The organism is Rhodoplanes tepidamans, assembly GCF_030813915.1.
Lineage (GTDB): Bacteria > Pseudomonadota > Alphaproteobacteria > Rhizobiales > Xanthobacteraceae > Rhodoplanes > Rhodoplanes tepidamans.
In genome coordinates this window covers 285,663-398,660 of sequence record NZ_JAUSUJ010000002.1, presented here as the reverse complement: position 1 = coordinate 398,660, position 112,998 = coordinate 285,663, and the positions used below count along the sequence as shown (strand labels likewise).

Here is a 112,998-nt window from a genome sequence, read left to right as displayed (position 1 = left end):
CCGGTGTCCGCCTGCTCGACCGCCGGCTGACGATCGGCGGCCGCGTGACTCACGTCGGCGTCGCCGAGGACAATCTCGGCTACATCGACAGCCTCGTCAGCGTCTATCAGACCGAGAGCTACACGGTCTACGACCTCTACGGCTCGCTCGCCATCACCGACGAGGCGAAGCTCCGCTTCGCCGTCAACAACCTGACCGACCTCGCCTACGTGCCGGCCCTCGGGACCGCCTCTCTACCGGCGCCCGGCCGCACCGCGACGGTGTCGCTCAATTTCAAGTTCTGACCGACACCCGCGGACGCCGCGGGACCGGGGTCCGGCACGAGCCGGACGATTGCGCCAACCACCGAGAGGCCATGACATGGTTGCGAAGATCTACCAGACCACGGCGAGCGCCGATCTCCTCGGCTACCTGACGAGCTGGGGGTCCGAGGATCCGCTGTCCGATCACGGCAGCTTCAGCCCGGCGACGTCCCCCTACGACCAGTGGGCCGGCGGCGGCGAGGAGGTGTCGGGCGAGTCGAACTACTCCGTGCTGCTGGAGGGCGACTTCACCTACGGGACCTACGGCGGCTTCACGGGCACGGTCGACACGCTGACCTTCGGGGTCGGCCTGTCGGGCGACAGCGCGAGTGGCTTCTCGATCGACACCACGCAGCTCACCGTCGACCTCGGCGGCAGCGCGACCACCACGGCGTTCAACTATGCCGTCTACGGACTGATGGGCACCGGCGGCACCGTCAACATGGACTATCTGTACAGCTATCTCGCCGCCACCGGCACCGAGCAGTACGGCACCACCGGAAACGACAAGCAGTACAGCTTCGCCGGCAACGACACGTTCACCGGCAATGCCGGCGACGACACCTTCGTGTTCGACGACGGCTGGGCGACCGACGTGATCACCGACTTCGGCACCAGCACCGGCGATCTCGACGTGCTCGACTTCTCCGCCGTGTCGTTCATCGGGGATGTCGACGACCTGATCGACAACTACAGCAACTGGTACGACTCGACCGGCGTGCTCACGATCAGCGACGGCACCAACACGCTGACGCTGACCGGCTATGTCGGCTCCGACATCTACACCCTGCTGGCCAACGACCAACTGGTGGCGTGATCGGACCCGCTGTGTCGACCGCTCGACCATCGACTCCGCCGCAGCCTCCGGCTGCGGCGGTTTTTCCCGTTCTCGCCCCGGCGATCGCCGGGACCGCGCTGATCAGCGGCGTCGTCAACCTGCTGGCGCTCACCGCGCCGCTGTTCATGCTGCAGGTCTACGACCGGGTGCTGTCGAGCCGCAGCGTGCCGACCCTGGTCGGCCTCGCCGTGCTGGCGGCCGGGCTCTACGCCGTGCAGGGCGTCCTCGACGTGATCAGGGCCCGGGTTCTGCTGCGCCTCGGCGACGCGCTCGACGCGCGGCTGTCCGGCCGCGTCCATGCCGCGATCGTCGGGCTGCCGCTGGTCGCCCGGGTGCCGGGCGACGGCCTGCAGCCGCTGCGCGACCTCGACACGGTACGGGGCTTCGTGTCGGGCAGCGGCCCGGCGGCGTTCTTCGACCTGCCGTGGATGCCGCTCTATCTCGGCCTGTGCTTCCTGTTCCATGTCTGGCTCGGCGTCACCGCGCTGGCGAGCGCGGTCCTGCTGGTCGCGGTCGCGGTGACGGCCGACGCGTTCTCCCGCGCCCCGGTCGCCGCGGCGCTGCGGCGGACCACCGAACGCAACGTCATGATGGAGGCGGACCGCCGCGGCGCCGAGGCGATGTGCGCCATGGGCCTCGGACTGCTGCGGGCGGCGCGCTGGCAGGCCGCCGCGGCCGACTGCCTCGCCGCGCATCGCCGCGCCGGCGACGTCGCCGCGCTCGCCGGCGGCATCGCCAAGGCGCTGCGCACGATGCTGCAGTCGGCGATGCTGGCGGTCGGCGCCTGGCTGGTGATCGAGCAGCAGACCACGGCCGGCGTGATGATCGCCAGCTCGATCGTGATGGGCCGCGCCCTGGCGCCGGTCGACGCCGCGGTGGCGAGCTGGAAGCCGTTCCTCACCGCGCGGCAGAGCTGGGCCCGGCTCGCCGGGCTGCTCGCCCTGATGCCGCCGGCCGGCGAGACGCTGGCGCTGCCGCCGCCGGCGTGCGAGCTGCGCGCCGAGGCCCTCGCCGTGGTGCCGCCGGGCCGCAGGCGGCCGACCGTCGCCGGCGTCGGCTTCGCCGTGCCGGCGGGCTCTGCCCTCGCCGTGATCGGGCCGAGCGGCTCCGGCAAGTCGACGCTGGTGCGGGCGCTGGTCGGCGTGTGGCGGCCGGCCGCCGGGGCGGTGCGGCTCGACGGCGCGAGCCTCGACCAGTGGGACCGCGCGGCGCTCGGCCGCCATGTCGGCTACCTGCCGCAGGACGTCGCGCTGTTCGACGGCACGGTCGCCGAGAACATCGCGCGCTTCGCCGCCGATCCGGACCCGGCCGCCGTGGTCGCCGCCGCGCAGGCGGCCGGCGTGCACGCGCTGATCCTGCGCTTCGAGAGCGGCTACGCGACCCGCATCGGCGAGGCCGGCGCGGCGTTGTCGGCCGGCCAGCGCCAGGGCATCGGCCTCGCCCGGGCGCTCTACGGCGATCCGTTCCTGGTGGTGCTCGACGAGCCCGACGCCAGCCTCGACGCCGACGGCGAGGCGGCGGTGGCGCGGGCGATCGCGGCGGTGCGGGCGCGCCGCGGCATCGCGGTCGTGGCGGCGCACCGGCCGGCTGCGCTCGCCGCCGTCGACCTCGTGCTGGCGATGGAGGCCGGCCGCGTGACGGCGTTCGGGCCGCGCGACGAGGTGCTGGCCCGGATGTCCACAGCGCGTCCCGCGACGGCCGAGGCGGCCGGACGCGGCGTCGCGCCGCGCGGCCGCATGCCGGCGCCGCTCCGCATCCTGGCGGAGCCGGCCGGCCGGCCCGGCGAGTCCCGGGAGGCGTCCGATGGGCCCGCGTGAGGACGCCGTGCTGGCGTCGATCCGGCGCCATCTCGCCGCCGGCGGGCTGGTCTGCGGCCTTACCGTCACCGGCCTCGGCGGCTGGGCGGCGGCGACGACGCTCGCCGGCGCCGTGGTGGCGTCGGGCCAGCTGGTGGTCGAGAGTCACATCAAGAAGGTGCAGCATCCGACCGGCGGCGTGGTCGGCGAGATCCGGGTGCGGGAGGGCGCCCGGGTCGGCGCCGGCGACGTGCTGATCCGGCTCGACGCGACCCAGGCCCGCGCCACGCTGGCGATCGCCCGCAAGCGGCTCGACGAGCTCGCCGCCCGCCAGGCGCGGCTGGAGGCGGAGCGCGACGACGCCGACGCGATCGCGTTCCCGGCCGCGCTGGCGGTGCGCGCCCACGATCCCGAGGTCGCCGCGCTGACGGCCGGCGAGCGCTCGCTGTTCGGGCTGCGGCGGGCCGCCCGCCACGGCCAGAAGGCGCAGCTCGCCGAGCGCATCGCCCAGGCCGAGACGGAGATCCGCGGCCTCGCCGCCCAGGAGGAGGCGAAGGCGCGCGGCATGGCACTGATCGAGCGCGAGCTCGCCGGCCTGCGCGGCCTGTTCGACCGGGGCCTCGTGTCGATCCAGCGGATGATGGCGCTGGAGCGCGAGGCGGCGGCGCTCGACGGCGAGCGCGGGCGCCTCGCCGCCGCCCGGGCCCAGGTGGCCGGCCGCATCGCCGAGACGCGGCTGCAGATCCTGCAGATCGATCAGGATCTGCGCAGCGAGGTGGCGACCAGCCTGCGCGAGGTCGAGGCGCAGACCGCCGAATATGTCGAGCGCCGCGTCGCCGCGCAGGACCAGGTCGACCGCGTCGACATCGTGGCGCCGCAGGCCGGCCGCGTGCACGAGCTCGCCGTCCACACGGTGGGCGGCGTGATCGCGGCGGCCGAGACCATCATGCTGGTGGTGCCGGAGGACGATGCGCTGGCGCTCGAGGTGCAGGTGGCGCCGCAGGACATCGACCAGATCCGCCTCGGCCAGCCGGCCGTGCTGCGGCTGTCGGCGTTCAACCAGCGCACCACGCCGGAGCTCGCCGGCGAGGTGTCGCGCATCGCCGCCGAGCTCTCCCGCGAGGAGCGCACCGGACGCAGCTGGTACCTGGTCCGGATCGCCGTGCCGGCCGCCGAGATCGCCCGGCTCGGCGGGCTGCGGCTGGTCGCCGGCATGCCGGCCGAGGCGTTCGTCCGCACCGGCGAGCGCAGCGCGCTGTCCTATCTGGTGAAGCCGCTGCGCGACCAGCTCGCCCGCGCGTTCCGCGAGGAGTGAGCGGCCGCCGCGCATCGGTCCCGGCCGGCGTTGTCGCGGCGGCCGGCGGCGTGGCATGGTGCGGCGGAAGCCCGGGCCTGGGAGTTGCTCGATGAGTTCCGCGTCGCCGTCCGATACCTCGCCGTCCGATACGTCCGCACCCGCCCCCGCCTCGCGCTGGCGCCGGCTGCAGGCGGCGACCGACGCCGTGCACCGGGCGCTCGACGCCCGCATCATGATGGGCGACCCGTTCCGCGACCGCGACCGCTACGCCCGCTTCCTCGCGATGCAGCTGCAGATCTTCCGCGACGTCGACGTGCTCTACGCCGACCCGGCCCTGATCGCGGTGTTTCCGGATCTTCGCGAACGCCGCCGCCTGCACCTCGCCGAGCAGGACGCGCACGACCTCGGCCTCGACGCGGCACCGCTCGCCGCGCCGGCGCTCGCCGCGCCGGTCGACGCCCCGACCGGCATGGGCTGGCTCTACGTGATCGAGGGCGCCGATCTCGGCTCGCCCTTCCTGCTGCAGGAGACGATCAAGATCGGCATCGACGAGGCGTTCGGCGCCCGTCACATGCGCGGCCATCCGCAGGGGCGCGGCCTGCACTGGCGCCACTTCACCGAGGCGCTCGACGCCGTGACCTTGAGCGAGGCCGAGGAGGCCCGCGTCGTCGCCGGCGCCGAGGCCGCCTTCGCCCGGGTGAACCGGCTGTTCGAGGCGGCCGGCCTCGCCGATCCGCCGCCGCGCGGCTGACCGTCCCGGGGCGCGTCCGGCCTGGCGGAGACCCGGTATCGCGGTCCTGCGGGGGCCGCCCCGCGGGTGGTTCCATGATCCTCCCGCGGCCGGCCATGCGCCCCGCGCAGGCCAAGGAACCCGCGCTTCCGCCGCACGTTACGGCATATCAGCAAAGCTCTCGTCGGCGACCGAACAGCACCGCCGAGACAGAGGTCCCTGCCACCCCCGCGAGGTCGTCCGTGCTTCTCCCGCGCTCCCGCCCTGTCGACCGGCCGCCGCACGGCCGGTCCCGAGGTCGAGTCCGCGGCGGCGGCGGGCGGTCGGCCGCCGCGCGCCCCCCGGGGGCGTGACCATGGGCGGGACGAACCACACCGACCGGGAACCGGCCCGCGAGGCGGCCGCCCCGCCGGCGATCGCGGCCGCCGGTCCGGCGGCGCGCGCCTGCGAGGCCGAGCCGATCCACGTGCCCGGCAGCATCCAGCCGCACGGCGCCCTGCTGGTGGTCGATCCGCGCGACGGCCGCGTCGTGCAGGCCGCCGTCGGCGCGGGCGGCGCCGGGGCGGTCGCCGGAGACCCGCTCGGCCGGCCGCTCGCCGAGGCGCTGCCGCCCGGCGCCGCGCCGCTGCTGCGCGACCTCGACTCCCGCCTGCCGGACGCCGGCGTCGTCCATCTCGGCCTGATGCGGGGCGGCGAGGCGCTCCACCACCTGCTCGCCCACCGCTCGGAGGGGGCGATCGTGGTCGAGCTCGAGCGGGCGCTCGCCTCCGAGCCCGGCTCGTTCGACGACGTCTACCCGCATGTGCGCGCCTTCCTCGACCGGGTCCAGCGGGTCCGCGACGTGGCGGAGCTGACCGCGCTGGCCGCCCGCGAGGTGCGCCGCGTCACCGGGCTCGACCGCGTGCTGATCTACCGCTTCGACGCCGACTGGAACGGCGAGGTGATCGCCGAGGACCGCAACGACCGCCTGCCCTCCTATCTCGGGCTCCACTTCCCGGCCGCCGACATCCCGGCGCAGGCGCGCGACCTCTACCGGATCAGCCGGCTGCGGCTGATCGCCGACGCCGGCTACGTGCCGGCGCCGATCGAGCCGCCCGTGAACCCGCTCACCGGCCGGCCGATCGACCTCGCCTTCGCGGTGCTGCGCAGCGTCTCGCCCGTGCATCTCGACTACATGCGCAACATGGGCACCGGCGCCTCGATGTCGATCTCGCTGATGCGCGACGACCGGCTGTGGGGCCTGATCTCCTGCCACAACCGCGATCCGGCGACCGTGCCGTATCACGTGCGCACCGCCTGCGACCTCGTCGGCCAGGTGCTGTCGCTGCAGCTCGCCGCCGACGAGGCCTCGGCGGTCGCCGACCGGCGCGACGCGCTGCGGATGATCCAGAACCGGCTGCTCGCCCGCATGGCGGCGGCCGACCACTATGTCGACGGGCTGATCGCCAGCGGCGACGACCTGCTGGCGCTGGCCGGCGCCGGCGGCGCCGCCGTCGCCACCGGCGGCACCGTGGTGCGGATCGGCGCGACGCCGCCGGAGCGCGACATCCGCGCCATCGTCGCCTGGCTGTCGGCCCGCGAGCGGCTCGACGTGGTGGCCACCGACAGCCTCGTCGCGGCGATGCCGGAGGCCGGGCGGATGAAGGACCTGGCGAGCGGCGTGCTCGCCATCTCGACCTCGCAGATCCACGACAGCTACGTGCTGTGGTTCCGGCCCGAGGTGATCCGCACCGTCACCTGGGGCGGCGACCCGCGCCGGCACGCCGAGCCCTCGGCCGACGGAGCGCGGCCGTCGCCGCGGACCTCCTTCGCGGCGTGGCAGGAGACGGTGCGGCTGCGGGCGCGGCCGTGGGCGCCGCCGGAGATCGACGCGGCCGGCGAGCTGCGCACCGCGATCGTCGACATCGTGCTGCGCAAGGCCGAGGAGACGGCGGCGCTGTCGGAGCGCCTGACCAGCATCAACAAGGAGCTGGAGGCGTTCTCCTATTCGGTGAGCCACGATCTGCGGGCGCCGTTCCGCCACATCGTCGGCTATGCGCAGCTGCTGAAGAAGTACGAGGGCGAGCGGCTCTCCGAGCGCGGCAACCGCTACATCGACACGATCGTCGAATCGGCGATCTCGGCCGGCACCCTGGTCGACGACCTGCTCGGCTTCTCGCAGATGGGGCGGGCGACGCTGACCCCGGTCGCCGTCGACATGGACGCGCTGGTCGCGGATCTTCGCCGCCGGATGGAGGCCGACACCCACGACCGCAACGTCGAATGGCGGATCGAGCCGCTGGCCCCGACCCGCGCCGACCCGATCATGCTGCGGCTGGCGATGCAGAACCTGATCGACAACGCGCTCAAGTTTTCGCGGCATCGTGACCCGGCCGTGATCGAGATCGGCTCGACCGAGACGGCCGACGAGACCATCTATCGGGTGCGCGACAACGGCGCCGGGTTCGACATGGCCTATGTCGGCAAGCTGTTCGGCGTGTTCCAGCGGCTGCACCGGGTCGAGGAGTTCGAGGGCACCGGCATCGGCCTCGCCAACGTCAAGCGGATCGCCGAGCGCCACGGCGGCCGTGCGTGGGCGGAAGGCCGCGTGAACGGCGGCGCCACCTTCTTCTTCGCATTGCCCAGACGATGAGGCTCGACCGATGGCCGATCTCAAGCCGATTCTCCTGGTGGAGGACAGTCCCAAGGACGTCGAGCTGACGCTCGCCGCGCTCGAGCAGTGCCAGCTCGCCAACGCCGTGGTGATCGCCCGCGACGGCGCCGAGGCGCTCGACTACATGTTCTCGCGCGGCGCCTATGCGAGCCGCGACACGGCCGACCCGATCGTCGTGCTGCTCGACCTCAAGCTGCCGAAGGTGGACGGGCTCGAGGTGCTGGATCAGATCAAGCGCGACCCGGAGCTGCGCCACACGCCGGTCGTGATGCTCACCTCGTCGCGCGAGGAGCGCGACCTGGTGCAGAGCTACAGCCTCGGCGTCAACGCCTTCGTGGTGAAGCCGGTCGGCTTCGAGCAGTTCTTCCAGGCGATCCGCGACCTCGGGATGTTCTGGGCGGTGCTCAACGAGCCGCCCCCGATCGGCGTGGCGACCGCGGAGGACTCGTGAGCCGCGAGACCGACCACACCGCGCTCGTCCGCGAGGTGAGCATCCTGCATCTCGAGGACGACCCCCACGACGCCGCGCTGGTGCGCGAGTTCCTCGCCGCGAGCGGCCTCCCCTTCCGGATCGAGCGGGTGTGGACGCGCGAGCACTTCGCCGCGGCGCTGGCCCGGGGCGGCTTCGACATCGTGCTGGCCGACCATCAGCTGCCCGGCTTCGACGGCGTCGCGGCGCTGGCGATCGCCCGCGCGACCGCGCCCGCCCTGCCCTTCATCTTCGTGTCGGGCGCGTTCGGCGAGGAGCTCGCCGTCGAGGCGATGCGCCACGGCGCCACCGACTACGTCGTCAAGCACCGGCTCGAGCGGCTGCCCCTGGTGGTGCGCCGCGCCCTCGCCGAGACGGCGGAGCGGACCGAGCGGCGGCGCGCCGAGACGGCGCTGCGCCACAGCGAGGAGCAGTTCCGCACGCTCGCCGACAACATGGACCAGTTCGCCTGGATGGCCGACGCCTCCGGGGCGATCTACTGGTACAACAAGCGCTGGTTCGACTACACCGGCACCACGATCGAGGCGATGCGGGGCTGGGGCTGGCGCGCCGTGCATCATCCCGACCATCTCGACCGCGTCGAGCAGGAGTACCGGCGCTGCCTGTCGAGCGGCGACACGTGGGAGGACACGTTTCCGCTGCGCGGCCGCGACGGCGCGTATCGCTGGTTCCTGTCGCGGGCGCGGCCGATCCGCGACGCGCACGGCCGCATCGTGCGCTGGTTCGGCACCAACACCGACGTGACGGCGCAGCGCGAGGCGGAGGCCGCCCTGTGGCGCCTCAACGAGACGCTGGAGCAGCGCGTCGTCGCGGCGATCGCCGAGCGCGAGTCGATGCTGGCCAAGCTGCACGAGGCGCAGCGGCTCGAGACCATCGGCCATCTCACCGGCGGCTTCGCCCACGACTTCAACAATCTGCTCACGCCGATCATCGGCAATCTCGACCTGCTGCGCCGCCGCCTGCCCGAGGCCGACCGCTCGCAGCGGCTGATCGCGAGCGCCCTGCAGGGCGCCGAGCGCGCCAAGACGCTGGTGCAGCGCCTGCTCGCCTTCGCCCGCCGCCAGGTGCTGGAGCCGCGGCCCGTCGACGTCGCCGTCCTGGTCGAGGGCATGGCCGACTTCGTCGCGCGCTCGCTCGGGCCGCAGATCGCGCTCACCGTCGAGGCGACGCCGAACCTTCCGGCCGCCCGCGTCGACCCGACCCAGCTCGAGCTGGCGATCCTCAACCTCGCCGTCAACGCCCGCGACGCCATGCCGGACGGCGGCACCCTGACCGTGGCGGTCGACGGCCAGACGGTCGGGGCGGGTCACCGCTCGGGGCTGCGCCACGGCGACTTCGTCCGCGTCACCGTCACCGACACGGGCACCGGCATGGACGCGACGACGCTCGCCCGCGCCATCGAGCCGTTCTACTCGACCAAGGGGATCGGCAAGGGCACCGGCCTCGGCCTGTCGATGGTGCACGGGCTCGCGGCCCAGTCGGGCGGCGCCCTGCTGCTGGCCAGCACGCCGGGCGCCGGCACGCGGGCCGAGATCTGGCTGCCGGTGGCGAGCGAGCGCGCCGAGGTCGCCGACCCGGTTCCGCACGCGCCGGTGCGCGGCCGGTCCGTCACGGTGCTGCTGGTCGACGACGAGCCGCTGGTGCGCGCCACCACGGCCAGCATGCTGAGCGATCTCGGCCACCGGGTGATCGAGGCGGGCTCGGGCGCTCAGGCGCTCGACTGTCTGGGCACGCTGACGGACGGCGGCGGACCGGACCTGGTGATCACCGACTATCTGATGCCGGCCATGAACGGCGCCGAGCTGGCGCAGCGGATCCGCGCCCGCCACCCGGAGCTGCCGATCCTGCTCGCCACCGGCTATGCGAGCCTCACCGGCAACGCCATGGCCGACCTGCCGCTGCTGCCCAAGCCGTTCCAGCAGGCCGAGCTCGCCGCGACGATCGAGCGGCTGATGCGCAAAGGGGCCCACGTGGCGGGCCCCTGACATCGACGTACCATCGAAGCGACCGCGGTCTTCACCTATCGTTTGGGCTCGCCTGGGCACACGATCGCGGGGGAGCGCGGCGGCTGCGGCATCCTCGTTTCACCTCTCCCCGGCGGGCAGAGGTCGGATCTCGCGCGAATGCGCGAGATCCGGGTGAGGGGGGCCTCCGCACGGCCCGAGCTTGCGGCACGCCCCTCACCCGTCTCGCCGCTTCGCGGCGATCCACCCTCTTGTCGCGCAATTGCGCGACCGCGAGGGGAGACGGAAAGGGCGGCTCGTCGCGACGCGAGGCCGAGCTGATCAGGCGGATGCCGGGATCAGTCGATCTTCAGGCCGATGCGGGTGACGACGTCGCCCCACTTGGCGATCTCGGCCTTGACGAAGCGCTCCGCCTCCGCCTGCGAGCCGCCGAGCGCCGAGAAGCCGATGCGGGCGAACTGCTGCTTCACCTCGGGGTCCTTCAGCACCGTGTTCAGGTCGGCGTTGAGCTTGTCGATCACGGCCTGCGGCGTCTTGGCGGGGACGAACAGCGCCACCCAGGTGGCGTCGTCGACCTCCTCGAGCCCGGCCTCGGCGACGGTCGGCACGTCGGGCAGCGACTCGACCCGCTTGGCGCTGGTCACCGCCAGCGGCACCACCTTGCCGGACTTGACCAGCTCGGTCGCCGCCGGCATCGCCACGCTGGCGAGCGCGACGTGACCGCCCATCACGGCGTTGAGGGCCGGGCCGGCGCCCGTGAACGGCGCGTGCGGGATGTCGACCTTGGCGAGGAAGCGGAAGATGCGCTCGCCCGAGAGATGCGGCGTCGTGCCGGTGCCGGCGGAGCCGAAGGCGAGGCTCTTGGTCTTCGACAGCGCGATCGCGTCCTTGAGCGTCTTGACGCCGAGATCGGGCGCCGCGACCAGCAGGTTCGGCGTGGTGGCGGCGAGCCCGGCGACCTTGAAGTCGGTCTCGCTGGCATAGCCCGGATTCTTGTAGAGGCTCGGATTGACCGCGAAGGCGCTCGTCGTCACCAGCACCGTGTAGCCGTCGGCCTGGCCACGTGCGACCTGCACGGCCGCGATGTTGCCGCCGGCGCCGCCGCGGTTCTCGATGACGACCGACTGGCCCCACAGCTGCTGCAGCTTCAGCCCGACGATGCGGCCGATGATGTCGGCCGGGCCGGCCGGCGCGAAGGCGATCAGGAAGCGGACCGGCTGGGTCGGGTAGGCCGGCGTCTGCGCGGCGGCGGCGATCGTCATGGCCAGCGCGGCGGCGAGCGTCGTCGCCGCGGTCGCGAGCGGGCGCATCGGGTTGAGCATGTCTTCTCCTCGTTGCGGGGGCGTTGGGGTGTCGGTCGGCAGGGGTGGCGGGAGCGGCGGGTCGCGGCAGGGGCCGGGGCGGGAACGGGCGGGGGCGGAAAAGGTGCGGCGGATCAGGCGTCCTGGTCGGGCCGGATGACGCCGGAGACGCCGTCGAAGGCGCCGGGCTCGAGCTCGGCGACCAGCAGGCGGGCGGGATCGACCGGGCCCGGCATCACGGCGCGGCCGCGCGGCACGCGCTCGAAGCCGGCCCGCGCGTAGTAGGGCTCGTCGCCGACCAGCACGACCAGCCGGTGGCCGCGGGCGCGGGCCTCGGCGAGCGAGCGCTCGATCAGCCTGAGGCCGATCCCGCGGTCGCGGAACGGCGGCTCGACGGTGAGCGGGCCGAGCAGCAGCGCCGGGGTGTCGCCGATGCGGATCGCGGTCAGCCGCACCGAGCCGACCAGCAGCGTGCCGATGCGCGCCAGGAAGGACAGGCCGCTGTCCAGCTCCGCCTTCTCGCGGATCCGGTACGCCGTACGCGCATAGCGGCCCGGCCCGAAGGTGCGCTCGTGCAGACGCTCGATCGCGGCGGCGTCGGCCGGCGTCTCGGGGAGGATGGTGAGCGACAGATCCGTCATGACGCTGTAAACGTGCTCGGACGAACGGCCCCGAAGAGCCCGGGATGACGACGGTGGCGCCGTGTCGTCGGACGGCGATGCCGCACGCCGCTGCGCCGCACGAGCCGACATCGCGGGCACGTCGCAGCGTGCAGGTGCGCCGCCAGCGTGGAGGTGCGCCGCCGGTCGAGGTCGTTCGCCGGAGGGGATGTCCGGCAGCGGCCGCCGCGCCTAGATAGCAGTGATCGACCGGCCGGAGAAGCGGCGACGGCCGGAGAGGCGGAAGCGGAGAAACGCATGGGTCTGCTCGTCGACGGCGTCTGGCACGATCAGTGGTACGACACCGGCGCGACCGGCGGACGGTTCGTGCGCAGCGAGTCGCAGTACCGCAACTGGGTCACGGCGGACGGGACGGCCGGACCGACCGGCGCCGGCGGCTTCCCGGCCGCGCCGGGCCGCTACCGGCTGTACGTGTCGCTCGCCTGCCCGTGGGCGCACCGCACCCTGATCCTGCGGGCCCTGAAGGGGCTCGAGGCGGTCGTGCCGGTGTCGGTCGTGTCGCCCCTGATGGGCCGCTTCGGCTGGACCTTCGACACCGCGCAGGGCTCGACCGGCGATCCGGCCAACGGCGCCGCCACGCTCGCCGAGATCTACGTGGCGGCCGATCCGCACTATTCCGGCCGCGTCACCGTGCCGGTGCTGTGGGACACGGTGCGCAAGACCATCGTCAGCAACGAGTCGGCCGACATCCTGCGCATGCTCAACGGCGCCTTCGACGCCTTCACGGACGTCGCGACCGACTACAGCCCCGCGGATCTGCGCGAGCCGATCGACCGGGTGAACGCCTTCGTCTACGCCAACATCAACAACGGCGTGTACCGGGCCGGCTTCGCCACCACGCAGGCCGCCTACGAGGAGGCGTTCCGAGCGCTGTTCGCGGCGCTCGACGAGCTGGAGGCGCGGCTGGCGTCGCGGCGTTATCTCGTGGGCGCGCGGCTCACCGAGGCGGACTGGCGGCTGTTCACCACGCTGGTCCGGTTCGACGCGGTCTATTACGGCCACTTCAAGTGCAACCTGCGCCGCATCGTCGACTATCCGAACCTGTCGAACTACGTGCGCGACCTGTTCCAGGTGCCGGGCGTCGCCGCGACCGTCGATCTCGACCACATCAAGCGCCACTACTACGGCAGCCACGGCACCATCAATCCGAGCGGCATCGTGCCGATCGGCCCGGAGCTGGACTTCGGCGCCCCGCACGACCGCAGCCGCTTCGGCGGCGGCTGACCCCGGCCTGCGGGCCATCGGTCCGGAGACGCGCCGGCGGCACGGTCGGAGCCGCCGCGCGCCTCACCAGCGCTCCGACACCGCGGCGCCGTGCAGCACCTCGGCGATGCGGGCGCGGGTGCCGCGGGTGGTGCCGTCGGGCAGCGCGTCGACCGGGAAGAAGCCGGTGGCGACGATCTCGTGATTGGGCGCCGGCGGCGCCGGCTGCTCGAACGCCCGCACCACGTAGAGCGCGACATGGTCGCGCCGCGAGACATGGGCGTTGAGATAGACGCCGAACAGGGCGACGGCGCCGGTGAGCCGGACATTGCCCTCCTCGGAGAGCTCGCGCACCAGCGCCTCCTGCAGGGTCTCGCCGACCTCGACGCCGCCGCCCGGCAGGTACCAGCCGGAGACGTAGGAGTGCCTGACCAGGAGGACGCGGTCCTCGCGGTCGATCACCAGGGCCCGCACCCCGAGGGTGAGGCCGCGGCTCATCCGCCACCACACGTGCATGACGCGGCGCAGGCCGCGCTCGCCCGCCCGGCGCAGCCGGGCCGGCGTGTCCCCGGACCGCGACGGCGGACGGGATCGAGGCGCGTCGTGGTCCGTCATCGCGGGGCTCGTCGCTGGGTGATTCGAACCACGCTACCAACTGGGCGGGACGACCGCTAATGCGGCGTGCACGGTTCCGACGGGGCGCCGGCCCGGTCCGGAGCGCCGCCGCTGTCCGGAGCGCCGGCCCGGTCCGGGGCGAGCGCCGCAATCACCGCCGCCGCCGCCGCGGTGCCGCTGCGCAGCGCCCCGTGCGCGGTCGAGAAGTCGTGCCGCGAGCAGGCCTCGCCGGCGAACACGAGGCGCGGATCGGCCGGGGCCGCGAGCGCCGCCCGCGCCTCGGCCCCGCCGACCGCGGCAGCCGAGTAGGAGCCGAGCGCCCACGGGTCGCCGCCCCAGCCGGTGGCGGCGACCAGATGCACGCGGTCGCGGATCGCCGACCCGAACGCCGCCGCGAGCTCGTCGCGCGCGAAGGCCAGGAAGGCCGGCGGACCGTCCGTCTCCAGGGCGCGGGCGAGCGGGCCGCCGAAATAGCCCTCGATCAGCGGCCGGCCGAACGGCCGCAGATGGTAGTTGCCGGTGTCGCGCCGGTGCGGCGTGCCGATCAGCCGCGTCTCGGCCGGCAGGTCCTCGGGCCGGTCGACATGCAGGAACAGCTTGTCGGCGAGGCCGAGCGGCAGGCTGGCGGCCGCCGCGAGCGTGTCGGCCAGCTGCGGCCGGATGCGCAGCGTGCCGGCGACCAGCACGGGCGGCGGCACCGTGACCACCGCGGCCCGCGCCGTCACGGCGCCGCGCGCCGTCTCGATGCGCAGCCCGACGCCCGAGCGGTCGATCGCGTGCACCGGGCAGCCGGTGACGATGTCGAGCCCGTTCGCCTGGGCCGCCACCAGGGCGCCGTAGCCCGTCGGCACCCGCCAGTCGTCGCCGGTGTCGCGGAAGCGGCCGTAGTCCCGGACCGAGAGCGCGGCGAGCGGCACGCCGTTCGCCCAGGTGCTGACCGCGTCGATCAGCGGGGCCCAGGGCCCGTCCGGCTCCAGCAGATCGGCGGCCGGCCGGTCCGGCCCGCCGGCCGCGCCGGCCGCCTCGACCCGCCCCCAGAAGGCGTCCATGACGGCCGCGAAGGCCGCCTGGTCGGCGGCCGGGAAGGTCGCCTCGTGGGCCGGCCGCTGCCACGGCGCGGCGCCCCGGTCGAGGGCGAGGCCGCGGGCGACGGCCAGCGCCGTCCACTCGTTCTCGGGCGCCGAATGCAGCCAGCCGCAGCCGAGATCGAGCGGCAGGGCGCCGGCGGGCGTCGCGGCGACACGGGTGTGGGCGCGGCCGCCGACCCGGTCGCGGGCTTCCAGGATCCGCACCGTCAGGCCGGCCGCGGCGAGATCGGTGGCCGCCGTGAGCCCCGCGGCGCCGGCCCCGATCACCACCACATCGATGTCCGTCATGCGTTCGTCCCCGGTGTTGCCGTCTCGCGTTCCTTCGGCGCGGCGTTCTCTCGGTCCGGCGCTCTTGCCAGCGGTCCCGGCCGGGCGTCCCCCGTGCGGCGCGTTCGCCCCGCACGGCAGGCGGGCGGGCGGGCGAGCCCGGCATCGCCCGCAGCCCGGCCCCGCGCCGCCGCGCGGACGCGGCCGGACATGACCTCTGCGTGTAGCGGCGACGCGGCACGCGGGGTCGCTGTAACGGCGCCGCACGTTCAAGGACCGCCTATCACTTTCACGTGATCATCGCTGTGTCGCTGACCCGAAACATCACTCTGCGACGACACAGACAAGGATTGCGAGAGAACGGCGGCGATTTATTTATTAATTCGAGAAGACGATGGATAGCATCAGCTGTGGTTGCGGGCAGAGCGGGATTGATTCGAGTCTCGGTTTGCGATTGTGTATTCCCAAAAGAACTAGACACAGGCAGATCGCATTCGATTCTCTCGCGTTCAAAATGTTATGGGAAATAAGTAGAGGATTTGTGGCATCGGATACGTCACGATGATCGGGCTAATACACATTACGTTCAGACATAGTCTTATGATTAATCCACTTCGCCTGCTACTCGATTCGCGAACACGTCGCGTAGGTGGACGTCTACAACCCGAACGCCGCCGCGGTTCGGCGGCCCGTCATCCGGTCGTACAGCGGCCGCCGCGAGTCCGGCCGCAGTAGGGGATTGCGAGTGACCACGTCCGACGCCTTGTTCCGCGATCTCCGAGTCTACACGGCTCTGCTCGACCGCTTCGGCTTCATCCTGTCGGTCAACAGCCAGTGGAAGGCGTTCGTCGACGCCGGCGGGCTGGTGCTTCCGTTCGAGGACCGGCCGCCGAACAACTACGGCGTCGGCGAGAACTATCTGCGATTCTGCGCCTTCGCGGACCCGCTGTCACCGCGCCTGATCACCGGCATCTCGCAGCTCCTGGCCGGCCAGACCGAGGCGGTCTCGATCGTCTACCAGCGGCGCTCGCCGGTGCAGAACACCTCGTTCATGCTGCTGGGCTTTCCGTGCGCCACCGACGGCAGCCGGGCGGCCCTGCTGCACGTCGACATCACCGCCATCGCGACGGCGCTCGCCGAGGCGCGCAAGGCCGGCGGCGCGCCGGCGGCCGGCGCCGCGGAGCTGTCCGGCGCGGCGGCGAGCCTCGAGTCCGCCATCGGCGCGGCGGTCGCCGGCCCGCGGGTGCCGCTGCGCGCGGCCCTGCTGCGGCCCTCCGCCGCCGATTCCGGCGACGAGCGCCAGCCGCCGCTCAGCAAGCGCCAGTGGCAGGTGCTGTCGCTGATGACCAACGGCCTGACCAATGTGGAGATCGCCCGCCAGCTCGGGCTGTCGCCCAACACGGTCAAGATCCACGTGTCGGGAATCCTGGCGCGGCTCGGCCTGCCGTCGCGCACCCAGGCCGTGCACTGGGCCCTGACGCAGGGGCGGCAGGATCAGATGCGCCAGGACAAGCAGGCGGCGGCACCGGACGGCGGCTGACCCGGCCGCCCTCCCCGTGCACCGCCGCGGCGTCGCGGCACGAGGCCGGCCTTCCGTGATGCCGGCTTCGACGCGCGGCCGGCGACGGCCGGTCCTCAGTCCTCGTCGTCCTCGTCGGCCTTGCCGCCGATCTGCTTGAGCTTGGCGAACACCGCCTCGACGTCGAGCTCCTCGCCAGACGTGCGGGTCTCCTCGTCGGCGTCCTCGGCGCCCGGCCCGGTGGTGACCTCGGCCGGCAGCAGGGTGACGCCCTGCTCGGCGTCGGCCGGACGCTCCTTGGCGGCGCGGGCGACCTCCATGTCGAGATCGATCTGCGAGCACAGGCCGAGCGTCACCGGGTCGAGCGGGGTCAGGCTGGCCGAGTTCCAGTGGGTCCGCTCGCGGATCGCCTTGATGGTCGCCTTGGTGGTGCCGACCAGCCGCATCACGGCGCTGTCCTTGAGCTCCGGGTGGTTGCGCACCAGCCAGAGGATGGCGTTCGGGCGATCCTGGCGGCGCGACACCGGGGTGTAGCGGGGGCCGCGCTTGCGCTTGGCCTCGGGCACCCGCACCCGCGATTCGGCGAGGCGCAGCCGGATGCTGGTATCCTTCTCGGCGCGCGCGATCTCCTCGCGGCTGAGCTGGCCGGTGACGATCGGATCGAGCCCCTTGATGCCCTGGGCGGCGTCGCCGTCGGCGATCGCCTTCACCTCCAGCGGGTGCAGCTTGCAGAAATCGGCGATCTGATCGAACGAGAGGGCCGTATTCTCGACCAACCAGACGGCGGTGGCCTTCGGCATGAGCGGCTGGGTCGACATGGGTAAAGCTCCTCTGCGGCCTCGCCCGCCCCCCGGAGGCGAAGCCTGTGTCATTTCAGGAAATGACGGAATTCGATCCTTATATAGTCGAGACGACAGGGCCGACGCAACCCGCCCGGGGCCTGCTTGACAGGGCTCCGGGGGGAGGCCAAACCGACGGACGAGGAGACTTCATGACGAGCCAGGGACCAGCCATGACGCCCGCCCCCGACGTCGCCGGCAAGCCGCCTCTCGCGATCCTGCTGTGCTCGCCGCGCGGCTTCTGCGCCGGGGTGGTGCGGGCCGTCGACACGGTCGAGCGGGCGCTGGCGCTGTACGGCCCCCCGGTCTATGTGCGCCACGAGATCGTCCACAACCGCTACGTGGTCGAGAGTCTGAAGAAGAAGGGCGCGATCTTCGTCGAGGAGCTCGACGAGATCCCGGACACCGACGCGCCGGTGGTGTTCTCGGCCCACGGCGTGCCGAAGTCGGTGCCGGAGAGCGCCGCCAAGCGCAACTTCTTCGCCCTCGACGCGACCTGCCCGCTGGTCTCCAAGGTGCATCGCGAGGCCGAGGTCCACTTCAAGCGCGGCCGCGAGATCGTGCTGATCGGCCATGCCGGTCACCCCGAAGTGGAAGGCACCATGGGGCAGCTGCCGCCCGGCGCCATGACGCTGATCGAGACGGTCGCCGACGTCGAGCGGTTCACGCCGCGCGACCCGGCCAACCTCGCCTATGTGACGCAGACGACGCTGTCGATCGACGACTGCACCGGGATCATCGCGGCGCTGCAGCGGCGCTTCCCGCAGATCACGGCGCCCCACAAGGAGGACATCTGCTACGCCACCACCAACCGGCAGGAGGCCGTGAAGGCGGTGGCGCCGCGGGTCGACGCCCTGATCGTGGTGGGCTCGCCGAACTCGTCGAACTCCAAGCGCCTGCAGGAGGTGGCCGAGCGCAACGGCTGCCCGCACGCGCAGCTGGTCGACCGCGCCGACGGGATCGACTGGTCGAAGCTCGACGGCATCCGCACCCTCGGCCTCACCGCCGGCGCCTCGGCGCCCGAGGTGGTGGTCGAGGAGATCATCGACGCGTTCGCGACCCGCTTCGCCGTCACGGTGGAGACGGTGTCGGGGGCCACCGAAAGCATGTTCTTCCCGCTGCCGCGGCAGCTCCGGGAACTCGACAAGGCCTCCGACACGGCCGCCGAGTAGCGGCCGGCCCGGAGGCCGTCCTTTTGTGAGGGGCGCATCGTCCGCGGCGAACCGGATCCACGTCGCCGGACGATGCTCTTTGGGGGTGGGATGGCCGTCTACACCGACGTCACGGCCGACGAGCTGCAGGCGTATCTCCTCGACTACGAACTCGGCGAGCTCCTCTCCTGCAAGGGGATCGCCGAGGGCGTCGAGAACTCGAACTTCCTGCTGCACACCTCGCGCGGCCATTTCATCCTGACGCTGTACGAGAAGCGGGTGGCGGAAGCCGACCTGCCGTTCTTCCTCGGCCTGATGGAGCACCTCGCGGCGCGCGGCCTGACCTGCCCGCAGCCGGTGAAGACCCGCGCCGGCACGGCGCTCGGCCGCCTCGCCGGCCGCCCCGCCGCGATCGTCACCTTCCTGGACGGCATGTGGGTGCGGCGGCCGACCGTCGCGCACTGCCACGCGCTCGGCGGCGCGCTGGCCGCCCTGCACCTGGCCGGCCGCGACTTTTCCATGCAGCGCCGCAACGCCCTGTCGGTCGACGGCTGGCGGCCGCTGTTCGAGGCCGCCCGGGCGCGCGCCGACGAGGTGACGCCGGGGCTCGCCGAGGCGATCGAGACGGCGCTCGCCGCGCTCGAATCCGGCTGGCCGGACGGGCTGCCGCGCGGCGTCATCCACGCCGACCTGTTTCCCGACAACGTGTTCTTCCTGGGCGACCGGGTGTCGGGCCTGATCGACTTCTACTTCGCCTGCACGGACACGCTCGCCTACGACGTGGCGATCTGCCTGAACGCCTGGTGCTTCGAGCCGGACGGCGCCTACAACGTCACCAAGGGGCGGGCCCTGCTCGACGGCTACGTGCGGGTGCGGCCGCTGGCGGCGGACGAGCACGCCGCCCTGCCGGCGCTGTGCCGCGGCGCGGCGATGCGGTTCCTGCTGACCCGGCTCTACGACTGGTTCGCGGTGCCGCCGGGCGCGCTGGTGCGGCGCAAGGACCCGCTCGAATACTACCGCAAGCTCCGCTTCCACCAGACCGTCGGCGCCGCCCGCGACTACGGCATCGACGCGGCGTGACCGGCCGGCAGGGATCGACCAGCGTGAGCGACACCGGCGCGGCGGGAAAGCGCGTGACCATCCACACCGACGGCGCCTGCTCGGGCAATCCCGGGCCGGGCGGCTTCGGCGCCATCCTGGAATGGGACGGCCGCCGGCGCGAGCTCAAGGGCGCCGAGCCGCTGACCACCAACAACCGCATGGAGCTGATGGCGGCGATCGTCGCGCTGGAGACGCTCACGCGCGCCTGCGCGGTCGACCTGCACACCGACAGCCAGTATCTGCGCCAGGGCATCACCGGCTGGATCCACGGCTGGAAGCGCAACGGCTGGAAGACGGCCGACCGGAAGCCGGTGAAGAACGTCGACCTGTGGCAGCGCCTCGACGAGGCGATCCGCCGCCACGACGTCGCCTGGCACTGGGTGAAGGGCCACGCCGGCCACGACCTCAACGAGCGCGCCGACGAGCTCGCCCGCGAGGCGATCGCCGAGATGCGCGCCGCCCAGCGGGCGGAGCGGGGGTGAGACTTCGCTCACGGCCACCGCCATCGGAGCGTCAGCTTGGCGGCTCGCCCCCTCCCTGTCCCTCCCCCACAAGAGGGGGAGGGACCGCTGGAACCGCGAGGCGATAGGGCGCGGATGCGCCCCGACAGTGCCGCCCTACATCGCCGCCAAGAGCGCGTCGGCGCTCGACAGCTCGGCCTTGCCGGCCTCCTGCTCGACCGACAGGCGCTTCACCACGCCGTCCTCGACCAGCATGGCGTAGCGCTTGGAGCGCAGGCCGAGGCCGCCGGCGCTGATGTCCATGGTCATGTCGATCGCCTTGGCGAAGTCGCCGTTGCCGTCGGCCAGGAACTCGATCTTGCCGTCGGCGCCGGTCGCCTTCTTCCACTCGTTCATCACGAAGGCGTCGTTCACCGCGGTCACCGCGATGGTGTCGACGCCCTTCGCCTTGATCGCGTCGGCGTGCTTGAGGAAGCCCGGCAGGTGGTTGTTGTGGCAGGTGGGCGTGAAGGCGCCCGGCACCGCGAACAGCACCACGGTCTTGCCCTTGAAGATCTCGTCGGTGGTGACCCAGGCCGGTCCGCCCGCCGTGATGACGCGGAACTGGGCCTCGGGGATGCGATCGCCGACCTGGATGGGCATGGTGTCTCTCACGCTGTGTTGACGGTCCGGCCCCCGGCCGCGGCCGGTCCGGACGACGTGGGGGGGTGATGGAACGCCGGGCCGCACGGCCGCCGGCGCCCCATCCTTGCGCCGCGCATTGAAACAATCGTGCGACCACGCGCAAGCCCCGGCCCGGAGTACCGTCAATCGAGTGTTGCCCGCACCTCGACGGCGGCCTCGCCGGCGACCGCCGTCAGCGTCACGGTGGCGCCGCGGGGATCGACGCCGGGCGGAACCCCGTCGACCGTGAAGCCGAACAGGCGGGTGCCGTCGGGGCCCTCGCCGATCGGCTCGGGCAGCGGCAGCGCCCAGTCCTCGCCGGGGCCCTCGGCGAACAGGTCCGGGGTGGTGCCGGACGGCGCCGCCACGGCGACGACGACGCGCGGCTTCGGCCAGGCGCCGTCGACCCGGACCGAGCGCACCGCCAGCGCCCCGGCGGCGCCGACCGCCGCCGGCACCGGCACCCGCGCCGTCGCGGCCTCCACGGCGGCCGCCTCGGCCGCCTCGGCCGGCAGCGTCAATGTGGCGCGGCCGCTGACCGGCACGCACAGCCGCTCGCAGATGGCGTAGTCGAGCGCGACCGCGAGGGTCGCCGGACGCGACGGGTCGGCCCGCTCCACCGTCACCGGGAACACCACCCGGTCCGAATAGCCGATCGCCATGCCGCCGCCGTCCTCGAATCGCTTGGGCGCCGGCCAGCGCACCGTGGCGGCCCGCACATTGGTGGAGCCGGAGAAGTCGAAGCGCGGCGGCACGCCCGAGTCACCGGGGTACCGCCAGTAGGTCTTCCAGCCCGGCGCCAGCCGAATCTCGATGCCGGCCGACAGGAACGGCGTGCCCGGCCCCGGCGTTCCGCCGACGAGGCGGACGGCGGAGCGCGCGTCGCCGGTCCACGCCGAGGCCGATCCGGAGGCCGATCCGGAGGCCGATGCGGAGCCCGATGCGGACGGCCCGGCCGCCGCCGGGGCCGCCGCGACGGCGAGCGCCGCGAGCAGCAGCAGGGAGGCGAAACGCCGCAATGTCGGTTCGTTCATCACTCGGTCTCCCGGTCGACGTATGCTGTGTCCGGCGTGTCGCACGGCGCTTCGGGGCGGCCGAACGGGCCCGGCTCCGGCCGGAGCCGCACGTCCGGCGAGAAGCGGCCGCACCCTTCCCGGTCGCGACACGCGTTGCCCAACCCGGACCGCTCGGAGTAGTCTTGCCGAGATGAAAGCCGCACGGAAGATCGCCCAGGAGCGCGAGCCCAAACGGGGCTATCTCGACGGACAGATGCTGATCGCCATGCCGAGCATGCGCGACGAGCGTTTCGCCCGAAGCCTCATCTACGTGTGCGCCCATTCGTCGGAAGGGGCCATGGGCATCATCGTCAACCAGCCGGCCCCGAACATCAACTTCGCGGATCTGCTGGTGCAGCTCGAGGTCATTCCGGCCTCCGATCTGATCATCCTGCCGCCGCGTGCCGGCTCGGTGAAGGTGCTGCGCGGCGGGCCGGTCGAGACCGGCCGCGGCTTCGTCCTCCACTCGGCCGACTTCTTCATCGAGAACTCGACCCTGCCGATCGACGACGGCATCTGCCTGACCGCGACCCTGGACATTTTGAAGGCGATCGCGCGCGGCGACGGTCCGCTCTCGGCCGTGCTGGCGCTCGGCTATGCGGGCTGGGCGCCCGGGCAGCTGGAGACCGAGATCCAGGCCAACGGGTGGCTGCACTGCACGGCCGACCCCGACCTCGTCTTCGGCGCCGACACCGACCGCAAGTACGATCGCGCGCTGGAGAAGATCGGCATCCCGCCCGGCATGCTGTCGAGCGAATCCGGACACGCCTGAGACGGGCGCGACGGAGCCGCGTGTGTTCCGGCGCGATGGAAACAGCGCCGGGCCGCCCCAAGGGCGCTGACTCGAGATCCGAAGCGTCTCGCGCGTCAGCCTCTCGGGCGTCGTGCTCGGCGAAGGCGCCGGGGCATGCCCGGATCTCGAAAACGCCGGCGAATTCAGTGCGTCGTGTCCGGTCGACGTCATCGTCGGCTCGGCCCGGCGATCCGTCCGCATCGAAAAAGCAAGACTGCCTGCGAAGCGTGACGGATGCGCGGGTCGAGCCCGCGCATGACGGTCCGGATGCGCGGCGCACGCCGTGTGCATGCCATGGCGCGAAGGCAGCACCCGGTACGCCGCCGCCGATGGGGGAACGCCCCCCGGCCCGCATGGCGCGGCGGCCCGAGTTTCTTATACAATCATACCGGCGCGCCCGATTTTCCGGCGCGCCGCCGGCTCCGACGGATCATCCCGCGCGGGCCCCGCCGGACGACCGGCCTTTTTCGCAGGGCGTTCCCGTCCCTCGCGACAGGAGATTGTGACCATGGATTCGAAGACGATCCTCGATACGATCCTGGGCGGAGCCCCGCAGGGTGCCGCCGACCGGCTCGGCGGCGTGCTCGGGCAGGCCGCGAGCGACCTGAAGGCCGGGATGCGCGAGGCCGCCGGCGGTGCGCCGGTCGGGACCGGCAGCTTCGCCAGCGTGGTCGGGCAGATCCTCGGCGCCGCCGCGACGGGCGTCCGCGCGGCCGCCCGCGATGTCGAGGCCGGGACCGGCATCGCCGCCAAGGCGGATCAGGCCCTCACGGAGGCGACCGGGACGAGCGCCGGCGACCTGTGGGCCAGGGCACGGGAGATCGCCGGCCGCAACCCGCTGGGCACCGGCGCGGCGATCGGCGGCCTCGCGGCGCTGCTGCTCGGCACCGGGGCGGGCCGCGGCGTCGCCGCCGCGGCGGCCAGGCTCGGCGGCCTCGCGATGATCGGCGGCCTCGCCTACCGGGCGCTGGAGAGCTACAAGGCCGGCCGGCCGCTCGTCGATCTCGGCGGCGGCGTCGAGCCGGCCCCCGACCGCACCCCGTTCGGCGAGACCGCCGACCCGGCGGCCGACCAGGCGACTGCGCTGCTGATGGTCCATGCCATGATCGCCGCGGCGGCGGCCGACGGCGTGCTCGACGAGGCCGAGCGGACCCAGATCGTCGGCGGGCTCGCCAGGGCCGGGCTCGACGCGGACGCGACGGCCTTCCTGGTGGACGCGTTCGCCAAGCCGCTGCCCGTGGAGGCGCTCGCCGCGCAGGCGACGTCGCCGGCGGTCGGCGCGCAGGTCTACGCGGCGGCCCGTCTCGCCATCAATCCGGACAACGCCGCCGAGACCGCGTTCCTGGCCCGGCTCGCCGCCGCCCTCCGGCTGGCGCCGAACCTGGTGACGAATCTCGACGCCGCCGTCGCGGCGACGGCGCAGACGTAACGGTCGGGCGGAACGGCTGTCGCACGTCGCTCGACCCTCTCCCCTCGCGGGTCGCGCGCTTGCGCGACAAGAGTGCTCGACAAGAGGGTGGCTCGCCGCGCAGCGGCGAGACGCGTGAGGGGGGCCTCCGCAGATTCGGGAATCGTGGCACGCCCCCTCACCCGCCCTCGCGTTCCGCGAGGGCACCCTCTCCCGCGAGGGGAGAGGGACAAGAGGGGGCCTGCCGAACCGCCATAGACGCGGCGTGACCCGCGTCAGCCGCGCGCCAGGGCGAGGCGGTCGCCGATCAGGAGCTCGCGGGCGGCCTCGGCCGGCATCGGCTCGCCGAACACGTAGCCCTGCACGTATTCGCAGCCGAGCTGATAGAGCTCGACGGCGTCCGAATCGGTCTCGGCGCCTTCCGCCACCACCTCCATGCCGAGGTCGTGGGCGAGCCCGATGATCGAGCGCAGGAGCACGGGCCGGGTGCCCTTCGCGGTGGTGCGCACGAACGACTTGTCGATCTTGATGGTGTCGAACGGGAAGCGCTGCAGATAGGCGAGCGAGGAGTGGCCGGTGCCGAAGTCGTCGAGCGCGAGGCCGGCGCCGAGCTCCTTGATCCGGTGCAGGATCTGCGCGGCGAGCTCGGGATTCTCCATCACCAGGCTCTCGGTCATCTCCAGCTTGAGGCTGCCGCGCATCAGGCCGGAGCGCGCCATCACGGTGCGCAGGTCGTGGATCAGGTCGTGGCGAAGCAGCTGGCGCGACGACACGTTGACGCTGGCGAACAGCGGCACGCGGGTCGGCACGGCGCGCTGCCAGATGGCGAGCTGGCGGGCGGTGCGCTCCAGCGCGAACAGGCCGAGATCGACGATCAGGCCGATCTCCTCGGCGATCGAGATGAACTCGGACGGCGACAGCCGCCCCATCTTGGGATGGTCCCAGCGCGCCAGCGCCTCGAAGCCGGCCACCGAGCGGTCCTCCAGCCGGACGATCGGCTGGTACAGAAGCGTGATCTCCTCGCGCTCCAGGGCGCGGCGCAGCTCCGATTCGAGGGTGAGCCGGTCGGTCTTGCGGGCCCGCATCGCCGGCTTGTAGATGTCGATGCGGTCGCCGCCGATCCGCTTGCCGTGATACATCGCGAGCTCGGCGTCCTTGAGCACCTCGTCGGGGCGCGGCGCCTGCGCGTCGTAGAGCGCGAGGCCGATCGACGCGGTCAGGATGATCTCGCGGTCGTTGAAGGTGATCGGCGCGTTGATGGTCTTGCGCATCGTCTCGGCGAAGCCGATGACGCGGCCCGACTCCCGCTCCGACAGGAGGATCAGGCCGAACTGGTCGCCGGCGAGGCGGGCCAGCGTGTCCTGCGGCTTCAGGAGCCGGCCGAGCCGGCGCGCCAGCGTGAGCAGGATCGAGTCGCCGACCGCCATGCCGACCGAGTCGTTGACCTGCTTGAAGCGGTCGAGATCGATCACCATCACGGTCGGCCGGATCGCCGGATCGGCCTTGGCGAAGGCGAACACGCCCTGCAGGCGGTCGAGGAAGAGCTGGCGGTTGGGCAGGCCGGTGAGGTTGTCGTGCACGGCGTCGTGCAGCAGCCGCTCCTCGGCGGTCTTGAACTCGGTGACGTCGGTGAGCGTGCCGACGAGGCGCACCACCTCGCCGTCGGAGCCGACCACCGGCCGCGCCTTCAGCGTGAACCACAGATAGTGGCCGTCGGAGGTGCGCAGGCGGAAGTCCTGCACCAGCCGGCCGCGGCGCTGCTCGACGGCGCTGTCGAGGGCGGCGCGGAAGCGGTCGCGGTCGAGCTGATGCAGCACCTCGAGCCACTGCGCCGCCGGCCCGTCGAGGGTGCCGCGCTTGAGGCCGAGCGCCTGCTCGGTCTCCGGGCTGGTGTAGACCTTGTCGGTGGCGACGTCCCAGTCCCAGATCAGGTCGCCGGCGCCGGTGAGGGCGAGGGCGCGGCGCTCGACGTCGGAGACGATGCCCTGCGTCACGCCGCCCGCGAAGGCGTGCTGCATCACGGTGAAGCCGATCAGCATGACGATCAGCACCAGGCCGCCGAGCAGCGCCGGGCCGACGATGTCGTTGGTGACGGCGCCCGACACGGTCATGCCGGCGGCGAGCACCCAGACGACCAGCAGGAGCCAGGTCGGGATCAGCAGCACGGCACGGTCGAAGCCGTGGGTCGAGAGATAGAGGACGAGGCCGAGGCCGAGCGTCGCCACCATGAGGAGCGACAGCCGGGCGACCCCGGAGGCGATCGCCGGATCCCACAGCGCCACCGCGATCAGCGCCGCCAGCACGGCGAGCCAGCCGATGGTGACGTGGGCGTAGCGGACGTGCCAGCGCGAGAGATTGAGATAGGCGAACAGGAACACCACGAGGGTGGCGGCCAGGATCGCCTCGCCGCAGGCGCGCCACACCCGCTCGGCCCCGGCCGACATGTCGAAGACCTTGCCCCAGAAGCCGAAGTCGACCCCGATATAGACCAGCACGGCCCAGGCGAGGGCCGCCGCGGCCGGGAACATCACGCTGCCCTTGACGACGAACAGGATGGTGAGGAACAGCGCCAGCAGGCCGGCGATGCCGATCACCATGCCGTGGTACAGCGTGAAGGAGTTGATCTTGTCCTTGTAGGCCTCGGGCTCCCACAGATAGATCTGCGGCAGCCGGTCGGTGCGCAGCTCGATCACGTAGGTGACGACGGCACCGGGATCGAGCGTCACGCGGAAGATGTCGGCCGTGGCGCTGTCCTGGCGGTCGGGACGGTCGCCGACGCTCGGCGTCACGGTGACGACGCGGGAGAGGCCGAGATCGGGCCACAGCAGGCCGGAGCCGACCATCTGATAGTGCGGCACCACGATCAGCCGGTCGAACTGCTCGTCGCTGGTGTTGGCGAGCGCCAGCACGGCCCAGTTGCTGCCGCCCTCGCGCGAGCGCACCTCGACGCGGCGGACGATGCCGTCGGGGCCCGGCGCGGTCGACACCTGCACGCGGTCGCCGTCGGTCTGCTGCCGCTCGACCGCGTCGGTGAGATCGATGGCCGGCACGTCGGGGCGGACGCTCACCGCCTGCACGGCGTGCGCCGGGACGACCCCCAGAAGGGCGCAACCGACCAGCACCAGCGCCGCAAGGGCCGCCCGCAAGTCCCGCAAGAGGAGGGTCTCCGTTCGGGCCCGCGCGGCTTCCGCAGCGCGGGCGTGCATATACGCGTGACGAGCCTGGCCGCCGACATCCGGTGCGGCACCGACGGTGCCGCGGCAGGCCGGGCGGACGGGCCCCGAACTCCACTAGCCGCGCCCGCCCGGGAGGGCAAGGATTCCACTCCCCGGCCCCGGACGCCACCGGTATTTGGGCGCCCCGCCCAACCGGCGGATGTGCCGCGTGGAGCGCCCTGTGCGTGGGCGGGCCCGCCGGCACGACGCGGCGGCCTTCCCGACCGGCCGGCTCAGGCGCACGACCGCGCTTCGCTCTCCGCTCATGCCCGCGCAAGCGGGCATCCAGGGGCCACATGCCGTGCCGCCCCTGGGTCCCCGCCTTCGCGGGGACGAGCGGCGTTCGGCATTGTCCGCGCGCGGGACAGCCCGCGAGCGCGTCAGACGAGCAGCACGATCTTGCCGATATGGGCGCTCGACTCCATCCGGGCGTGCGCCTTGGCGGCGTCGGCGAGCGGGAACGTGGTGTCCATCACGGGCTTCACCCGGCCGGCGGCGAGCAGCGGACCGACCGCGGCCCCGGCCGCCGCGACGATCGCCGCCTTGTCGGCGACCGAGCGCGAGCGCAGCGTCGAGCCGGTGTGGTGCAGCCGCTTGAGCATGATGCGGCGGAAGTCCACGGTCGCCTTGGACGGGCCCTGGAAGGCGATCTGGACGATGCGCCCGTCGACCGCGGCGGCCTCGTAGTTGCGGTCGATGTAGTCGCCGCCGACCATGTCGAGGATGACGTTGGCACCCGCCCCTCCGGTCGCCGCCTTGGTCTCGGCGACGAAGTCCTGCGTCTTGTAGTCGATCGCGGTGTCCGCACCGAGCGTCACGCAGGCCGCGCACTTCTCGGCCGAGCCGGCCGTGACGATCACGGTGGCGCCGAACGCCTTGGCGAGCTGGATCGCCATGGTGCCGATGCCGGACGAGCCGCCGTGCACCAGCAGGGTCTCGCCGGCCTTCAGGCCGCCGCGCTCGAACACGTTGTGCCAGACCGTGAACAGGGTCTCGGGCACGGCCGCAGCCTCGGCGTCGGACAGCGCGGCCGGCGCCGGCAGGGCGTGGCTCTCGTGGGCGACGCAGAACTGCGCGTAGCCGCCGCCCGAGACCAGCGCCATCACCCGGTCGCCGACCGCGAAGCGCGTCGCCTCGGGGCCGCGGGCCACCACGGTGCCGCAGATCTCCAGGCCCGGAATGTCGGAGGCGCCGGGCGGCGGCGGATAGTGGCCCTTGCGCTGCACCACGTCGGGCCGGTTCACGCCGGCCGCCGCGACCTTCACCAGAATCTCGCCCGGGCCGGGCGTCGGGACGGGCCGCTCCTCCGGACGGAGGACCTCGGGGCCCCCCGGGGTCGGGATGCCGATGGCGGTCATGCGGGCGGGACTGTCGGTCATGGGAAACTGTCGTCCGTGAGGGGAAGCCGGCACTGCGGGAGCGCGCGGGCCGACGGCGCTTGCGGGCCGGCGGTCCTTCGCGCATGGTCGCCGCGCCGCGGCAGCGGCCGACCGCGCGGCACACTAGCACTTCGGCGCCACCAGGGAACCGGCTCGGCCGGCGGCCCGGACCCGCGGCGCCGGCGACGGAGCCCGAGGAGGAACGGATGGCGATCGCGGACGACGAGGAGCGGCCCAGGCGCAAGCTGTCGCACGAGATCGGGCAGGATCTGGCACTCCTGTCGGTCGCCGAGCTCGACGAGCGCATCGGCCTGCTGCGCGACGAGATCGCCCGGCTGGAGGCGGCCCGCGCCGCCAAGCAGGCCTCCCGCTCCGCCGCGGACCAGTTCTTCAAGCGGTGACCCGGGCGCTGCGCGTCCGGGGGGGCGAGTAGCGAATGGCGACGAGAGACAGAGGGTGGCGGGAGGTCCCACGCGACTCGCTGCTCGCCATTCGCGTCCCGCCGCTCCGTCCTGCGCGGGCGGCGGGGCGGGCCCGCGCCGCGCCGGGCCCCGGTAAGGGGACGTTAAGCTTTCTCGAATATTACTGTGGGTGTCCACCTCGTGGACATCGAGTGGCTCCTGTCCACTCTGTTTGACGCCTCCCTGTTGACACTTCGGGCCGCCTTCGTGGCGGCCCCTTTTTTGGCCGGATTCGGGCGCCCGCGTGGTTGCGGTTAAGACCGCCCTCGCGCATCGCGCGGAAATCGCGGAAACTATGTCTCGAAAACTTGCGAAGCGCCGTGCCGGCGCCGGCTGGACTCCGTCGCCCCCCCTCGCCATAGTTCGCGGCCAACAGGGGTGCCCATGTCCGATCATCTGCCGATCATGGCGAGCCCGGTCTCCTTCGGGGCGAGGCTCGCATCCTCCCAGGCCTTCGTGGCCTTGTTCAGCGACGGCATGAAGCTGGTCGAGGAAACCGCGGCCTATCTCGACGGGCCGGGCCGGACCGAATCCAAGCAGCTCGAGCGGACGGCGGCCCTCTCCTACGCCACCGAGAGCATGCGGCTGACCACCCGGCTGATGCAGCTCGCCTCCTGGCTGCTGCTGCACCGCGCCGTGAACGAGGGCGAGATGTCCCTCGACCAGGCCAATCGCGAGAAGACCAAGGTCAAGCTCGGCATGGCCGACCCGGCCGATCCCGAGACCCTGAAGCTGCTGCCCGAGCGGCTGGTCGAGCTGATCGACCGGTCGCTCAAGCTGCAGGACCAGGTGCGCCGGCTCGACGCCACCATCCACGCCCCGGTCCCCGAGCCGGCCCCCGCCGCCAACCCGCTGGAGCGCCAGATCGGCCTCCTCAAGGCCGCCTTCGAGCGCGACGGCGAGTAGGCCGCGCCGCCCCTTCACCTTTCCCTCTGCGACAGCCTCGGTCGTTGCGCAGCCGCGGTCATTCCGGGGCGCGGGCAAAGCCCGCGAACCCGGAATCCAGCGGCTCGCTCTGTCGTCTGGGCTGGATTCCGGGTTCGCGAGCCTTCGGCTCGCGCCCCGGAATGACGGCGTTCGAACCACAAACGCCGAAAGGCCGGGCGGGGCGCCCGGCCATGGTCGCGTCGGCGGTGTCGGCGAAGGAGGGACGGCGCGCGGCCGTCCGGCTCACTTCAGGCCGAGGCCCGAGAACTTCTTCTGGAAGCGCGACACGCGGCCGCCGCGGTCGAGCAGCTGCTGCGAGCCGCCGGTCCAGGCCGGGTGCGACTTGGGGTCGATGTCGAGGCGCAGCGTGTCGCCCGACTGGCCCCAGGTGGTCCGGGTCTCGAACTCGGTGCCGTCGGTCATCACGACCTTGACGGTATGGTACGCGGGGTGAATGTCGGCCTTCATCGCTCGATCCTGCGGTCGTCGGTCTGTCGGAAGTTGCGGGGTCTATAGCCCAGCGGCCCCGGGCAGACAAGTCGGGGCGGCGGCGATGGCGCGCCGGCGCGCCCGGATACCGTGGCGGCCGAAAATCGCGCCCCTGCGCGAGCGTGCGCATTGTCAGGGGTGCGCGCGCGAGTCATTGTCCGGCCCGCGAGCCGCAGCGCGCCGCCCGGCGTCCGGCCCGCGGCGTTTTGTTTCGATCCGGTGCGTCTCGCCGCGGAGTGTTTCGCCCCGGAGTGTTTCGCCCCGGTGTTGTTTCGCCAATGTGCAGTCGTGTCGACGTCGAGCGGGATCTCCCATGAATCTTGACAGCGGCGGACGCGGGCTCGCGTCGAGCACGTCCCCGGCCGGTCGTCCCCCCGAGGACAACCGTCGCAACATCAAGCCGCTGCTCGCGGTGGTGCCGTATGTGATGCGCTACAAGGGCCGCGCGCTCGCGGCCCTGATCTCGCTGGTGGTCGCCTCGCTCGCCACCCTGGTGCTGCCGGTGGCGGTGCGCCGGATGATCGACTTCGGCTTCACCGAGGAATATGCGGGGCTGATCCATCAGTACTTCGCGGTGCTGATCCTGGTCGCGGCCGTGCTCGCCGGCGCCAGCGCCATGCGCTACTACCTCGTCACCACGCTGGGCGAGCGGATCGTCGCCGATCTGCGGGCCCGCGTGTTCGAGCATCTCACCGGGCTGTCGGCCTCGTTCTTCGACTCCTCGAAGAGCGGCGAGCTGGTGTCGCGCCTCTCCGCCGACACCACCCAGCTGAAGTCGGCGGTCGGCGCCTCGGTGTCGATCACGCTGCGCAACCTGATGCTGTTCATCGGCTCCACCCTGATGATGGTGGTGACGAGCCCGCGCCTGTCGCTGTTCGTGCTGATCGTGATCCCGGTGATCGTGCTGCCGCTGGTCGCCTTCGGCCGGGTGGTGCGGCGCCGCTCGCGCGAGGCGCAGGACACGCTCGCCGAGGCGTCGAGCTACGCGGCCGAGCTGATCGGCGCGATCCGCACCCTGCAGGCCTTCACCAACGAGCTGATGGCGACGCGGCGGTTCGGCGACGCGGTCGAGCGCGCCTGCGCGGCCGCCTTCGCCTCGACCAAGGCGCGCGCCTGGCTCACCGGCATCGCCATCTTCCTGGTGTTCGCCAGCGTCGTGGTGATCCTGTGGGTCGGCGCCCAGGACGTCTACGAGCAGCGCATCACGGCGGGGCGGCTGAGCCAGTTCGTGATCTACGCCGTGTTCGCGGCCGGCGCGCTCGGCGAGCTGTCGCAGGTGTGGGGCGAGATCTCGCAGGCGGCCGGCGCCGCCGAGCGGCTGCAGGAGCTGCTGACGATCCGGCCCGACATCACGGCGCCGGCGAGCCCGGCCGCGCTGCCGGTGCCGCCACGCGGCGAGGTGGCGTTCGAGCAGGTCCGCTTCTCCTATCCGACCCGGCGCGACGCGACGGCGCTCGACGACGTGTCGTTCCGGGTCCGCCCCGGCGAGAAGGTGGCGATCGTCGGCCCCTCGGGGGCCGGCAAGAGCACCGTGTTCCACCTGCTGCTGCGCTTCTACGATCCGCAGGCCGGCAGCGTCACGTTCGACGGGGTGCGGCTCGCCGAGGCCGACCCGCGGGCGGTGCGCAGCCGCATCGCGCTGGTGCCGCAGGACGCCGCGGTGTTCGCCGCGAGCGTCGCCGAGAACATCCGGTTCGGCCGGCCCGACGCCTCCGACGCCGAGATCGCCCGCGCGGCCGAGCAGGCCGCGGCGTCCGACTTCGTCGCCCGGCTGCCGCAGGGCATGCAGACGCAGATCGGCGAGCGCGGCGTGCTGCTCTCCGGCGGCGAGCGCCAGCGCCTCGCCATCGCCCGCGCCATCCTGCGCGAGGCGCCGCTGCTGCTGCTCGACGAGGCGACGTCGTCGCTCGACGCCGAGAACGAGACGCTGGTGAAGGACGCGCTCGGCCGGCTGATGGAAGGGCGCACCACGCTGGTGATCGCCCACCGGCTGGCGACGGTCCTCTCCTGCGACCGCATCCTGGTGATGGACCAGGGCCGCATCGTCGAGGAAGGCACCCACGACAGCCTGGTCGCCCGCGGCGGCCTCTACGCCCGCCTCGCCCGCCTGCAGTTCGAGACCGGCGCCGAGGCGGTGCCGGTGGTGTGAGGCGAGCCGCACGCTCCGACCGCTGAAGCGCGTTGCGCGGGTCGGGCCCTACGGCCGCCAGCACATCATGAAGACGGGCGACTGCGAGCGCGGGTTGACGTCCTCGCCGCCGATGGAGAAGCCCTGCTTCTCGTAGAAGCGGATGGCGCGGTGGTTGTCCTTGTTGACGTGCAGCGCGATGCCGGTCGGCGCGACCCGCTTGGCCTCGTCGAGCAGCGCCGTCGCCACCGGCGTGCCCCACGCCTCCGGCGCCACCACGATCTGGTCGAGATAGCCGCTCTCGTCGATGGTGACGAAGCCGAGGATCTCGGGCCCCGCCGGGCCGCGCGCCTCCGCCACCACGACCGAGGCCATCGGGACGAGCTCGGTGCGCCAGCGCTCGCGCCACCACGCGACGCGGGCCGCGAAGTCGTGGCGCGGATAGGCGGTCTGCCAGGTGCGCTGCCACAGCGCGATGACGGCCTCCTCGTCGTCGCGCTCGTAGGCGCGGATCCGCGGGGCGGCGTCGACCGCGGCGACGGCGGCGGGCTCGGGATCGATCGTGGTCATCGTTCGGTCAGCTTCAGCTCCAGCCGGCGGTTGCGCTGGAACGCCTCCTCGGTGCGCTCGGGGTCGAGCGGCTGGTACTCGCCGAAGCCGGCGGCGACGAGGCGCTGCGGCGACACTCCCTTGGCGATCAGGTACTGCACCACCGAGATGGCGCGCGCCGCCGACAGCGCCCAGTTGCTGGGGAACTGGGGACTGGCGATCGGCCGGATGTCGGTGTGGCCGTCGACCCGCAGCACCCACGGGATCTCGGGCGGAATCTGCCGCTCCAGCTCGCCGAGCGCGGCGGCCAGCTTGTCGAGCTCGATGCGGCCCTCCGGCCGCAGCGCCGCCTGGCCGGAGTCGAAGAACACCTCGGCCTGGAAGACGAAGCGGTCGCCGACGATTCGCACGTCCGGCCGGTTGCCCAGGATGGCGCGCAGCCGGCCGAAGAAGTCGGAGCGGTAGCGCGACAGCTCCTGGACGCGCTGCGCCAGCGCGACGTTGAGGCGCTGGCCGAGATCGGCGATGCGGGCCTGGGCGTCCTTGTCCTTGCGGTCGGAGGCTTCGAGCGCGCTCTCCAGCGCGCCGAGCTGGCGGCGCAGCGCGGCGATCTGCTGGTTCAGGATCTCGACCTGGGCGAGCGCCCGGGCGGTCGCCCGCTTCTCGGAGTCGAGGGCGGAGCCGAGCTCGGCGATGCGGCCCTGGGCGGCGCCGAGCTGATCGGCGGCGCCCGGCCCCGGCGCCCCGGCGCGCAACCGCTCGCGCTCGCCCTCGGCCGCGGCGAGGCTGGCGGTGAGCCGCGCAACCTCCTCCTCCAGGCTGGTCTTGCCGGTCTTCTCCAGCGACAGGAGGTCGGTGAGCTGGGCGATCTGGGCGGTCAGGCGCTGCAGCGCCGTGTCCTTGCCGGCGACCTCCTGGGAGAGGAAGAACTGCGCCGTCACGAAGACGGTGAGCAGGAAGATCACCCCGAGCAGCAGGGTCGAGAGGGCGTCGACGAAGCCCGGCCAGTAGTCGACCCCGCGGTCACGGCGGAAGCGGGACAGGGCCATGGGTCACGTCTTCTCGTGCTGGCGGGCCAGCACCTGGAGGAGCCGCTGCACCTCGGCCTGCTGCTCGGCCTGCGCCTCCACCCAGTCGCGGATGATCTGCTGCTCCTGGCGCATGTGCTGCACCAGGCCCTGGATGCCCTCGGCCAGATTGGCCATCGCGTGGGTCGCCGCCTTGTTGGCGCCGGCCTCCGAGATGGCGTCCTGCAGCCGGTCGAGCGCCGCCCGCATCTCGCTGCCGATCGCCGCCTGGACGGGCCCGCCCGCCGCCGGGGCACCGCCGCCGAGCTCGCGCACCGTGGTCGACAGCCAGTCCTCGACCTCGGTGTAGAAGCGGTTCTGCGCCTGGCTCGCCTGCAGGTCGAGGAAGCCGAGCACCAGCGAGCCGGCGAGGCCGAACAGCGACGACGAGAAGGAGATGCCCATGCCGCCGAGCGGCGCGGCCAGCCCCTCCTTGAGGGCGTCGAACATCGAGCCGGCGTCGCCGCCGACCTTGAGGCCCTCGATCACCTTGCCGACCGAGCCGACCGTCTCGATCAGGCCCCAGAAGGTGCCGAGCAGGCCGAGGAAGACCAGCAGGCCGGTCATGTAGCGGGCGGTGTCACGCGCCTCGTCGAGCCGCATGGCGATCGAATCGAGGATCGACCGCATGGTCGGCGCGGACAGCGCCATGGCGCCCATCCGCTCGCCCAGGATCGCCGCCATCGGGGCGAGCAGCGACGGCGGCCGCTCCACCGCGAGGCCGGGATCGGCGAGCCGGAAGCCGTTGACCCAGGCGACCTCGGGGAACAGCCGCACCACCTGCCGGAAGGCGAGGATCACGCCGATCAGCAGCACCCCGACGATCAGGCCGTTGAGGCCCGGATTGGCCAGGAAGGCCGCCCAGATCTGGCGATGGAGCACCACCACCAGGAGGACCCCCAGCACCAGGAAGACCAGCATCCGCACCAGGTAGATGCGGGGCGAGGACACCTTGAACGGGTCGAGGTCGCGCTCGGGCTTGGCCATGGTGATTCCGCGAGTGATTCCGCCGTCTCGGTTCGATCCCAATATGGCACAGGGGCGCGCCGAGTTTAACGCGCCGCAGCGGAGCGGTCCCCCGCTTCGGCGGGATTATTCGCGCCCGGTCCCGGCCCGGCCGAGGTCCGCCCGGGCCGGCGGAGGCGGGATGCGGCCGCGGGCGGCGGCCTCACGCCCGGTTGGCGGCCTTCAGCAGCGATAGGATCTCCCGCTGCATGGTCTCGTTGCCGCAGACGATGCTCTTGCGCCCGAGCATCTGGTCGCCGCCCTCGCAGTCGCTGACATAGCCGCCGGCCTCGCGGATCATCAGGATGCCGGCCGCCATGTCCCAGGGCGACAGGTTGCGCTCCCAGAAGGCGTCGAACCGGCCGGCCGCCACCCAGGCGAGGTCGAGCGCCGCGGCGCCGAAGCGGCGCAGCCCGGCCACCTTCTCCTGCACCACGGCGAACTCCTTGCGGAACTGGGCGAGATCGCCGCGGCCGAGATGCGGCAGGCCGCACGAGATCACCGCGTCGGCGAGACGCTGGCGCCCGGCCACCCGGATGCGCTGGTCGTTGAGGAAGGCGCCCTTGCCGCGCTCCGCCATGAACAGCTCCTCGTTGGCCGGGTTGTAGACGACGCCGGCCACGATGGTGTCCTCGCGCTGCAGCGCGATCGAGATGGCGAACTGCGGAATGCCGTGCAGGAAGTTGGTGGTGCCGTCGAGCGGATCGACGATCCAGGTGTGGGTGGCGTCGGAGCCCTGCTGCAGGCCGCCCTCCTCGCCCAGGAAGCCGTAGCCGGGGCGCGCCTTCTCGAGCTCGGCCTTGAGCGTCTCCTCGGCCTTGCGGTCGGCCGCGGTGACGAAGTTGGCCGGCCCCTTGAGGGACACCTGCAGGTGCTCCACCTCGCCGAAATCGCGCTTGAGCGTGCGGCCCGCCTTGCGCGCGGCGGCCACCATGACGTTGAGCAGTGCGGAGCGGAGCATGTTTTTCGATCGATCAGGTCGGAGAAGCGGGACGATCTCGAACGCAGAGGCGCCGTCGTTCCGGGGCGCACCGGAGGTGCGAACCCGGAATGACACGAGAGTGTGCGTCGGCTGCGGTCTTACACGGTGCGGCCGCGGCGATCCACCCCGGTCAACGAAGGAGCCGGCGTTCTGGTCGAGAGGAGTGAAGAAGCCTATAGGCGGAGCTTGCAAGCAATCCGAGTTCGGATGCTGGCTGATGAACTTCCTTTAATTATCTATCGGTACGAAAGTAGCTTGCCGAAATGCGCATTCGCATCGGCGACGTCGGCGTAGCGCGATTGTATTCGGAGATCACCAGATCAAGCCCGGCGCGGAGCCGCCTTGCTGCGGCAGGCTCCGTACAAGTCAACCAAATCCTGCTGAGCTTCCGGAACCTTCTACGTTGACCAACCGGAATTCGGGGGGAGATTTTCTCGAAATCCCCATCGAAACTCACCAAGATCGCTTCCAGTTCTTGCGCGACGGTTGCAACCAGTGGATCGACGGCCCCTGGGGGAACGTAAGTGCGTATGAACTCTGCCCGGTGGCCGTGCTCAATCAGCATAGCGGCCACGTCTGCCGGAACATTCTCGTCCAGGATGAAAAACATCAGTCATGATTATGCTCATTTACGCGCTTTGCGCGAGTCCCTGCTCGTACTCAAGCGCAGCATAGACGTCCGCCTCTTTGAGCGTCGGATATTGGCCAAGTATTCGTTCTATGGAGTAACCGGCCTCGTGGAAGCGCCTTATCGCAGCCGTCGGAATTCGCGTACCGGCGACGACAGGAGCATTCCTCAAAGTGTGCCGCCGCTTCTCCACTTTGCCATACTGTTCAGGATCCCGGTGCTGCAGCTTCTGGACACGAGTTTCTACATCCATGATCACGTCGATGACCGGAACAAGGGCCAGTTGGCCATCCCAGACGCCTTCGACATCGCGGGATTCCGGCCGCTGGAAGTGTACTTGTTTTTTCACAACGTAAAGCTTGAGCTCCGCCCAGTGGTCGAACCCCCGACGCTTTAGTTCGGCAGCGACCTTACGGAGCTCCTGGAAGGAAACGCCATAGCTCTTCATCAAGACCGCGATAGCCCGAAGTCCCACGACATCTTTGAATGAGTAGATGCGGCTGTATGGAGTTCGGCGGTCTTCATATGCGTAGCGGGGTGCAAAGAAGCCCTCGCGATCCCAAGCACGCAGTTGCCACAGGGAAAGCCCTGTAAGCCGAGTAACATGCTCTTCGCTGAACAGCCGAACCACGCCGTCGGTCATGGGATCGCATTCCTCGCATGAGCTGTGGCGAATAGCCAATTAGTTTAGTCTAGATTGTCGTCGCTTTCCAACGCTGACCGGCTGACGACGCTCTGCCCACCTTGTTCATCGTGAGCACTCGATACGCACTTGCGGCCTCTGTCATCACGACCGCTGCTGCCGCAGGACGTCGAGCCAGCCCTGGGCGGCCTTTTCGGCGCTCTGGCGGACCTGCTCGGGCTGCTTCTGGGCGAACTCTTCCATGTAGGCGTCGCCGGCGCCGCCGGCCTTGGCGATCAGGTGCCACTTGATCGCCTCGACCGGGTCGGCCGGCAGGCCGCGGCCGGCGCTGAGCAGGCGGGCGAGGCGGTTCTGGGCGAGCGCGCTGCCCCGCTGCGCCGCCTTGCGGAACAGCGCGGCGGCGCGCGCCTCGTCCTTGGCGACGCCGGTGCCGTTGAACAGCGCGATGGCGTACTCGACCTGCGCGTCGACCACCCCGGCGGTCGCGGCGCGCTCCATCCAGCGGGCCGCCTCGGCGGTGTCCTGGCGCACGCCGCGGCCCTCCTTGTGGAGCACGGCGAGGGCGTACTGGGCCTCGGCGCTGCCGGCGGCGGCGGCGGTGCGGAACAGCTCGGCGGCGCGGTCGTAGTCCTGCGGGAAGAGCTGGCCCTCGACATAGAACAGGCCGAGGTCGTAGGCGGCGGCCGGATGGCCGAGCTTGGCGGCGGCGGCGAGCAGGCGGGCGGCCTCGCGCATGTCCTTCGGCCCGGCGCGGCCGCCGAGCCGGAACATGGCGAGCGCGAACATGGCGTCGCGGTCGCCGCGGCCGGCGGCCAGGGCGTACCATTCGGCCGCCTTCTGGTCGTCCTGGCCGACGCCGAGCCCGTTGGCGTAGAGCTCGCCGAGCAGCGTCATGGCGCGGACGTCCTGCGATGCCTCGACCCGCTTGGTCGCCTCGTGGAAGGCGGTGAGGAAGTAGCCGCGCTGGAACGCCCCGTAGGCGAGGTCGACCGCCCCGGCGGGACGAGCCGCCGGCGCGGCGCCGGACGCCTGCGGCTTCGCGGCGGCGCCGGCGGGCGGTTTTGGCGGGGTGGCCGGGCGCGACTGGGCGGCGCGCGGGGCCGCCGGGACCGGGGTGGCGGCCGGCGGCTGCTGGGCGAGCGCCGGCGCCGTCAGCAGCAGCGCGGACACGACGACGGCCCCGGCCGCCGGGCGGCGCGTCACGACGACACCTCCGGGCGGGCGGCCCGGACCAGGCCGAGGCGTCCGGCGGCGTCCGTCACGGCGGCGGCGGGGCCGCGCGGATCGTCGAGGATCGCGTCGGCGAGGGCGACGAAGTCGGCCCCGGCCTCGGCCACCGCCGACACCTCGTCGAGGGTCGTGGCGAAGCCCACGCAGGGGGGCTCGAACACCTCGGCCCACCACGCGACCCGCTCGACCGTGACCTCGAAGGGCGGTGCCCCGCCGTCCGGGCCGGGCTCGCCGAACATCACGTAGTCGGCCTCCAGCTCGGCCGCCTCCATGGCGTCGTGGCGGGTGCGCAGGGCGCCGACCCCGGCGATATGGGCGGGCTTGAGGCCGCCGATCGCGCCGCGCAGCGCGGCGACGCCGGTCATGTGGGCGCCGTCGGCGCCGCTGCGGCCGACGATCTCGGGCCGGTCCTCGACCAGCACGGCGGCGCCGTGCCGCTGGGCGAGCGGCGCCACCGCCTTGACGGCGTTGACGGCATCACGCTCGGCGAGCGTCTGGGGCAGCCGCACCAGCACGGCGGCCACGTCGACGCCCGCGGCGAGCGCGGCGTCGAGGCGCGCCGCCGCCGCGGCCGGGTCCCCGGTCACGGTCGTCACGAGATAGAGGCGCTGGCGGTCGTGGTCCGGCATGGCTCGCACTTGCGGGGCGATCGGGGCGAAAGCGGGGCCGACGGAGGTCGGCCGTGTGCCGCGGTGTCGGACGGGTGCTCCTTCGAACAGCACTGCGACTCCCGCGGTCCCTCCCGCCTTGTGGGGGAGGGACAGGGAGGGGGGTGAACCCCGAGCAACGCGATCGCCGCTTACCCCCCTCCCCCACAAGGGGGGAGGGAGCAGGCGGTGCCGGGTGGCGATGCGGTGCCTTTAAGGCAACCGAAGCGAGATACCTCACTCCGCCGCGGCGGCGGTCTTGCCGATCACCGGGTCGAGCTTGCCGGCGGCGTAGAGCCTGGCCATCTCGGCGGGCGTGACGATCTTCTTGATCTTCGACGCCTGGCCGGCGGTGTTGAACTCCTGGAAGCGCTGCTTGCACAGCTTGGTCATCGCCTCCATGGCCGGCTTGAGATACTTGCGCGGGTCGAACTCGCTCGGGTTCTCGGTGAGCACCTTGCGGATCTGGCCCGTCATCGCCATCCGGTTGTCGGTGTCGATGTTGATCTTGCGCACGCCGTTCTTGATGCCGCGCTGGATCTCCTCCACGGGCACGCCCCAGGTCGGCTTCATCTGGCCGCCGTACTGGTTGATGATGTCCTGGAGGTCCTGCGGCACCGAGGACGAGCCGTGCATCACCAGATGGGTGCCGGGCAGGCGGCGGTGGATCTCCTCGATCACGTGCATGGCGAGGATGGCGCCGTCCGGCTTGCGGGTGAACTTGTAGGCGCCGTGGCTGGTGCCCATGGCGATCGCCAGCGCGTCGACCTTGGTCTCGGCGACGAACTTCACGGCCTCGTCCGGATTGGTGAGCAGCTGGTCGTGGCTGAGCTTGCCCTCGGCGCCGTGGCCGTCCTCCTTGTCGCCCATGCCGGTCTCCAGCGAGCCGAGCACGCCGAGCTCGCCCTCGACCGAGATGCCGCCGAGATGCGCCATGTCGACGACCCGCTTGGTGACGCCGACATTGTAGGCCCAGTCGCCCGGCGTCTTGCCGTCCTCCTTCAGCGAGCCGTCCATCATCACCGACGTGAAGCCGGCCTGGATCGCGGTCATGCAGGTGGCCGGGCCGTTGCCGTGGTCGAGATGCACGCAGACCGGGATCTGCGGATAGATCTCGGTGACGGCGTCCATCATGTGCTTGAGCATGATGTCGTTGGCGTAGGAGCGGGCGCCGCGGCTGGCCTGGATGATCACCGGCGCGTCGAGCGCGCTCGCCGCCTCCATGATCGCCAGCGCCTGCTCCATGTTGTTGATGTTGAAGGCGGGCACGCCGTAGTCGTTCTCGGCCGCGTGGTCGAGGAGCTGCCTGAGTGTGATTCTCGCCATCGTCGTCTCCCGTCCTGTTTCGCGCTGATTACTTCGCCCTGAGGATCTCGACGCCCGGCAGCACCTTGCCCTCGAGCATCTCGAGGAAGGCACCGCCCGCCGTGGAAATGTAGGTGAACCGGTCGGCCGCGCCGGCGTGGTTGAGGGCCGACACCGTGTCGCCGCCGCCCGCCACCGTCACCAGCTTGCCGGCGGCGGTCAGCTCGGCGGCCGCCTCGGCGATCTCCACCGTGCCGGTGTCGAACGGCTCGATCTCGAAGGCGCCGAACGGGCCGTTCCACAGCACCGTCTTCAGCCGCTCGAGCTCCGACACGACGTGCTCGATCGAGCGCGGGCCGATGTCGAGGATCATGTCGGCCGGGCCGACCTCGTCGAGGCCGACCACCCTGGAGGGGGCGTGCGCCTCGAACTTCTCGGCCACCACGGCATCGACCGGCAGCACGATCTGCTTGCCGTTCGCCGTCGCCTTGGCGAGGATCTCGTTGGCGGTCGGGATCAGGTCCTGCTCGCACAGCGACTTGCCGACCGGATGGCCCTGCGCGGCCAGGAACGTGTTGGCCATGCCGCCGCCGATGATCAGCACGTCGACCTTGTCGAGCAGGTTGCCGAGCAGGTCGAGCTTGCCGGAAACCTTGGCGCCGCCGACCACGGCGGCGACCGGCCGCTGCGGCTGCTCCAGCGCCTTGGTCAGCGCCTCCAGCTCCGCCTGCATGCTGCGGCCCGCATAGGCCGGCAGCTTGTGGCCGAGGCCTTCGGTCGAGGCGTGGGCGCGGTGCGCCGCCGAGAAGGCGTCGTTGACCCACACGTCGCCGAGCGCCGCGAGCTTGTCGACGAAGGCCGGGTCGTTCTTCTCCTCTTCCTTGTAGAAGCGGGTGTTCTCCAGGCACAGCACGTCGCCCGGCTGCATCGCGGCGACCGCCTTCTCGGCGACCTCGCCGACGCAGTCCGCGGCGAAGCCGACCGGCTTGCCGATCACCTCGGCGACCGCGGCGGCGACCGGGGCGAGCGAGAACTTCGGATCCGGCCCCGCCTTCGGACGCCCGAAATGCGACAGCAGGATCACCTTGGCGCCCTTGCCGGCGAGTTCGGTGATGGTCGGCGCCGCCCGCTCGATGCGGGTCACGTCGGTGACCTTGCCGTTCTCGGTCGGCACGTTGAGATCGAGGCGGACGAGGACGCGTTTGCCCTTCACGTCGGCCTGGTCGAGTGTGCGGAATGCGGTGGTCATGGGATCCCTAGCCGAAAGAGGTGTCGTCGAGACGGCCGCGGCCGCGCCAGGTGACGTCCGTGTCGTTCAGGACGTCCGTGTTCAGGTCGTCTGCGATCAGGGCACCGACGGCACGAGGCGCGGTCTGGTCACGAACCGCCAAGCGTGATCCTCGGCCAGTCCTCGGTCCTGCGGTCCCGGTCGGGCTCGACCTTGGTTCCCTGCCGGAACGCGAACGCAATGAAGGAGAGCAGGGCCACGACAGCGCCGATCCCGAGAATCGTCCCCGCCATGGCGCCTGCGCTCCGGTCGTCGAATGTCAGATCAGCTTCGCCATCGCCACCGCGGTGTCGAGCATGCGGTTGGAGAAGCCCCACTCGTTGTCGTACCAGGACATCACGCGCACCAGGGTGCCGTCCATGACCTTGGTCTGGTCCATGTGGAACACCGAGGAGTGCGGGTCGTGGTTGAAGTCCGACGAGACGTTGGGCTGCACCGTGTAGCCGAGGATGCCCTTGAGCTGCTGCTCGGCGGCCGCCTTGATGGCCGCGTTGATCTCGTCCTTGGAGGTCGCCCGCTTGGCGTTGAACTTGAAGTCGACGACCGAGACGTTCGGGGTCGGCACCCGGATGGCGACGCCGTCGAGCCGGCCCTTGAGCTCCGGCAGCACGAGGCCGACCGCCTTGGCGGCGCCGGTCGAGGTCGGGATCATCGACAGCGCGGCGGCGCGGGCCCGGTAGAGGTCCTTGTGCACCTGGTCGAGCGAGGGCTGGTCGTTGGTGTAGGAGTGGATGGTGGTCATGAAGCCCTTGTCGATGCCGATGGCGTCGTTGAGGACCTTGGCGACCGGGGCGAGACAGTTCGTGGTGCAGGAGGCGTTGGAGACGACCAGGTGATCCTTGGTCAGCTTGTCGTGGTTGACGCCGTAGACGACGGTCAGGTCGGCGCCGTCCGACGGGGCCGAGACCAGCACCCGCTTGGCGCCGGCGTCGAGATGCACCTTGGCCTTCTCCTTGGCGGTGAAGATGCCGGTGCACTCCATCACCACGTCGATGCCGAGCTCCTTCCACGGCAGCTTGGTCGGATCGCGCTCGGCCGTGACCCTGATCTTGCCGTGACCGACGTCGATCGAGTCGCCCTCGACCTTCACCTCGCCCGGGTAGCGGCCGTGCACGGAATCGAAGCGCAGCAGGTGCGCGTTGGTCTCGACCGGGGCGAGATCGTTGATCGCGACGAACTCGAGGTCCGTGCGTCCCGCCTCCGCGGCCGCGCGCAGAACGTTCCGCCCGATCCGGCCGAAGCCGTTGATTGCCACCCGAACAGCCATGCTGGTCTCCCTTCCATGCCCACAAGCACAGCCCGGCGGGCTGCGCGCCATGTCGATCCGATTTCGATGCCGGCCACCTTGATATAGGTCGGTTCTACCCGATCCGTCCGGCGGCTTTTTTTACAATGCCTGCAATTTGCTCAGTGCGACCTCGGCGACCCGCTCCGGCGTGATGCCGAAGTGGCGGTAGAGGTCCGGCGCGGGGGCGCTGGCGCCGAAACCGGTCATGCCGACGAAGCCCCCCTGCGATCCGACGATCGCATCCCAACCCTGACGGATGGCGGCCTCGACCGCAACCCTCACGGGCGCGTCGCCGATCACGGCCTCGCGCTCGGCGTCCGGCCGGTCGAAGAACAGCTCGAAGCACGGCACCGACACGATGCGGGTCGGAATGCCGTGCTCGGCGAGCCGCTTGCGGGCCGCGACCGCGATCGTGACCTCGGACCCGGAGGCGAACAGCGACACCCGGGCGGGCCCGCCCTCGGCCGGGAGCAGCTCGTAGGCGCCGCCGGCGCACGGGTTCTCCGTGGCGGTCGCGTCGCGCAGCTGCGGCAGGTTCTGGCGCGACAGCGCCAGCACGCTCGGCCGGTGGTTCGAGGCGAGGGCCAGCGCCCAGCACTCGGCGGTCTCGACCGCGTCGCAGGGGCGGAACACCTGCAGGTTCGGCATCGCCCGCAGCGCCGCGAGATGCTCGACCGGCTGATGCGTCGGCCCGTCCTCGCCCAGCCCGATCGAGTCGTGCGTCATCACGTGGATGACGCGGCGGCCCATCAGGCAGGCGAGCCGGATCGACGGTCGACAGTAGTCGGAGAACACCAGGAACGTGCCGGAATACGGGATGATGCCGCCGTGCAGCGCCATGCCGTTCATGGCCGCCGCCATGCCGTGCTCGCGGATGCCGTAATGAATGAAGCGGCCGCCGTAGTTCTCCGGCGTGAGCGCCGGCATGCCCTTCGGCCGGGTGTTGTTCGAGCCGGTGAGGTCGGCCGAGCCGCCGACCAGCTCCGGGAAGGCCGGCACCAGCACGCCGAGCGCCAGCTCCGAGGAGGAGCGGCTGGCGCGGTCCTTGGGATCGGCGGCGAGCTGGCGCTTGATCTCGGCGAGCGCGGCGTCGAGCATCTCGGCCGGCACCGCGCCGGCGATGCGGCGCTCGAGCTCGGCCCGCGCATCGGCCGGCAGCGCGGCGACGCGCTGCTGCCAGGCGGCGCGCGCGTCCCGCGCACGCGCCCCGGCGGCCCGCCAGGCCGACAGGATGTCGTCCGGGATGACGAAGGGCGCCGCCGTCCAGCCGAGATTCCTGCGGGTGCCGGCGATCTCCTCGGCGCCGAGCGGCGAGCCGTGCGACTTCTCCGAGCCCGCCTTGGTCGGCGCGCCGAACGCGATGGTGGTCCGGCAGGCGATCAGGCTCGGCCGGTCGCTCTTCTGCGCGGCCTCGATCGCCGCGAGGATCGCGTCGGGATCGTGACCGTCGATCCGGCAGGCGGCCCAGCCTGCCGACTCGAACCGCGCGAGCTGGTCCACCGAGTCCGACAGCGAGGTCGGCCCGTCGATCGAGATGTGGTTGTCGTCGTAGAGGACGATCAGGCGCGACAGCTTCAGGTGGCCGGCGAGCGCGATCGCCTCCTGGCTGATGCCCTCCATCAGGTCGCCGTCGGAGGCCAGCACATAGGTGTGGTGGTCGACGATGCCGGCGCCGTACGCGGCGGCGAGATGGCGCTCGGCGATCGCCATGCCGACCGCGGTGGCGATGCCCTGGCCGAGCGGCCCGGTGGTCGTCTCGACGCCCTCGGTGGCCTCGACCTCGGGATGGCCGGGGGTCAGCGAGCCGAGCTGGCGGAAGCGCTGGATCTGCTCGATCGACACCGACGCGAAGCCGGTGAGGTAGAGCAGCGCGTAGAGCAGCATCGAGCCGTGGCCGGCGGAGAGCACGAAGCGGTCGCGGTCGAACCAGTGCGGATCGGCGGGATCGAACTTGAGGACCCGGGTGAACAGCACCGTGGCGATGTCGGCGGCGCCCAGCGGCAGCCCCGGATGTCCCGACTTCGCCTTCTCGACGGCGTCCATGGCGAGGGCCCGGATCGCGTTCGCCATCCGGTCGTGCTCGGCGCGGGAGAGGGAAGAAATGGTCGGCCTCCTGTGTCGGATGCGGAGGGTCGGCGTCGGCCGCGGTGCACCTTCAGGGACCTGACGGAGTCGGGGGAGGCGGACGTCGCGACGGCACCGGCCGAAGGCCTCGTCGTTCGTGAGGCTTTTCGACCTGATAGGCAGGTCGCACCCCCCTGTCAACGCGGCAGCACGGGGCCGCGCGACCGCGTGCCGCGGGACTCGCGCCCTGGCTGTCCGGCCGGTGTGCACCGCATTGACGCGACGCTGCGAAAGCCCGTAAGCTTCGCGCTCCATCTGCTTGCCATATCATGCTTTCGGGCGACCCCGGAGCGACCGTGCCGGGAGCGACCTGAACGGGACGACCTGAACGGGACGACCTGAACGGGACGACCGGGACGGGACGACCGAGACGGGGGCGCCGGGACGAAGGCGGCCGGGCCGGCTCGGGGGAGACGGCCCGCGGCGGATGGAGGATGGCGGAGCGAGGGGCGCCATGACCGACACCAATGCCGCCGAGGCGGCCAGCACGCGGCTCCAGCGGGCGCTGGCCGCGCTGGAGGAGGCGGTCGAGCGCCGGCACGAGCTGGAGCGCGGCCGCGGCGTGCTGTCCGAGCAGGTCCACACGCTCGGGGTCGACCGGGCGCGGCTCGCCGACGCCCTCGACCGCCAGACGGCGCGGGCGGAGCGCCTGGACAGCGTCGGCCGCGAGGTGGCGGGGCGGCTCGACGAGGCGATCGCCACGGTCCGGACGGTGCTGACCGGCGGCGACGCCGGCTGACCGACGGGGGGACGGATGCGGCGAGGCGCGGCTCGGCACGGTCCCAGGCAGCGAGATCCCGCGCGACGAGATTCGGCGCCACAAGGTTTGCCATGGCCCATGTCAGCGTGACGATCAACGGCCGGCAGTACCGCATGGCCTGCGACGACGGGCAGGAGCACCATCTCGCCCGCCTCGCCCACGACCTCGACCAGCGCATCACCCGGCTGCGCACCAATTTCGGCGAGATCGGCGACATGCGCCTCACCGTGATGGCGGCGCTGCTGATCGCCGACGAGCTGTCGGAGTCGTCGCAGCGGGTGCGCAAGTTCGAGGAGGAGGTCGCCGGCCTGCAGGAGGCGCGCCGGGCGGCCTCCGAGCGCAGCCAGGCGACCACGGCGGCGATCGCGGCGGCGCTCGACTCGGCGGCCGAGCGCATCGAGCGCGTCACCCGCACCCTCAACCAGGGCTCCGACGGCCACGAGCTGCCGGCCGGCTGACCGCCGCTCCGTCACTCTTTCGCAACGGATTCGCAACCGATGCCGGTTCCTCTCCTCGGCCGGGTGGCGGTGCGGGGGCCGAGCGACTAGATTGGGTCGTGCGGGGCTGCGGGGTGCGTTAGGGGTCTTTTCCCCGGGGCCTTATCGATCCTGAAGGGAGCTGTCCCTGGCCGGGCCCGTGGGCCCGGACATATGGCGCCCACCTACCATGGTAGGGAACCCGGGATCGCTTACTCCGACGGCTTTTGCGGCTCCGCACTCCTTCTCTCTCGCAGCACTCTTCCGCTCGCCCGGCGTGAATCCCGAATCATGACATCGAAGCCCCCGATCGATCCGGTCGCCGCCGAGAAGGCGGCGCTCCGCAGGGCGGCGCTCGACCGCCGCGACGAGATCCCGGCCGAGCATCGTGCCGCCGCGGCGGCGGCGATCGCCGCCCGCCCCCTGCCCGTCCCGGTCACGGCCGGCACCGTCGTGTCCGGCTACATGGCGATCCGCAGCGAGCTCGACCCGGCCCCGCTGATGCGCCGCTTCGTCGAGAACGGCACCGGCCTCGCCCTGCCGGTGGTGCGCGGGCGCGGACAGCCGCTCGCCTTCCGGGCCTGGGCCCCCGGCGTGCCGCTGGTGACGGCCGGCTTCGGCCTGCTGGAGCCCGCCCCCGAGGCGCCCGAGGTGGTGCCCGACGTGCTGCTGGTGCCGCTCGCCTGCTTCGATCGCACCGGCCACCGGATCGGCTACGGCGCCGGCCATTACGACACGACGCTGGCGGCGCTGCGGGCGGAGCGGCCGGTCGTCGCCATCGGCATCGCCTTCGCGGCCCAGGAGATCGCCCGGGTTCCGGCGAACGGCCGGGACGCGCGGCTCGATCTCGTGCTAACGGAGGCCGAGGTCATCGATTGTCGCTAGGGCACGAGGCCGGACCGCGGCCCCCGGGTCGCGGCACCCGGGTCGCGAATCGATCGTGCAGGGCGGCCGTGGATAGAGAGCGCGGTGGTCGCGGTCCGGTGCCGACCGGGCCCCACGCCGCCAGAACATTTCGGGACGTGCGAGCGTGCGGATTCTCTTCATCGGCGACGTGGTCGGTCGCAGCGGCCGGGCCGTGGTGCTGGACAAGCTTCCCGAGCTGGTGCGCGACTGGAGGCTCGACTTCGTCGTCGTCAACGGCGAGAACGCGGCCGGCGGCTTCGGCATCACCGAGCTGATCTACCACGACCTGCTCGCCGCCGGGGCCGACGCGGTGACGCTCGGCAACCACTCGTGGGACCAGCGCGAGGCGCTGGTGTTCATCGAGCGGGCCGAGAAGCTGGTGCGGCCGCTCAACTACCCGCCCGGCACGCCGGGCCGCGGCGTCGCCCTGGTCGAGGCCCGCAACGGCGCCCGCGTGCTGGTGACCAACCTGCTCGGCCGCGTGTTCATGGATCCGCTCGACGACCCGTTCGCGGCGGTGGAGCGCGAGATCACGGCCTGCCCGCTGCGCGACGCCGCCGACGCCATCGTGGTCGACATGCATGCCGAGACGACCAGCGAGAAGCAGGCGATGGGCCACTTCCTCGACGGCAAGGCGAGCCTGGTGGTCGGCACCCACACGCACGCACCGACCGCCGACCACCGGATCCTGCCGGGCGGCACCGCCTTCATGACCGACGTCGGCATGACGGGCGACTACGACACCGTCATCGGGATGGCCAAGGACGAGCCGCTCAACCGCTTCCTGCGGCGCATCCCGGGCGGCCGCTTCGAGCCGGGCGCCGGCCCCGCCACGCTGTGCGGCCTCGCGGTCGAGACCGACGACAGGACCGGCCTCGCCGCCAGGGTGGCGCCGGTGCGGATCGGCGGCACCCTGGAGGCCGCCGTGCCGGCCTTCTGGGCCGCCTGACCGGCGGCCGCACCGCCCGACCGACCCGGCCGCCGCCGTCACGCGCCCGCCGTGTTGCCGGGCCATATGGCATCCGGCTGACCAATTCGGTGGTCATTCCGGGGCGGCGCGCAGCGCCGAACCCGGAATCCAGCCGAGAACCCGGAGGCTGTCGCTGGATTCCGGGTTCGCGGCTTCGCCGCGCCCCGGAATGACGGCGAACGGATCACCCGGAAACAGTATCAGAGGTCCGGTTCCGCAGCCGGAAGGAGGTTTCGCCATGCCCGGACACCCGCCCCCGCTCTCCCGCCGCACCCTGCTGACCGGCGCCGCCGCGCTCGCCGGCGCGACCCTCGCCGCCGCGTCGCCGGCGCTCGCCCGGGCGCCGATGCGCGGCACCCCGGCCCCGGGCTTCTACCGGTTCCGGCTCGGCGCCTTCGAGCTGACCGTCGTCTCCGACGGCCCGCTGGCGCTCGGCGCCCCCAAGGACGACCTCCTGATCGGCCTGTCGGGCGAGGCCTTCGCCAAGGTGCTGGCCGACAACTTCCTGCCGGCCGACATGCAGCTCGACCAGAACGTCCTGGTGGTCAACACCGGCGAGCGACTGGTGCTGTTCGACACCGGCCTCGGCTCGGCCAGGACCATGGGGCCGCACAGCGGACGGCTGCCGGCGAACCTCGCCGCCGCCGGCATCGCGCCCGCCGACATCGACGCCGTGGTGCTGACCCACGCCCATCCGGACCACTGCTTCGGCCTGGTGGCGGACGACGGCAGCCGCGTGTTCCCCAATGCGCAGGTCCATCTCGCGCAGGCCGATCTCGACTTCTGGACCGACCAGGGCAAGCTCGGCGACGACGGGCTGAAATGGATGATCGAGGGCGCCCGCCGGCACCTGCTCCCCTACCGCGACCGCATGGTGTTCGTGCGCGACGGCGCCGAGGTGCTGCCCGGCATCCGGGCGATCGCCGCGCCCGGCCACACGGTCGGCCACACCGTCTACATGATCACGTCGGACGGCAAGGCGCTGCTCAATGCCGGCGATCTCGGCCACCATCACGTGCTCAGCCCCGAGCGGCCGCGCCTCGCCTTCGCGTTCGACACCGACGGCGCCCGCGCGGTGGAGAGCCGGCTGCGCCTCTACGACATGCTGGCAACCGACCGGATCCCGTTCGTCGGCTACCACTTCCCGTGGCCGGGCGTCGGCCATGTCGGCCGCCACGGGGACGCGTTCCGCTACTACCCGGCGCCGATGCGCACGGTGCTCTGAGGCGGCGGCCGGGCGGGCGCCGCCCGGCCCCGCCCCTTGCGGGCCGGGCCCGAATATGGCTTTTGCCGGCGCGCCTCGCTATATCTGGCGCCTCACGCGATCCCGAGACGCCGGCGCGCACGCATCCCGCGGTTGCGGCGCGGCGCCCTGACAAGACCGAGCCCGACAGGACCCGACCATGGCCGGACATTCCCAGTTCAAGAACATCATGCACCGCAAGGGCCGGCAGGACGCGATGAAGTCCAAGCTGTTCGGCAAGCTGGCCCGCGAGATCACGGTCTCGGCCAAGCTCGGCACGCCGGATCCGGCCATGAACCCGCGCCTGCGCGCCGCCATCATCGCGGCCCGCGCCGAGAACATGCCGAAGGACAACATCGAGCGCGCCATCAAGAAGGCGTCGGGCGGCGAGGCGGAGACCTACGACGAGATCCGCTACGAGGGCTACGGCCCGGGCGGCGTCGCCGTGATCGTCGAGGTGCTGACCGACAACCGCAACCGCACCGCCTCGGACGTGCGCTCCTACTTCACCAAGTCGGGCGGCAACCTCGCCGAGACCGGCGCGGTGTCGTTCATGTTCGACCGCCTCGGCGTGATCGAGTACGGCCCCGAGGTCGCCTCGGCCGACGCCATGCTGGAGGCGGCGATCGAGGCCGGCGCCGACGACGTGGTGTCGTCGGAGGGCGGCCACGAGATCTACGCCTCGCAGGAGACCTATCGGGACGTCGCCAAGGCCCTGGAGGCGACGTTCGGCGAGCCCAGGAAGGCCGCGCTGGTGTGGAAGCCGCAGAACTCGGTGGCGGTCGACGACGAGCAGGCCGAGAAGCTGTTCAAGCTGATCGAGACGCTGGAGGAGCACGACGACGTCCAGCACGTCTACGCCAATTTCGAGGTCTCCGAAGCCGCCATGGCCAAGATGGGGGCGTGAGGCACCTCGTATCCCCCACCCCCGTCATGGCCGGGCTCGTCCCGGCCATCCACGCCTTCACTGCCGAACGGCGCCCGAGACGTGAATGCCCGGCACAAGGCCGGGCACGACGAATCCGAACCAGGTCTCCTGATCACTTCCCCTCGAACACCGGCTTGCGCTTCTGCTTGAAGGCGCGCAGGCCCTCCAGGTAGTCCTGGCTGTCGTAGACGACGCGGCGCAGGCCCTGCAGGCGCTCGAAGCCTTCGGGGCTCACCGGGTGGGCGCCTTCGAGGATGCGCAGCTGCTCCTTCATCACCGAGACGGCGAGCGGCGCGTTGGCGGCGATGTCCCTGGCGATGCCGTAGGTGACGGTCTCCAGCTCCTCCACCGGCACGATGTGGTTGACCATGCCGAGGTCGAAGGCGCGGGCGGCGCTCACCGGCTTCGCCGTGAACGCCATCTCGCGCACCGTGCAGGCCGGCGCCGCGTTGAGGAAGGTGAGCATGCCGGAGATGTTGTAGGGCACCGACAGCTTGGCCGGCGTGATGGCGAAGCTCGCGGTCGGGGCGATCACGATGATGTCGCAGGCGAGCACCACCTCGCAGGCGCCGCCCCACACGCTGCCCTCGACCATGGCGATCACCGGGATCGGGTAACGCGAGATCTCGCGCACCAGATGGCGCACCGGGTCGTCCCAGCCGAGCGGGTCGCGGTGCCCCTCGGGCAGCTCGTCGATGTTGAAGCCGGCCGACCACACCTTGACGCCGGGCTGCGCCCGGATCACCACGGCGCGCAGGTGGTCGTCGCGGAAGGCGGCCAGCGCGTCGCACAGCTCGCCGATCAGCGCGCTCGACAGCGCATTGCGCTTCTCGGCGTTGTCGAGCGTGACGGTGCCGACGAAGCCGTCGCGCGACGTGCTGATCAGGGCCATTGCGGGTCTCCGGAAGGATCGAGGTGCGGCACGGCCTAGCTGATTTGCCGCCGATCCGGCAGTCGGAAGAATGCGGGGCGCGGGGTGGGGCTCGAGCCTCGGTCGTTCCGGGGGCGCCGCGCAGCGGCGACCCCGGAATCCAGCGGCGAACTCCGAGAACCGGGCTGGAGTCCGGGGTTCGCGCGTTCAGCGCGCCCCGGAATGACCCGGGATGCAGCTCACGCCGTGAACACGCACCAGACCATGGCGCCGGGCTCGTGCTTGGCCTGCGACTTCGCCCGCGCCATCGCGGCGTGGATCTTGTCGAGGTCGCTGGTCACGGTGCCGGGGGCGAGCTCCAGCACGGCGGCGCTGCAGCGGAGCAGGTCGAAGCGGCGGCTGCGGCCGTCGCGGTCGCGCCCGGTGATGAAGCCGAGCCGCTGGTCCTCGAGCCCGTAGAGCTTGCGCGCCTCGCGCCGGAACTCGTCGAGGAGGTCGGCGAGCGTGGCGCGCAGGATCGCCGGATCGTGGTCGCGGAAGCCGGCGAAGAAGTCGTCGCCGCCGACATGGCCGAGCAGCACGCCGGGGCCGCCGAGCGAGCGCCGCATCAGCGTGGCGAACAGCGAGATCGCGCGGTCGCCGTGCGGAAAGCCGTAGCGGTCGTTGAACGGCTTGAAGTCGTCGAAGTCGAAGTAGCAGAGATGGCGGAGCGCGTCGCCGTCGAGCGCGTTGACGGCGACGAAGTCGGTGATCGACAGGTTGCCGGGCAGCTCGGTGAGCGGGTTCTGGTCCTGCGCCTGCTGGATCTTCTTGTCGTTGATGACCGACAGCAGCGCCGCCGTGGACAGCACCCCGATGTATTCGAGGTTCTCGGTGACGATCACGCCGTCCGAGCCCTGGGCGGTGGCGAACACCTCGAGGATGTGCTCGGCGTCGCTGGCGATGTCGACGATCGGACAGGGGGTGACGAAGGACGAGATGCGGCGCTGATAGGCGCGGTTGTTGAGCAGGTCGCGGCCGAACGGCATGTAGATGTACTGCTTGAGGTCGCGCTCGTGGATGAGGCCGCGCGGCTCGCCGGCGTCGTCGACCACCGGGAAGAAGTGCTCCTGCGGAGCCTGGCGGAACAGCTCGAAGACGGCCGGCAGCTCGGCGTCGATCGTCACGGTCGGCAGCGCCGCCATCTGGTTGCGGATCAGGAGCTCGTCGGTCTTGCGGTCGCGCCGGTGCTTGGCCCGGGCCGTCACCACGTGCGGATAGGTCGACAGAATCTCGGAGATCTCGCAGGTCGGGCGGGCGACGAACCAGCCCTGGACGAGGTCGCAGCCGGCCTCGCGGCAGGCGATGTACTCGGCCTCGGTCTCCACCCCCTCGGCGATCACCCGGATGCCGAGCACGTGGGCGAGGCTCGAGATGGTCGTCACCAGCAGCCGCTTGCGCTGGCTCTGCGCCATGTCGCGGATGAAGTGGCCGTCGATCTTGATGTAGTCGATGCCGTGGTCGCACAGCAGCTTGAGCTCGGAGACGCCGAGCCCGAAATCGTCGATGGCGAGCCGCCCGCCCATGGTGCGCAGCGTGCCGACCACCGCCCCGAAGGTCGGCTCGGCGTCGTTGTCGTAGCGCTCGGACAGCTCGAAGCACAGGGTGGAGGCCGGGATGCGCTTGCTCTCCAGTACCTTGGCGACCGAGCCGAGAATCTGGTGGCCGGCCGACAGGGCGCGGCCGTCGAGATTGATGAACAGCTTCTTGCCGGCCGCGTCGGGCAGGCTGGCGAACTTGGTGATGGCGCGGGCGTGCAGCATCTGCTCGAGCGGCACCAGCACGTCGGCCTCCGCCGCGTGGTCGAGAAGCGCGATCGGCGAGGCGAGCCCGAGGCGGTCGAAGCCGCGCATCAGCGCCTCGTAGCCGTAGACATAGCCGGTGTTGATCTCGACGATCGGCTGCAGTGCGTAGTCCACCACCAGCTTGGCGAGCGGGACGATGTGGTCGCGGCCGAGCCGCGGCAGCATGGGGGCGCCTGCCGACGGCAGAGCAGGAAGCGGTACGGTCATGACATCCTCGCGGAGCCCTGGCGCGGTCGTCGGCGGCTCCGGGACGGCAGACTAACCCGCGGCGCTATTCGGCCATGTGACGGTTCGGTAAAACCCGACCGCTCGGTTTACGAAGGGTTTACGGCCGCCGCCGCGCCGATCCCGGGCATTCGACCGAGCCGGACCGGTCGATTTCGCCGGCGGCTGGTATAAGACTGGCCACCATGCGCGCAGCGATTCGTATCCTCGGGATCGACCCCGGCCTCCGCCGGACCGGCTGGGGCGTCATCGACGTCGAGGGCAACCGGCTCGCCTTCGTGGCCTGCGGCTCGGTGGCGAGCGACGACCGCGCCAGCATGGGCGAGCGGCTGGTCTCGATCCACGACGGGCTCGCGCGGGTGATCGGCAGCTTCGGCCCGGCCGAGGCCGCGGTCGAGCAGACCTTCGTCAACAAGGACGCGAGCGCCACCCTGAAGCTCGGCCAGGCGCGCGGCGTCGCCCTGCTGGTGCCGGCGCTGGCCGGGCTCAGCGTCGCCGAGTACGCGCCCAACCTGGTGAAGAAGACCATCGTCGGCGCCGGCCACGCCGAGAAGGACCAGATCCGCATGATGATCGGCATCCTGCTGCCGAAGGCCGATCCCGGCACCCACGACGCCGCCGACGCGCTGGCCATCGCGGTCTGCCACGCCCACCACCGCACCAGCGCCGTGGCGCGGGCGGCGCTCCTGAAGGCGGCCGGGGGATGAGAGCGATGGCGGGTCGGACATCTCCTCGGATGAAGGGTGAGGGTTTCGACGGGCGGGGCCGCATCCTGCTCCCTCCCCCCTCGCGGGGGAGGGAACGAACAACACCAACGCTCTCGCCTGGGCGCCATGCCTCGCGAGCACGGCCATGATCGGCAAGCTCAAGGGCGTGATCGACTCCTACGGCGAGGACTTCGTCATCCTCGACGTGCACGGCGTCGGCTATCTGGTGCACTGCTCGGCCCGCACCCTGCAGGCGCTGCCGGCGGAGGGCGAGGCCGCGGTGCTGTCGATCGAGACGCATGTGCGCGAGGACCAGATCCGGCTGTTCGGCTTCCTGTCGGACGTCGAGCGGGAGTGGTTCCGGCTCCTGCAGACCGTGCAGGGGGTCGGCACCAAGGTGGCGCTCGCCGTGCTGTCGACCCTGCCGCCGGCCGAGCTCGCCTCGGCGGTGGCGATGCGCGACAAGGCCATGGTGGCGCGCGCGCCCGGCGTCGGCCCCAAGGTCGCCGAGCGCATCTGCACCGAGCTGAAGGACAAGGCGCCGGCCTATGCGGCCATCGACCCGGCGGTGGCGAAGCTGTCCGGCGCGCTCGCCGACAGGCGGGCGCCGCAGCCGGTCGCCGACGCGGTGTCGGCGCTGGTCAATCTCGGCTACGGCCAGCCGCAGGCGGCGGCCGCCGTGGCGGCGGCCGCCCGGGCCGCCGGCGAGGGCGCCGACACGGCGAAGCTGATCCGCCTCGGCCTGAAGGAGCTCGCGACGTGATGGATGCGAGGGCGACGGCGCTGTCGGCGCAGGACCAGGAGCTGATCGACGCCGCCTGCGAGGCGATCCGGCAGCGCTACCGCAACGACTGGCAGGAGGTCGGCGCGGCGCTGCGCAGCCGCTCCGGCCGGATCGTCACCGGCGTCAATCTCGACGCCTATCTGGGCCGCATGGCGGTGTGTGCCGAGGCGGTGGCGCTCGGCAAGCTGGTCACCGACCTGGGCGAGACCGGCATCGACACCATCGTGGCGGTGCGCCACCCGCGGCCGCACGAGCCCGACCAGACGATCCGGGTCGTCTCCCCCTGCGGCAGCTGCCGCGAGCTGATCTGCGACTACGACCCCGACGCCCGCGTCGTCATCATGGGCGAGACCGGACCGATCGTGGTGCCGATCGGGGCGCTGCTGCCCAACAAGTACAACCGGGGGACCGGGCTGTGACGGCGCGGAAAGCCGATCGGACCGGGCCCGAACCCTCTCCCCTCGTGGGAGAGGGTGCCCGAGCGAAGCCCGGGCGGGTGAGGGGGCGCTCCACGCGCTCGGAATTTGCGGCCAGCCCCCTCACCCGTCTCGCCGCTGCGCGGCGAGCCACCCTCTCCCGCAAGGGGAGAGGGAAGGGGCCGCGCGCCGGCGGGTTCCTCCGAACCGTTCAGCCGAAGGCAGTGTGATGGCCCCTCCCCCCCGCCGGCTGGTCACCGCCGAGCGCCGCGACGAGGATGCGGCCGAGACCTCGCTGCGCCCCCAGAAGCTCGACGAGTTCGTCGGCCAGGCGCAGGCGCGCAAGAACCTCACGGTGTTCATCGAGGCGGCGCGGGCCCGCAAGGAGGCGCTCGACCACGTGCTGTTCGTCGGCCCGCCCGGGCTCGGCAAGACGACGCTCGCCCAGATCGTCGCCCGCGAGCTCGGCGTCAGCTTCCGCTCGACCTCCGGCCCGGTGATCGCCAAGGCCGGCGACCTCGCCGCCCTCCTCACCAACCTGGAGGAGCGCGACGTCCTGTTCATCGACGAGATCCACCGGCTCAACCCGGCCGTGGAGGAGATCCTCTATCCGGCCATGGAGGACTTCCAGCTCGACCTGATCATCGGCGAGGGGCCGGCGGCCCGCTCGGTGAAGATCGACATCGCGAAGTTCACGCTGGTCGGCGCGACCACCCGGGCGGGGCTGCTGACGAATCCGCTGCGCGACCGCTTCGGCATCCCGATCCGGCTCGCCTTCTACACCGAGCAGGAGCTGGAGCTGATCGTCGCCCGCGGCGCCCGGGTGCTCGGCGTGCCGATGACCCGGGACGGCGCCAACGAGATCGCCCGCCGCGCCCGCGGCACGCCGCGCATCGCCGGCCGCCTGCTGCGCCGGGTGCGCGACTTCGCCCAGTACGAGAAGGCCGCCGCCGTCGACCGCCCGGTCGCCGACCGCGCCCTGCAGGCGCTCGAGGTCGACGCCTCCGGGCTCGACGCCATGGACCGGCGCTACCTGTCGGTGATCGCCCTCAACTACGGCGGCGGCCCGGTCGGTATCGAGACCATCGCGGCGGCGCTCTCCGAGCCGCGCGACGCGCTGGAGGAGATCATCGAGCCCTACCTGATCCAGTGCGGCTTCATCCAGCGCACCCCGCGCGGGCGCCTGCTCACCGGCCACGCCTTCCGCCATCTCGGCCTCGCCGAGCCGGCCCGCGACCCCGCCCAGTTCGGCCTGTTTTCCGAGCCGGAGGATCCCTGATGACCTCCGATCTTCTCGCCCGGATGCGTCGGAACCCGGCCGGAGATTGGACCATCGGGGGCGTCGAGGCGGTCTGTCGTGAGCATGGATTGCTGTTCCGGCCCGGCAGGGGGACCTCCCATGCTCATGCCAAGCATCCATCTTCACGAGAGATTTTGACGATCCCTGCGCATCGGCCGATCAAGCCGGTCTACATCCGGAAGCTCGTGCGTTACATTGAGAGCGGAGGAACGCCCCGATGACGCTCGAATATGCGGTTCGGATCGAACGGCTCGCCGAGGCGGACGGCGGCGGCTATGTCGCGACCGTGCCCGACCTTCCCGGATGCATGTCGGACGGTGAGACGCCCGAGGAGGCGCTCCGGAACGTCCAGGAGGCGATCGCCTCGTGGATCGAGGCGGCGAGCGCGTGGGACACCGAAGTTCCCCGTCCGTCCCCGCCCTTGGCCCGCGTCGGGTAGGAGCGACCTCGCTATATCTTCTTGAAGCATATTCGGAATCTAATCGCCCCTCGGAAACGTCGAACCTCTTCGGCGAACGCTGCGACCAAGTCCCTGACGGTAAGGCGCCCGAAGAGCGCCCGCGACAGGGGGTGGTGCATGAGCTTCATCGACGACGCCAAGCACTGGGCCACCATGCCGGTGCCCGGAGGCGCCCGCGGCGCCGCGCAGGACGCCCTCTACGAGGCGATGCCGGTCCCGGATCTCGCCGCCCTGTGGTGCCGGCTGCAGGCGCTCGGTCTCAAGGACCAGACCGAGGAGTCGTGGGGCGCGACGCTCTATTTCGACCATCTGCCGCACGACGCGCCCGACCGCGCCCTCGACATGGCCCTGCAGGTGCTGGCCTCCGACGTCGAGACGCGGGTGAAGATGCAGCTCGGCGAGAAGTTCATGGCGGCGCTCGTCTACAACCATGCCGGCCGGCTGATCGACCGCATCGAGGCCGAGGCGGCCGGCAATGCGCGCCTGCGCTGGCTGCTCGGCGCCGTCCACTGGTGGGCCCCCAGCCGCGACCTCAAGGCGCGCCTCGCCCGGATCGCCGACGAGGCGGCCTGGCGGGCCGACGAGAGTCTTCGCGACACGCCCCCGGTGCGCATCGACTACGCGAGCCTGTCCGTCGACGCGCTCGCCCGCGCCTGGGTCGAGCAGCACGGCAGGCCCGAGAAGGACCGCGACGCCAACTGGCACGCCCTCGCCGACTTCGAGCGCCGGCTCCTCGACCGCGATCCGGACCGGGCGCTCGACCTCGTCGTCGCCGTGCTGGCCATCGAGACCGACCCCAACCTCCTGTCGCTGCTCGCCGCCGGGCTGCTGGAGGACCTCATCGGCCCGGAGACCATCGCCCGGGTCGAGCGCGAGGCGTCGAACAATCCCGCCTTCCGGGCCCTGCTCGGCGGCGTCTGGTATCACAACGAGACCGAGGACCTGCGCGCCCGCCTCGACGCCATCGTCAACGCGGCGGCGTGAGGCGCCCGCCCGCGGCGCGCACGCGGCGGGCCGTTGTCCGGCCCGGCCCGAGCGTCTAAACCGCCCGCGGCGGCCGCGATGCGCCGCCGCACGGACGGACCGCTCATGACCGACATCCTGACGGCGGGTCTCGACGGCGAGATCCGCGACGGCCGGCACCGGCTCGCGGTGCGGGTCTATTACGAGGACACCGATTTCTCCGGCGTCGTCTACTACGCCAACTATCTCAGGTTCCTGGAGCGCGGGCGGAGCAACTATCTGCGCCTGCTGGGCGCCGACCAGCGCGCCCTGTTCGAGGAGACCGAGCGCGAGGCGCCGGGCTTCGCCTTCGTGGTGCGCTCGCTCCAGGTCGACTACCTGAAGCCCGCCCGCATGGACGACATCGTGGTCGTCACCACGGTGCCGGCCGAGGTGCGAGGCGCCTCGATCACGCTGAAGCAGACCGTCACCCGCGACGACGTCGTGCTGGTCGAGGCGAGCGTGAAGGTCGCCTTCGTGTCCGGCGGCCGCGCCCGGCCGATCCCCAAGGCGCTCCGCATCGCCATGACGGCCGACCAGGAGGGCGGCGCGCCCTGACCGCGCCTCAGCGCGGCGGCTCGACCTCGATGTCGAGGCGCATCCGCGCCAGGGCCTTCGGGCCGAGCGTCTCGAGGTCGCTCAGCCTGACCGTCTGGCCGGGGCGCGGCGACGCCGCGACGACGATGCGGCCGGGCCGGCGGACGAAGGCGGCGATCTTGTCCAGCGCGGCGGACGGCAGCGCGCTGCCGAACGCCTCGGCCGCCTGGGCCCGGGTCTCGGCGGCGAGCCGGTCGCGCGCCGCCGGAACGGTGACGCCCGCGGACTTGGCGAGATCGGCGTAGAAGCGGTCGGCGAAGCCGAGATCCGCGATGGTGACCTCGAACCCGCCGAGCCGGGCCCGGCCGGCCAGGATCGCGTCGGCGCGGTCGGGATCGGCCAGCGCGGCGGCGAGGTCGACGTCGTCGATCCGCACCGACGCCTCGATGCGTCCGGCGTCCGCCACGGCGAGCGCGGTGTCGTCGAGCACCAGCGCCCGGTCGGCCGGCAGCCAGCGCAGCTGCGTCGTCATGTCGGCCCGGATCGCCGTGTAGCCGAGATGGGCCAGAACCTCGCGGCCGTCCGCTCCGTCCCCCGGACCGACCGGCAGCGCCAGCCGGGTGACGGCGAGGGCGAGGCGTTCCGGCAGGCGGCCGGGCCGGTCGATCTCGATGTCGAGGGCGCCGAGCGTCACCGGGCCGTCGGGCGTCGCCGCGTCGAGGCCGGCGAGCCGCACGGCGCCGATCTGCGGCAGCAGGTCGACGATCCGGCTCGGCTCGATCTCGGGCCCGCGCCCGGTCTCGGCCGCGTCGAGGCCGAGATCGAGCAGCGCGGCGAAGTCCGCCTTCTCGACCGCCAGCCGGCCGAGCCGGACCGGGCCGTCCGGGGTCGACGCTTCGATGCCGGTGACCTCGAACAGGTCGAACCCGCTCGGCACCATGCCGCCGAGGGTCACGGCGGCGATCTTCAGGTCGACGTCCGGGCCCGTCACGGCGATGTCGCGAAAGGCGACCGACTCGACCTTCAGGCCGCGCAGCAGGCCGCGGTACCAGCGCACGAGCCTGGCGACCACGGCCTGGTCGGGCTGCGCGCCGGCCTGCAACTCGGTGGCGAGCGCGGCCAGGTCGGTGGGCATCGGCTCGGCCGGAACCGCCAGGGTCACGGGGCCGACCTCGTAAGTGCCGAGCCGGACCGTCACGGCGGGCGTGACGATCTCCATCCCGTCGATCGAGGCCGAGGTCATCACCCGCCGGGCCGTGCCGTCGCCGCCCGTGACGATCCGCAGGCTCTCGCCGATGTCGAGGTCCTGGTAGCGGACGGCGCCGGTCTTCACCCGCACCGGCGTGGCGGGATCGGGCGCCGCGGTCCCGACGATCGAGGCCATGCGCGCCGTGCCGATGACGCCGCGGGCCAGCCGGCTGAGCACGAAGCCGCTCAGCACCTGCTCGGTCTTCGCCGTCCTGTCGGTGACCGTGAGGGTCTCGATCGTCACCAGGTCGGCGGCGACCTCGCGGAACAGGTCGGGCCACGGCCGGGTGGTCGCCGCGCCTTCCGCGAGGGCGCGGTAGAGCTCCTCGGGAATCCGGACACCGTCGAGGGTGATGCGCGGAATCTGCCAGCTCTGGGTCCCCACCGTCGCCGTGACGGTCTCGATGGCGAGGCGGGAGGCGACGACGGTGCCGCCCTCGCGGCTGAACCCGGCGAAGGCGGCGCGGCCGATGGCGAGCGCGCTGCCGTCCGGACCGCCCAGCGTCACGTCCTTGATCTCGATGGTGCCGGCCCGCATCCGCGCCACCGCCGCACCGGCGTCGCGAACCGCGTCGCCGAGGCCCTGCGCGTCGGCGCCGGTCCCCAGGAGCGCGAGGCCGCATCCCACGGCCAGGGCCTGCCACCGGGTCGTTCTCATCGAGGAGCCTCGTTCGGTCGGAGCGATGTCGGCCGTCTGCGGCGCCCGCCGCCGGGCCGCCGACGACTATATACGGGCCGGTCGCGCGATTGTTGATGAGGCATTCGCGGCGCGCTCGGTTCCTATCGACGCCGCCGGTGCCCTCATGTAAGCCTCCTTCACATGAGCGGGTCGCAGGCATGAGCTGGTCCAAATCCGATCGCGACGGCTCCGGCCGCGACGGGCCGCGCGGCTATCACCACGGCAACCTCAAGGAGGCGCTGATCCGCGCCGCCCTGGAGCTGATCGCCCAGAAGGGGCCGGCCGGCTTCACCTTCGCCGAGGCCGCCCGCTGGGCCGGGGTCAGCCCGGCCGCGCCGTACCGACATTTCCGCGATCGCGACGAGCTGATGGCCGACGTCGCGCGGCGCGGCTTCGAGGCCTTCGAGCAGGCGCTGGCGCGGGCCTGGGACAACGGCCGGCCCGACCCGTCGACCGCCATGGACCGGCTCGGCAAGGCCTATCTCGCCTTCGCGCGCACCGAATCCGCCTACTACTCGGCGATGTTCGAGGCGGGCGTGCGCCCCGACGCCACCCCGGAGCTGCGCGCCGCCGGCGACCGCGCGTTCGGGGTGCTGCGCACCGCCTGCGAGGCGCTCGCCGCCACCCTGCCGACCGCCGTCCGGCCGCCCGGCCTGATGATGGCGCTGCACATCTGGTCGCTCGCCCACGGCATCGCGTCGCTGTTCGGCCGCGGCGATGCCGCCCGCCGCTCGCTGCCGATGACGCCCGAGGAGCTCCTGGAGGCCGGCGTGCTGGTCTATCTGCAGGGGCTCGGCGTGCGGCCGCCCGGCTGACGCCGGCGGGGTGCGGCCGCCGGGCCGGCCCCCGCGGGTCACGATCGCGCGACCCGGAGCGCCGGACGCCCCGGCGACCTTGCACACGATCCCGGCGAAGCCACGTCTTCGAGCAACCGTCCGATCACTGCGGAGCGGGCCCGCGGTGTGGCGCGCCGCCGCAGGCGGGCCGCCCGAAAACCGCGCCCGGGCGACCCGGCCCCGCTTGACAACCCCGGGGCCCGATCGTATCTATGTAAATGTAATTAACATTCACCACGAGGACCCCTGCGAGGACCGCCATGCCCTTGGTTGCGAAACTGGACGATCTCGGTTCCGGCGCCTGGATCGCGCTCACGATCCTCGGATTCGTGTTCTGGTGGCCGATCGGCCTGGCGCTTCTCGCCTTCACCTTCTGGAGCGGACGCATGAGTTGCTGGAACGGGCGCGGGATGTCCCGCTGGCAGGCCAAGATGGAGCGGATGCGCGACCGCATGGACCGCGGCGGCGGCGACTGGTTCGGCGCCCCGACGAGCGGCAACCGTGCCTTCGACGAGTACCGCACCGAGACGCTCCGGCGGCTGGAGGAGGAGCAGCGCGAGTTCAAGGACTTCCTCGAGCGCCTGCGGATGGCCAAGGACAAGGCCGAGTTCGACCAGTTCATGGCCGAGCGCCGCGGCCGCTCCTCGGCCGACGTCGCCCAGCCGCAGGGCTGAGCCGACCGCGCCTGGGTCCGGCGCCGCCCCCCGCCGGACGCCCTTCTCGGCTTTCTCGACGGCCGCCGCCCCGACCGGGACGGCGGCCGCTTCGCATTCCGGACCGTGTCCGGAGGGATGCCGGCCGCGTTGTCATCCAGTCGTCACGCGGGCCGGACGCCGCACCGCAAGCATTCGAACGTAACGCGGGCGTAACGCGCGCCGCGCCGTCGCAGTCGTGAAACGGTCCATCCCTAGAACTTGCCCAAACTTCGCTCCGTTTACCGAGCATTAACCGCGGCGGCGTCGTACTGGCCGGCGGGACGGCGGGACGATGCCACGATTTGGTCACGTTTCGCCTGGAGTCGGTCGGCCGGGAATGGGGACGGCTCGCATCCATGCCCGAACGGAGCGCGGCGGCAGGGGCGGAACGCTTCGGCCGGCGCGATCTTTTTGCGACCGCCGGGCGGTGCCGCCGCCGGAGCGGCGCCGGAGAGCCTTGGAAACGAACGATGCCTGAAGCTGCCGGCGTGTCCGCCGATCTGTCGATCTTCACCCTGTTCTGGCAGGCCCACTGGGTCGTCAAGCTGGTGATGACCGGGCTGCTCGCCTGCTCCGTGTGGGTGTGGGCGATCGCCATCGAGAAGTTCCTGCTGCTGCAGCGGACCCGCTCGGCGATGAACAAGTTCGAGCAGGCGTTCTGGTCGGGCCAGTCGCTGGAGGAGCTCTACCGCTCGCTCGCCTCGCGGCCGAACCACTCCATGGCGGCCCTGTTCGTCGCCGCGATGCGCGAGTGGAAGCGCAGCTTCGAGGGGTCGAGCCGGTCCTTCGCCGGCCTGCAGATGCGCATCGAGAAGGTGATGGACGTCACCATCGCGCGCGAGGTCGAGCGGCTCGAGCGGCGGCTCCTGGTGCTGGCGACGGTCGGCTCGGCGAGCCCCTTCGTCGGCCTGTTCGGCACCGTCTGGGGCATCATGAACTCGTTCCAGTCGATCGCCGCGTCGAAGAACACCTCGCTCGCCGTGGTGGCGCCCGGCATCGCCGAGGCGCTGTTCGCCACCGCGATCGGCCTCGTCGCCGCCATACCGGCGACCATTTTCTACAATAAGTTCTCGTCCGAGGTGAACAAGCAGGCCTCGCGGCTGGAGGGGTTCGCCGACGAGTTCTCCGCGATCCTGTCGCGGCAGATCGACGAGCGGGCCTGACGCGCGGGCCCGAGGCGCCGCCGCCGGAGGGCCCTGCCTCCGGTGCGACAAGGCGCTGAAACAACGGTGGTTTCTCAGGCCGACCCCGGTGGGGACCGCGGTCGGACGGCTGGCACGGGGACGGGATCGGGATGGGAATGTCGATGGGCGGTGGCGGCGGGGGCAAGCGCCGCGGGCACCGCAACGCCGTGATGGCCGAGATCAACGTCACGCCCATGGTGGACGTGATGCTGGTGCTGCTCATCATCTTCATGGTGTCGGCCCCGCTGCTGACCGTCGGCGTGCCGATCGACCTGCCGCAGAGCCAGGCCAAGAGCCTCGACCAGGACAAGGAGCCCCTGACCATCACGGTCAACACCCAGGGGCAGGTCTATCTCCAGGAAAGCGAGATCCCGATCGACGAGCTGGTCGCCAAGCTGACCGCCGTGACCTCGGCACGCGGCGGCTACGAGGAGCGCATCTATGTGCGCGGCGACCGCAAGGTCGACTACGGCACGGTCATGCGGGTGATGGGGCGGCTGTCGGCGGCCGGCTTCAAGCGCGTCGCCCTCGTCACCGAGGTCGAGCAGGGGTCCTGACCGGTTGCGCAAGGCGCTGACCATATCGGCGATCGGCCACGCGGTCCTCATCCTGTGGGGCATGATCGCCTTCGTGGTGCGGCCGCTGGAGGCCAACACATCGGAATCGCTGCCGGTCGACATCATCTCGGACAGCGAGTTCTCGCAGATCACCGCCGGCGTGAAGACCGCCAAGAAGGCCGAGACGCCGAAGCCGCTGGTCGAGAAGCTGGGCGAGCAGAAGCCGGTCGAGGAGCTCACCAAGATCGAGAAGAAGCCGGCGATCCAGACCGCCTCGGCCGAGCCGATGCCGATTCCGCCGGAGCCCAAGAAGCCCGACCCCAAGCCGCAGCAGGCCAAGGCCGAGCCGGAAAAGAAGCCGGAGCCGGAGAAGAAGGCCGAGCCCGAGAAGGTGAAGCCGGCCGAGGCCAAGCCCGCCGAGGCGCCGCCGCCCGACCCGATCGCCGAGGCGATGAAGAAGGCCGAGGAGCAGCGCAAGAAGGACGAGCAGAAGCGCAAGGCCGAGGAGCAGAAGAAGAAGCTCGAGGAGCAGAAGCGCCGGGCCGAGGAGCAGAAGCGCAAGCAAGAGCAGCAGCGCAACGCCTTCGACCCGTCGAAGATCGCCGCCCTGCTCGACAAGCAGTCGCCGCGGCGCGAGGCCGCGACCGGCGACACGCTCAACCAGACCGCGTCGCTCGGGCTGCCGACCGGCCGCGCCGCCACCCTGACCCAGAGCGAGATCGACGCCCTGCGGGCCCAGATCCAGGCGTGCTGGAACCCGCCGGCCGGGGCCGTCGACGCCCGCGAGCTGATCGTCCGGGTGCGGCTGCAACTGCGCCAGGACGGCTCCCTGCAGGCCGACCCGACCCTGATGAACCGCGGCGGCCACCCCGCCTTCCAGATCGCCGCCGAGGCCGCCATGCGGGCGATCCGGCGCTGCCAGCCCTATCGTCTCCCCATCGCCAAGTACGATGTGTGGAAGGATGTTGAAGTCACGTTCGATCCCCGCGATATGTTCCGGGGCTGACGGCCCGGCCCGGGTCGCGCGATTCTGCCGTCTCCTTGCCGCGATCCGGCCGTAGAGCCGTCCCCGGCTCCGCCTGCGGGCACCCTCCGCCCTCCGGGCGCAAAAGGATGAATCCCGATGCTCGTGCGTTTCTCCCGACGCCGCCTGCTGCTCGCGTCCGCCGCCGCGGCGGGGGCCGGCGCACTCTCCGGCCTGCCCGGCCACGAGGCCCTGGCACAGCTGCGCATCGACGTCACCCAGGGCAACGTCCAGCCGGTGCCGATCGCCATTCCGGACTTCGTCGGCGGCAGCCCGGCCGACGTCGAGGCGGCGCGCGGCATCAGCCAGATCATCACGGCGAACCTGCGCCGCTCCGGCCTGTTCGCCCCGATCGATCCGGCCGCCTATATCGAGCGCATCACCACCATCGACACCCAGCCGCGCTTCCCCGACTGGCGCGCCATCAACGCCCAGGCGCTGGTGACCGGCCGGCTGACCCGCCAGGCCGACGGCCGGCTCAAGGCCGAGTTCCGGCTGTGGGACGTCTTCGGCGCCGCCCAGCTCACCGGCCAGCAGTACTTCACCTCGCCCGACAACCTGCGCCGCATCGCCCACATCATCTCGGACGCCATCTACGAGCGGCTGACCGGCGAGAAGGGCTATTTCGACACCCGCATCGTCTTCGTCGACGAGACCGGGCCGAAGGAGCGCCGCATCAAGCGGCTCGCCCTGATGGACCAGGACGGCGCCAATGTCCGCTACCTCTCCCGCGGCGACGACCTGGTGCTGACCCCGCGCTTCTCGCCGACGACCCAGGAGATCACCTACATGTCGTTCGGGCAGGGCGACCCGCGGGTCTACCTGCTCAACGTCGAGACCGGCCAGCGCGAGATCGTCGGCAACTTCCCGGGCATGACCTTCTCGCCGCGCTTCTCGCCGGACGGCCAGCGCGTCATCATGAGCCTGCAGCAGGGCGGCAATTCCAACCTGTTCGTGATGGATCTGCGCTCCAAGGCGACCACCCGGCTCACCGACACGCCGGCGATCGACACGGCGCCGTGCTTCTCGCCGGACGCCTCGCGCATCTGCTTCGAGTCCGACCGCGGCGGCAAGCAGCAGATCTACGTCATGTCGGCCGGCGGCGGCGGCGCCCAGCGCATCAGCTTCGGCGACGGCTCCTACTCGACCCCGGTGTGGTCGCCGCGCGGCGACTTCATCGCCTTCACCAAGCAGGGCGGCGGCCGCTTCGGCATCGGCATCATGAAGCCGGACGGCTCCGGCGAGCGCCTGCTGACCGACGGCTACCACAACGAGGGCCCGACCTTCGCGCCCAACGGCCGGGTGATCATGTTCTTCCGCGACCCCGGCTCGGGCCCGGCCCTCTACACGGTCGACATCACCGGCCGCAACGAGCAGCGCGTCCGCACCCCGAGCTTCGCCTCCGACCCGGCTTGGTCGCCGCTCTTGAGCTGAGGCTCGCGCCGAGCCCCCCGACCTCTCCCCGCGCGCGGGGAGAGGTGGGGGGTGGGGGGGGGGGGGGGGGCGGCCGGGGGGGGGGGGGGGGGGGGGGCGCGCGGGGCGCCCCCCCCCGCGGGGGGCCCCCCCGCCTCCGTTTCCACGAGAAGCCCCCTCATCCCGACCTTCTCCCCGCGAGCGGGGAGAAGGAGCGTGGGCGCCCTGCCCTGTCCGCCTCCGACTAGCCGGAAACCGCCCCCGCTGCGCAGCCTCGCCACGCTGCCGCCGCGTTCACGACCCATTAACCATTCCAAACGGTTTCCGCCGATTCCGGAACTCCAGGGGGGCGCGGCAACGCTGCGTCAAGGTTGACGGAACCTTCGCTTAACGAAGCCGGGGCTAGACCATCAGTCACGCCTCGAGCCGGGGGGCCAACCGGCACCGAGCAGGTTGATAAGGAGTGACGGCATGCCGAAAGTTTCACGTCTGCGTACCGGTGCAAGGATCGCGGCCGCGCTCGCGGGCGCGCTCCTGATCGCGGCATGCGCCAACAAGCCGAACGACCCGAACGCGGCCGGCCTCGGCGGCGCCGCCGTGCCGGGCAGCCAGCAGGATTTCGTCGTCAACGTGGGCGACCGCGTCTTCTTCGAGAGCGATTCGTCGGACCTCACCCCGCAGGCCCGCCAGACGCTGGAGAAGCAGGCCCAGTGGCTGCAGAACTACGCCCAATACGCGTTCACGATCGAGGGCCACGCCGACGAGCGCGGCACCCGCGAGTACAACATCGCGCTCGGCGCCCGGCGCGCCCAGACGGTCCGCGACTACCTGATCTCGCGCGGCATCCCGGCCCAGCGCATGCGCACCATCTCGTACGGCAAGGAGCGCCCGGTCGCCGTCTGCAACGACATCTCCTGCTGGTCGCAGAACCGCCGCGCCGTCACCGTGCTCAACGCCAGCTCGTGACCGCCCGTCGCGCCGCCTCGCCGCGACCGCGTGGCCGCGGGCGCGCCGACGCAGCGACGAGACACGGCCACACGCATTGATTTAGCCGCGCCATCCCTGCACCATGCCCGCCGTTCGACGGGGACGGGACGCATGGCGAACGCGCTGCGGCTGCTGGTGGCCTTCGAGGGCGGCGGGGCCAAGGGGATCGCCCATGTCGGCGCCCTGAAGGCCCTCGAAGAGGCGCTGGCGAGCGCGGAGCCCGGGTCCCGCGTCGTCGGCGTCGCGGGCACGTCGGCTGGGGCCATCGTCGCGGCCCTCGCCGCCGCCGGATTCCGGGCCGACGACCTGATCGATCCGGTACGCCGAACGACCTGCCTCGGTTCCACCAGGCCGGGCGCGGCGCTGGCCGGGCGGCTGTTCGGGCGCGCCGGCTGGCGCGCCATCTCGGCCTTTCGGCGGACCGTCGACGGACTCGGCGCGTGGCTGTCCTGGCACCGCCGGCCGGTCGTGCTCGCCCTGCTGGGACTGGTCGCCCTCTCCGTCGTCGCGGCCTTCGGCCTGCCCGTCGCACTGCTCGCCTATCTGGTGGCGAGCCTCGCCGGGCTCGCGCTGCTGCTGTGGGCCGGGCGGCGGCTGCTCGGCGGACTGGCCAGCCTCGACACGTTCCGCGACGGGCTCGGGACCCTGCTGGCCGAGAAGGTCGGGCCGGCCGACGGCGTCGTCCGCTTCCGCGACTTCGGCGACGCGACCGGCCGGCCGACCCTCAAGATCGTCGCCACCGACATCTCGACGCGACAAAGGCACGTGTTCTCGCCGGAGACGACGCCGGCCGCGGTCGTCGCCGACGCGGTCGCGGCATCGGCCTGCCTGCCGCTCGTCTTCGCTCCTCGGACCGTCTCGGGGGATGCGGCCGGGTGCCTCTATGTCGATGGCGGCTTCGTCTCCAACCTGCCGGTCTGGCTGTTCGACGTAGAGCGGACCCTCGACCCGGACGCGATCACGATCGCGGTCGGCATCGAGGACAAGGCGGCCGGCGAGCCGCCGCCGACCCGCTACACGTGGCTGCCGAGCCTCGCCCGCACCGCGATCTTCGGCCGCAACTTCCTCAACACCCGTGGGGTCGGGCGCCTGCGGCCCGTGGTCCTGCCGGCCCCGATCGGCGTGCTCGACTTCGACGTCGACGAGGACCGGACCTTCGACCTCGTCCAGATCGGGGCCGAGACGGCCCGGGTCCGGATCCGCACCGATCTCTTCGACATCCCGAGGATCTACCGGCAGGCCTGCGAGGCCGTGCGCACCCTGTTCCTGGGCATTCTCGACGAGCTTCCGCCGGCCCTGATGGCGCCGGTCGCCGGACCCCGCCATGTCCGCGTCGCCGTCGCCCTGCCCGAGCAGACGGTTCACGCGACGGGCATCGACGGCGAGCCGCGCTACCTTCGGCTCCAGCACAGCGCCGGCTACGACGGTTTCGCCGACGATGGCCTGACCCTGCCGATCGAGGGCTCGATCATGGGCGCGGTGTGGGGCTCGCGGACCGGCGCATCGCAGCTCATGCTCACCAAGGTTCGCCGCAACGGCGCCGTTCACGACGTCGTGTCGCGCAAGTACTCCCTTCCGGGCCCCCAGAACCGGGCGCGGCGATCGCTCGTCTGGCGTGACCTTGCGTGGGTCCTGGCCGTTCCCATGTCCTACGACGAGAATGGAACGGTAAAGAACCTCGTGATATCGATCGACGGCAACGATGTCGTCATGGTCGCGGGCGCGGGGGGACCGGAGACGCCGACCGAGGATCCGCTGGAGATCGATCCCGGCCTCGAAAGCATCATGACGGGGCTCGCCGCCGAGACCCGGGCGATCTTCCACCGTGCGCTCCGCGAGCTCGAAAGGTGACATGCGATGACCGAGAAGCTCAAGATCTTCGCTCCGAGCGGCCGCGAGGTTCGAACCGCGCCGGCGGCGAGCCCGGCCTCGGCGGACGTCGACGTCGCCGGCCTGCAGAGACTGATCGCCACGCGCGGCACCGAAGCCGCCACCCGGGTCGGAGCCGCAGCCGCCAAGGTCGCGACCCAGCGGCGCGAATGGGATGCCAGCGCCAAGACCCTGCTCGGCAAGCTCGGGAAATCCTGAGGACGGCGGGGCCGGCGTCAGTCACAATTTCGACGCAGGCCGATCTATGGTGGGCCTGCATTTCTCTTTCGAGGTGATCCGGACATGACCCGCGGAGGCTTACGACCCGCGCTCGCGGGAGCGACGTGCCTGTTGCTGCTGATCGCCGCGACGCCGGCGTCCGCGCAGATGTCGGAGGCCGACCTGGTGGTGCGGCTCAACCAGCTCGAGGGGCAGATGCGCCGGCTGACCGGCGATCTCGAGCAGGCGCAGTTCAAGAACCACCAGCTGGAGCAGCAGCTCAAGCGCATGCAGGAGGACTACGAGTTCCGCTTCCAGGAGCTCGGCCGCGGCGGCGGACGCGCCGCCCCGGCACCGCCCCCCGGCCGGCGCGGCGAGGCCCCGGCTCCGGCCGAGCAGGCCTATGCGCCGCCCGCCGGCGCGACCGATCTGCCGCCGCCGTCCCAGCCGTCCTACGGCGGCAATCCGGCCTATGCCTCGGCCGACACCACCGCGACCCCGGCGCCGGCCGGCCGCGGCCGGCGCGGCGACGCCTTCGATCCGAGCCAGCGGCCCGACGCCCCCGGGGCGCCGCGCGTCCTCGGCCAGCCCGGCGCGCCGCTCGACCTCTCCAGCATGGCGGCCGCCGCGGCGTCGGACCCGTCGCTCGGCCGTGGTGCGCCGGGCGGAGGGGCCCTGCCGGCGCCGCCGCCGCGCAACCCCAATGCGACGGGGGCTCAGGTCGCCACCCTGCCGCCGGGCAGCTCCGCCAAGGACGAGTACGACCTCGGCTACGGCTACGTGCTGCGCAAGGACTACGCGCTCGCCGAGCAGACGTTTCGCGACTTCCTGCGCAAGCATCCCAACGACCGGCTGGCCGCCGACGCGCAGTACTGGCTGGGCGAGAGCCTGTTCCTGAGGAAGTCCTACAAGGAGGCGGCCGACGCCTTCCTGGCGCTGACCCAGCGGGCCGGCAGCAACCCGAAGGGGGCCGACGCCTTCCTGCGGCTCGGCCAGTCGCTGGCCGCCATGAACCAGAAGGAGATGGCCTGCGCCAGCTTCGCCCAGGTCGGCGCCCGCTACCCGCGCGCCTCGGTCAACGTCAAGCAGGCGGTCGAGCGCGAACAGAAGCGTGTGCGCTGCCTGTGATCCTCCGGCCGCCCCTCTCGCGGCCGACCTGACGGCCGGCGGCGCCGACGCGCCGCCCGGCGGCCTCGCGCCGCTAGGCGGCGCCGAGGCGGCCACGCTGTTCGCCGGCCTCGCGCATCTTCCGGCCCTGCTCCTCGCCGTGTCGGGCGGGCCCGACTCCACCGCCCTGCTGGTCCTCGCCGCGCGCTGGCGGGCCGGGCTCGACGCCGGGCCCCGCCTCGTCGCCGCCACGGTCGACCACGGGCTGCGCCGCGGCGCCGCCGCCGAGGCGCTGGCGGTCGCGGCGCTCGCCGGGGACCTCGGCCTCGCCCACCACACCCTGCGCTGGACCGGCGACAAGCCGGCGGCCGGCCTGCAGGAGGCGGCGCGCGCGGCGCGCTACCGCCTGCTCGCCGAGGCCGCCCGGGCGGCCGGCGCCGCCCATGTGCTCACCGCCCACACCCGCGACGACCAGGCCGAGACGGTGCTGTTCCGGCTCGCCCGCGGCAGCGGCGTCGCCGGCCTCGCCGGCATGGCCCGGGTGAGCCCGCTGCCGGTCTCCGGGCCCGCCCCGCCGCCGGCCCGCCCCGCCGGCGGGGCGCGGGACGGGGCGCTGTGGCTCGTCCGGCCGTTCCTCGACATCCCGAAGGCCCGGCTCGTCGCCACCCTGGCGGCTGCCGGCATCCCCTGGGCGGACGATCCGTCGAACCGTGATCCGCGATTCACTCGTTCGCGGCTGCGCGGGATGCTGCCCGGCCTCGCCGCCGAGGGCCTGTCGGCGGCGAGGCTCGCCCAGCTCGCCGCCCGCATGCGGCGGGCCGACGCGGCCCTGGAGGCGGCGGTCGAGCGGCTCGCCGCCGACCTCGCCGTGCCCGACCTCCGGCCCGGCGCCGCCGCGACGATCGCGGCCGCGGGCTGGGTACGGGCGCCGGCCGAGCTGCGCCTGCGCCTGCTGGGCCGGCTGGTCGCAGCCGCCGGCACCGAGGGGCCGGTCGAGCTCGGCAAGCTCGAGGACGTGGCGGAGGCGCTGGCCGCGGCCTGCGCCGGGCCCGCCCCGGCTGCGCGGTTTCGCCGCACGCTCGCCGGTGCGATGGTGACGTTGTCGGGAGGACGACTGACGATCGAGCCCGCTCCGCCCCGCCGGCACGGACGAAACGCCGCGCCGGCGCCTGCCGGTCCGGTGCCGAACCCCACGGAAACGTGAGGAAAAGCCGTTCACCACGGGGCCCGCAATGTGGTCGCAGGGGATGCGGCGCGCTTGTGGGGCGGGGGCGAGGCTCTTACATTGGCGTCATGCCCCGACACACCGGCGCGTGCGGCCTGGAATTCGCCTGCCAACCGCCCACGGTTTCATCGAGAGCCACGGGGCACGAGGACGCCTGATGAACGCAAACCTGCGGAATTTTGCCCTCTGGGTGATCATCGTCCTGCTGCTGCTCGCCCTCTTCACCCTCTTTCAGAATCCGGCGCAGCGTTCGGTGTCGCAGGACATCGCCTTCTCGCAGCTGTTGAACGAGGTCGACCAGGGGCGCGTGCGGGACGTCGTGATCCAGGGGCCCGAGATCCACGGCACCTTCACGGACGGACGCAGCTTCAACACCTATGCGCCGAGCGATCCGACCCTGGTGGACAAGCTCTACAAGAAGGGCGTGTCGATCACGGCGCGGCCGCAGCAGGAGAACGTGCCCTGGTTCGTCTCCCTGCTGGTCTCCTGGCTGCCCTTCATCGCCCTGATCGGCGTGTGGATCTTCCTGTCGCGACAGATGCAGGGGGCGGGCGGCAAGGCGCTCGGCTTCGGCAAGTCGCGGGCCAAGCTCCTCACCGAGGCGCACGGCCGCGTCACCTTCGAGGACGTGGCCGGCGTCGACGAGGCCAAGCAGGACCTGCAGGAGATCGTCGAGTTCCTGCGTGACCCCGGCAAGTTCCAGCGCCTCGGCGGCAAGATCCCGCGCGGCGTGCTCCTGGTCGGCCCGCCCGGCACCGGCAAGACGCTGATCGCCCGCGCCGTCGCCGGCGAGGCCAACGTGCCGTTCTTCACCATCTCGGGCTCCGACTTCGTCGAGATGTTCGTCGGCGTCGGCGCGTCGCGCGTGCGCGACATGTTCGAGCAGGCCAAGAAGAACGCGCCCTGCATCATCTTCATCGACGAGATCGACGCGGTCGGCCGCCATCGCGGCGCCGGCCTCGGCGGCGGCAACGACGAGCGCGAGCAGACCCTCAACCAGCTGCTCGTCGAGATGGACGGCTTCGAGGCGAACGAGGGCATCATCCTCATCGCCGCGACGAACCGGCCCGACGTGCTCGACCCGGCGCTGCTGCGTCCCGGCCGCTTCGACCGCCAGGTCGTGGTGCCGAACCCGGACGTCGTCGGCCGCGAGCAGATCCTGAAGGTCCATGTCCGCAAGGTGCCGCTGGCGCCGGACGTGAACCTCAAGACCGTCGCCCGCGGCACCCCCGGCTTCTCGGGCGCCGACCTGATGAACCTCGTCAACGAGGCGGCCCTGATGGCGGCCCGGCGCAACAAGCGCATGGTCACCCAGGTCGAGTTCGAGGACGCCAAGGACAAGGTCATGATGGGTGCCGAGCGCAAGTCGCTCGTCATGACCGAGGAAGAGAAGATGCTGACCGCCTATCACGAAGGCGGGCACGCGATCGTCGCCCTCAACGTCAAGGCGACCGACCCGGTCCACAAGGCGACCATCATCCCGCGCGGCCGGGCGCTCGGCATGGTCATGCAGCTGCCCGAGCGCGACAAGCTGTCGATGAGCTTCGAGCAGATGACCTCGCGGCTCGCCATCATGATGGGCGGCCGGGTGGCCGAGGAGATGATCTTCGGCCGCGACAAGGTCACCTCGGGCGCCCAGTCCGACATCGAGCAGGCGACCCGCCTCGCCCGCATGATGGTGACGCGCTGGGGCTTCTCGCCCGAGCTCGGCGCCGTCGCCTACGGCGAGAACCAGGACGAGGTGTTCCTCGGCATGTCGGTCGCCCGGCAGCAGAACGTGTCGGAGAACACGGCCCAGAAGATCGACGCCGAGGTCCGGCGGCTGGTCGAGGAAGGCCATCAGGAGGCGACCAAGATCCTCACCGAGAAGCGCGACCAGCTCGAGACGCTCGCCAAGGGCCTGCTCGAGTTCGAGACGCTGACCGGCGACGAGATCAAGGACCTGCTCGCCGGCAAGCGGCCGAACCGCGAGTCGGTGATCGAGCCCTCCGGCCCGCGCGGCTCGGCGGTGCCGACCGCCGGCAAGCCGCGGCCCCGGCCCGAGCCGCCGAGCGCCGGCGACATGGAGCCCCAGCCGACCGGCTGACCCGGGCGACAGCCAGATGCGAGAACGCCCGCGGATCGCGGGCGTTTTCGTTTGAGGACACCGGTTCCCGTCGCCGGGGCCGTCATCCCGGCGCCGGCGGAGACCCTCTCCCCGCGCGGAGAGAGGCGACACCCTCACACCTCTTCGGCGCTCCCCTCCTCGACGCTCCGGCTCGCCATGACGGCCCCTCCATCCCCACCGACGTCGTCGACTCCTCCGTCCGGCGCCGTGCCCATCACCCGCGCCGGGATGCTCCACGGCGCGCGGCTGGCGCTGCCGGTGATGCCCGGCATGATGGCCATCGCCATGGCGACCGGCGCCTCGGCGGCGCGGGTCGGGCTCGGCTTCGCCGAGAACCTGGTGATGTGCGTCACCATGTTCGCCTCCGCCTCGCAGCTCGTGGTGCTGGAGCTGTGGCCGCGGACCTTCTCGCCCGGCGCCGTGCTCGGGCTCGCCCTGATCGCCCTCACCGTGAACGCCCGCATGCTGCTGATCACGGCGACGCTGCGGCCGTGGATGGGGCGCATGCCGCCGTGGTTCTACCCGATGCTGCACCTCACCTCCGATCCGAGCTGGATCGTCTCGATGCGCTACCGCAACGAGGGCGGCAGCGACGCCGGCGTGTTCATCGGCGCCAGCGTGCTGCTGGCGAGCTTCTGGCTGTGCTTCACCCAGCTCGGCTACCTGCTCGGCACGCTGGTGGCGGAGCCGAGACGCTGGGGCATCGACCTGATCATGCCGGTGTTCTTCGCCGCCATGCTGGTGCCGCTGTGGCGCGGCCGCCGCGCCGCCGTGCCGTGGGTGGTGGCCGGCGCCGTCGCGCTCGCGGTCGAGCGGCTGGTCGGCGGCTGGTTCTTCATCGTGGCCGGGGCGGTCGCCGGCGCCGTGACGGGAGGCCTGATGGATGACCGGCGCGACTGATCCCGGCGGCCTCGATCTCGGCGTCTGGGTGGCGATCGCCGCGATGGCGCTCGTCACCTATGCGATGCGGGCCGGCGGCTACTGGATCATGGGGCGGGTGCCGCTGACGGCGCGGATCCAGCGCATGCTCGCCGCCCTGCCCGGCTCGATCCTGGCCGCGACGGTGCTGCCGATCGTCGCCAACGGCGGCGCCGCCACGGCGCTCGCGGTCGGCGCCGGCGCGCTGGTCATGCTGGTCGGCCGCAACGACTTCCTGGCCGTCGCCACCGGCATGGCGGTGGCCGCCGCGGCGCGCGCCGCCGGCCTGGACTAGCGGCGCCGCCGCGCGCATATCGGACGCACCCCCGCCGCAGCCGATCCTCGGAGGTGATCATGCGGACCACGGTCCTGACCATCGCGGCCGCCTGCGCGGTCGCGCTCGCCGCCCCCGTGCGGGCCAACGATTCCACCGCCGAGCTCGCCACCGGCGGGCTGGTGTTCGTCAAGAACGACGCCGTCGAGATGACGTCCGAGGACCTGTTCGTCTCGGCCGCCGAGATCCGCGTCCTCTACCGCTTCACCAACACGGCCGACCGCGACGTGACCGTGCACGTCGCCTTCCCGATGCCGGAGATCAAGGTCGACGGTCCCGACTGGAACGTCGCGGTGCCGACCGAGGACCCGGTCAACCTGCTCGGCTTCGTCACCACGGTGAACGGCAAGCCCGTCACGACCGCGGTCGAGCAGCGCGTCACCGGCCCGGACGGGGTCGACCGCACGGCGCTGCTGCAGGGGCTCGGCGTACCGCTGGCGCCGCATCTGCGGTCGACCGGCGACGCCCTCGACCGCCTGCCGCCGGCCCGCTGGGACGAGCTCGTGACGCTCGGCCTCGCCTATGTCGACGAGTACGACGCCGGCAAGGGGATGGAGCGGCATCTGGCGCCGCGCTGGAGCCTGAAGACCACGTTCTACTGGCAGCAGACCTTCCCGGCCCGCGCCGAGACCGTGATCGCGCATCGCTACCAGCCGAGCGTGGGGCTGAGCGTGCAGACCTCGCTCGGCGCGCCGTCGATGGCGCGGGAGCCCGAGGTCGCCGAGCAGGTGAAGACGTACTGCGTCGAGCGCGACCTGATGGCGACGCTCGACCGCGCCCGCAAGGCGGCGGGGTCGGACTTCGGCCCGCCCTACAGCGAGCAGCGCATCGACTACGTGCTCACGACCGGCGCCAACTGGTCCGGCCCGATCCGCGACTTCCGCCTCGTCGTCGACAAGGGCGACCCCGACAGCCTGGTCAGCTTCTGCGGCACCGGCGTGAAGAAGATCGGCCCCACCACGTTCGAGATGCGCAAGACCGACTTCACCCCGAGCGGTGATCTCGCGGTGCTGATCCTGAAGCGGATCAGGCCGGAGCCGTGACGACGGCGAGCCGCATCAATCGTCGCGATTCTTCCCGTCCCACGTCGCTTCGTAAGCTTTCGCCGAAATGGCACGTTTCGCAGGAGTCTTTGCCTTGCGCTCACGTCCGGCAGCTTGCTTCGTCCGGGAAGCCTTCTGAGTCCCGACCTGCTTGGCGACGGCATCGATCGTGCCGCGAGCCAGCCCGACGAGATGCTCGCGAAGCCGTGCAGTGTCCGCAGCCCCGAGATCGGGATTGTGCTTGTCCACCTTGGCCAAGATAGCCTTGCCGCCATCCGGCAGGCTGTCCGCGATCAGGCCGAAGTTCTCGCCGCCGACGACCCGATAGATCGAGCGGATCTGGTCGACCGTGGTCCCCTTCGCCTTCAGCTGCTTGACGACGACCTTGTGGGCGAACTCGGTCAGGTCCTTATCGACATCCTTGAAGATTTCGGGGGCGTTTGTGATAGCCCTGAGGACGGCGGTGCCGTCGATGTCGAGCGGCATACGATGACTTCCTTCAGTTCTTTGATCAGGCTTGCGAGAGTGTTTACGACGTCTGAGCCGTACTTGTCACGATAGGCCTGCGTCCCGGTTTTTCCGAGGGCGCTCGCCAAGGCCGCGGATTGCGGAACCCTCGTCTTGAACAGCCCGAAGTGAGCGTCTTCAGCTTCGGCTTCGGCGACCAGTTGCTCCAGAAAGTCGCGTTGCTGACGCACGTTCTGCTGCCAGCGCGTGACCAGGACATGGGGTTTGGCCGGCATGGGCAGGAAACGACTCGGATCGTGATCCCAGAGGCTTCGGCAGAAGGCGTTAAGTCCCATCACCGAAAGGAAATCCGCGATGGTGGGCACCACGACCGCATCGCTCAAACGGATCGCCGCCTCGGTCACGGGCGAGATTCCGGGCGCACAATCGAGAATGACGTAGCTGAAACGTCGCCGCAGATCCTCGAACTCACGCTGTAGCTCTTGGCAAATCTTCGTCTCGACAGCTCGGAAACCGAGATTCTGATCGATCAGTTCGATGAGGATTTCACGTTCCGTGATCCTGAGGTGAGGTCCACAAGCCAAGAGAGACAGGTTCAATGGCTGTCCCCGATGCGTTACGTCACCGGCGCGCTGGACCTTGGAGACAAGGCTCACGCCTTGCCGTCGAATCAGCCGTTGCTCTAGAAACACCTCCAGGGAGCGACCCTTCTTGATCAACGAGGCGAGAGCGTCGTCCCCGGCGATCGCGATCGAGGCACTGGCCTGGGGGTCGAGATCGATCACGAGCACCGGCTCGTCGGTGGCGGCTGCGATGGTCTCGGCGAGACTGACGACGGTCGTCGTCTTGCCGACGCCGCCCTTCATGTTGGCGACCGCTAAAATCTGCCCCGTCACAGCCTGCTCGCTCCCGATTTCCGCGAGGCACCAAAGAAATTAGTCCGTCGGAGAATGGGCGGCTGGCGGTCCAGCGACCGAGCGAAACCCAAACCTCTGGTCGACGACGAGCTTCATGCAGCCTTAAAATGATCAGTGAATCAAGAAACACCGAACCGGAAGGCTTGTTGGCTAGCCGCACCTCGCGACCAGCTCTCTCCCGGCTCGTAGGGACAGGGTGAAACCCGCGGTCGGCGCACCTTGAGTCGCGACTCAAGCGACCTGACGGCGCGGCCCCCTCCCCGACCCTCCCCCGCGAGCGGGGGAGGGAGAAGGCTGCAGCATCACATCCCGCTGGCGTCAGCGCCCACTCTACGCTCCGCCGCCGATGCCGTGCCCCTTCAGCGCCGCGTCGATCTCGTCCAGCGCGGACGGGTCGTCGATGGTGGCCGGCATGGTCCACGGGTCGTGGTCGGCGATCTTCTTCATGGTGCCGCGGAGAATCTTGCCGGAGCGCGTCTTCGGCAGCCGGTTGACGCAGATGGCGATCTTGAAGGCCGCGACCGGGCCGATCTTGTCGCGCACCAGCTTGACGATCTCCTGCTCGACGTCGCTCGGCTTCTTCTCGACGCCGGACTTGAGGACGACGAAGCCGCACGGCACCTCGCCCTTGAGCTCGTCCTTGATGCCGATGACGGCGCATTCGGCGACGTCCTGGTGCGAGGCCAGAACCTCCTCCATGCCGCCGGTCGAGAGGCGGTGGCCCGCGACGTTGATGATGTCGTCGGTGCGCCCCATGATGTAGAGATAGCCGTCCTCGTCCTTGAAGCCGGCATCCGCGGTCTTGTAGTAGCCCGGATACTCGTGGAGATAGCTCTCCACGAAACGGTCGTCCTGCTGCCACAGGGTGGGCAGGCAGGAGGGCGGCAGCGGCAGCTTGACGACGATCGAGCCCATCTTGTTGGCGGGCAGCTCGTGGCAGCCCTCGTCGACGATGCGCACGTCGTAGCCCGGCATCGCGACGGTCGGCGAGCCCGGCTTCACCGGCAGGCGGCCGAGGCCGACCGGGTTGCCGGCGATCGCCCACGCCGTCTCGGTCTGCCACCAGTGATCGATCACCGGCACGCCGAGGATGCGCTCCGCCCACATCACCGTGTCGGGGTCGGCGCGCTCGCCGGCCAGGAACAGGGTACGCAGCAGCGACAGGTCGTACTTGGCGAGCAGCTTGGCGTCCGGATCCTCCTTCTTGATCGCCCGGAACGCCGTCGGCGCCGTGAACATGGTCACGCACTTGTGCTCGGAGATCACCCGCCAGAAGGCGCCCGCGTCCGGCGTGCCGATCGGCTTGCCCTCGTACAGGATGGTGGTGCAGCCGTGCAGCAGCGGCGCGTAGACGATGTAGGAGTGGCCGACCACCCAGCCGACGTCGGAGGCCGCCCAGTACACCTCGCCGGGCTCGACGCCGTAGAGGTTCGGCATCGTCCACTTGAGCGCGACCATGTGGCCGCCGTTGTCGCGCACCACGCCCTTCGGCTTGCCGGTGGTGCCCGACGTGTAGAGGATGTAGAGCGGATCGGTCGCCGCGACCTGGACGCATTCGGCGACGCGGCCGGACTTCAGCGCGGTGGCGCGCAGCGTCGCCCAGTCGTGATCACGTCCCGGGATCAGCTCGGCCTGGGTCTGCGGCCGCTGCAGCACCAGCACGGCGGAGGGCTTCTCCGACGCGAACGTGATGGCGGCGTCGAGCAGCGGCTTGTAGGCGACGACGCGGCCCGGCTCGATGCCGCAGCTCGCGGTGAGGATCACCTTCGGCTTGGCGTCGTCGATGCGGGTGGCGAGCTCCTTGGCCGCGAAGCCGCCGAACACCACCGAGTGGATGGCGCCGATGCGGGCGCAGGCCAGCATGCCGATCAGCGCCTCCGGCACCATCGGCATGTAGAGAATCACGCGGTCGCCCTTGCCGACCCCGAAGTCGCGCAGGATGGCGGCGAGGGTGCGCACCTCCTGCAGGAGATCGCCGTAGGTGTAGACGCGCTTGGTCGCCGTGACGGGCGAGTCGTAGATCAGGGCCGGCTGGTTGGCGCGGCCCCCGAGGACGTGGCGGTCCACCGCGTTGTAGCAGGTGTTGCAGACGCCGCCGACGAACCAGCGGCCATAGGCGCCGGCCTTCGGATCGAAGATCGTCTTCGGCTTCTCGTACCAGTCGATCGCCTCGGCCGCCTCGCTCCAGAAGCCGACCGGGTCGGCCAGCGACCGGGCATACACGTCGTGATACCGGCTGGCGCCGACGCTCTCCTGCCGACCGGATTCCAGATGCATTGCGGATGCGGATGTCGTCACGTCGCTTCCTCCTGATCGGCATGCCAGCGGGCCCTCGTGTGCGCGAGGGCTCCGGACGCGGCTGCCATTTGCTGTCCCGGGGGCTTTTGGCCGCGATTGTGCCGCACTCGCGCTGGTTTGCAAGAGTGTTGCCCCTTAGCCTTTGGTCGTCGGCGGCGCGCCGGCGGATCCGCCGCAGGCCCGGCGCAGGCGCGGCGCAGGTCCGATGCAGGTTCGCCGCAGGTCCGATCTCGGCCGCCGGGACTAATCCGCGCTGGCGTGGCGAGCGCGGATCGGCTTTGATGCGCGGCCCCTGCCGCACCCCCTCTCGCCGTCTGTCGACCGTGGACATCATCCAGGATCCCGTCTTCTACCTCGTCGCCCTGCCGGCCGTGATCGCCATCGGCCTGTCGAAGGGCGGCTTCGCCGGCGTCGGCACCATGGCGACGCCGCTGCTCGCGCTCTACGCGCCGCCCCTGCAGGCCGCCGCCATCCTGCTGCCGATCGTCATCATCCAGGACATCATCTCGGTGTGGGTCTATCGCCGCGACTGGGACCCCTGGAACCTGAAGGTGCTGCTGACCGGCGCCACCCTCGGGGTGGGGCTCGCCTGGGCGATCGCGGCGCATGTGTCGGACGACGTCATCCGGGTGGCGGTCGGCCTCATCGGGCTCGGCTTCGTGATGAACGTCTGGTTCGGCCGCCCGCCCGCCGCCGTGAAGCGGCCGAGCCCGGTCGCCGGCGTGTTCTGGGGCGGGCTGTCGGGCTTCACCTCGACCCTGTCGCAGGGCGGCGGGCCGCCCTTCCAGGTGTTCGTGCTGCCCCAGAAGCTGCCCAAGCTGCGCCTGGTCGGCACCACGACGATCTTCTTCGCGGTGGTGAACGCCCTGAAGGTGGTGCCGTATTTCGCGCTCGGCCACTTCACCGGCGAGGCGCTCGGCACCTCCACGGTGCTGCTGCCGCTCGCGGTCGTCAGCAACTTCCTCGGCATCTGGCTGGTGCGGCGGACCCCGACCGAGCTGTTCTACAAGATCAGCTACATCCTGATCTTCCTGATCTCGGTCGCGCTGCTCTGGCAGGGCACGTCGCCCTACCTGTTCGGGCGGGGCTGAGCGTTCCGAGTCGCAGGGGTTTTCCCTTTCCTGATCAATACCTTAGATTTTCTCTAACTTGCCTCCGAGGCTGCCGTCGGGCTAACATGGTCAGCCCGTGCGTGCATCTCGATGCGCATCGGCGCTCCGCGATCGAGATTGTCGCCCGCCCATGTCCGAGGCCTCGACCAGCCCGCTGCTCGCCGCCGTCGTCGCCCATTACGACGAGCTGACGGCCTATGTACAGCGCAAGGTCGGCTGTCCGGCCGCGGCGGCCGACATCATGCAGGAGACCTGCCTGAGGCTCGTCTTGTCGGCGGGCGCCGCCGTCGACAATCCGCGCGCCTACCTGTACCGGGTCGCCGGCAATCTCGCGACCGACCATCTGCGCAGCGGCCGGGTGCGGGATCGCACGCTGGTGGTCGGACCCGTGCCCGACACGGTGGCGGACAGCCGTGCCGATGCGGAGCGCGTCCTCCTGGCGCGCCAGCGCCTCGCCGTGATCGCGCGCGCCGTGGAAGAGCTGCCGCCGCGCTGCCGGCAGGTGTTCGTGATGCGGCGCTTCGACGATCTCGATCAAGGCGAGATCGCGACGCGGCTCGGCATCAGCCGCAACATGGTGGAGAAGCATCTGCGCCATGCCCTCGCCCACTGCGCCCGTCGTCTCGCGCAGGCCGACTGACGTCGTCGCGACCATCACGGTGCGAGGGAGCCGGGCGAGCGAGAGCGATCCCGGCGACGAGTCGAAGGTCCTTTTCCGCCGGCCACGTCCGTCATATGGGTGAACGGAACGGCGGCTGCGGTCGGAAGACCGGCAGCCCGTGGTGCGGTGGACGAGGCAGGCGTGCTGGACGCGAAATCCGGAATCGACGGGGACGTGTTCGACGAGGCCGCCGCCTGGTTCGCGCGCCGCGACGCGGCGCCGCCGTCGGACGCGGACGAACGTGCCTTCGCAGCCTGGATGGCCGATCCGGCCCATCGCGCGGCCTATGCCGCGGTCGAGCGCGTGTGGCGGGAGGCCGGCGGCATGCCGCACCCGATCGCACCGGCGGCGCCGCGGCAGGGCCGTGCGATCGCCGGGCTCGCCATCGCGGCTTCGCTGCTGATCGCCGTCGTCGTCGCGCTCGACATGCCGACCCGGTGGGCGGCCGATGTGATGACGGCGACCGGCGAGACCCGCACCGTGACGCTCGCCGACGGCACGGCCGTCACGCTCGACACCGCATCGGCGCTCGCGGTCGACTACGACGCCGGGCGACGCGGGGTGCGGCTGCTGCGTGGCGCCGCCGTCTTCGCGGTGGCGCGCGATACGGCAAGGCCGTTCGAGGTCGAGGCGGCGGGCGGGCTCGTGCGCGCGCTCGGCACCGAGTTCGTGGTACGGCTCGAGGCGGGCGGCGCCCTCGTCACGGATCTGGAGAGCCGGATCGGCGTGTCGTTTCCGCAGAGTGCCACGCCCGTCACGCTGTCGCCGGGCGAGCAGATCGCCTATGCGAGCGGGAACGGCCTCGGCGCGGTCGCCACGGTCGATCCCGGCAGCGTCACGGCGTGGCGACGCGGCAAGCTGATCGTCGTCGACCGGCCGCTGGGCGGCGTGATCCGCGAACTCAACCGCTATCACGTCGGCACCATCAAGATCGTCGATCCGGCGATCGACCAGCGTCGTGTCAGCGGCGTCTTCGAGATCCACGATCCGGTCGCCGTTGTGGATTCGCTCGAGGCGTCGCTGGGCCTGCGCTCCACCCGGCTGAGCGATTATGTGATCCTTTTGCATCGCTGATGCCGGAATCCCCTCCGGCGTCTCGCATCATACGGATTCTGGAGCCCGTCGACCTCCTCGTTCCGGAGCCTCACCCGTCATAGCGGGTGCGAGGGCGTGTCGTGCCCTCGCGGATGCTCGGGGGGCGTGATGGGAACGAGACACAGCTTTTGGCGGAGCGCCTTGCTCGGCACGACGGCCACGATCGTGACGACGCTCGCGATCATGGCGCCGACGGGCTCGCCGGCCTTCGCCCAGACGCCCGCCGCCCCGCCTCCCGCCGGACGGGACACGGCGGCACTCGCCGAGTCCCGAAGCTTCGCGATTCCGCCGGGCCCGCTCGCCCAGACGCTGAACCGCTTCGCCGACGAGGCGGGACTGCAGCTCGTCATGGGAGCGGAGACGACCCGCGACCGCCGCTCGCCCGGCCTCTCCGGCCGCGCGACGCCGCCGGAGGCGATGAACCGGCTGCTCGCCGGCACCGGCCTCGGCTTCCGCTTCACCGGCCCGCGCGCCGTGACGGTCTACGACCCGCGGCTGGCGCCCCCCGGCTTCGCCCAGTCCGACGGCATCCCGCTCGATCCGCTGGTGGTCGAGGGCGAGGGCGACGGCACCGGCCGGTACGTCGCCGGCCGCGCCACCGGCGGCACCAAGACCAGCACGCCCATCATCGAGATCCCGCAGGCCGTCTCGGTCGTCACCCGCCAGCAGATCGACGAGCAGCAGCCGCAGTCGGTCGCCGAGGCGCTGCGCTACACGGCCGGCGTCTTCACCCAGCCCTACGGCTTCGACAACCGCTTCGACCAGTTCATGGCGCGCGGCTTCAACCTGACCACCCGCGGCGTCTATCGCGACGGCATGCGCATGCCGGTGATCAACTGGAGCGGCTGGTCCTACGAGCCCTACGGGCTCGAGCGCATCGAGGTGGTCAAGGGGCCGAGCTCGGTGATGTACGGCCAGAACCCGCCCGGCGGCCTGGTCAACGAGGTGACCAAGCGGCCGACCGCGACCCCGTTCCGCGAGATCGAGCTGCGCTACGGCAGCTTCGACCAGAAGCAGGCGGCCTTCGATCTCGGCGGCCCGATCGACCGCGACGGCCACTGGCTCTATCGCATCACCGGCGTGGTGCGCGACGGCGACACCCAGATCGACTTCGCCAAGGACGACCGCACCTTCATCGCCCCGGCGCTGACCTGGAAGCCGAACGACGCGACCACGCTGACCATCCTGGCGAGCCACCAGCGCGACCGCCAGGGCTCGACCTTCACGGGCCTGCCCTATGTCGGCACCCTGGTCCCGAGCCCGTGGGGGACGATCCCGCGCAGCCGCTTCGTCGGCGATCCCGATTTCGACAAGGTCAATCGCGACCAGACCTCGATCGGCTATCTGTTCGAGCACCGCCTGAACAACGACTGGACGGTCCGCCAGAATCTTCGCTACGGCGACCTGAAGACCGACTGGGCGATCGTCTACAACAACGCCCTTCTCGCCGATCAGCGCACGATCAGCCGGTACGGCTTCACGGTGGACGGGCACCTCACCTCGTTCACGGTCGACACCAGTGTCGAGGGCAAGTTCCGCACCGGGCTCCTGGCCCACACGCTGCTGATCGGCACCGACTATCTGCGATTCGAGTCGACCGACAAGGTCGGGCTGGGCTACGGCACCAATCTCGACCTCTACAATCCGGTCTACAGCAACGTCGCGCCGACCATCTACAGCTACATGGACCAGGACGAGGTCCAGCGGCAGCTCGGCGTCTACGCCCAGGACCAGATCAAGATCGCGGACAAGTGGCTGCTGACGCTCGGAGCGCGCCGCGACTCGGCCCACAACACCATCGACAAGCGGCCGACCTTCCTGGTGCCGAGCCCCACCGATTCGGACCAGCACGACCGGGCGACGACGTGGCGGGCCGCGCTCGGCTACGAGTTCGACATCGGCCTCGTGCCCTATCTCAGCTACTCGGAGTCGTTCCAGCCGACCGCCGGCACCGACCGGCTCGGCAACGCCTTCCAGCCGACCACCGGCACCCAGTACGAGGCCGGCGTGAAGTACCAGCCGCTCGGCAGCAACATGCTGATCACGGCGGCCGTCTACGAGCTGACCCAGCAGAACGCCCTGACGGTCGATCCGGTCAACACGGTGTTCAATGTGCAGACCGGCGAGATCCGCTCGCGTGGCATCGAGATCGAAGGCCAGGCGAGCCTGCCGTCCGGCTGGAAGCTTCTGTCGGCGTTCACCTACAACAAGGTCGAGGTCACCCAGGACAACGACGCCGCGCTGGTCGGGCGCGCGCCGGTGGCGACGCCCGAATACATGGCGTCCGGCTGGGCCGACTACACGGTCCAGCAGGGCTTCGCCAAGGGCTTCGGGCTCGGCGGCGGCGTCCGCTATGTCGGGCCGAGCTTCGGCGACCAGTACAACACGATCCGCAATCCCGGCTTCGTGCTGGCCGACGCCATCGTCCACTACGACATCGCGAGCTGGCGCTTCGCGATCAACGCCACGAACCTGTTCGACAAGGAGTACGTGATCTGCAACGGCGGATCGAACGCGTGCTCCTACGGCTACGGCCGCCGCGTCGTCGCCTCGGTGCGCTACCGGTGGTGAGCGGCGCGGCGCAGCCGGACGCGGGGCCGCGCCGGACCGTCGCCGGGCCGCGCCGGCGAATCTGGCTGGTCCTGCACGGCTGGTTCGCGCTGCCGATCTGGATCCTGCTGCTGTTCGTCTGCGCGAGCGGCACGGTCGCCTGCGTCAGCCACGAGATCGCCTGGCTCGCCGACGCCCGCACCCGCGCCGACAATCCCGACGGACGGGCGGCGCTCTCCTTCGGCGCCGTCGCCGACGCCGCGGCCGCGGCCGTGCCGGGCGGCACGGTCGCGTTCGTGACGCGGCGCGCCTCCTATCTGGCCGCCGTCGTGTGGATGCACATGCCGGACGGGACGACCGGCCGGGTCTTCGTGAACCCCTACACGGGCGTCGTGCAGGGCGTCGGCGGCGGCCTCGATTTCCCGATGTTCATGCGGACGCTGCACGCCTGGCTGCTGATCCCGTGGTCGGACGGGTTCAGCGTCGGCTACTATCTGGTGACGCTCCTGTGCGTGCCACTCGCCGGCTCCCTGATCACCGGCGTCGTCGTCTATCGCCGCTTCTGGCGCGACTATCTCCGGCCGCGCCTGCGGCGGCGCGACGGGCGCGTGTTCTGGGGCGACCTGCACCGGCTGCTGGCGATCTGGTCGCTGTGGTTCGTCGCCGTCCTGGCCGTCACCTCGGCCTGGTATCTGGCCCAGGCCGTGATGATCCACGCCGGCCACCGGTACTGGGACGAGCCGCCGGTGCTGCCGCGCACCGCGGTGCCGACCGTCGCGCCCGGCGAGCCGGTCCCGCGCATCGGCATCGACGCGGCGATCGCCGTGGTGAAGCGCCGGTTCCCCGATCTCGACGTCCGCTGGGTGGCGATGCCGGAGCACGCCCACGGCGCCATCGGCGTGTCGGGGCGCGACTGGCTCCCGTTGGTCGACGACACCGCGGTCGGCGCCTGGGTCGATCCCTATTCGGGCGCCGTGATCGCCAGCCGGTCGACCGGCGAGCTCGCCGGCCTGACGCTGCTCGACCACGTCGCCGACCCGCTCCATTACGGCACCTTCGCGGGCCTGTGGTCGAAGCTCGTGTGGGCCGTGTTCGGCCTCGCCTTGACCACCCTGGTGGCGAGCGGCGTCCAGGTGTGGACGACGCGCACGGCCCGCGAGACCGCGGCACTGTTTCGCGGTGCGCCGGCGGATGCGCCGCAGCCGGCGGAGTGAGGATGATGCGCGACGGCCGGTGGCGACGACTCTGGCGGCGGAGCCGCTATCATCTCAACGGCCTCGTCCTGCTGGCGCCGCTCGCGCTGACGCCCGTCTATCTGGCCGACCAGCCGGTGCCGGGGCTCGGCGCGCGGGTGCTGCCGGAGCGCGCCGTCGGGCCGTTCACCGTGACGCTCGCCGAGGTCTCGACGGCGCCTCCGCGGACGGACCACGACGGCGGCCGGGTGAAGGACTACGCGGCGCGCTTCTGCGACGGGGGCCGGGGCCGGATCCGCACCGCCGTCCTGCATGTCGGCGCGGTGCCGCCCGAGCAGCCCGGCGAGGACATTCTGCACGGCAATCCGGCCCGCCTGCACGCCCATGTGCCGTTTCCCGAGACCGTGACGGGCGACCAGGGCCTGTGGCTCACGGTCGAGACCTGGGACGGCCAGGTGTTCGCCATCTCCTGGCCGCTCGCCGAGGCGGCCCGTTCGGCGCTGCCCGAACGCGGCGACTGACCCGAAAGGACGAGCGGCAGGGCGCCGCACGCGGCTTTACGCCCGCGGTGGCTCCGCTACCCTGGAGTGGCTCGTCCAGGGAGAGAACCGCCCAATGGCCTCGAACGCCTACGACACCGATCTCGCCCGCAATCCCGCCAACCACCAGCCGCTGACCCCGCTCGTGTTCCTCGAGCGGGCGGCCCGCGTGCATCCGGACCACCTCGCCGTGGTGCACGGACCGCTGCGCCGGACTTATCGTGATTTTCATATTCGTGCAAAAAAGCTCGCTTCGGCGCTGGCGAAGCGCGGCATCGGCCGCGGCGACACCGTCTCGGTGATGCTCGCCAACACGCCCGCCATGCTCGAATGCCACTACGGGGTGCCGATGACCGGCGCCGTGCTCAACACCCTCAACACCCGGCTCGACGCCGCCATCATCGCCTTCTCGCTCGACCACGCCGAGGCCAGGGTGGTGATCGTCGACCGCGAGTTCTCGCGCGTGATGAAGCCGGCGCTCGACGCGGCCAAGGTGAAGCCGCTCGTCGTCGACTACGACGATCCCGAGTTCGCCGGCCCCGGCGAGCGCATCGGGGCGCTCGACTACGAGGACTTCGTCGCCGAAGGCAGCGAGGACTTCGCGCGGGCGCATCCCGGCGACGAGTGGGACGCGATCTCGCTGAACTACACCTCGGGCACGACGGGCAATCCCAAGGGCGTCGTCTATCACCACCGCGGCGCCTCGCTGCTGGCGGTCGGCAACGTCGTCAACTGCGCGATGGGCAAGCATCCGGTCTATCTGTGGACCCTGCCGATGTTCCACTGCAACGGCTGGTGCTTCCCGTGGTCGATCTCGGTGGTCGCCGGCACCCATGTCTGCCTGCGCCAGGTGCGCGCCTCGCTGATGTACGACCTGATGGCGGCGCACGGCGTCACCCATCTGTGCGGCGCGCCGATCGTGATGTCGACGCTGCTCAACGCCACCGACGCCGAGCGCAAGCCGCTCGCCGGCACGGTGCAGTTCTTCACGGCGGCGGCGCCGCCGCCCGAATCCGTGCTGGTCGCCATGAAGGAGGCCGGCTTCGAGGTGACCCATCTCTACGGCCTCACCGAGACCTACGGGCCGTCGGTGATCAACGACTGGCACCGCGACTGGGACGCCCTCGCGGTCGACCGGTGGGGCGCCCTGAAGGCGCGGCAGGGCGTGCCCTATGTCGGGCTCGACGGGCTCGCCGTGAAGGACCCCGCCACCATGGAGGATCTGCCGGCCGACGGCACCGCGATGGGCGAGGTGATGTTCCGCGGCAACGTGGTGATGAAGGGCTATCTGAAGAACAAGAGAGCGACCGACGAGGCCTTCGCGGGCGGCTGGTTCCACTCCGGCGATCTCGGCGTGATGCATCCGGACGGCTACGTCCAGCTCAAGGACCGCGCCAAGGACATCATCATCTCGGGCGGCGAGAACATCTCCTCCATCGAGGTCGAGGACGCGCTCTACAAGCACCCGGCCGTCGCCGCCGTCGCCGTGGTGGCGAAGCCCGACGAGAAGTGGGGCGAGACGCCGTGCGCCTTCGTCGAGCTGCGCGAGGGCCGGACGGCCAGCCCCGAGGATCTGATCGCCTGGTGCCGCGACCGCCTCGCCCACTTCAAGTGCCCGCGCCACGTGGTGTTCACCGAGATCCCGAAGACCTCGACCGGCAAGATCCAGAAGTACAAGCTGCGCGAGATGGCGCGGGAGGCGTGAAGAGGACAGCACGATCTCGTGTCCCGGGCGCGGCGCGTAGCGCCGCGACCCGGGACCCAGGAGCGAGCAAACGCGGTGATTGCCGCGTCGCCCTGGGCCCCGGCTCTGCGGCGCATCAGGCCGTTGGCCCGATGCGCCTTGTCCGGGGCACGAGGCACCGCATCTCAGCCCATCAATCCCCCTTCAGCCCCAGCCGCCGCACCAGGGCGCTCCACTTCTTTTCCTCGCGGTCGATGTCGGCGGCGTATTCCTCGGGCGTGCTGGTGAGCGGGGCGCCGCCTTCGGCACGGATGCGCTTCGCCACCTCCTCGGTCTTCACCAGCGCCTGAAGCGCCGCGTTGATGCGGGCGACGATCGGCTGCGGCGTGCCGGCCGGCGCCAGCAGGCCGTAGTGCAGCACCGACTCGAAGCCGGGCAGGCCGGACTCGTCGGCGGTCGGCACGTCGGGCAGCAGCGGGAAGCGCTCGCGGCTCATCACGGCGATCACCCGCAGCGTCTTCGCCTCGATGTTGCCGAGCGCCGGCGCCAGCACCCCGAAGGCGACCGGCACGTGACCGCCGACCAGGTCGTTCATCAGCGGCCCGGTCCCCTTGTAGGGAACCAGCGTCACGTCGATCCCGGCACTCGCCTTGAACAGCTCGGCCGTCATGTAGCCGCCGGTGCCGACCGCCGAGGTGCCGATGCTGATCCTGCCGGGCGCCGCCTTGGCGGCGGCGATCACGTCGGCGACGGTCCTGGCCGGGAACGACGGATGCGCCAGCAGCACCACCGGCATGGTCGCCATCAGGCCGATCGGCGAAAAATCCTTGCGCGGGTCGTAGCCGGCGCCGGCGAACAGGCTCGGATTGACCGACATCGTCCCGGTGTGGCCGAGCAGCAGCGTGTAGCCGTCGGGCTGCGCGCGCGCGACCGCCCGCGTCCCGATGTTGCCGCCGCCCCCGCCCCGGTTGTCGACCAGCACCTGCTGGCCGAGCGCGCCGGTGAGCTTGTCGGCGACGATCCGGGCCATGGCGTCGTTGCCGCCGCCGGCCGGGAACGGGACGATCAGGGTGACGGGCCGGGTCGGCCATTGCGGCCCTGCGGGCTGCGGCCCTGCGGGCTGCGGCCCTGCGGACTGGCCCGCGGGCTGGCCGCCGCCCTGGGCCGCCGCCCCGCCCGCCGTCGGCACGGCGAGCGCCGCCGCCAGCGCCAGAACCCGGCGCCGCGAAAACTCCGCGCGCATTGCGCTTCTCCTTGTTGGTTTCCTCACCCCGCGAGGAAACCAGTCGGATCGCCCGCCGGCAAGCGTCCCGGCCAGACGGCAACCGTCTTCGATATATCTTGCGTTATGTCTGTCGATGCCCTATCTAGCGATATATCGAAGACAGGAGAACACCATGCACGCACCACATTGCGATCACCACGATCATCACGGCCACGGCGGCCACTGGGCGGCCGGCCGGCACGGCGGCCGCGGCCGCTTCGGCGGCGGACCGGGCTTCGGCGGCGGCCGGGACCATGGCTTCGGGGGTGGCGACTTCGGCCGGGTCGGCCGCATGCTGGCCCAGGGCGACCTGCGCCTGCTGGCGCTGGCGCTGATCGCCGAGCAGCCGCGGCACGGCTACGAGATCATCAAGGTCCTGGAGGAGAAGACCGCGGGCTGGTACGCGCCGAGCCCCGGCGTCGTCTACCCGACCCTGACCTGGCTGGAGGAGGCCGGCTGGGTGACCGGCGAGACCGAGGGCAGCAAGAAGCTGTACACCATCACCGAAGATGGCCGCGGCGCGCTGGCCGAGAACAAGGCGCTGGTCGAGGCCGTGCTGGAGCGGCTGGCGGCGGTCGGCGAGAAGGCGGAGCGCTGGCGCCGCCGGGCCGAGCGCGACGAGACCGAGCGCGGCCCCCGCGTCTCGCGGCTGGTCGATGCCGCGGTCGACAATCTGCGCGACATCGCCGCCGACCGGTTCCGCGGCGACGCCGAGGCGGAGGCCCGCATCGTCGAGGTGCTGGCCCGTGCCGCCGCCGAGCTGCGCAAGATCTGACGTGACCGGGAGCCGGTCACCCGGACGTGACGAAGAGCGCGGCACCGCCGCGCAGACGAACCGCGTCCCCCGAAAACAGAACCGCCGGCCTCGTTCCCGAGAGCCGGCGGATCTACCAAACAAACCTCGATAATGTCTTGCGACTGAACCTCAGTGTACGCTGCTCTGGTGCTTCATCCGAACGATGGCATCCTTGAGCTGCAGTTTCCGACGCTTCAACTCGACGAGCTGGAGATCATCGACTGACGGATGCTGGAGGGCTTCAGAGATTTCCGCTTCCAGCATCCGGTGCCGTTGTTCGAGTTCAGCAAGCGAGAGCGTGGCCATGTGGCGATTCTCCTCATGTCAGATTGCTGCCTGACGATGACAGTCTGCCACGATGACACTTTAGAGTCGACGGCGATCGTTTGTGCAGCGCACGACACCGTTTCGTGATGGTTGCCGCTACCGCCGAAGCGCACATTGGGAAACTTGAAAAAACGCCGCCGCCGGGCGATACATGCGGCCAGAGGCCGCGATCGTTCGACCCGGGCATGCCAGGACCGCGGCCGGTGCAGCGGTCCTGCGACCTGACGGTCCCGTGACCAGACGGTCCGGTGGCGAACGCGGTCCGATGAACGAGAACGAAGCCGACCTCAAGGGACAGCTCGCGCGCCTGCGCCAGGAGCATCGCGACCTCGACGTCGCGATCGCGGTGCTGCAGGACACGCCGGGTTCCGACATTCTCCAGGTCCAGCGGCTGAAGAAGCGCAAGCTCTGGCTGAAGGACCGCATCTCCTTCATCGAAGACCAGATCACGCCCGACATCATCGCCTGACCCGCCCGAGCACCACGGGCCGTCGGCGTCAGCGGTCGCGCCTGCCGCGCCGGCGCTTTCGCGCATACATGGCGGCGTCCGCGCGGGCGAGCGCCTCGGCGGCGGCCGACGGGTCGGTCAGGGGCGCCGTCCCGGCCGAGGCGCCGACCGCGATCTCGGCCTCGGCCCACGGCACCCGGACCGCCGCGATCATCGCCTCCAGCGCCGCCGCCTTGGCGTCGGCGTCGGCGTCGGCGAGATTCCACAGGAGCACGGCGAACTCGTCGCCGCCGAGCCGGGCGACCAGGTCGGAGGCGCGGACATGGGCGCGCAGCACCTCGGCCACGGCGCGCAGCACCGCGTCGCCGGCGGCGTGGCCGTGGGTGTCGTTGACCGGCTTGAAGCCGTCGAGATCGAGATAGATCAGCACCAGCCGGCCGCCGTAGCGCTGCACATGCGCCGCGGCGCGGGCGAGCTCGCGCTCGAAGCCGCGGCGGTTGAGCAGGCCGGTCAGCGGATCGTGGTCGGCACGGGCCTCGAGCTCGGCGACCCGGACCTGCGCGGCGGCGAGCGCGGCGCGCAGCGCCTCGACCTCGCGGGCGAGCGTCTGGACGACGCCCGCCTCCAGCCGGTCGGCCTCCGAGGCGAGCTGCCCCGGCCGCGAGCGGGCCCGCGCGTCGGGCTTCGATGCGGGCGAAGCGAACGCCTCGTCGGCGGTCGCCGCGGTCGCCCGCGACGGCTTGCCCGGGCCCGCTGCGGCCTGCTGCGTCTGCCGTTCCGCCGTCTTGCCCCGCATCGCGGTCGCCGCGCCCCGTGATGCTCCGGATCTACGTGATTCGGGACTCGGGCCGAAGCCCGCCGGGGCCGGCGCCGCCCCCGCCGGCTCGCTTGCCAGCCGGGCGCACCGGCCATAGAACCGCGCATCCGGGCCGCGTCTGCCGCGGCGCCCCGCAGTTCCGAGAGAGCCATGACCGCGACCCCGGTGGCCATCATCATGGGCAGCCAGTCCGACTGGGCCACCATGCGGCACACCGCCGAGACCCTGACGGCGCTCGGCGTCGGCCACGTCACCCGCATCGTCTCGGCCCACCGCACCCCGGACCGGCTGGTCGCCTTCGCCAAGGGCGCCAAGGCGGCCGGCTTTCGGGTGATCGTCGCGGGCGCCGGCGGCGCCGCCCACCTGCCCGGCATGACGGCCGCCATGACGCCGCTGCCGGTGCTCGGCGTGCCGGTGGAATCCAAGGCGCTGTCGGGGGTCGATTCGCTCTACTCGATCGTCCAGATGCCGCCCGGCGTGCCGGTCGGCACGCTCGCCATCGGCCGCGCCGGCGCCGTCAACGCGGCCCTGCTCGCCGCCGCCATCCTGGCGATCGGCGACGACGGCCTCGCCGCCCGCCTGGAGGACTGGCGCCGCCGCCAGACCGAGAGCGTCGCCGAGGCGCCGTCCGAGGAGGCCTCCGCGTGATCGTCGCCCCGCGTCCGCTCGGCCCGGACGCCACCATCGGGATTCTCGGCGGCGGCCAGCTCGGCCGCATGCTGGCGCTCGCCGCCGCCCGCCTCGGCTTCAAATGCCACGTGCTGTGCCCGGACCCGCAGTCCTGCGCCTTCGACGTGGTCCGCCGCGTGACCGAGGCCGACTACACCGACAAGGAGGCGCTCGACCGCTTCGCCAACGACGTCGACGTCGTCACCTACGAGTTCGAGAACGTCCCGGCCGAGACGGCGACGTTCCTGTCGGCCCGCAAGCCGGTGCTGCCCGACCCGAAGATCCTGGCGACCACCCAGGACCGCCTCCTGGAGAAGACCTTCGTCACCGCGCTGGGCATCGAGACGGCGCCGTTCGCCGCGGTCGACGACCGCGCCGGGCTCGACGCGGCGCTGGCCGCGGTCGGCCGGCCGGCGGTGCTGAAGACCCGCCGGTTCGGCTACGACGGCAAGGGCCAGGTGACGATCCGGGCCGGCGACGATCCCGGGATCGCCTGGGACGAGATCGGACGGCAGCCGGCGATCCTGGAGGCCTTCGTGCCGTTCGAGCGCGAGGTCTCCGTGGTGGTCGCCCGCGGCCTCGACGGCACCGTCCAGGCCTTCGACCTGTGCGAGAACGAGCATCGCGATCACATCCTGAAGGTGACCCGCGTCCCGGCCGCCGTGCCGACGGAGATCGCCGAGGCCGCGCGAAAAATCGCCGGGCGGATCGCCGAGGCGTTCGGCTATGTCGGCGTGATGGCGGTCGAGATGTTCTGGGTCGCCGGTGATGCCGGCGGCGGTGGCCGCGTGCTGGTCAACGAGATCGCGCCGCGGGTCCACAATTCCGGCCACTGGACCCAGGATGGCTGCACGGTGTCGCAGTTCGAGCAGCACATCCGGGCTGTGGCGGGCTGGCCGCTCGCCGTGCCGGTGCGGCACGGCCGCGCCGAGATGATCAACCTGATCGGCGCCGAGGTGGACGAGCACAAGACCTGGCTCGCCGTCCCGGGCGCCTCCGTGCACCTCTACGGCAAGCCGATCGTCCGCCCCGGCCGCAAGATGGGCCACGTGAACCGGGTGCTGTTCGACTGAATGACGGGCAATCGTTCGGGTCACCGGCGGTCGCGCCGTGCTGTCTCCATCCTGTGGCGATCCCTGGGTTTTTTGAAGGCCGACGAAGGGCCCCTGCGGGCTCCTTATCGATTTCAGGGCACGATTTCGGGGGGCACGTCTAAAGCGCGCGGCCGCCTTTGTCTCTGCGGGATACCTGTTCGGCCAGAGGTCGATCGCTCCCGTCGGCGCTCGTCAGCCGCGCGCGCCCGTGAGCCCCGACCGGATCGCTCCGGAGATCGCGGCGTTGTCGCGACGCATGATGGACTTCGCCGGCGCTTTCTGGTAGACGCCCCCCACCTGGGAGCCCGCGCGATCGTTCGACCGCTGGCGGACGGCCCGCCAGATCAACCGACAAGCCATTCGAGAGGACGCTTCGTGCAGGTACTCGTTCGCGACAACAACGTCGACCAGGCCCTCAAGGCGCTCAAGAAGAAGATGCAGCGCGAGGGCATCTTCCGCGAGATGAAGCTGCGCGGTCACTACGAGAAGCCCTCCGAGCGCAAGGCGCGGGAGAAGGCCGAGGCGATCCGTCGCGCCCGCAAGCTCGCCCGCAAGCGCGCCCAGCGCGAGGGCCTCATCCCCGGCAAGCCGAAGCCCGCGGTGCGCGCGGGTGGTCCGGGCGCCCGCCCGGCCGGTGCCGGCGGCGGCTTCCGCAGCAGCGCCCCGCGCTGACACGCCCTGCCGATCGACCGAGCGCGAGCGGACGGCCCCGCCGCCCGCCGCGATCTCGCGTGAGCGCGAGTTCGAGCTCACGCGCGTCCGAAATCGCGTGAAATGGCGGCGTCGCCGCAAGATCGCCGCCTTTGTCCGTGACCCAGGGACAAGCCGCTGCCCCGAGCGCGGCATGTCACGTCGCGTCACGAGGAAGGCCATGACACCCGGTTGCGAGAGTCTCGGCTGGTCTGGCCCGAGCCGCACCGGCCTCCCGGTGCGCCGCGCCGCGGCGCGCCCCCTCCCCGCATCGAAGCTGCTCGCCGCCGGCCTCGTGGCCGCCGCGCTGGCGCTCGGCGGCTGCTCGACCATCATGAACATGCCGACCACCGTGGTCGACGACGCGACCTCGGCGGCCTCGCCCGCCAACCTGTCGTCGCTCACCGCGGTGCTGGCCAAGAATCCCAACGACCCGCAGGCCTACAACATGCGCGGCTCGGTGCTCGGCCAGTCCGGCCGCTACCAGGACGCGCTCGCCGACTTCGACAAGGCGATCCAGCTCGATCCCAACTACGCCCAGGCCTACGCCAATCGCGGGCTCGCCTGGCGGCAGACCGGCAAGCTCGACCAGGCGCTCGCCGACTACGACCGCGCCCTGCAGATCGATCCCGCCTATGCGGTCGCCTATGTGGGCCGCGGCATGGCCTACCGGGACAAGGGCGAGCTGCTGCGCGCCCTGCAGGACTTCAACAAGGCGGTCCAGATCCGGCCCGACAACGCCCAGGCCTACTACAACCGCGGCCTGCTCTATCAGAGCCAGCGGCAGTACCAGTACGCCATCGACGACTTCTCGACCGCCATCGGCCTGTCGCAGCAGCAGGCCGAGCCGTTCATCGCCCGCGGCCTCACCTATCTGGCGGTGGGCGACCTCAAGGCCGCCGCCGGCGACCTCGACGACGCGGTCGAGCTGGAGCCGCAGAACGTGCAGGCCTGGACCAGCCGCGGCCTCGCCTACGAGCGGATGAACGACAAGGAGAAGGCGGCCGGCTCCTATGCCCGCGCGCTGGGCATCCGCCAGGGCTACCCGCCGGCCGTCGAGGGCTTCCGCCGGGTCGGCGGCGAGCCCGGCAAGATCTACACGACGTTCAACTGACCGACGCTCGATCGCACGCGCCGCGACCGGCGCCGCCGGAGCCGATCGCTCACCGCGCCTCGTCCGGCTCCCGCGCCAGAAAGTCCCGCACCGCGTCGAGGGCGCCGAAGTCGTCGAGATCCTCGTGGTCGGCGCCGGGCAGGCGGACGAAGCGCTTGGGCGCGCGCAGCAGCGCGTAGAGCCGCTCGCCGAAGGCGATCGGGATCACGCTGTCGCGGGTGCCGTGCAGGACCAGGGTCGGCGCCGTGACGGCGGGCGCGCGCAGGTCCGAACGGAACTGGTCCTTCATCAGGACCCCGATCGGCACGAACGGATAGGCGATGCGGGCGACGTCGGCCGTGGAGGTGTAGGGCGCCTGCAGGATCAGGCGCGCGACCTCGCGGGTGGCGGCCAGCGCCACCGCGACGCCGGTGCCGAGCGACTCGCCGAAGGCGACGATGCGGCCGGGCCCGTAGCGGGCGGCGAGCAGCGCGTGCCCGGCCTCGGCGTCGGCGAGGAGCCCGGCCTCGGTCGGCGCCCCGGTCGAGCCGCCGAAGCCGCGATACGACACCGCCAGCAGCCCGAAGCCGTCCCGCGCCAGCGCCGCGAAGCGCTCCGCCCGGTGGCGCAGCGCGCCGCCGTTGCCGTGCAGATAGAGGAGGACGGGCCGGCCGTCGCGCGGCGGCACGTGCCAGGCGACCAGACGCTCGCCGTCGGCGGTCGAGAGCTCGATCTCCTCCGCCTGCGGCAGGCCGGCGGCCACGGGCGGCGTGCGGCGGGTCTCCGGCAGATACATCAGCCGGCGCTGGGCGACGTAGAGGACGGCGACGAGGACGGCGTAGACGGCGAGCCCGATCAGGCAGAGGCGGAGCAGCGTGGTCACGGTGCCCCTCCCCCGCCCTGCCGCACCGGGCGGGAGCCGATCCGGCGCCGCACGGGGTCTACCGGGCGGGCCGCCGGGCCTTGCGGCGCGGCGGCGGCGCGGCCGGCGGGACCGACCACGCGAACGGGTTCTCGTAGCACCAGCCGCCGGTGCCGACGATCGCCTGCCGGCACTGCCACAGCTCGGCGAAATAGCAGTTGGTGCCGCCGCCGAATGCCCCGCCGTACTGGGCGCACCACGGATAGATCGGACCGACCTTCGAGGGGACCTGGGCGCGGGCCGGCCCGGCGCCGGCGGCGAGCGCCGCCGCGGCGAGACCGACAGCGATCGTCAGGGCACGCATCGACAATCTCCAGCATCGAGGATTCGCGGCGTACGCTACCACGCCGGGCCGGGCGCCGGCAGGGAGGCCGGCGCAGGCCGGTTCGGCGGCCGGTCGGCGCGATCAGCCGGAGTGCCGCTTCGCCTTGCGCGGCCTGGCGACTCCTGCCGGCGCCTGCGACCAGGCGAACGGGTTCTCGTAGCAGAACCCGCCATTGCCGCTGACCGCCTGCTGGCACTGCCAGAGATTGGCGAAGTAGCAGTTGGTGCCGCCGCCGCCGCGGCCGCCGTAATCGGCGCACCACGGATAGATCGGACCGACCGGCGAGGGGACCTGGGCGTGGCCGGCCGACGCACCGGCGGCGACGATCGCCGCGGCCAGCCCGGCCGTCACGAGAAGCGCGCGCATCGCGACCTCCTGGAGATTCGATGCGCCACGCTATCACGCCCGCGAGGTCCCCCGGCATGCGTAACGATCACGACCTTGTGCAGGTGCCGCGCGCGGCGCGGTCAGTACCGGCGTTGCTCCTGGCGCGAGCGCCGGCGGTCGCGCGGCTGCTCGGACCCGTAGGCGGAGAACGGGTTGCGGTAGCACCAGCCGCCGTTGCCGCTGATCGCCTGCTGGCACTGCCAGAGATTGGCGAAGTAGCAGTTGGTGCCGCCGCCGCCGCGGCCGCCATACTGCGCACACCACGGATAGATGGGGCCGGTCTGGGCACTGGCCGGGGCGGTGTCGAGGGCGAGCACGGCCCCGAGGGCCGCGAGCGCGAGCAGCGAGGAGCGCATCGGAATCTCCATGGGTCGTTTCGCGCGCGGACGACCTCCGCCCGCCGCGGCTGTGTCTCTTAGAAACCGCGGCGGACCGTTTGGTTCAGATGCGTCGGGCGGCGTCCCCGGGGAGCCACGAGCCCGCTGCCCGGAAACGCGTCGGCGCCGCTGCCGCGCGCCGGGACGGGCCTCGTGTCCCGGGCGCGGCGCACCGCGCCGTGACCCGGGCCCCGGAGCGATCGGGCGAGGTGGTCCGGGGACCTCTTGCCGCGCCGCCCCCGGGCCCCGGCGCTGCGGCGCATCAGGTCTCCGACCGGCTGCGCCTTGTCCGGAGCACGCGGCCGAGAGACGGGAAAGCCGTTTCGTCCCTCGGGGTGCGCCCCGCCTGTCGCCGGCTCACTCCCGGTTGGGCGTGAAGCCGCAGGCCATGCCGGCGATGATCATGCGCTGGATGTTCGAGGTGCCCTCGACGATCTGCAGCGACTTCGCATCGCGATAGAAGCGCTCGGCCGGGTACTCGGTCGAGAAGCCGTAGGAGCCGAAGATCTTCATGCACTCGTTGGCGGCGTGCACGGCCGCCTCGGAGGCGAACAGCTTGGCGACCGAGGTCTCGTACTGGCTCGGCTTGCCCTGGTCCTTCAGCCAGGCGGCGCGGTAGACCAGCATCTGGGCGGCCTGGTGCTCGGCGACCATGTCGGCGATCTGGGCCTGCACCATCTGGTGCTGCGAGATCGGCTTGCCGAACTGGGTGCGGCCGTTGGCGTAGTCGACCGCGAGGTCGAGGCAGCCGCCGGCGACGCCGAGCGCGCCCGCCGCGCAGCCGAGCCGCGTCTGGTTGAGCTGCCACATGCAAATGCGGAAGCCGTCGCCCGGCGTGCCGAGCACGTTCTCCTTCGGCACCTTCATGCCGTCGAAGACGAACTCGCCGGTCGGCGCGCAGTGCAGGCCGAGCTTGGTCTCGATCGGCCGCGCCGAGACGCCGGCCCAGGCCTTGGGCTCGATGATGAAGGCCGTCATGCCGCGGTTGCCGGCGGATCGGTCCGTGTAGGCGTAGAGCAGGCCGGCGTCGCCGACATGCGCCTGCGAGATCCACATCTTGGTGCCGTGGACCTCCCAGTGGTCGCCCTTGTCGATCGCATGCGTCTTCATGCTGGCGACGTCGGAGCCGGTGTTGGGCTCGGTCATGGCGAAGAAACCGAGCCGGGTGCCGGCGACCCAGCCGGGCACGTATTTCTGCTTCTGCTCCGGCGTGCCGAACTTCGTCACCGTCAGGGCCGGCCCGAGATTCTGCATGTTGAAGGGCAGCCGCCAGGACGCGGAGATCTTGGCCACCTGCTCGGCCATCAGGACCGACTCGAGAAAGCCGAGCCCGGTGCCGCCGAGCTCCTCCGGCAGGGCGCAGCCGAAGAAGCCGAGCTCGCCCATGCGGGCCACGCGCTCGGGCTTGAAGGCGTGCGCCTTCTCCTCCTCCACGAGCGTCGGCGCGATGTCCTCGAGCGCGAAGCGCCGCGCCGTCTCCTGGACCATGCGTTGTTCGTCGTTCAGATCGAAATGCATCGGAGTCCCGTGTTGAGGTGACTGGTGGGAAACGTGGTCGCCCGGACCGGCGGGATCGCGGGGCCGGACCGGGGCCCGCCCGGCGCGGGTGTCGGTCGCTCAGTCGATCAGCAGAAGCACGTCGCCGGCCGCGACCGCGGCCTTCTCGGCCACCCGCACGGCCAGCACCGTGCCGGCGCAGGGCGCGTAGATCAGATGCTCGGCGCCGCCGCTCGCCAGCACGGCGAGCTCGTCGTCGGCCTCGACCGCGGCGCCGGCCTCGACCAGCACCGACTGCACGGTCCCGGCCAGCGGTGCGCGCACCTCCTCGGCCATCCTGCCCTCTCCCTCGACTGGCCGCGCCGGCGGGCGGGCGCCCGTGCCGCGGCGAGCGCAGTCAACCACCCCGGAGCCGGCGAGAGCAACCGGTTCGACGGCGGGAGGGATCGTTTGTACACAAACGTGATCGGCGGGCGAGACGGCGGCCGCCGCGGGCAGGGCCGCCGCTCCGGCGGCCGGTGCCGGGCGTCGCCCCGGGGTCAGCGCCCGGGGTCAGTGCCTGGTGTCGGAGAACGGCTCGCCCGGCACCCAGCCGAGCGCGAAGCGGCCTTCCTCGGTCATCCGCTCCGGGCTCCACGGCGGATCCCACAGGAGACGGACCCGGATGCTCGGCGTCTCGGCGAACTGCCGGCGCAGCGCCGCCTTGGCGGCGCAGGCCATCACCTCGCCGAACGGACAGCTCGGCGCCGTGGTGGTCATGTCGACGACGATGCCCTCGGCCGTCCAGTCGGCCCGGTAGACCAGGCCGAGATCGACGATCGAGATGCCCATCTCGGGGTCGATGACCTCCTTGAGGGCGAGCATGATGTCTGAATTGGTCATCGACCGTCCTCGCGGGCGCGCCGGATCTCCGCAGCCGGGACCCCGGGTCCCGCGAAGTCGGCTGTCATGGGGCGGCCGCCCGGATCGGCGCCGCGGGCCGGCCGACCGCCGTCCCGCGCCGAGATTGGGCAGGCGGGACCGCGGGTCGCCTTGTCATAGGTCAAACAACCGCTCCATTGGAGCAATTCTCGTTTTGGGCCAGCGGCATGGAGCCGGACGGCGGTGCCGCGCCGGACCCGCCCCGGCGCCGCTCAGGAGCCCTGCTCGGAGACCAGCACCCAGTCGCCCTTGCGGATTTCCAGCATGCGCAGGGCCGAGAGATCGAGGCCGGTGTGGTCGGTCGGCGACATGGTCACCACCCCGCCGGTGCCGACATGGCCGCGGGTGCGCTCGAGCTCGTCGCGCAGCCTCGCCCGGTCGAAGCCGCCGGCGCGCTTCGCCGCCTCGACCACGAGCATCAGCCCGTCATAGGCGTGCCCGCCGAAGGCCGACACCGGCTGGCCGGTCTTCTGCTGCCAGGTGCGGGCATAGGCCTGGACGACCGCCTTCTGCGGGTCGCCCTCGGCGAGCTTGTCGGGGACCAGCAGGGCGGCGGCCGGCAGCCGCACGCCCTCGGCGGACGGGCCGGCGAGCGCGATGAACTGCTTCGAGGCGACGCCGTGGCTCTGGTACAGCGGCAGGCCGATCCCGAGCTGGCGGTAGCTGCGGGTGACGATCGCCGGTCCCTGGCCGTGGCCGGCGACGACGACGGCCTGCAGGCCGCGCCGGGCCTTCACGGCCGAGAGTTGCGCCGTCACGTCGGTGTCGGCCGGGCCATAAGTCTCCTCGTGGGCGACCGTGATGCCGCCGGCGGGCGCCACCTTGACGCACTGCTCGCGCATCGAGCGGCCGAAGGCGTCGGTGCCGGAGACGATCGCGATGGTGGTCAGCTTGCGGCGCTTGAGGTCGGCGAAGATCTTCTCGCAGGCCATCCGGTCGGTGTGCGGCGTCTTGAACACCCATTTGCGCACCGGCTCGACGATCTGCACGGCACCGGCGAGCGACACGAAGGGCACCTGCGCCGCCTCGAGGACCGGGATCATGGCGAGCGTGGTCGCCGTGGTGGTGCCGCCGATCACGGCCGCCACCTTGTCCTGCTCGACCAGCCGGGTCGCCAGCGCGCGCGCCACCTCCGGCTCGCCGCCGTCGTCGTGGACGATCAGGTCGATCGTCTCGCCGTCGACGCCGCCGGCCGCGTTGATGGCCTCGACCCACAGCTCGAGGGTGCGCTTCTCCGGGGCGCCCAGATACTCGGCGAGCCCGGTGGCGGAGAGGACCGCGCCGATCTTCACGCCGGCCTGCGCGGCCGGGGCGCCGAGCGACAGCGGCAGGGCGAGCGCGACCGTGAGCAGGCCGGCCGAGACGAATCGGCGAGTGGCGGACATGCGAAGGCTCCTCCCGGGGCGACGGGGTTCCGTCTGAGGCGTTTCCGTCCCGAACGTCTCTTGTTCTTGTCGGGTCGCCGATCTTGCCGGCTGCGGCGGGCCGGCGCAAGCGGCCGGCGCCGCCATCTCGGCGGACGCCCCGGCCGCCGGTCAGTACGGCTCGCCGGAGCGGCGCACGTAGCGCGGGCCGGCGCCGTCGCGGCGCATCTGCATGTCGATGCCCGGATAGTCGACCGTCTCGGCCGCCGCCCGGGTGCCGATCTCGAGAAACACCGCGTCGCGCTCGGAGCGGTTGACCAGGCAGTGGCCGTCGGCGACCCCGGCCTTCCAGGCGGCCACGTCGCCCGGGCGCAGCACCGTCTCGCCGGCGTCCTCGCACAGCACCACCTCGCCCTCCAGCACGTAGACGAGCTCGTCCTCGGCGGCGTGCCAGTGGCGCTGCGACGAGGCCGCCCCCGGCTTCAGCCGGCACAGGTTGACGCCGAACTGGGTGAGCCCCGCGGCCGGCCCGAGCCGCTTGCGCGCCCGCCCCTCGACCGCGGCGCGGAACTGCGCCGGATAGAGGCTTCCGGTGTCGAGCGGGACGGCGTCGAGGTCGATCTTGGGCATGGGGATCCTTCCGCAGTTCGGCATTGCGCGGCGGCGGGCCGCCGCGCCGGGAAGGGAATCACGCCGGTCGCGATCGCGCCACCCGAAAGCCGCGAGACGGACGCCTCACGCGCCGGGGGCTGCCGCCTTGCGGGCGAGGCGCTGGTCGAAGCGGGGCGTGTCGATCACGGCCCGCACATGGGTGCCCTCGCCGATGATCTCGACGGCGTCGCGGGCGACCACCCGGAAGGTCAGCGTGCGGCCGTCGACGGCGACCAGCTCGGCCTCGGCCTCGACCCGCATGCCGAGCGGCGTGGCGGCGCGATGGTCGACGTCGAGCCGGGTGCCGACGCTCTGCTGGCCGTCCGGCATCGCATCGGCGACCGCGTCCACGGCCGCCGCCTCCATCAGCGTGACCATCACGGGCGTCGCCAGCGCCGTGACGCCGCCGCTGCCGACCCGCACGGCCGTGTGCTCGTCGCCCACCACCAGGGCGGCGCGTCCCTTCAGCCCGACGAAGAGGCCCGATGAACTGCTCATCTCGTCCGATCCGTTCCTTGAGACTGTACGAGGCCGGCAGGCGGTCCGTGGCCGGGCGTCGCGGCGGTCGTGCCGGCGCCAGCGGCCCCCCTTCCGGCTCCCCCTCCGGCCCACCCGGCGCATGGCACCGGTGTCGCACTCCGTCGAAATCGCGCCGCGGTTAGTTCCATTTAACCGCTTCTTTACCGTGCCCCGTCGAAAGTCGGGACGAGGATCGCCGACCGTGTCCCGATTCCATCGTTCGTTAACGAATGGGCGTCGGCGCGAACTTTGTCGCGGTTCCGTTCGATGCGTATGAGCCGGGTATCCACATGACAGGCGCGCCAGGATACGTCAAAGGGGGTCGCCGCGACGCGCGGGATGCGACTCCCGATGCGGCTCGCCGGGCCGGATCGTCGTTCCGGCGGTGGCTGAGCTCGGTCATCCCCGAGGAGCGCACGTCCGACCCGTCCGACTTCGCGACCACCACGGCCCCGGCCGCGCCCCTCGTCGCGGTCGACGACGAGCCGGCGCCCGCCCCGGCCGCCACCGCGCCGGCGACGCCGCGCGCTGTGCCGCGGGCCGACGCCCCGGCGCCGCGGCGATCCATGCCGGACCGCGATCTCGTCGCGCTGTGCAATCGGTTCGAAGGCATCACCCGCCAGCTCGAGCGCCTCGTCCACACCACCCTCGACACGGCGGACGGCAAGGCGGCGGCGCCCGCCGCCGCGCAGGACAGTCCGCTCGATCGCGTCGTCGCCGAGATCGCGGCGCGCCAGCGCGCGCTCGACGGCGAGGGTCCGGCGGCCGTCCCGAGCATGTTCGCGCCGGTGATGGATCCGGCCGCGCTCGCCCCGGCGGCGCCCGACCTGTCGCGGCTCGAGGAGCAGCTGCGCCTGATCACCGCCCAGATCGAGACGCTGCGCTCGCCCTGCCGGGCCGAGGAGATCGCCTCCGAGCTGCGCGAGGAGCTGCGCCGCATCGGCCGCGCCATCCACGATCTCGTGCCGCGCCACGCCTTCGAGGCCCTGGAGGGCGAGGTGCGGGCCCTCGCCGGCCGCCTCGACGAGAGCCGCGGCAGCGGCTTCGACCCGGCCGTGCTGGCCCCGCTCGACCAGGGGCTCGCCGAGGTGCGCGAGGCGCTGCGCGGGCTCGCGCCGGGCGAGCTCGCCGGCTCGGTCAACACGCTGTTCCGCAAGATCGACCAGGTGTCGGTCGAGGGCTTCGACGCGACCGTCCTGCACCAGCTCCGCGACGCCGTCGACACCCTGCGCGGCATCGTCTCGACGGTGGCGTCGGGCGACGCGCTCGCCGCCCTGGTCGCCGAGGTGCGCACCCTGTCGCAGAAGATCGAGCAGGCCCCGGCGGCGCCGCAGCCGGTCTCCGGCTCGCCCCAGCACGACCTGCTCGCCAGCCTCGAACGCCAGATCAGCGGCATCGCCGAGACGCTGGCGGCCCAGAACGCCGCCAAGGCCGCAGCGCCGGCGGAGCCGGGCGACGGCGCTCCCGCGGCGGCGGTGTCGCCGACCCTCGAGCCGCTGATGGCCTCGCTCGCCGAGCGGCTGGAGAAGTTCGACCTCCTCGCCGACGAGCGCCCGTCGCTCGCCCCCATCGAGGACAAGATCAGCCGGCTGGACGACAAGCTCGACCGCATCGGTGCCGGCACGCTCGACGCCGCCATGGTGGCGCAGGTCGAGGACCGCATCCGCATGCTTGCCGACAAGCTCGACCGCATCGAGCGCTCGGCCCTCGACCATCCCGGGCTCGCCCCGCTCGAGCAGCGCATCGCCGATCTCGTCCGCAAGATCGAGCAGTCGGAATCGCGGCTGGACATGCTGCCGGCGCTGGAGCGCGGCATGGCCGACCTCCTCGCCCATGTCGAGGCCCTGCAGGCGCAGCGCGCCGCGACCGCGGAGCCGAGCCCGGCCTTCGCGGCGCTCGCCCGCGACGTCGAGACCATCCGGCGCAGCCAGGAGGACGCCGACCGCCGCACCCGCGAGTCGCTGGAGGCGGCGCACGGCACGCTCGGCCGCATGGCCGACCGGCTCGCCGCCATCGAGACCGACCTGCGCGGCACCGCCCGCCGCCCGTCCCCGGCCGAGATGCCGGCCACGTTCGAGCCGAGCCCGGCCGCGCCGGCTGCCGCAGCGGCCGCCGCCGCGCCCGCGGCGGCGCCGGGGCCGCGGCTGAACGGCTTCGCCATCCCGATCGGTCCGCCGCCGCGCCCGGCCGAGCCGGCAGCGCCGCCGGCGGTGTCCGGCGCCCTGGCGCCCGACGCGCCGATCGAGCCGGGCTCCGGCCCGCCCTGGCAGCGCGGCAGCCGCAGCGCCGCCGACCGCATCGCCGCCTCGCAGGCGGCCCTCGGCGCCGCCGCCGAGGCCCCGGCGGGGTCCGGGGCGAAGCCGAACTTCATCCTCGCCGCGCGCCGCGCCGCCCAGGCGGCGAGCGAGCAGCCCGGGCCGCAGGCCGCCGCGGGAGCCGGCGACGCCGCCGACGGCAGCCGCGGCCGCCGCCTCACCGACCGGGTGAAGGCGCTGTTCATGACGACCAGCGTGATCGTCATCGCGCTCGCGCTGGTGCCGATCGGCCTGAAGTCGTTCGGCCCGTGGGGCGGCGACGGCGCAGCGCCGATCGCCGTGGTCGAGACGCCGGAGCCGACGGCCGGCGCCTCGGTGGCCGACAAGGCGGCCCCGGGCCATGCCGGCGCGCAGCTCACCGAGCTGGTGCCGCCCTCCGACCTCGCCGCCGCGGCCCGCAAGCTCTCGAACGCCTCGCCGACCGCCAAGGCGCTGATCGAGAAGCACCTGCCCAAGCTGAAGGACGAGACCTCGCTGCTCGCTCCGCCGGCCCCCGCCGCCACGCCGCCGGCGCCGTCGCCGGCCGCGCGGCCGTCCGCCCCGCCCGTGGTGGCGGCGCCGGCGACTGTGCCGGCCGCGCCGTCCGCGGCGCCGACCCGCACCGCGACCGTTCCGCCGGCGACGCCGGCGCCCGAGGTGACCGGCACCGTGCCGGTCGCCCGCCTGGTGCCGCCGCCCGCGACGCCGCTTCCGGCGCCCCTGATGGCGACCCCGTCCGCCCCGGCGGCCTCCTCGGCCGCCGCCCCGGGCGCCGGCGAGAGCTGGCCCGAGACCCTGCCGGCCGCGCTCGCGACCAGGCCGCTGATCGCCGGCGTCGCCGCCCGCAACCCGGCCGCCGCCTACGAGATCGCCATGCGCTACGCCGAAGGGCGCGGCGTGCCGGCCGACCTCGCCGCCGCCCTGCCCTGGTTCCAGCGCGCCGCCGACGCCGGGCTGGCGCCCGCCCAGTTCCGGCTGGGCAGCCTGTACGAGAAGGGCAACGGCGTGAAGAAGGACCTCGTCGAGGCGCGGCGCTGGTACCTGGCGGCCGCCGAGCGCGGCAACGCCAACGCCATGCACAACATCGCCGTGCTGTATGCCGAGGGCATCGACGGCAAGCCGGACTTCGCCACCGCGGTGCAGTGGTTCACCCGGGCGGCCCGCCACGGGGTCGCCGACAGCCAGTACAACCTCGCGGTCCTGCACGCCCGCGGCATCGGCACCGAGCAGAATCTCGCCGAGGCCTACAAGTGGTTCGCGATCGCGGCCCAGAAGGGCGACAAGGACGCCGCGCGCAAGCGCGACGACCTCGCCCGGCAGCTCGACCAGCAGAGCCTGACCGCCGCCCGCCTCGCCGCCCAGAGCTTCGTGCCGCTCGCCCCGCCCGAGGAGGCCGTGACGGTGCCGCCGCCGCCGGGCGGCTGGGAGGACGCCGCCTCCGGCCAGGGGCGGCCGAAGCCGAAGAGCCGGATTCCGCTCGAGCAGGCGGCCCGGTTGTGAGCCGACCGGCACCGGGCCCGCCGCGTGCGGGCCGGGACCGATCGCCGCGAGCGGTCAATTTTCACTTGAGTTTGGATCGCGGATCGAGCCTGTAGGGCCTCGCTGCATCGCGACGTCGTCACGACCCCGTACACTCACCGGCGTGCGTCCCCGGACCAGGCCGCGGACGTGAAGCCGTGGACATCTATCTCCCGATCGCCGACCTCCCGGTCAACGTCTTCCTCGTCTTCGCGATGGGGATCGCGGTCGGGTTCATCTCGGGCATGTTCGGCATCGGCGGCGGCTTCCTGATGACGCCGCTGCTGATCTTCATCGGGGTGTCGCCGGCCGTCGCGGTGGCGACCGTGTCGAGCCACATCGCCGCCTCGTCCTTCTCGGGCGCGCTCAACTACTGGCGCCGCCGCGCCATCGATCTGGCGCTCGCCTTCATGCTGCTGATCGGCGGCCTGATCGGCACCGCCGCGGGCGTCTGGCTGTTCACGCTGCTGCGCGCGCTCGGCCAGCTCGACCTCGTGATCGCCCTGTCCTACGTGATCCTGCTCTCCTCGGTCGGCAGCCTGATGGTGGCCGAGAGCGTGCAGGCGATCATCCGGCTGCAGCGCGACAAGCAGGCGCCGCCGGCCCGCCATCCGGGCGGCCACACCTGGCTGCACGGCCTGCCCCTCAAGGTGCGGTTCAAGCAGTCGCGCCTCTACGTGTCGGTGATCCCGGTGTGGGGGATCGGCTTCGTGATGGGCTTCCTCGGCGCCATCATGGGCATCGGCGGCGGCTTCATCCTGGTGCCGGCGCTGATCTACCTGCTGCACGTTCCGACCAACGTGGTGATCGGCACCTCGATGGTGCTCACCCTGGTCACCATGGCGAGCGCCACCGTGATGCACTCGGCGACCAACCACCTGGTCGACGCGCTGCTCGCCCTGATCCTGATGGTCGGCGGCGTCATCGGGGCGCAGTTCGGCGCCCAGGCGGGCCAGAAGATGCGCTCCGAGCGGCTGCGGCTGATGCTCGGACTGCTGGTGCTGGCGGTCGGCCTGCGCTTCGCCGTCAACCTGTTCGTGACGCCGGGCGAGATGTTCTCGTTCCGGCTGATGGAGGGCGACCGATGAGACGCGCGCTCCTCGTCCTCGCGATCGTGGCGGCCGGCCTGCTCGCGCCGGGCGGCGGCGCGGGCGCGGCGGAGCGGCTCGTCACCTCGCTGTCGACCCACCGGGTGCTGATCAACTCGGTGTTCACGGGCGCCGAGGTGGTGCTGTTCGGCGCCGTCGAGGGCGACGGCACGACGCCGGTGCGGCGCGGCGGCTTCGACGTGATCGCCACCGTGGTGGGTCCGCGCCAGACCCTCAAGACGCTGCGCAAGGACCGGATGCTCGGCATCTGGATCAACGTCGACTCGCGCACCTTCATCGACGTGCCGGCCTATCTGGCGGTGCTCGGCACGAGGCCGTTCGACCGCATCCTGCCGCCGGACCGGCTGCGCCGGCTGCAGATCGGACACCGGAACGTGGTGCTGCCGCAGCAGATCGGGCCCGACATCGCCGACGTCGTCACCGACGACCCGTTCCGGCAGGCGTTCCTGCGCCTCAAGACCGAGCGCAAGCTCTACATCGAGGATCCGACCGCGGTGACGATGCTGTCGCCGACCCTGTTCCAGGCGTCGATCCCGGTGCCGGCGGAGGCGCCGGTCGGCACCTACGAGGTCGACGTGAAGCTGTTCCACGACGGCGCCCTGGTGACCCGTTCGACCTCGGCCTTCGAGATCACCAAGGTCGGCTTCGAGCGCTTCGTGGCCACCGCGGCGGTCGACAACGGCCTCCTCTACGGCATCGTCACCGCCATGATGGCACTGATGACCGGCTGGCTCGCCTCGGTGGTGTTCCGGCGGGATTGAGGACGGGCGGTCTCCGCCTCGACTAAGGCATCGTGTCCGGGCGCGGCGCCACGCGCCGCGAACCGGGACCCGGGGGCGATCGGGCGAGGTGGTTGCCGTGCCGCCCCTGGGCCCCGGCTCTGCGGCGCATCAGGCCTGCGGCCTGCCGCGCCTTGTCCGGGGCACGCGGCCGGGCATCGGGGCCGGGCCGAAGCCCGGCCGTCACGCGTTCGGGTGTCGGGTGTCGCCCTACTCCACCAGGCCCTTCTTGACGAGCCAATCCTGGACCAGGTCGGCGATCCGGCCGTTGTTCTTGTCCATCATGAGCATGTGCGAGTTGCCCTTGATGCCGACCTCGGGCAGGTCGACGACGTCGACGCTGCCGCCGGCCGCCTTGACGGCGTCACCGAAGGCGACGTCCTTGGCGCGCATCTTGGGCCAGCGCGAGTCGTCCTTGATGTAGTCGCCGAACACCATGAGGATCGGCACGTCCTTCAGGGCCGCCGCCTTGGCCGGGTCGCCCGGCACGGCCGGCTCGATCGCCACCAGCGCCTTGACCTTGTCGGGATGCTCCTGGGCGATCCGGAAGGCGAAGCCGCCGGCCTGGCTGTGGAACAGGATCACGCAGGGGCAGACCTTCTGCACCAGCTCGGTGTAGGCGGCGACGATCGGCTTGTCGCTGTCGAGCCAGCGCGGCACGTTCTGACGCACGAAGTTGTCGTAGGCCTCGACCGGGAACTGGTTGCCGGGCAGCACCTTCAGCTTGGCCGGATCGGGGCTCCACGAGCCCGGGCCCTGGCCGATGCGGAAGCGCTCGAAGGCGTTGCCCTTGGCGAGGAAGATCGGCGAGCTCGGCCAGATGTCCGGGCTCGGATAGCCCGAGCGGCCGCGCTCGACCGCGTCGGAGTTGTAGACGTCCCAGCCCTTGCGCACGAACATGTTGAGCCAGCCGTCGCGGCCGTCCGGCGTCGTCTCGTAGGTGACGCCGGTGAGGCCGCCGCCGTGCCACATCAGCAGCGGGTACTTGCCCTTGCGGTTCTGCGGCAGGAAGTACTGCACGTACATCTGCTCGACCAGATAGGGCCCGTTCGGATCCATCTTGGCGGGCGTGCCGCCGGCCGCGAACACCACCTCGCGCACCGGCTTGCCGGTCACCTCGACGGTGCGGCCGCCGATGTGGAACGAGCCCATGTCGCGCAACGCGATCGGCTCCTTCTTCGGGGCCTGGGCGGGGGCCGAGGTCTGGGCGAGCGCGGTCGAGCCGAGAAGGCCGAGCGCGAGCCCGGCGAGCAGCAATCGGTTCATGTCTGGAGAACTCCCGGAAGTTACGACGCCGGCGATCGTAGACCCCGCCGGCACACGAATGCACGCGTGAAAACGGCCGTTTCGCATCTCGAAACACTCGCCCGAAACGCGAGCGGCGCGGGCGCTCGCGCCGCGTCAGTGCTTCAGCTCCAGCGGGAGCGGCGGCTCCTCGCGGATCAGCGAGATGGTGACGCGCCGGTTGGCGGCGACGTAGGGGTCCTCGGGAAACAGCGGCTGGACGTCGGCCTTGCCGGTCACCCCGAAGAACGCGGTGCCCGGCACCCCTTCCGCCTCGAGGATGCGCCGGACCGCATTGGCCCGCTCGGACGACAGCTCCCACGGGCCGTAGCCGGGGCGTGCCACGGCCCGACTCGCCGCGGTGTGCCCGGTGATCGAGAGGCGGAACGGCGAGGCGCGCAGCGGCACGCTGATTCGCTCGATCAGCCGGCGGGTGCGCTCGTAGGGCTCGCCCGATCCTTCCGGAAACATCGAGCGGCCATCCTGGTCGACGATCTCGACATTGAGGCCCTCGCGGGTCTCCTCGATCATGATGTGCTTCGACACCTCGGTCAGCTCCGGCATGTCCTGCAGGGCCTGCCGGAGCGAGGCCGCCGCCAGCGCGAAGGCACGGTCCTGGGCCTGCCGGACGCCCGCGGTGCGGTTGCGGTCGTGCTGGTCCGGCGTCGGACTGGTCGACGCCTCCTCGGGCGGAATCCGGGCGGCGTTCTTGAGCTTCGGCCGGGTCGGCAGGCCCGGCACCTCGATGATGCCGGAATAACGGATGTTGGCCTGGACCCCGAAGGCGTCGCGCATCGAGCCGGCGACGACCTGGAGCTTCTGCTGATCCTGGGTCGAGAAGGCGCACAGCATCACGAAGAAGGCGACCAGCAGGGCCATGAGGTCGGCGAAGGTGACGAACCATCCGTGCCCGTGCCCTCCCACTTTTCGCCTTGCCATCGCGCCGCTCCTGCCGAACCTGGGTCCCGGCCTCGCCGGGAGCCTCCCGACGGTTCGGCCGCCCCTCGGGCAGAAATATACAAACAGATGTATGTATACGGCATCTTAATCGGATCCTGACGATGCGACGGACAAAGGAGGAGGCCGAGCAGACGCGGGAGCGCATCCTCGCCGTCGGCGAGCGCCTGTTTCGGGCGAAGGGCATCACCGCCGTCTCGGTCGAGGAGATCGCCGAGGCGGCCGGGTTCACGCGCGGCGCGGTGCACTGGCATTTCCACGACAAGCGCGGGCTGCTGCTCGCGCTCGCGGACCGGCGCGGGCTTCCGCTGCAGCGGCTGGCGGAGCGCGTGAGGGTGGACCCGGATCTCGACCCGCTCGACGAGTTCCAGGCCGTCATCGTCCGGGCGTTCGGCGACATGGAGCAGGGAGCGGCCGACCGGCAGTTCGAGACGACGCTCGCGGCCTTCGCGGCCGCCGAGGCGCCCGACCGGCTGCGCCGCTTCGAGGCCGACCTGCGGCAGGCGATCACGACGATCTTCGAAGCCGCCGAGCGGGGCCGCCGGCTGAAGCCGGAGTGGCCCGCGGCGACCGCCGGCCTGGCCTGCTACGGCCTGCTCTCCGGCCTGGTGAACGCGTGGCTGCGCGGCGAGGCCGGCTTCTCGCTCACCCGGGACGTGGTGGGGGCGTTCCGCGCCTTCGTCGCCGCGGTGTCGACCGCGAAGCCGGGAGTCTGAGCAGGGGCACCCGCTGGGTGCCCCTGGGTCCCCGCCTTCGCGGGGACGAACGGTGTGTGGGGCTGCTGCTCAGGCCTTGGCCCGCGCCTCGTCGGCCATGCGCTTCAGCACGGTGCGCAGCCCCGCCGCCGTGGTGACGCGCTCCGGGAAGGGCACCCGGCGGGTGAGGTCGCCGGCGGCGAGGTCGAGGCCGTCGGGGTCGACGCCGGTGACGCGCCACGCCGCCTCCGGACCGCCGGCCAGCACGGTGGCGTAGAGCTTCACCGCCTCGGCGTGGTCCTGGTTCATGTGGGCGACGGCGCTCTCCTCGGCGGCGAGCAGCTCCTCGGCGCCGGCCACGCCGGTCAGCACCGCCTCGGGCGCGAGGTCGGCGGCGCGGGCGAAGCCGCCGTTCAGGTGGAAGGCGGCGACGATCATCCGCCAGATGGCGAAGTCCGGCAGGCCGGCATAGAGCTCGGCCTTGGGGTGGCGCGCCAGGAAGCGGCGCCGCAGGACGGGGTCGTCGTCGCGGACCATGTCGCCCAGCACGGTGAGCCTGGGATGGGCGAGCGGATCGCCCTTGCCGACCGTGGCGATCAGGATCGAGGCGCGGCCGTCGCGCTCCAGGTTGGCCGTGTGGGTGGCGAGCCGGGAGGTCAGCAGCACCGGCGAGCCGTCCGGGGCGGTCGCGACATTGACGAGCGACCCGAACGGGTGGCCGGTATTCCGGTCGTTGGTGGCGAGGGTGCCGGAGCGGCCCGCGCGGAGCAGCTGCCGGGCCACGACCGGCGGATCGAAGTCCTCGGGAAGCTTGGCGTTTTCGGGAATCCGCCCGGGCATCGTGCCGGGCCGCGGAGGCTTCAGGTCGGTCACGGAAGGTCTCCTGGTCGGGGCCCGACTGTCGGCCGCCGAAACGCCGAAATCCAGCCGGATTCGATCCCGGTATGGCGAAATCGCGTGTGACTCACTAGAGTCGGTCGCGCAAGGCGCACTGGTGACCGCCCCGCCGTACGGCGGGAGGGGTCACATTTCGGCCCAGCTTTCCGGGCTTCAAGGCCCGAAGAGTTTGCCCGACAACGGGAAAAGAGGCCCATGCCGACCATCGCGCTCGTCGACGACGACCGGAACATTCTCACCTCGATTTCGATCGCGCTCGAGGCCGAAGGGTACCGGATCATGACGTACACGGACGGCGCCTCGGCGCTGGACGGGTTCAAGACCTCGATGCCGGACCTCGCGAT

At 71.8% G+C, this 112,998-nt stretch carries 109 protein-coding genes and 1 other RNA gene (2 of these 110 running past the window's edge); 65 read left to right on the top strand and 45 right to left on the bottom strand.

Features of this window, described 5'->3' with window-relative positions:
• The 8 genes from J2S22_RS04475 to J2S22_RS04440 all read left to right on the top strand — a co-directional run.
• A protein-coding gene (locus J2S22_RS04475; protein ID WP_272778863.1) for a TonB-dependent receptor crosses the window boundary here: on the top strand, positions 1-284 show its 3' portion. It extends 2,482 nt beyond the left edge of the window; only the last 284 of its 2,766 coding nucleotides appear in the window; its start codon lies off the left edge, out of view; the stop codon is at positions 282-284.
• A 76-nt stretch (positions 285-360) separates the two neighbouring features.
• Entirely contained in the window at positions 361-1,119 is a 759-nt protein-coding gene (locus J2S22_RS04470) for a calcium-binding protein (RefSeq protein WP_272778864.1), read from the top strand.
• A gap of 11 nt (positions 1,120-1,130) precedes the next feature.
• The gene (locus tag J2S22_RS04465; RefSeq protein ID WP_370878175.1) at positions 1,131-2,957 is read left to right on the top strand and encodes a type I secretion system permease/ATPase; all 1,827 of its coding nucleotides are present in this window, start codon (positions 1,131-1,133) and stop codon (positions 2,955-2,957) included.
• Positions 2,944-4,251 (top strand): HlyD family type I secretion periplasmic adaptor subunit, encoded by a 1,308-nt coding sequence (locus tag J2S22_RS04460; RefSeq protein WP_272778865.1) that lies wholly within the window; start codon positions 2,944-2,946, stop codon positions 4,249-4,251. The genes J2S22_RS04465 and J2S22_RS04460 overlap by 14 nt, the downstream gene beginning before the upstream one ends.
• A 91-nt stretch (positions 4,252-4,342) precedes the next feature.
• A complete protein-coding gene (locus J2S22_RS04455; RefSeq protein WP_272778866.1) occupies positions 4,343-4,984 on the top strand; it encodes a biliverdin-producing heme oxygenase in 642 nt (213 codons plus the stop codon).
• A gap of 334 nt (positions 4,985-5,318) precedes the next feature.
• A complete protein-coding gene (locus tag J2S22_RS04450) occupies positions 5,319-7,595 on the top strand; it encodes an ATP-binding protein (protein WP_272778867.1) in 2,277 nt (758 codons plus the stop codon).
• A 10-nt stretch (positions 7,596-7,605) separates the two neighbouring features.
• Entirely contained in the window at positions 7,606-8,067 is a 462-nt protein-coding gene (locus tag J2S22_RS04445) for a response regulator (RefSeq protein ID WP_272778868.1), read from the top strand.
• Positions 8,064-10,091 carry a PAS domain-containing hybrid sensor histidine kinase/response regulator gene (locus J2S22_RS04440; protein ID WP_272778869.1) on the top strand — a complete coding sequence of 676 codons (2,028 nt, stop codon included), beginning with the start codon at positions 8,064-8,066 and terminating at the stop codon, positions 10,089-10,091. Before J2S22_RS04445 ends, J2S22_RS04440 begins: the two co-directional genes overlap by 4 nt.
• 317 nt (positions 10,092-10,408) lie before the next feature.
• Here the strand turns inward: J2S22_RS04440 and J2S22_RS04435 are convergent, their stop codons facing one another.
• Positions 10,409-11,392 (bottom strand): tripartite tricarboxylate transporter substrate binding protein, encoded by a 984-nt coding sequence (locus J2S22_RS04435; RefSeq protein ID WP_272778870.1) that lies wholly within the window; start codon positions 11,390-11,392, stop codon positions 10,409-10,411.
• A gap of 113 nt (positions 11,393-11,505) precedes the next feature.
• Complete coding sequence (locus J2S22_RS04430; protein ID WP_272778871.1) at positions 11,506-12,012, bottom strand: GNAT family N-acetyltransferase; 507 nt, start codon at positions 12,010-12,012, stop codon at positions 11,506-11,508.
• Positions 12,013-12,288: 276 nt separating this feature from the next.
• Between J2S22_RS04430 and J2S22_RS04425 the strand changes: the two genes are divergently transcribed.
• Positions 12,289-13,275 (top strand): glutathione S-transferase family protein, encoded by a 987-nt coding sequence (locus tag J2S22_RS04425; RefSeq protein ID WP_272778872.1) that lies wholly within the window; start codon positions 12,289-12,291, stop codon positions 13,273-13,275.
• Between the two features lie 63 nt (positions 13,276-13,338).
• Here J2S22_RS04425 and J2S22_RS04420 read toward each other — a convergent pair whose 3' ends face one another.
• A complete protein-coding gene (locus J2S22_RS04420) occupies positions 13,339-13,869 on the bottom strand; it encodes an NUDIX domain-containing protein (RefSeq protein WP_370878174.1) in 531 nt (176 codons plus the stop codon).
• A gap of 56 nt (positions 13,870-13,925) precedes the next feature.
• Positions 13,926-15,245, bottom strand: a complete 1,320-nt coding sequence (locus J2S22_RS04415; protein WP_272778873.1) for a flavin monoamine oxidase family protein — start codon at positions 15,243-15,245, stop codon at positions 13,926-13,928.
• A gap of 724 nt (positions 15,246-15,969) precedes the next feature.
• Between J2S22_RS04415 and J2S22_RS04410 the strand changes: the two genes are divergently transcribed.
• Positions 15,970-16,764, top strand: coding sequence for a helix-turn-helix transcriptional regulator (locus tag J2S22_RS04410; RefSeq protein WP_272778874.1), 795 nt, complete (start codon positions 15,970-15,972; stop codon positions 16,762-16,764).
• A 95-nt stretch (positions 16,765-16,859) separates the two neighbouring features.
• Here the strand turns inward: J2S22_RS04410 and J2S22_RS04405 are convergent, their stop codons facing one another.
• A complete protein-coding gene (locus tag J2S22_RS04405) occupies positions 16,860-17,561 on the bottom strand; it encodes a DUF1013 domain-containing protein (protein WP_272778875.1) in 702 nt (233 codons plus the stop codon).
• 194 nt (positions 17,562-17,755) lie between these two features.
• Between J2S22_RS04405 and ispH the strand changes: the two genes are divergently transcribed.
• The 3 genes from ispH (at position 17,756) to rnhA (ending at position 20,316) form a co-directional block, all read left to right on the top strand.
• The gene (ispH, locus tag J2S22_RS04400) at positions 17,756-18,754 is read left to right on the top strand and encodes a 4-hydroxy-3-methylbut-2-enyl diphosphate reductase (protein WP_272778910.1); all 999 of its coding nucleotides are present in this window, start codon (positions 17,756-17,758) and stop codon (positions 18,752-18,754) included.
• A 90-nt stretch (positions 18,755-18,844) separates the two neighbouring features.
• Positions 18,845-19,813, top strand: coding sequence for a homoserine kinase (locus J2S22_RS04395; protein WP_272778876.1), 969 nt, complete (start codon positions 18,845-18,847; stop codon positions 19,811-19,813).
• Between the two features lie 23 nt (positions 19,814-19,836).
• Entirely contained in the window at positions 19,837-20,316 is a 480-nt protein-coding gene (rnhA, locus tag J2S22_RS04390) for a ribonuclease HI (RefSeq protein WP_272778877.1), read from the top strand.
• A 135-nt stretch (positions 20,317-20,451) separates the two neighbouring features.
• Here the strand turns inward: rnhA and J2S22_RS04385 are convergent, their stop codons facing one another.
• Entirely contained in the window at positions 20,452-20,937 is a 486-nt protein-coding gene (locus J2S22_RS04385; RefSeq protein WP_272778878.1) for a peroxiredoxin, read from the bottom strand.
• Positions 20,938-21,101: 164 nt separating this feature from the next.
• Entirely contained in the window at positions 21,102-21,992 is an 891-nt protein-coding gene (locus tag J2S22_RS04380; protein ID WP_272778879.1) for a protein-disulfide reductase DsbD domain-containing protein, read from the bottom strand.
• 172 nt (positions 21,993-22,164) lie between these two features.
• Here J2S22_RS04380 and J2S22_RS04375 point away from each other — a divergent pair, with 172 nt between their 5' ends.
• Entirely contained in the window at positions 22,165-22,785 is a 621-nt protein-coding gene (locus J2S22_RS04375) for a YqgE/AlgH family protein (protein ID WP_272778880.1), read from the top strand.
• Positions 22,786-23,314: 529 nt separating this feature from the next.
• Entirely contained in the window at positions 23,315-24,235 is a 921-nt protein-coding gene (locus J2S22_RS04370) for a tellurite resistance TerB family protein (protein WP_272778881.1), read from the top strand.
• A gap of 254 nt (positions 24,236-24,489) precedes the next feature.
• Here J2S22_RS04370 and J2S22_RS04365 read toward each other — a convergent pair whose 3' ends face one another.
• Positions 24,490-27,420 carry an EAL domain-containing protein gene (locus tag J2S22_RS04365; protein WP_370878173.1) on the bottom strand — a complete coding sequence of 977 codons (2,931 nt, stop codon included), beginning with the start codon at positions 27,418-27,420 and terminating at the stop codon, positions 24,490-24,492.
• 389 nt (positions 27,421-27,809) lie between these two features.
• A complete protein-coding gene (locus J2S22_RS04360) occupies positions 27,810-28,808 on the bottom strand; it encodes an NAD(P)H-quinone oxidoreductase (protein WP_272778883.1) in 999 nt (332 codons plus the stop codon).
• Positions 28,809-29,014: 206 nt separating this feature from the next.
• Between J2S22_RS04360 and J2S22_RS04355 the strand changes: the two genes are divergently transcribed.
• Both J2S22_RS04355 and rcdA read left to right on the top strand, forming a co-directional pair.
• Positions 29,015-29,209, top strand: a complete 195-nt coding sequence (locus J2S22_RS04355) for a DUF1192 domain-containing protein (RefSeq protein ID WP_272778884.1) — start codon at positions 29,015-29,017, stop codon at positions 29,207-29,209.
• Between the two features lie 444 nt (positions 29,210-29,653).
• Positions 29,654-30,175, top strand: coding sequence for a protease adaptor protein RcdA (gene rcdA, locus J2S22_RS04350; RefSeq protein WP_272778885.1), 522 nt, complete (start codon positions 29,654-29,656; stop codon positions 30,173-30,175).
• 264 nt (positions 30,176-30,439) lie between these two features.
• Here the strand turns inward: rcdA and rpmE are convergent, their stop codons facing one another.
• Positions 30,440-30,664: a 50S ribosomal protein L31 gene (gene rpmE / locus J2S22_RS04345; RefSeq protein WP_272778886.1), complete on the bottom strand. Its 225-nt coding sequence runs from the start codon at positions 30,662-30,664 to the stop codon at positions 30,440-30,442.
• Between the two features lie 334 nt (positions 30,665-30,998).
• Between rpmE and J2S22_RS04340 the strand changes: the two genes are divergently transcribed.
• On the top strand, positions 30,999-32,834 hold the full coding sequence (locus J2S22_RS04340) for an ABC transporter transmembrane domain-containing protein (protein ID WP_272778887.1): 1,836 nt from the start codon (positions 30,999-31,001) through the stop codon (positions 32,832-32,834).
• Between the two features lie 48 nt (positions 32,835-32,882).
• On the opposite strand, the gene J2S22_RS04335 is transcribed toward J2S22_RS04340, so the two are convergent.
• The 13 genes from J2S22_RS04335 to tkt form a co-directional block, all read right to left on the bottom strand.
• Positions 32,883-33,383 carry a GNAT family N-acetyltransferase gene (locus tag J2S22_RS04335; protein WP_272778888.1) on the bottom strand — a complete coding sequence of 167 codons (501 nt, stop codon included), beginning with the start codon at positions 33,381-33,383 and terminating at the stop codon, positions 32,883-32,885.
• Positions 33,380-34,411 carry a peptidoglycan -binding protein gene (locus J2S22_RS04330; protein ID WP_272778889.1) on the bottom strand — a complete coding sequence of 344 codons (1,032 nt, stop codon included), beginning with the start codon at positions 34,409-34,411 and terminating at the stop codon, positions 33,380-33,382. Before J2S22_RS04330 ends, J2S22_RS04335 begins: the two co-directional genes overlap by 4 nt.
• A gap of 3 nt (positions 34,412-34,414) precedes the next feature.
• Entirely contained in the window at positions 34,415-35,416 is a 1,002-nt protein-coding gene (locus tag J2S22_RS04325) for a flagellar motor protein MotA (protein WP_272778890.1), read from the bottom strand.
• A gap of 181 nt (positions 35,417-35,597) precedes the next feature.
• Positions 35,598-36,395, bottom strand: a complete 798-nt coding sequence (locus tag J2S22_RS04320) for an inositol monophosphatase family protein (protein WP_272778891.1) — start codon at positions 36,393-36,395, stop codon at positions 35,598-35,600.
• Positions 36,396-36,648: 253 nt separating this feature from the next.
• Positions 36,649-37,026 (bottom strand): DUF5615 family PIN-like protein, encoded by a 378-nt coding sequence (locus J2S22_RS30875; protein ID WP_367618329.1) that lies wholly within the window; start codon positions 37,024-37,026, stop codon positions 36,649-36,651.
• Positions 37,027-37,045: 19 nt separating this feature from the next.
• Complete coding sequence (locus J2S22_RS04315; protein ID WP_272778892.1) at positions 37,046-37,687, bottom strand: DUF433 domain-containing protein; 642 nt, start codon at positions 37,685-37,687, stop codon at positions 37,046-37,048.
• 144 nt (positions 37,688-37,831) lie between these two features.
• Positions 37,832-38,890, bottom strand: coding sequence for a tetratricopeptide repeat protein (locus J2S22_RS04310; RefSeq protein ID WP_272778893.1), 1,059 nt, complete (start codon positions 38,888-38,890; stop codon positions 37,832-37,834).
• Positions 38,887-39,546: a thiamine phosphate synthase gene (locus J2S22_RS04305; protein WP_272778894.1), complete on the bottom strand. Its 660-nt coding sequence runs from the start codon at positions 39,544-39,546 to the stop codon at positions 38,887-38,889. The genes J2S22_RS04310 and J2S22_RS04305 overlap by 4 nt, the downstream gene beginning before the upstream one ends.
• Positions 39,547-39,801: 255 nt before the next feature.
• The gene (gene fba / locus J2S22_RS04300; RefSeq protein WP_272778895.1) at positions 39,802-40,890 is read right to left on the bottom strand and encodes a class II fructose-bisphosphate aldolase; all 1,089 of its coding nucleotides are present in this window, start codon (positions 40,888-40,890) and stop codon (positions 39,802-39,804) included.
• Positions 40,891-40,918: 28 nt separating this feature from the next.
• A complete protein-coding gene (locus tag J2S22_RS04295; protein WP_272778896.1) occupies positions 40,919-42,118 on the bottom strand; it encodes a phosphoglycerate kinase in 1,200 nt (399 codons plus the stop codon).
• 128 nt (positions 42,119-42,246) lie between these two features.
• A complete protein-coding gene (locus J2S22_RS04290) occupies positions 42,247-42,390 on the bottom strand; it encodes a hypothetical protein (RefSeq protein ID WP_272778897.1) in 144 nt (47 codons plus the stop codon).
• Between the two features lie 26 nt (positions 42,391-42,416).
• Positions 42,417-43,424, bottom strand: a complete 1,008-nt coding sequence (gene gap, locus J2S22_RS04285; RefSeq protein ID WP_272778898.1) for a type I glyceraldehyde-3-phosphate dehydrogenase — start codon at positions 43,422-43,424, stop codon at positions 42,417-42,419.
• A 120-nt stretch (positions 43,425-43,544) separates the two neighbouring features.
• A complete protein-coding gene (gene tkt, locus J2S22_RS04280) occupies positions 43,545-45,548 on the bottom strand; it encodes a transketolase (RefSeq protein WP_272778911.1) in 2,004 nt (667 codons plus the stop codon).
• A 475-nt stretch (positions 45,549-46,023) separates the two neighbouring features.
• Between tkt and J2S22_RS04275 the strand changes: the two genes are divergently transcribed.
• From J2S22_RS04275 to J2S22_RS04245, 7 genes are all read left to right on the top strand, one after another.
• Positions 46,024-46,308, top strand: a complete 285-nt coding sequence (locus tag J2S22_RS04275; RefSeq protein WP_272778899.1) for a DUF4164 domain-containing protein — start codon at positions 46,024-46,026, stop codon at positions 46,306-46,308.
• 92 nt (positions 46,309-46,400) lie between these two features.
• The gene (locus J2S22_RS04270) at positions 46,401-46,787 is read left to right on the top strand and encodes a cell division protein ZapA (protein ID WP_272778900.1); all 387 of its coding nucleotides are present in this window, start codon (positions 46,401-46,403) and stop codon (positions 46,785-46,787) included.
• A 100-nt stretch (positions 46,788-46,887) separates the two neighbouring features.
• Positions 46,888-47,045: non-coding RNA, 6S RNA (gene ssrS / locus J2S22_RS04265), on the top strand.
• A gap of 51 nt (positions 47,046-47,096) precedes the next feature.
• Positions 47,097-47,690 (top strand): 5-formyltetrahydrofolate cyclo-ligase, encoded by a 594-nt coding sequence (locus J2S22_RS04260; RefSeq protein WP_272778901.1) that lies wholly within the window; start codon positions 47,097-47,099, stop codon positions 47,688-47,690.
• Positions 47,691-47,835: 145 nt separating this feature from the next.
• A complete protein-coding gene (locus J2S22_RS04255) occupies positions 47,836-48,660 on the top strand; it encodes a TIGR00282 family metallophosphoesterase (protein WP_272778902.1) in 825 nt (274 codons plus the stop codon).
• Between the two features lie 259 nt (positions 48,661-48,919).
• The gene (locus J2S22_RS04250; RefSeq protein WP_272778903.1) at positions 48,920-49,906 is read left to right on the top strand and encodes an MBL fold metallo-hydrolase; all 987 of its coding nucleotides are present in this window, start codon (positions 48,920-48,922) and stop codon (positions 49,904-49,906) included.
• Between the two features lie 178 nt (positions 49,907-50,084).
• Positions 50,085-50,831: a YebC/PmpR family DNA-binding transcriptional regulator gene (locus J2S22_RS04245; RefSeq protein ID WP_272778904.1), complete on the top strand. Its 747-nt coding sequence runs from the start codon at positions 50,085-50,087 to the stop codon at positions 50,829-50,831.
• Between the two features lie 133 nt (positions 50,832-50,964).
• On the opposite strand, the gene scpB is transcribed toward J2S22_RS04245, so the two are convergent.
• Both scpB and J2S22_RS04235 read right to left on the bottom strand, forming a co-directional pair.
• On the bottom strand, positions 50,965-51,744 hold the full coding sequence (gene scpB, locus J2S22_RS04240) for a methylmalonyl-CoA decarboxylase (RefSeq protein WP_272778905.1): 780 nt from the start codon (positions 51,742-51,744) through the stop codon (positions 50,965-50,967).
• 218 nt (positions 51,745-51,962) lie between these two features.
• Complete coding sequence (locus J2S22_RS04235) at positions 51,963-53,774, bottom strand: GGDEF domain-containing protein (RefSeq protein ID WP_272778906.1); 1,812 nt, start codon at positions 53,772-53,774, stop codon at positions 51,963-51,965.
• Positions 53,775-53,977: 203 nt separating this feature from the next.
• On the opposite strand from J2S22_RS04235, the gene ruvC reads away from it, so the two are divergent.
• The 7 genes from ruvC (at position 53,978) to ybgC (ending at position 59,019) form a co-directional block, all read left to right on the top strand.
• On the top strand, positions 53,978-54,499 hold the full coding sequence (gene ruvC / locus J2S22_RS04230; RefSeq protein ID WP_284701450.1) for a crossover junction endodeoxyribonuclease RuvC: 522 nt from the start codon (positions 53,978-53,980) through the stop codon (positions 54,497-54,499).
• A gap of 145 nt (positions 54,500-54,644) precedes the next feature.
• Complete coding sequence (gene ruvA, locus J2S22_RS04225; protein ID WP_272778907.1) at positions 54,645-55,262, top strand: Holliday junction branch migration protein RuvA; 618 nt, start codon at positions 54,645-54,647, stop codon at positions 55,260-55,262.
• Positions 55,262-55,702, top strand: coding sequence for a cytidine deaminase (locus J2S22_RS04220; RefSeq protein WP_272778913.1), 441 nt, complete (start codon positions 55,262-55,264; stop codon positions 55,700-55,702). Before ruvA ends, J2S22_RS04220 begins: the two co-directional genes overlap by 1 nt.
• Positions 55,703-55,928: 226 nt before the next feature.
• A complete protein-coding gene (gene ruvB / locus J2S22_RS04215; RefSeq protein WP_272780795.1) occupies positions 55,929-56,978 on the top strand; it encodes a Holliday junction branch migration DNA helicase RuvB in 1,050 nt (349 codons plus the stop codon).
• A 238-nt stretch (positions 56,979-57,216) separates the two neighbouring features.
• On the top strand, positions 57,217-57,438 hold the full coding sequence (locus tag J2S22_RS04210) for a type II toxin-antitoxin system HicB family antitoxin (protein ID WP_272780794.1): 222 nt from the start codon (positions 57,217-57,219) through the stop codon (positions 57,436-57,438).
• A 138-nt stretch (positions 57,439-57,576) separates the two neighbouring features.
• Positions 57,577-58,443 carry a DUF6869 domain-containing protein gene (locus J2S22_RS04205; RefSeq protein ID WP_272780793.1) on the top strand — a complete coding sequence of 289 codons (867 nt, stop codon included), beginning with the start codon at positions 57,577-57,579 and terminating at the stop codon, positions 58,441-58,443.
• 105 nt (positions 58,444-58,548) lie between these two features.
• The gene (ybgC, locus tag J2S22_RS04200) at positions 58,549-59,019 is read left to right on the top strand and encodes a tol-pal system-associated acyl-CoA thioesterase (RefSeq protein ID WP_272780792.1); all 471 of its coding nucleotides are present in this window, start codon (positions 58,549-58,551) and stop codon (positions 59,017-59,019) included.
• A gap of 7 nt (positions 59,020-59,026) precedes the next feature.
• Here the strand turns inward: ybgC and J2S22_RS04195 are convergent, their stop codons facing one another.
• On the bottom strand, positions 59,027-60,904 hold the full coding sequence (locus J2S22_RS04195; protein WP_272780791.1) for an aq_1923 C-terminal domain: 1,878 nt from the start codon (positions 60,902-60,904) through the stop codon (positions 59,027-59,029).
• 179 nt (positions 60,905-61,083) lie between these two features.
• Between J2S22_RS04195 and J2S22_RS04190 the strand changes: the two genes are divergently transcribed.
• The 15 genes from J2S22_RS04190 to J2S22_RS04120 all read left to right on the top strand — a co-directional run bounded on the left by J2S22_RS04190 (position 61,084) and on the right by J2S22_RS04120 (position 76,443).
• Positions 61,084-61,740, top strand: a complete 657-nt coding sequence (locus J2S22_RS04190) for a TetR/AcrR family transcriptional regulator (RefSeq protein WP_272780790.1) — start codon at positions 61,084-61,086, stop codon at positions 61,738-61,740.
• 281 nt (positions 61,741-62,021) lie between these two features.
• On the top strand, positions 62,022-62,435 hold the full coding sequence (locus tag J2S22_RS04185; RefSeq protein WP_272780789.1) for a DUF2852 domain-containing protein: 414 nt from the start codon (positions 62,022-62,024) through the stop codon (positions 62,433-62,435).
• Between the two features lie 491 nt (positions 62,436-62,926).
• The gene (tolQ, locus tag J2S22_RS04180; RefSeq protein WP_272780788.1) at positions 62,927-63,619 is read left to right on the top strand and encodes a protein TolQ; all 693 of its coding nucleotides are present in this window, start codon (positions 62,927-62,929) and stop codon (positions 63,617-63,619) included.
• 131 nt (positions 63,620-63,750) lie between these two features.
• Positions 63,751-64,197: a protein TolR gene (gene tolR / locus J2S22_RS04175; RefSeq protein WP_272780787.1), complete on the top strand. Its 447-nt coding sequence runs from the start codon at positions 63,751-63,753 to the stop codon at positions 64,195-64,197.
• Positions 64,198-64,201: 4 nt separating this feature from the next.
• Entirely contained in the window at positions 64,202-65,203 is a 1,002-nt protein-coding gene (gene tolA, locus J2S22_RS04170; RefSeq protein ID WP_272780786.1) for a cell envelope integrity protein TolA, read from the top strand.
• A gap of 117 nt (positions 65,204-65,320) precedes the next feature.
• Complete coding sequence (gene tolB / locus J2S22_RS04165) at positions 65,321-66,655, top strand: Tol-Pal system beta propeller repeat protein TolB (RefSeq protein WP_272780785.1); 1,335 nt, start codon at positions 65,321-65,323, stop codon at positions 66,653-66,655.
• A 450-nt stretch (positions 66,656-67,105) separates the two neighbouring features.
• Positions 67,106-67,600, top strand: a complete 495-nt coding sequence (gene pal / locus J2S22_RS04160) for a peptidoglycan-associated lipoprotein Pal (RefSeq protein WP_272775701.1) — start codon at positions 67,106-67,108, stop codon at positions 67,598-67,600.
• A gap of 132 nt (positions 67,601-67,732) precedes the next feature.
• A complete protein-coding gene (locus J2S22_RS04155) occupies positions 67,733-69,472 on the top strand; it encodes a patatin-like phospholipase family protein (RefSeq protein WP_272775702.1) in 1,740 nt (579 codons plus the stop codon).
• 6 nt (positions 69,473-69,478) lie between these two features.
• On the top strand, positions 69,479-69,709 hold the full coding sequence (locus J2S22_RS04150) for a hypothetical protein (RefSeq protein ID WP_272775703.1): 231 nt from the start codon (positions 69,479-69,481) through the stop codon (positions 69,707-69,709).
• A 132-nt stretch (positions 69,710-69,841) separates the two neighbouring features.
• Positions 69,842-70,837 carry a tol-pal system protein YbgF gene (gene ybgF / locus J2S22_RS04145; protein WP_272775704.1) on the top strand — a complete coding sequence of 332 codons (996 nt, stop codon included), beginning with the start codon at positions 69,842-69,844 and terminating at the stop codon, positions 70,835-70,837.
• Positions 70,821-72,020, top strand: a complete 1,200-nt coding sequence (gene tilS, locus J2S22_RS04140; protein WP_307155798.1) for a tRNA lysidine(34) synthetase TilS — start codon at positions 70,821-70,823, stop codon at positions 72,018-72,020. The genes ybgF and tilS overlap by 17 nt, the downstream gene beginning before the upstream one ends.
• Positions 72,021-72,198: 178 nt before the next feature.
• Entirely contained in the window at positions 72,199-74,127 is a 1,929-nt protein-coding gene (ftsH, locus tag J2S22_RS04135) for an ATP-dependent zinc metalloprotease FtsH (RefSeq protein WP_272775705.1), read from the top strand.
• A gap of 228 nt (positions 74,128-74,355) precedes the next feature.
• A complete protein-coding gene (locus tag J2S22_RS04130) occupies positions 74,356-75,048 on the top strand; it encodes an AzlC family ABC transporter permease (RefSeq protein ID WP_272775706.1) in 693 nt (230 codons plus the stop codon).
• On the top strand, positions 75,032-75,361 hold the full coding sequence (locus J2S22_RS04125; RefSeq protein WP_272775707.1) for an AzlD family protein: 330 nt from the start codon (positions 75,032-75,034) through the stop codon (positions 75,359-75,361). Before J2S22_RS04130 ends, J2S22_RS04125 begins: the two co-directional genes overlap by 17 nt.
• Before the next feature lie 59 nt (positions 75,362-75,420).
• Positions 75,421-76,443, top strand: a complete 1,023-nt coding sequence (locus tag J2S22_RS04120) for a DUF4424 domain-containing protein (RefSeq protein ID WP_272775708.1) — start codon at positions 75,421-75,423, stop codon at positions 76,441-76,443.
• Between the two features lie 15 nt (positions 76,444-76,458).
• Here J2S22_RS04120 and J2S22_RS04115 read toward each other — a convergent pair whose 3' ends face one another.
• From J2S22_RS04115 to J2S22_RS04105, 3 genes are all read right to left on the bottom strand, one after another.
• Positions 76,459-76,929, bottom strand: a complete 471-nt coding sequence (locus tag J2S22_RS04115; RefSeq protein WP_272775709.1) for a hypothetical protein — start codon at positions 76,927-76,929, stop codon at positions 76,459-76,461.
• Positions 76,845-77,807: a ParA family protein gene (locus J2S22_RS04110; RefSeq protein ID WP_272775710.1), complete on the bottom strand. Its 963-nt coding sequence runs from the start codon at positions 77,805-77,807 to the stop codon at positions 76,845-76,847. Before J2S22_RS04110 ends, J2S22_RS04115 begins: the two co-directional genes overlap by 85 nt.
• A 351-nt stretch (positions 77,808-78,158) precedes the next feature.
• Positions 78,159-80,105, bottom strand: a complete 1,947-nt coding sequence (locus tag J2S22_RS04105) for a propionyl-CoA synthetase (protein WP_272775854.1) — start codon at positions 80,103-80,105, stop codon at positions 78,159-78,161.
• 344 nt (positions 80,106-80,449) lie between these two features.
• Here J2S22_RS04105 and J2S22_RS04100 point away from each other — a divergent pair, with 344 nt between their 5' ends.
• From J2S22_RS04100 to J2S22_RS04070, 7 genes are all read left to right on the top strand, one after another.
• Positions 80,450-81,217: a sulfite exporter TauE/SafE family protein gene (locus tag J2S22_RS04100; protein WP_272775711.1), complete on the top strand. Its 768-nt coding sequence runs from the start codon at positions 80,450-80,452 to the stop codon at positions 81,215-81,217.
• 151 nt (positions 81,218-81,368) lie between these two features.
• Positions 81,369-81,878 (top strand): RNA polymerase sigma factor, encoded by a 510-nt coding sequence (locus J2S22_RS04095; RefSeq protein WP_272775712.1) that lies wholly within the window; start codon positions 81,369-81,371, stop codon positions 81,876-81,878.
• A 162-nt stretch (positions 81,879-82,040) separates the two neighbouring features.
• A complete protein-coding gene (locus J2S22_RS04090; protein WP_272775713.1) occupies positions 82,041-82,973 on the top strand; it encodes a FecR family protein in 933 nt (310 codons plus the stop codon).
• 162 nt (positions 82,974-83,135) lie between these two features.
• Positions 83,136-85,565 carry a TonB-dependent siderophore receptor gene (locus tag J2S22_RS04085; RefSeq protein ID WP_272775714.1) on the top strand — a complete coding sequence of 810 codons (2,430 nt, stop codon included), beginning with the start codon at positions 83,136-83,138 and terminating at the stop codon, positions 85,563-85,565.
• Positions 85,559-86,758, top strand: coding sequence for a PepSY-associated TM helix domain-containing protein (locus J2S22_RS04080; protein ID WP_272775715.1), 1,200 nt, complete (start codon positions 85,559-85,561; stop codon positions 86,756-86,758). The genes J2S22_RS04085 and J2S22_RS04080 overlap by 7 nt, the downstream gene beginning before the upstream one ends.
• A 5-nt stretch (positions 86,759-86,763) precedes the next feature.
• Positions 86,764-87,258, top strand: coding sequence for a PA2404 family protein (locus J2S22_RS04075; protein WP_307155796.1), 495 nt, complete (start codon positions 86,764-86,766; stop codon positions 87,256-87,258).
• Between the two features lie 94 nt (positions 87,259-87,352).
• On the top strand, positions 87,353-88,981 hold the full coding sequence (locus J2S22_RS04070; RefSeq protein ID WP_272775717.1) for an acyl-CoA synthetase: 1,629 nt from the start codon (positions 87,353-87,355) through the stop codon (positions 88,979-88,981).
• Positions 88,982-89,153: 172 nt separating this feature from the next.
• Here J2S22_RS04070 and J2S22_RS04065 read toward each other — a convergent pair whose 3' ends face one another.
• Positions 89,154-90,203: a Bug family tripartite tricarboxylate transporter substrate binding protein gene (locus tag J2S22_RS04065; protein ID WP_272775718.1), complete on the bottom strand. Its 1,050-nt coding sequence runs from the start codon at positions 90,201-90,203 to the stop codon at positions 89,154-89,156.
• Between the two features lie 154 nt (positions 90,204-90,357).
• Between J2S22_RS04065 and J2S22_RS04060 the strand changes: the two genes are divergently transcribed.
• Complete coding sequence (locus tag J2S22_RS04060) at positions 90,358-90,999, top strand: PadR family transcriptional regulator (protein ID WP_272775719.1); 642 nt, start codon at positions 90,358-90,360, stop codon at positions 90,997-90,999.
• Between the two features lie 150 nt (positions 91,000-91,149).
• On the opposite strand, the gene J2S22_RS04055 is transcribed toward J2S22_RS04060, so the two are convergent.
• Entirely contained in the window at positions 91,150-91,326 is a 177-nt protein-coding gene (locus J2S22_RS04055) for a YdcH family protein (RefSeq protein ID WP_272775720.1), read from the bottom strand.
• A 286-nt stretch (positions 91,327-91,612) separates the two neighbouring features.
• Here J2S22_RS04055 and J2S22_RS04050 point away from each other — a divergent pair, with 286 nt between their 5' ends.
• Positions 91,613-91,816, top strand: coding sequence for a YdcH family protein (locus J2S22_RS04050; protein ID WP_272775721.1), 204 nt, complete (start codon positions 91,613-91,615; stop codon positions 91,814-91,816).
• 28 nt (positions 91,817-91,844) lie between these two features.
• On the opposite strand, the gene J2S22_RS04045 is transcribed toward J2S22_RS04050, so the two are convergent.
• On the bottom strand, positions 91,845-92,591 hold the full coding sequence (locus J2S22_RS04045) for a GGDEF domain-containing protein (RefSeq protein WP_272775722.1): 747 nt from the start codon (positions 92,589-92,591) through the stop codon (positions 91,845-91,847).
• A gap of 171 nt (positions 92,592-92,762) precedes the next feature.
• On the opposite strand from J2S22_RS04045, the gene purE reads away from it, so the two are divergent.
• The 4 genes from purE to J2S22_RS04025 all read left to right on the top strand — a co-directional run bounded on the left by purE (position 92,763) and on the right by J2S22_RS04025 (position 96,179).
• The gene (gene purE, locus J2S22_RS04040) at positions 92,763-93,260 is read left to right on the top strand and encodes a 5-(carboxyamino)imidazole ribonucleotide mutase (protein WP_272775723.1); all 498 of its coding nucleotides are present in this window, start codon (positions 92,763-92,765) and stop codon (positions 93,258-93,260) included.
• Positions 93,260-94,354, top strand: a complete 1,095-nt coding sequence (locus J2S22_RS04035; RefSeq protein ID WP_272775855.1) for a 5-(carboxyamino)imidazole ribonucleotide synthase — start codon at positions 93,260-93,262, stop codon at positions 94,352-94,354. Before purE ends, J2S22_RS04035 begins: the two co-directional genes overlap by 1 nt.
• Before the next feature lie 396 nt (positions 94,355-94,750).
• The gene (gene rpsU, locus J2S22_RS04030) at positions 94,751-95,047 is read left to right on the top strand and encodes a 30S ribosomal protein S21 (protein WP_307155794.1); all 297 of its coding nucleotides are present in this window, start codon (positions 94,751-94,753) and stop codon (positions 95,045-95,047) included.
• A 199-nt stretch (positions 95,048-95,246) separates the two neighbouring features.
• Positions 95,247-96,179: a tetratricopeptide repeat protein gene (locus J2S22_RS04025; protein WP_272775724.1), complete on the top strand. Its 933-nt coding sequence runs from the start codon at positions 95,247-95,249 to the stop codon at positions 96,177-96,179.
• 49 nt (positions 96,180-96,228) lie between these two features.
• Here the strand turns inward: J2S22_RS04025 and J2S22_RS04020 are convergent, their stop codons facing one another.
• From J2S22_RS04020 to J2S22_RS03975, 10 genes are all read right to left on the bottom strand, one after another.
• Positions 96,229-97,041: an alpha/beta hydrolase gene (locus J2S22_RS04020; RefSeq protein WP_272775725.1), complete on the bottom strand. Its 813-nt coding sequence runs from the start codon at positions 97,039-97,041 to the stop codon at positions 96,229-96,231.
• A gap of 58 nt (positions 97,042-97,099) precedes the next feature.
• Positions 97,100-97,384, bottom strand: coding sequence for a DUF3551 domain-containing protein (locus J2S22_RS04015; protein WP_272775726.1), 285 nt, complete (start codon positions 97,382-97,384; stop codon positions 97,100-97,102).
• 102 nt (positions 97,385-97,486) lie between these two features.
• Positions 97,487-97,771: a DUF3551 domain-containing protein gene (locus tag J2S22_RS04010; RefSeq protein WP_272775727.1), complete on the bottom strand. Its 285-nt coding sequence runs from the start codon at positions 97,769-97,771 to the stop codon at positions 97,487-97,489.
• Positions 97,772-97,872: 101 nt separating this feature from the next.
• Entirely contained in the window at positions 97,873-98,148 is a 276-nt protein-coding gene (locus J2S22_RS04005; protein ID WP_307155793.1) for a DUF3551 domain-containing protein, read from the bottom strand.
• Between the two features lie 378 nt (positions 98,149-98,526).
• Positions 98,527-99,687, bottom strand: coding sequence for an acyl-CoA dehydrogenase family protein (locus J2S22_RS04000; RefSeq protein ID WP_272775729.1), 1,161 nt, complete (start codon positions 99,685-99,687; stop codon positions 98,527-98,529).
• Between the two features lie 99 nt (positions 99,688-99,786).
• A complete protein-coding gene (locus J2S22_RS03995; RefSeq protein ID WP_272775730.1) occupies positions 99,787-100,002 on the bottom strand; it encodes an acyl-CoA carboxylase biotin carboxyl carrier protein subunit in 216 nt (71 codons plus the stop codon).
• Positions 100,003-100,218: 216 nt separating this feature from the next.
• Entirely contained in the window at positions 100,219-100,548 is a 330-nt protein-coding gene (locus J2S22_RS03990) for a metal-sulfur cluster assembly factor (RefSeq protein ID WP_272775731.1), read from the bottom strand.
• Positions 100,549-100,799: 251 nt separating this feature from the next.
• Positions 100,800-101,972, bottom strand: coding sequence for an ABC transporter substrate-binding protein (locus J2S22_RS03985; RefSeq protein WP_272775732.1), 1,173 nt, complete (start codon positions 101,970-101,972; stop codon positions 100,800-100,802).
• Positions 101,973-102,122: 150 nt separating this feature from the next.
• A complete protein-coding gene (locus J2S22_RS03980; RefSeq protein ID WP_272775733.1) occupies positions 102,123-102,581 on the bottom strand; it encodes a cupin domain-containing protein in 459 nt (152 codons plus the stop codon).
• A gap of 105 nt (positions 102,582-102,686) precedes the next feature.
• Positions 102,687-103,100, bottom strand: a complete 414-nt coding sequence (locus tag J2S22_RS03975; RefSeq protein ID WP_272775734.1) for a thioesterase family protein — start codon at positions 103,098-103,100, stop codon at positions 102,687-102,689.
• 587 nt (positions 103,101-103,687) lie between these two features.
• Here J2S22_RS03975 and J2S22_RS03970 point away from each other — a divergent pair.
• The 3 genes from J2S22_RS03970 (at position 103,688) to J2S22_RS03960 (ending at position 108,803) form a co-directional block, all read left to right on the top strand.
• A complete protein-coding gene (locus tag J2S22_RS03970; protein WP_272775735.1) occupies positions 103,688-106,915 on the top strand; it encodes a hypothetical protein in 3,228 nt (1,075 codons plus the stop codon).
• Positions 106,916-107,091: 176 nt separating this feature from the next.
• Positions 107,092-108,021, top strand: coding sequence for a sulfite exporter TauE/SafE family protein (locus J2S22_RS03965; protein WP_272775736.1), 930 nt, complete (start codon positions 107,092-107,094; stop codon positions 108,019-108,021).
• The gene (locus J2S22_RS03960) at positions 108,018-108,803 is read left to right on the top strand and encodes a TIGR02186 family protein (protein WP_272775737.1); all 786 of its coding nucleotides are present in this window, start codon (positions 108,018-108,020) and stop codon (positions 108,801-108,803) included. The genes J2S22_RS03965 and J2S22_RS03960 overlap by 4 nt, the downstream gene beginning before the upstream one ends.
• 228 nt (positions 108,804-109,031) lie before the next feature.
• Here J2S22_RS03960 and J2S22_RS03955 read toward each other — a convergent pair whose 3' ends face one another.
• Together J2S22_RS03955 and J2S22_RS03950 are read right to left on the bottom strand one after the other, a co-directional pair.
• Complete coding sequence (locus J2S22_RS03955) at positions 109,032-110,087, bottom strand: alpha/beta hydrolase (RefSeq protein ID WP_272775738.1); 1,056 nt, start codon at positions 110,085-110,087, stop codon at positions 109,032-109,034.
• A 135-nt stretch (positions 110,088-110,222) separates the two neighbouring features.
• Positions 110,223-111,044 carry an OmpA/MotB family protein gene (locus J2S22_RS03950; protein ID WP_272775739.1) on the bottom strand — a complete coding sequence of 274 codons (822 nt, stop codon included), beginning with the start codon at positions 111,042-111,044 and terminating at the stop codon, positions 110,223-110,225.
• A gap of 122 nt (positions 111,045-111,166) precedes the next feature.
• Between J2S22_RS03950 and J2S22_RS03945 the strand changes: the two genes are divergently transcribed.
• A complete protein-coding gene (locus J2S22_RS03945; RefSeq protein WP_272775740.1) occupies positions 111,167-111,778 on the top strand; it encodes a TetR family transcriptional regulator in 612 nt (203 codons plus the stop codon).
• A gap of 69 nt (positions 111,779-111,847) precedes the next feature.
• Here the strand turns inward: J2S22_RS03945 and J2S22_RS03940 are convergent, their stop codons facing one another.
• Positions 111,848-112,630, bottom strand: coding sequence for a HugZ family pyridoxamine 5'-phosphate oxidase (locus J2S22_RS03940; RefSeq protein WP_272775741.1), 783 nt, complete (start codon positions 112,628-112,630; stop codon positions 111,848-111,850).
• Between the two features lie 219 nt (positions 112,631-112,849).
• Here J2S22_RS03940 and J2S22_RS03935 point away from each other — a divergent pair, with 219 nt between their 5' ends.
• Positions 112,850-112,998 carry the beginning of a response regulator transcription factor gene (locus tag J2S22_RS03935; RefSeq protein ID WP_272775742.1) on the top strand. It continues 550 nt past the right edge of the window, so 149 of the gene's 699 nt are visible here — the first part of the coding sequence; it begins with the start codon at positions 112,850-112,852; its stop codon lies off the right edge, out of view.

Coding starts and splice junctions, on each gene's coding strand:
- J2S22_RS04075 (WP_307155796.1), top strand. CDS start 86,764: ATGCGCGACGGCCGGTGGCGACGACTCTGGCGGCGGAGCCGCTATCAT.
- J2S22_RS04055 (WP_272775720.1), bottom strand. CDS start 91,326: ATGGCCACGCTCTCGCTTGCTGAACTCGAACAACGGCACCGGATGCTG.
- J2S22_RS04220 (WP_272778913.1), top strand. CDS start 55,262: ATGGATGCGAGGGCGACGGCGCTGTCGGCGCAGGACCAGGAGCTGATC.
- J2S22_RS04050 (WP_272775721.1), top strand. CDS start 91,613: ATGAACGAGAACGAAGCCGACCTCAAGGGACAGCTCGCGCGCCTGCGC.
- J2S22_RS04395 (WP_272778876.1), top strand. CDS start 18,845: ATGGCCGTCTACACCGACGTCACGGCCGACGAGCTGCAGGCGTATCTC.
- J2S22_RS04065 (WP_272775718.1), bottom strand. CDS start 90,203: ATGCGCGCGGAGTTTTCGCGGCGCCGGGTTCTGGCGCTGGCGGCGGCG.
- J2S22_RS03980 (WP_272775733.1), bottom strand. CDS start 102,581: ATGCCCAAGATCGACCTCGACGCCGTCCCGCTCGACACCGGAAGCCTC.
- ispH (WP_272778910.1), top strand. CDS start 17,756: ATGACGCCCGCCCCCGACGTCGCCGGCAAGCCGCCTCTCGCGATCCTG.
- tolQ (WP_272780788.1), top strand. CDS start 62,927: ATGCCTGAAGCTGCCGGCGTGTCCGCCGATCTGTCGATCTTCACCCTG.
- J2S22_RS04340 (WP_272778887.1), top strand. CDS start 30,999: ATGAATCTTGACAGCGGCGGACGCGGGCTCGCGTCGAGCACGTCCCCG.
- pal (WP_272775701.1), top strand. CDS start 67,106: ATGCCGAAAGTTTCACGTCTGCGTACCGGTGCAAGGATCGCGGCCGCG.
- J2S22_RS04330 (WP_272778889.1), bottom strand. CDS start 34,411: ATGGCCCTGTCCCGCTTCCGCCGTGACCGCGGGGTCGACTACTGGCCG.
- J2S22_RS03950 (WP_272775739.1), bottom strand. CDS start 111,044: ATGGCAAGGCGAAAAGTGGGAGGGCACGGGCACGGATGGTTCGTCACC.
- J2S22_RS03985 (WP_272775732.1), bottom strand. CDS start 101,972: ATGTCCGCCACTCGCCGATTCGTCTCGGCCGGCCTGCTCACGGTCGCG.
- J2S22_RS04260 (WP_272778901.1), top strand. CDS start 47,097: ATGACATCGAAGCCCCCGATCGATCCGGTCGCCGCCGAGAAGGCGGCG.
- J2S22_RS04335 (WP_272778888.1), bottom strand. CDS start 33,383: ATGACCACGATCGATCCCGAGCCCGCCGCCGTCGCCGCGGTCGACGCC.
- J2S22_RS04045 (WP_272775722.1), bottom strand. CDS start 92,591: ATGCGGGGCAAGACGGCGGAACGGCAGACGCAGCAGGCCGCAGCGGGC.
- J2S22_RS04210 (WP_272780794.1), top strand. CDS start 57,217: ATGACGCTCGAATATGCGGTTCGGATCGAACGGCTCGCCGAGGCGGAC.
- J2S22_RS04305 (WP_272778894.1), bottom strand. CDS start 39,546: ATGCCGGACCACGACCGCCAGCGCCTCTATCTCGTGACGACCGTGACC.
- J2S22_RS04025 (WP_272775724.1), top strand. CDS start 95,247: ATGACACCCGGTTGCGAGAGTCTCGGCTGGTCTGGCCCGAGCCGCACC.
- J2S22_RS04010 (WP_272775727.1), bottom strand. CDS start 97,771: ATGCGCGCGCTTCTCGTGACGGCCGGGCTGGCCGCGGCGATCGTCGCC.
- scpB (WP_272778905.1), bottom strand. CDS start 51,744: ATGGCCCTGATCAGCACGTCGCGCGACGGCTTCGTCGGCACCGTCACG.
- J2S22_RS30875 (WP_367618329.1), bottom strand. CDS start 37,026: ATGTTTTTCATCCTGGACGAGAATGTTCCGGCAGACGTGGCCGCTATG.
- J2S22_RS04370 (WP_272778881.1), top strand. CDS start 23,315: ATGGATTCGAAGACGATCCTCGATACGATCCTGGGCGGAGCCCCGCAG.
- J2S22_RS04455 (WP_272778866.1), top strand. CDS start 4,343: ATGAGTTCCGCGTCGCCGTCCGATACCTCGCCGTCCGATACGTCCGCA.
- J2S22_RS04315 (WP_272778892.1), bottom strand. CDS start 37,687: ATGACCGACGGCGTGGTTCGGCTGTTCAGCGAAGAGCATGTTACTCGG.
- J2S22_RS04405 (WP_272778875.1), bottom strand. CDS start 17,561: ATGTCGACCCAGCCGCTCATGCCGAAGGCCACCGCCGTCTGGTTGGTC.
- J2S22_RS04245 (WP_272778904.1), top strand. CDS start 50,085: ATGGCCGGACATTCCCAGTTCAAGAACATCATGCACCGCAAGGGCCGG.
- J2S22_RS04445 (WP_272778868.1), top strand. CDS start 7,606: ATGGCCGATCTCAAGCCGATTCTCCTGGTGGAGGACAGTCCCAAGGAC.
- fba (WP_272778895.1), bottom strand. CDS start 40,890: ATGGCGAGAATCACACTCAGGCAGCTCCTCGACCACGCGGCCGAGAAC.
- J2S22_RS04095 (WP_272775712.1), top strand. CDS start 81,369: ATGTCCGAGGCCTCGACCAGCCCGCTGCTCGCCGCCGTCGTCGCCCAT.
- J2S22_RS04155 (WP_272775702.1), top strand. CDS start 67,733: ATGGCGAACGCGCTGCGGCTGCTGGTGGCCTTCGAGGGCGGCGGGGCC.
- ruvB (WP_272780795.1), top strand. CDS start 55,929: ATGGCCCCTCCCCCCCGCCGGCTGGTCACCGCCGAGCGCCGCGACGAG.
- J2S22_RS04120 (WP_272775708.1), top strand. CDS start 75,421: ATGCGGACCACGGTCCTGACCATCGCGGCCGCCTGCGCGGTCGCGCTC.
- J2S22_RS04015 (WP_272775726.1), bottom strand. CDS start 97,384: ATGCGTGCCCTGACGATCGCTGTCGGTCTCGCCGCGGCGGCGCTCGCC.
- J2S22_RS03990 (WP_272775731.1), bottom strand. CDS start 100,548: ATGACCAATTCAGACATCATGCTCGCCCTCAAGGAGGTCATCGACCCC.
- J2S22_RS04365 (WP_370878173.1), bottom strand. CDS start 27,420: ATGCACGCCCGCGCTGCGGAAGCCGCGCGGGCCCGAACGGAGACCCTC.
- J2S22_RS04435 (WP_272778870.1), bottom strand. CDS start 11,392: ATGCTCAACCCGATGCGCCCGCTCGCGACCGCGGCGACGACGCTCGCC.
- J2S22_RS03960 (WP_272775737.1), top strand. CDS start 108,018: ATGAGACGCGCGCTCCTCGTCCTCGCGATCGTGGCGGCCGGCCTGCTC.
- J2S22_RS04320 (WP_272778891.1), bottom strand. CDS start 36,395: ATGCTCCGCTCCGCACTGCTCAACGTCATGGTGGCCGCCGCGCGCAAG.
- J2S22_RS04375 (WP_272778880.1), top strand. CDS start 22,165: ATGAAAGCCGCACGGAAGATCGCCCAGGAGCGCGAGCCCAAACGGGGC.
- J2S22_RS04185 (WP_272780789.1), top strand. CDS start 62,022: ATGCCCTTGGTTGCGAAACTGGACGATCTCGGTTCCGGCGCCTGGATC.
- J2S22_RS03955 (WP_272775738.1), bottom strand. CDS start 110,087: ATGAACCGATTGCTGCTCGCCGGGCTCGCGCTCGGCCTTCTCGGCTCG.
- J2S22_RS04430 (WP_272778871.1), bottom strand. CDS start 12,012: ATGACGGATCTGTCGCTCACCATCCTCCCCGAGACGCCGGCCGACGCC.
- ruvC (WP_284701450.1), top strand. CDS start 53,978: ATGCGCGCAGCGATTCGTATCCTCGGGATCGACCCCGGCCTCCGCCGG.
- J2S22_RS04150 (WP_272775703.1), top strand. CDS start 69,479: ATGACCGAGAAGCTCAAGATCTTCGCTCCGAGCGGCCGCGAGGTTCGA.
- J2S22_RS04460 (WP_272778865.1), top strand. CDS start 2,944: ATGGGCCCGCGTGAGGACGCCGTGCTGGCGTCGATCCGGCGCCATCTC.
- ruvA (WP_272778907.1), top strand. CDS start 54,645: ATGATCGGCAAGCTCAAGGGCGTGATCGACTCCTACGGCGAGGACTTC.
- J2S22_RS04125 (WP_272775707.1), top strand. CDS start 75,032: ATGACCGGCGCGACTGATCCCGGCGGCCTCGATCTCGGCGTCTGGGTG.
- J2S22_RS04415 (WP_272778873.1), bottom strand. CDS start 15,245: ATGACGGACATCGATGTGGTGGTGATCGGGGCCGGCGCCGCGGGGCTC.
- J2S22_RS04380 (WP_272778879.1), bottom strand. CDS start 21,992: ATGAACGAACCGACATTGCGGCGTTTCGCCTCCCTGCTGCTGCTCGCG.
- rcdA (WP_272778885.1), top strand. CDS start 29,654: ATGTCCGATCATCTGCCGATCATGGCGAGCCCGGTCTCCTTCGGGGCG.
- J2S22_RS04195 (WP_272780791.1), bottom strand. CDS start 60,904: ATGAGAACGACCCGGTGGCAGGCCCTGGCCGTGGGATGCGGCCTCGCG.
- J2S22_RS04105 (WP_272775854.1), bottom strand. CDS start 80,105: ATGCATCTGGAATCCGGTCGGCAGGAGAGCGTCGGCGCCAGCCGGTAT.
- gap (WP_272778898.1), bottom strand. CDS start 43,424: ATGGCTGTTCGGGTGGCAATCAACGGCTTCGGCCGGATCGGGCGGAAC.
- J2S22_RS04000 (WP_272775729.1), bottom strand. CDS start 99,687: ATGCATTTCGATCTGAACGACGAACAACGCATGGTCCAGGAGACGGCG.
- J2S22_RS03970 (WP_272775735.1), top strand. CDS start 103,688: ATGCCGGACCGCGATCTCGTCGCGCTGTGCAATCGGTTCGAAGGCATC.
- J2S22_RS04250 (WP_272778903.1), top strand. CDS start 48,920: ATGCCCGGACACCCGCCCCCGCTCTCCCGCCGCACCCTGCTGACCGGC.
- J2S22_RS04290 (WP_272778897.1), bottom strand. CDS start 42,390: ATGGCGGGGACGATTCTCGGGATCGGCGCTGTCGTGGCCCTGCTCTCC.
- J2S22_RS03975 (WP_272775734.1), bottom strand. CDS start 103,100: ATGAGCAGTTCATCGGGCCTCTTCGTCGGGCTGAAGGGACGCGCCGCC.
- J2S22_RS04275 (WP_272778899.1), top strand. CDS start 46,024: ATGACCGACACCAATGCCGCCGAGGCGGCCAGCACGCGGCTCCAGCGG.
- J2S22_RS04450 (WP_272778867.1), top strand. CDS start 5,319: ATGGGCGGGACGAACCACACCGACCGGGAACCGGCCCGCGAGGCGGCC.
- J2S22_RS04115 (WP_272775709.1), bottom strand. CDS start 76,929: ATGCCGCTCGACATCGACGGCACCGCCGTCCTCAGGGCTATCACAAAC.
- J2S22_RS04295 (WP_272778896.1), bottom strand. CDS start 42,118: ATGACCACCGCATTCCGCACACTCGACCAGGCCGACGTGAAGGGCAAA.
- J2S22_RS04070 (WP_272775717.1), top strand. CDS start 87,353: ATGGCCTCGAACGCCTACGACACCGATCTCGCCCGCAATCCCGCCAAC.
- J2S22_RS04060 (WP_272775719.1), top strand. CDS start 90,358: ATGCACGCACCACATTGCGATCACCACGATCATCACGGCCACGGCGGC.
- rpmE (WP_272778886.1), bottom strand. CDS start 30,664: ATGAAGGCCGACATTCACCCCGCGTACCATACCGTCAAGGTCGTGATG.
- J2S22_RS04270 (WP_272778900.1), top strand. CDS start 46,401: ATGGCCCATGTCAGCGTGACGATCAACGGCCGGCAGTACCGCATGGCC.
- ybgC (WP_272780792.1), top strand. CDS start 58,549: ATGACCGACATCCTGACGGCGGGTCTCGACGGCGAGATCCGCGACGGC.
- J2S22_RS04470 (WP_272778864.1), top strand. CDS start 361: ATGGTTGCGAAGATCTACCAGACCACGGCGAGCGCCGATCTCCTCGGC.
- J2S22_RS04420 (WP_370878174.1), bottom strand. CDS start 13,869: ATGACGGACCACGACGCGCCTCGATCCCGTCCGCCGTCGCGGTCCGGG.
- J2S22_RS04325 (WP_272778890.1), bottom strand. CDS start 35,416: ATGGCCAAGCCCGAGCGCGACCTCGACCCGTTCAAGGTGTCCTCGCCC.
- J2S22_RS04005 (WP_307155793.1), bottom strand. CDS start 98,148: ATGCGCTCCTCGCTGCTCGCGCTCGCGGCCCTCGGGGCCGTGCTCGCC.
- purE (WP_272775723.1), top strand. CDS start 92,763: ATGACCGCGACCCCGGTGGCCATCATCATGGGCAGCCAGTCCGACTGG.
- J2S22_RS04360 (WP_272778883.1), bottom strand. CDS start 28,808: ATGACCGACAGTCCCGCCCGCATGACCGCCATCGGCATCCCGACCCCG.
- J2S22_RS04425 (WP_272778872.1), top strand. CDS start 12,289: ATGGGTCTGCTCGTCGACGGCGTCTGGCACGATCAGTGGTACGACACC.
- tolR (WP_272780787.1), top strand. CDS start 63,751: ATGGGAATGTCGATGGGCGGTGGCGGCGGGGGCAAGCGCCGCGGGCAC.
- J2S22_RS04205 (WP_272780793.1), top strand. CDS start 57,577: ATGAGCTTCATCGACGACGCCAAGCACTGGGCCACCATGCCGGTGCCC.
- ftsH (WP_272775705.1), top strand. CDS start 72,199: ATGAACGCAAACCTGCGGAATTTTGCCCTCTGGGTGATCATCGTCCTG.
- tolB (WP_272780785.1), top strand. CDS start 65,321: ATGCTCGTGCGTTTCTCCCGACGCCGCCTGCTGCTCGCGTCCGCCGCC.
- J2S22_RS03995 (WP_272775730.1), bottom strand. CDS start 100,002: ATGGCCGAGGAGGTGCGCGCACCGCTGGCCGGGACCGTGCAGTCGGTG.
- J2S22_RS04355 (WP_272778884.1), top strand. CDS start 29,015: ATGGCGATCGCGGACGACGAGGAGCGGCCCAGGCGCAAGCTGTCGCAC.
- J2S22_RS04235 (WP_272778906.1), bottom strand. CDS start 53,774: ATGACCGTACCGCTTCCTGCTCTGCCGTCGGCAGGCGCCCCCATGCTG.
- J2S22_RS04190 (WP_272780790.1), top strand. CDS start 61,084: ATGAGCTGGTCCAAATCCGATCGCGACGGCTCCGGCCGCGACGGGCCG.
- J2S22_RS04385 (WP_272778878.1), bottom strand. CDS start 20,937: ATGCCCATCCAGGTCGGCGATCGCATCCCCGAGGCCCAGTTCCGCGTC.
- J2S22_RS03945 (WP_272775740.1), top strand. CDS start 111,167: ATGCGACGGACAAAGGAGGAGGCCGAGCAGACGCGGGAGCGCATCCTC.